The sequence below is a fragment of the Actinomadura chokoriensis genome (assembly GCF_039529475.1).
Taxonomy (GTDB): Bacteria; Actinomycetota; Actinomycetes; order Streptosporangiales; family Streptosporangiaceae; genus Spirillospora; species Spirillospora bangladeshensis.
This window is the reverse complement of sequence record NZ_BAAAMW010000005.1, coordinates 125410-239782: the sequence shown is the minus strand read 5'-3', so window position 1 is coordinate 239782 and position 114373 is coordinate 125410. Positions and strand designations below refer to the sequence as shown.

General features: G+C 71.0%; 102 protein-coding genes, 2 tRNA genes and 2 pseudogenes (1 of these 106 cut by a window edge). 26 read left to right on the top strand and 80 right to left on the bottom strand.

Annotated elements, in window-relative coordinates; all coding sequences use genetic code 11:
* The 5 genes from ABFX46_RS14120 to ABFX46_RS14100 all read right to left on the bottom strand — a co-directional run.
* A protein-coding gene (locus ABFX46_RS14120) for an ABC transporter permease (protein WP_346042447.1) crosses the window boundary here: on the bottom strand, nt 1-463 show its beginning. 2027 nt of this gene lie to the left of the window's left edge; the window shows 463 of its 2490 coding nt (coding positions 1-463); the start codon lies at nt 461-463; the stop codon falls past the left edge of the window.
* Nucleotides 463-1236: an ABC transporter ATP-binding protein gene (locus ABFX46_RS14115; RefSeq protein ID WP_346042446.1), complete on the bottom strand. Its 774-nt coding sequence runs from the start codon at nt 1234-1236 to the stop codon at nt 463-465. The genes ABFX46_RS14120 and ABFX46_RS14115 overlap by 1 nt, the downstream gene beginning before the upstream one ends.
* Nucleotides 1237-1761: 525 nt before the next feature.
* Nucleotides 1762-2064, bottom strand: a complete 303-nt coding sequence (locus tag ABFX46_RS14110) for a chaplin family protein (protein WP_346042445.1) — start codon at nt 2062-2064, stop codon at nt 1762-1764.
* Between the two features lie 160 nt (nt 2065-2224).
* A complete protein-coding gene (locus ABFX46_RS14105) occupies nt 2225-2950 on the bottom strand; it encodes a response regulator (RefSeq protein WP_346042444.1) in 726 nt (241 codons plus the stop codon).
* Complete coding sequence (locus ABFX46_RS14100; protein ID WP_346042443.1) at nt 2947-4116, bottom strand: sensor histidine kinase; 1170 nt, start codon at nt 4114-4116, stop codon at nt 2947-2949. Before ABFX46_RS14100 ends, ABFX46_RS14105 begins: the two co-directional genes overlap by 4 nt.
* 109 nt (nt 4117-4225) lie before the next feature.
* Here ABFX46_RS14100 and ABFX46_RS14095 point away from each other — a divergent pair, with 109 nt between their 5' ends.
* Nucleotides 4226-5320, top strand: coding sequence for an SAM-dependent methyltransferase (locus ABFX46_RS14095; protein ID WP_346042442.1), 1095 nt, complete (start codon nt 4226-4228; stop codon nt 5318-5320).
* A gap of 143 nt (nt 5321-5463) precedes the next feature.
* Here the strand turns inward: ABFX46_RS14095 and ABFX46_RS14090 are convergent, their stop codons facing one another.
* Nucleotides 5464-6672: a cytochrome P450 gene (locus tag ABFX46_RS14090; RefSeq protein WP_346042441.1), complete on the bottom strand. Its 1209-nt coding sequence runs from the start codon at nt 6670-6672 to the stop codon at nt 5464-5466.
* 300 nt (nt 6673-6972) lie between these two features.
* Complete coding sequence (locus ABFX46_RS14085) at nt 6973-8157, bottom strand: SGNH/GDSL hydrolase family protein (RefSeq protein WP_346042440.1); 1185 nt, start codon at nt 8155-8157, stop codon at nt 6973-6975.
* A gap of 953 nt (nt 8158-9110) precedes the next feature.
* On the opposite strand from ABFX46_RS14085, the gene ABFX46_RS14080 reads away from it, so the two are divergent.
* Nucleotides 9111-9860 (top strand): polysaccharide deacetylase family protein, encoded by a 750-nt coding sequence (locus ABFX46_RS14080; RefSeq protein ID WP_346042439.1) that lies wholly within the window; start codon nt 9111-9113, stop codon nt 9858-9860.
* A 153-nt stretch (nt 9861-10013) separates the two neighbouring features.
* Here ABFX46_RS14080 and ABFX46_RS14075 read toward each other — a convergent pair whose 3' ends face one another.
* Together ABFX46_RS14075 and ABFX46_RS14070 are read right to left on the bottom strand one after the other, a co-directional pair.
* Nucleotides 10014-11246 (bottom strand): PH domain-containing protein, encoded by a 1233-nt coding sequence (locus tag ABFX46_RS14075; protein WP_346042438.1) that lies wholly within the window; start codon nt 11244-11246, stop codon nt 10014-10016.
* 281 nt (nt 11247-11527) lie between these two features.
* The gene (locus ABFX46_RS14070; RefSeq protein ID WP_346042437.1) at nt 11528-11908 is read right to left on the bottom strand and encodes a PH domain-containing protein; all 381 of its coding nucleotides are present in this window, start codon (nt 11906-11908) and stop codon (nt 11528-11530) included.
* Nucleotides 11909-12287: 379 nt separating this feature from the next.
* On the opposite strand from ABFX46_RS14070, the gene ABFX46_RS14065 reads away from it, so the two are divergent.
* Entirely contained in the window at nt 12288-13436 is a 1149-nt protein-coding gene (locus ABFX46_RS14065; RefSeq protein WP_346042436.1) for an NADH-quinone oxidoreductase subunit D, read from the top strand.
* Nucleotides 13437-13468: 32 nt separating this feature from the next.
* Here ABFX46_RS14065 and ABFX46_RS14060 read toward each other — a convergent pair whose 3' ends face one another.
* The 11 genes from ABFX46_RS14060 to dacB form a co-directional block, all read right to left on the bottom strand.
* The gene (locus ABFX46_RS14060) at nt 13469-13975 is read right to left on the bottom strand and encodes a DUF3180 domain-containing protein (protein ID WP_346042435.1); all 507 of its coding nucleotides are present in this window, start codon (nt 13973-13975) and stop codon (nt 13469-13471) included.
* Entirely contained in the window at nt 13972-14559 is a 588-nt protein-coding gene (folK, locus tag ABFX46_RS14055; RefSeq protein WP_346042434.1) for a 2-amino-4-hydroxy-6-hydroxymethyldihydropteridine diphosphokinase, read from the bottom strand. The genes ABFX46_RS14060 and folK overlap by 4 nt, the downstream gene beginning before the upstream one ends.
* Nucleotides 14556-14939, bottom strand: a complete 384-nt coding sequence (gene folB, locus ABFX46_RS14050) for a dihydroneopterin aldolase (protein ID WP_239067869.1) — start codon at nt 14937-14939, stop codon at nt 14556-14558. The genes folK and folB overlap by 4 nt, the downstream gene beginning before the upstream one ends.
* Nucleotides 14936-15373 carry a nuclear transport factor 2 family protein gene (locus tag ABFX46_RS14045; RefSeq protein ID WP_346042433.1) on the bottom strand — a complete coding sequence of 146 codons (438 nt, stop codon included), beginning with the start codon at nt 15371-15373 and terminating at the stop codon, nt 14936-14938. The genes folB and ABFX46_RS14045 overlap by 4 nt, the downstream gene beginning before the upstream one ends.
* The gene (gene folP / locus ABFX46_RS14040; protein ID WP_487046965.1) at nt 15370-16293 is read right to left on the bottom strand and encodes a dihydropteroate synthase; all 924 of its coding nucleotides are present in this window, start codon (nt 16291-16293) and stop codon (nt 15370-15372) included. Before folP ends, ABFX46_RS14045 begins: the two co-directional genes overlap by 4 nt.
* Before the next feature lie 155 nt (nt 16294-16448).
* Nucleotides 16449-17057, bottom strand: coding sequence for a GTP cyclohydrolase I FolE (gene folE / locus ABFX46_RS14035; protein WP_163062802.1), 609 nt, complete (start codon nt 17055-17057; stop codon nt 16449-16451).
* Between the two features lie 32 nt (nt 17058-17089).
* Nucleotides 17090-19093, bottom strand: a complete 2004-nt coding sequence (ftsH, locus tag ABFX46_RS14030) for an ATP-dependent zinc metalloprotease FtsH (protein WP_131943151.1) — start codon at nt 19091-19093, stop codon at nt 17090-17092.
* A 378-nt stretch (nt 19094-19471) separates the two neighbouring features.
* Complete coding sequence (hpt, locus tag ABFX46_RS14025) at nt 19472-20035, bottom strand: hypoxanthine phosphoribosyltransferase (RefSeq protein ID WP_346042432.1); 564 nt, start codon at nt 20033-20035, stop codon at nt 19472-19474.
* Nucleotides 20036-20160: 125 nt separating this feature from the next.
* On the bottom strand, nt 20161-21156 hold the full coding sequence (gene tilS / locus ABFX46_RS14020; RefSeq protein ID WP_346042431.1) for a tRNA lysidine(34) synthetase TilS: 996 nt from the start codon (nt 21154-21156) through the stop codon (nt 20161-20163).
* Between the two features lie 45 nt (nt 21157-21201).
* A complete protein-coding gene (locus ABFX46_RS14015; RefSeq protein WP_346042713.1) occupies nt 21202-22311 on the bottom strand; it encodes a zinc-dependent metalloprotease in 1110 nt (369 codons plus the stop codon).
* A 272-nt stretch (nt 22312-22583) separates the two neighbouring features.
* Nucleotides 22584-23984 carry a D-alanyl-D-alanine carboxypeptidase/D-alanyl-D-alanine endopeptidase gene (gene dacB, locus ABFX46_RS14010; protein ID WP_346042430.1) on the bottom strand — a complete coding sequence of 467 codons (1401 nt, stop codon included), beginning with the start codon at nt 23982-23984 and terminating at the stop codon, nt 22584-22586.
* A gap of 140 nt (nt 23985-24124) precedes the next feature.
* Here dacB and ABFX46_RS14005 point away from each other — a divergent pair, with 140 nt between their 5' ends.
* Nucleotides 24125-24616 carry an inorganic diphosphatase gene (locus ABFX46_RS14005; RefSeq protein WP_131943154.1) on the top strand — a complete coding sequence of 164 codons (492 nt, stop codon included), beginning with the start codon at nt 24125-24127 and terminating at the stop codon, nt 24614-24616.
* A gap of 180 nt (nt 24617-24796) precedes the next feature.
* On the opposite strand, the gene ABFX46_RS14000 is transcribed toward ABFX46_RS14005, so the two are convergent.
* The 3 genes from ABFX46_RS14000 to ABFX46_RS13990 form a co-directional block, all read right to left on the bottom strand.
* Entirely contained in the window at nt 24797-26014 is a 1218-nt protein-coding gene (locus tag ABFX46_RS14000) for an NlpC/P60 family protein (protein ID WP_346042429.1), read from the bottom strand.
* A 199-nt stretch (nt 26015-26213) separates the two neighbouring features.
* Nucleotides 26214-27977 (bottom strand): sigma factor, encoded by a 1764-nt coding sequence (locus ABFX46_RS13995; RefSeq protein ID WP_346042428.1) that lies wholly within the window; start codon nt 27975-27977, stop codon nt 26214-26216.
* 231 nt (nt 27978-28208) lie between these two features.
* Complete coding sequence (locus tag ABFX46_RS13990) at nt 28209-28964, bottom strand: nuclease-related domain-containing protein (RefSeq protein ID WP_346042427.1); 756 nt, start codon at nt 28962-28964, stop codon at nt 28209-28211.
* 139 nt (nt 28965-29103) lie between these two features.
* Here ABFX46_RS13990 and ABFX46_RS13985 point away from each other — a divergent pair.
* The 3 genes and pseudogenes from ABFX46_RS13985 to ABFX46_RS13975 all read left to right on the top strand — a co-directional run.
* Nucleotides 29104-29358: pseudogene (locus ABFX46_RS13985) on the top strand (MerR family transcriptional regulator); the annotation flags it as partial.
* A gap of 702 nt (nt 29359-30060) precedes the next feature.
* Nucleotides 30061-30408: a hypothetical protein gene (locus ABFX46_RS13980; RefSeq protein WP_346042729.1), complete on the top strand. Its 348-nt coding sequence runs from the start codon at nt 30061-30063 to the stop codon at nt 30406-30408.
* A complete protein-coding gene (locus ABFX46_RS13975; RefSeq protein ID WP_346042426.1) occupies nt 30405-32870 on the top strand; it encodes a VIT domain-containing protein in 2466 nt (821 codons plus the stop codon). Before ABFX46_RS13980 ends, ABFX46_RS13975 begins: the two co-directional genes overlap by 4 nt.
* Before the next feature lie 93 nt (nt 32871-32963).
* Here the strand turns inward: ABFX46_RS13975 and ABFX46_RS13970 are convergent, their stop codons facing one another.
* Nucleotides 32964-34415 carry an MFS transporter gene (locus tag ABFX46_RS13970; protein WP_428831253.1) on the bottom strand — a complete coding sequence of 484 codons (1452 nt, stop codon included), beginning with the start codon at nt 34413-34415 and terminating at the stop codon, nt 32964-32966.
* Nucleotides 34416-34517: 102 nt separating this feature from the next.
* Between ABFX46_RS13970 and ABFX46_RS13965 the strand changes: the two genes are divergently transcribed.
* Entirely contained in the window at nt 34518-34892 is a 375-nt protein-coding gene (locus ABFX46_RS13965) for a MarR family winged helix-turn-helix transcriptional regulator (protein WP_346042424.1), read from the top strand.
* Nucleotides 34893-35086: 194 nt separating this feature from the next.
* Here the strand turns inward: ABFX46_RS13965 and ABFX46_RS13960 are convergent, their stop codons facing one another.
* The 11 genes from ABFX46_RS13960 to ABFX46_RS13915 form a co-directional block, all read right to left on the bottom strand.
* The gene (locus ABFX46_RS13960) at nt 35087-35620 is read right to left on the bottom strand and encodes a GNAT family N-acetyltransferase (protein ID WP_346042711.1); all 534 of its coding nucleotides are present in this window, start codon (nt 35618-35620) and stop codon (nt 35087-35089) included.
* Nucleotides 35621-36279: 659 nt separating this feature from the next.
* The gene (locus ABFX46_RS13955) at nt 36280-37425 is read right to left on the bottom strand and encodes an ATP-binding protein (RefSeq protein WP_346042709.1); all 1146 of its coding nucleotides are present in this window, start codon (nt 37423-37425) and stop codon (nt 36280-36282) included.
* A 57-nt stretch (nt 37426-37482) separates the two neighbouring features.
* Complete coding sequence (locus tag ABFX46_RS13950) at nt 37483-37884, bottom strand: VOC family protein (protein WP_346042423.1); 402 nt, start codon at nt 37882-37884, stop codon at nt 37483-37485.
* A gap of 139 nt (nt 37885-38023) precedes the next feature.
* Nucleotides 38024-38161, bottom strand: a complete 138-nt coding sequence (locus ABFX46_RS43510) for a DUF6924 domain-containing protein (RefSeq protein WP_428831252.1) — start codon at nt 38159-38161, stop codon at nt 38024-38026.
* A 196-nt stretch (nt 38162-38357) separates the two neighbouring features.
* A tRNA-Thr gene (locus ABFX46_RS13945) sits at nt 38358-38430 on the bottom strand.
* A 63-nt stretch (nt 38431-38493) separates the two neighbouring features.
* Nucleotides 38494-40023, bottom strand: coding sequence for an alpha/beta hydrolase (locus ABFX46_RS13940; protein WP_346042422.1), 1530 nt, complete (start codon nt 40021-40023; stop codon nt 38494-38496).
* Nucleotides 40024-40270: 247 nt separating this feature from the next.
* Complete coding sequence (locus tag ABFX46_RS13935; RefSeq protein WP_346042420.1) at nt 40271-40735, bottom strand: hypothetical protein; 465 nt, start codon at nt 40733-40735, stop codon at nt 40271-40273.
* Nucleotides 40736-40755: 20 nt separating this feature from the next.
* A complete protein-coding gene (locus ABFX46_RS13930) occupies nt 40756-41493 on the bottom strand; it encodes a hypothetical protein (protein WP_346042418.1) in 738 nt (245 codons plus the stop codon).
* 16 nt (nt 41494-41509) lie between these two features.
* On the bottom strand, nt 41510-42790 hold the full coding sequence (locus ABFX46_RS13925) for an ABC transporter permease (protein WP_346042417.1): 1281 nt from the start codon (nt 42788-42790) through the stop codon (nt 41510-41512).
* Nucleotides 42787-43560: an ABC transporter ATP-binding protein gene (locus ABFX46_RS13920; RefSeq protein WP_346042415.1), complete on the bottom strand. Its 774-nt coding sequence runs from the start codon at nt 43558-43560 to the stop codon at nt 42787-42789. The genes ABFX46_RS13925 and ABFX46_RS13920 overlap by 4 nt, the downstream gene beginning before the upstream one ends.
* Nucleotides 43557-44717 (bottom strand): efflux RND transporter periplasmic adaptor subunit, encoded by a 1161-nt coding sequence (locus ABFX46_RS13915; protein ID WP_346042414.1) that lies wholly within the window; start codon nt 44715-44717, stop codon nt 43557-43559. Before ABFX46_RS13915 ends, ABFX46_RS13920 begins: the two co-directional genes overlap by 4 nt.
* A 306-nt stretch (nt 44718-45023) precedes the next feature.
* Between ABFX46_RS13915 and ABFX46_RS13910 the strand changes: the two genes are divergently transcribed.
* Entirely contained in the window at nt 45024-46142 is a 1119-nt protein-coding gene (locus tag ABFX46_RS13910; RefSeq protein WP_346042412.1) for a ferredoxin reductase, read from the top strand.
* A 20-nt stretch (nt 46143-46162) separates the two neighbouring features.
* Nucleotides 46163-47254: a fatty acid desaturase family protein gene (locus ABFX46_RS13905; protein WP_346042411.1), complete on the top strand. Its 1092-nt coding sequence runs from the start codon at nt 46163-46165 to the stop codon at nt 47252-47254.
* Here the strand turns inward: ABFX46_RS13905 and ABFX46_RS13900 are convergent.
* The 4 genes from ABFX46_RS13900 to ABFX46_RS13885 all read right to left on the bottom strand — a co-directional run bounded on the left by ABFX46_RS13900 (nt 47239) and on the right by ABFX46_RS13885 (nt 50130).
* Nucleotides 47239-48075 carry a GNAT family N-acetyltransferase gene (locus ABFX46_RS13900; protein WP_346042410.1) on the bottom strand — a complete coding sequence of 279 codons (837 nt, stop codon included), beginning with the start codon at nt 48073-48075 and terminating at the stop codon, nt 47239-47241. The genes ABFX46_RS13905 and ABFX46_RS13900 overlap by 16 nt on opposite strands.
* A gap of 56 nt (nt 48076-48131) precedes the next feature.
* Nucleotides 48132-49130 carry a CU044_5270 family protein gene (locus tag ABFX46_RS13895; RefSeq protein WP_346042408.1) on the bottom strand — a complete coding sequence of 333 codons (999 nt, stop codon included), beginning with the start codon at nt 49128-49130 and terminating at the stop codon, nt 48132-48134.
* Nucleotides 49123-49731 carry an RNA polymerase sigma factor gene (locus tag ABFX46_RS13890; protein WP_346042406.1) on the bottom strand — a complete coding sequence of 203 codons (609 nt, stop codon included), beginning with the start codon at nt 49729-49731 and terminating at the stop codon, nt 49123-49125. Before ABFX46_RS13890 ends, ABFX46_RS13895 begins: the two co-directional genes overlap by 8 nt.
* 213 nt (nt 49732-49944) lie before the next feature.
* Entirely contained in the window at nt 49945-50130 is a 186-nt protein-coding gene (locus ABFX46_RS13885; protein ID WP_346042405.1) for a hypothetical protein, read from the bottom strand.
* A 227-nt stretch (nt 50131-50357) separates the two neighbouring features.
* Here ABFX46_RS13885 and ABFX46_RS13880 point away from each other — a divergent pair, with 227 nt between their 5' ends.
* Nucleotides 50358-50612 carry a GntR family transcriptional regulator gene (locus ABFX46_RS13880; RefSeq protein ID WP_346042404.1) on the top strand — a complete coding sequence of 85 codons (255 nt, stop codon included), beginning with the start codon at nt 50358-50360 and terminating at the stop codon, nt 50610-50612.
* A 168-nt stretch (nt 50613-50780) separates the two neighbouring features.
* On the top strand, nt 50781-52124 hold the full coding sequence (locus tag ABFX46_RS13875; protein ID WP_346042402.1) for an MFS transporter: 1344 nt from the start codon (nt 50781-50783) through the stop codon (nt 52122-52124).
* On the opposite strand, the gene ABFX46_RS13870 is transcribed toward ABFX46_RS13875, so the two are convergent.
* Nucleotides 52108-52659: a hypothetical protein gene (locus ABFX46_RS13870; protein WP_346042401.1), complete on the bottom strand. Its 552-nt coding sequence runs from the start codon at nt 52657-52659 to the stop codon at nt 52108-52110. The two genes, ABFX46_RS13875 and ABFX46_RS13870, sit on opposite strands and share 17 nt — an antisense overlap.
* Nucleotides 52660-52725: 66 nt before the next feature.
* On the bottom strand, nt 52726-53373 hold the full coding sequence (locus tag ABFX46_RS13865; RefSeq protein WP_346042399.1) for a S1 family peptidase: 648 nt from the start codon (nt 53371-53373) through the stop codon (nt 52726-52728).
* Between the two features lie 246 nt (nt 53374-53619).
* Here ABFX46_RS13865 and nhaA point away from each other — a divergent pair, with 246 nt between their 5' ends.
* Nucleotides 53620-55509, top strand: a complete 1890-nt coding sequence (gene nhaA, locus ABFX46_RS13860) for a Na+/H+ antiporter NhaA (protein WP_346042398.1) — start codon at nt 53620-53622, stop codon at nt 55507-55509.
* Nucleotides 55510-55511: 2 nt separating this feature from the next.
* Here the strand turns inward: nhaA and ABFX46_RS13855 are convergent, their stop codons facing one another.
* The 12 genes and pseudogenes from ABFX46_RS13855 to topA form a co-directional block, all read right to left on the bottom strand.
* The gene (locus ABFX46_RS13855) at nt 55512-56333 is read right to left on the bottom strand and encodes a PSP1 domain-containing protein (protein ID WP_346042708.1); all 822 of its coding nucleotides are present in this window, start codon (nt 56331-56333) and stop codon (nt 55512-55514) included.
* Nucleotides 56334-56397: 64 nt separating this feature from the next.
* Entirely contained in the window at nt 56398-57384 is a 987-nt protein-coding gene (locus ABFX46_RS13850; RefSeq protein WP_346042397.1) for a hypothetical protein, read from the bottom strand.
* Between the two features lie 151 nt (nt 57385-57535).
* Nucleotides 57536-58378 carry a fructosamine kinase family protein gene (locus ABFX46_RS13845; RefSeq protein ID WP_346042395.1) on the bottom strand — a complete coding sequence of 281 codons (843 nt, stop codon included), beginning with the start codon at nt 58376-58378 and terminating at the stop codon, nt 57536-57538.
* Nucleotides 58379-58858, bottom strand: coding sequence for a low molecular weight protein-tyrosine-phosphatase (locus ABFX46_RS13840; protein ID WP_346042394.1), 480 nt, complete (start codon nt 58856-58858; stop codon nt 58379-58381).
* Nucleotides 58859-58877: 19 nt separating this feature from the next.
* Nucleotides 58878-59480 (bottom strand): permease-like cell division protein FtsX, encoded by a 603-nt coding sequence (locus ABFX46_RS13835; RefSeq protein ID WP_346042393.1) that lies wholly within the window; start codon nt 59478-59480, stop codon nt 58878-58880.
* Nucleotides 59477-60031 carry a SigE family RNA polymerase sigma factor gene (locus ABFX46_RS13830; protein WP_346042392.1) on the bottom strand — a complete coding sequence of 185 codons (555 nt, stop codon included), beginning with the start codon at nt 60029-60031 and terminating at the stop codon, nt 59477-59479. The genes ABFX46_RS13835 and ABFX46_RS13830 overlap by 4 nt, the downstream gene beginning before the upstream one ends.
* A 117-nt stretch (nt 60032-60148) precedes the next feature.
* Nucleotides 60149-61744 carry a S8 family peptidase gene (locus ABFX46_RS13825; protein ID WP_346042390.1) on the bottom strand — a complete coding sequence of 532 codons (1596 nt, stop codon included), beginning with the start codon at nt 61742-61744 and terminating at the stop codon, nt 60149-60151.
* Nucleotides 61745-61977: 233 nt separating this feature from the next.
* Entirely contained in the window at nt 61978-63117 is a 1140-nt protein-coding gene (locus ABFX46_RS13820; RefSeq protein ID WP_346042389.1) for a DNA polymerase III subunit delta', read from the bottom strand.
* A 35-nt stretch (nt 63118-63152) separates the two neighbouring features.
* Nucleotides 63153-64391 (bottom strand): RNA-guided endonuclease InsQ/TnpB family protein, encoded by a 1239-nt coding sequence (locus ABFX46_RS13815; protein WP_346042388.1) that lies wholly within the window; start codon nt 64389-64391, stop codon nt 63153-63155.
* A 12-nt stretch (nt 64392-64403) separates the two neighbouring features.
* Nucleotides 64404-64801: pseudogene (gene tnpA / locus ABFX46_RS13810) on the bottom strand (IS200/IS605 family transposase).
* A gap of 112 nt (nt 64802-64913) precedes the next feature.
* The gene (gene tmk, locus ABFX46_RS13805) at nt 64914-66890 is read right to left on the bottom strand and encodes a dTMP kinase (protein WP_346042386.1); all 1977 of its coding nucleotides are present in this window, start codon (nt 66888-66890) and stop codon (nt 64914-64916) included.
* Nucleotides 66891-67017: 127 nt separating this feature from the next.
* Nucleotides 67018-69699: a type I DNA topoisomerase gene (gene topA, locus ABFX46_RS13800; protein WP_346042384.1), complete on the bottom strand. Its 2682-nt coding sequence runs from the start codon at nt 69697-69699 to the stop codon at nt 67018-67020.
* A 240-nt stretch (nt 69700-69939) separates the two neighbouring features.
* Here topA and ABFX46_RS13795 point away from each other — a divergent pair, with 240 nt between their 5' ends.
* Nucleotides 69940-70125 carry a DUF5703 family protein gene (locus ABFX46_RS13795; protein WP_021596264.1) on the top strand — a complete coding sequence of 62 codons (186 nt, stop codon included), beginning with the start codon at nt 69940-69942 and terminating at the stop codon, nt 70123-70125.
* 128 nt (nt 70126-70253) lie between these two features.
* Here the strand turns inward: ABFX46_RS13795 and ABFX46_RS13790 are convergent, their stop codons facing one another.
* From ABFX46_RS13790 to ABFX46_RS13780, 3 genes are all read right to left on the bottom strand, one after another.
* Nucleotides 70254-72479, bottom strand: coding sequence for a chaplin family protein (locus tag ABFX46_RS13790; protein WP_346042382.1), 2226 nt, complete (start codon nt 72477-72479; stop codon nt 70254-70256).
* Nucleotides 72480-72624: 145 nt separating this feature from the next.
* Nucleotides 72625-73314, bottom strand: coding sequence for a hypothetical protein (locus ABFX46_RS13785; RefSeq protein ID WP_346042380.1), 690 nt, complete (start codon nt 73312-73314; stop codon nt 72625-72627).
* A 79-nt stretch (nt 73315-73393) separates the two neighbouring features.
* Nucleotides 73394-74713, bottom strand: a complete 1320-nt coding sequence (locus ABFX46_RS13780) for a M20/M25/M40 family metallo-hydrolase (RefSeq protein WP_346042379.1) — start codon at nt 74711-74713, stop codon at nt 73394-73396.
* Nucleotides 74714-74822: 109 nt separating this feature from the next.
* Between ABFX46_RS13780 and ABFX46_RS13775 the strand changes: the two genes are divergently transcribed.
* Nucleotides 74823-74908 (top strand) — tRNA-Leu (locus ABFX46_RS13775).
* A gap of 305 nt (nt 74909-75213) precedes the next feature.
* On the opposite strand, the gene ABFX46_RS13770 is transcribed toward ABFX46_RS13775, so the two are convergent.
* The 8 genes from ABFX46_RS13770 to ABFX46_RS13735 form a co-directional block, all read right to left on the bottom strand.
* Entirely contained in the window at nt 75214-76032 is an 819-nt protein-coding gene (locus ABFX46_RS13770) for a hypothetical protein (protein ID WP_346042377.1), read from the bottom strand.
* A gap of 283 nt (nt 76033-76315) precedes the next feature.
* A complete protein-coding gene (locus ABFX46_RS13765; protein ID WP_346042375.1) occupies nt 76316-76513 on the bottom strand; it encodes a hypothetical protein in 198 nt (65 codons plus the stop codon).
* A gap of 554 nt (nt 76514-77067) precedes the next feature.
* A complete protein-coding gene (locus ABFX46_RS13760; RefSeq protein ID WP_346042707.1) occupies nt 77068-77700 on the bottom strand; it encodes a hypothetical protein in 633 nt (210 codons plus the stop codon).
* Nucleotides 77701-78015: 315 nt separating this feature from the next.
* Entirely contained in the window at nt 78016-79134 is a 1119-nt protein-coding gene (locus tag ABFX46_RS13755; RefSeq protein WP_346042374.1) for a CaiB/BaiF CoA transferase family protein, read from the bottom strand.
* Nucleotides 79131-79961 (bottom strand): SDR family NAD(P)-dependent oxidoreductase, encoded by an 831-nt coding sequence (locus tag ABFX46_RS13750; protein ID WP_346042372.1) that lies wholly within the window; start codon nt 79959-79961, stop codon nt 79131-79133. Before ABFX46_RS13750 ends, ABFX46_RS13755 begins: the two co-directional genes overlap by 4 nt.
* Nucleotides 79962-79995: 34 nt before the next feature.
* Nucleotides 79996-81570, bottom strand: coding sequence for a nitrilase-related carbon-nitrogen hydrolase (locus ABFX46_RS13745; RefSeq protein WP_346042370.1), 1575 nt, complete (start codon nt 81568-81570; stop codon nt 79996-79998).
* Between the two features lie 12 nt (nt 81571-81582).
* On the bottom strand, nt 81583-82785 hold the full coding sequence (locus ABFX46_RS13740; RefSeq protein WP_346042369.1) for a lipid-transfer protein: 1203 nt from the start codon (nt 82783-82785) through the stop codon (nt 81583-81585).
* Nucleotides 82786-82810: 25 nt separating this feature from the next.
* Nucleotides 82811-83650 carry a MaoC/PaaZ C-terminal domain-containing protein gene (locus tag ABFX46_RS13735; RefSeq protein WP_346042367.1) on the bottom strand — a complete coding sequence of 280 codons (840 nt, stop codon included), beginning with the start codon at nt 83648-83650 and terminating at the stop codon, nt 82811-82813.
* Between the two features lie 120 nt (nt 83651-83770).
* On the opposite strand from ABFX46_RS13735, the gene ABFX46_RS13730 reads away from it, so the two are divergent.
* Nucleotides 83771-84760: an AraC family transcriptional regulator gene (locus ABFX46_RS13730; RefSeq protein WP_346042366.1), complete on the top strand. Its 990-nt coding sequence runs from the start codon at nt 83771-83773 to the stop codon at nt 84758-84760.
* On the opposite strand, the gene ABFX46_RS13725 is transcribed toward ABFX46_RS13730, so the two are convergent.
* Both ABFX46_RS13725 and ABFX46_RS13720 read right to left on the bottom strand, forming a co-directional pair.
* A complete protein-coding gene (locus ABFX46_RS13725; protein WP_346042365.1) occupies nt 84748-86526 on the bottom strand; it encodes an AMP-dependent synthetase/ligase in 1779 nt (592 codons plus the stop codon). The genes ABFX46_RS13730 and ABFX46_RS13725 overlap by 13 nt on opposite strands.
* 199 nt (nt 86527-86725) lie before the next feature.
* Entirely contained in the window at nt 86726-88108 is a 1383-nt protein-coding gene (locus ABFX46_RS13720; RefSeq protein ID WP_346042363.1) for a serine/threonine-protein kinase, read from the bottom strand.
* A gap of 879 nt (nt 88109-88987) precedes the next feature.
* Between ABFX46_RS13720 and ABFX46_RS13715 the strand changes: the two genes are divergently transcribed.
* On the top strand, nt 88988-89161 hold the full coding sequence (locus ABFX46_RS13715) for a hypothetical protein (RefSeq protein ID WP_346042362.1): 174 nt from the start codon (nt 88988-88990) through the stop codon (nt 89159-89161).
* Between the two features lie 41 nt (nt 89162-89202).
* Here the strand turns inward: ABFX46_RS13715 and ABFX46_RS13710 are convergent, their stop codons facing one another.
* On the bottom strand, nt 89203-90399 hold the full coding sequence (locus ABFX46_RS13710; RefSeq protein ID WP_346042360.1) for an FAD-dependent monooxygenase: 1197 nt from the start codon (nt 90397-90399) through the stop codon (nt 89203-89205).
* 36 nt (nt 90400-90435) lie between these two features.
* Between ABFX46_RS13710 and ABFX46_RS13705 the strand changes: the two genes are divergently transcribed.
* A complete protein-coding gene (locus tag ABFX46_RS13705; RefSeq protein WP_346042359.1) occupies nt 90436-91044 on the top strand; it encodes a TetR/AcrR family transcriptional regulator C-terminal domain-containing protein in 609 nt (202 codons plus the stop codon).
* Nucleotides 91045-91074: 30 nt separating this feature from the next.
* Here ABFX46_RS13705 and ABFX46_RS43505 read toward each other — a convergent pair whose 3' ends face one another.
* The gene (locus ABFX46_RS43505; RefSeq protein WP_428831251.1) at nt 91075-91614 is read right to left on the bottom strand and encodes a helix-turn-helix domain-containing protein; all 540 of its coding nucleotides are present in this window, start codon (nt 91612-91614) and stop codon (nt 91075-91077) included.
* On the opposite strand from ABFX46_RS43505, the gene ABFX46_RS13695 reads away from it, so the two are divergent.
* From ABFX46_RS13695 to ABFX46_RS13685, 3 genes are read left to right on the top strand one after another with little or no spacing between them, the layout of a single operon-like run.
* Nucleotides 91511-92350 carry a class II aldolase/adducin family protein gene (locus tag ABFX46_RS13695; RefSeq protein ID WP_346042357.1) on the top strand — a complete coding sequence of 280 codons (840 nt, stop codon included), beginning with the start codon at nt 91511-91513 and terminating at the stop codon, nt 92348-92350. The two genes, ABFX46_RS43505 and ABFX46_RS13695, sit on opposite strands and share 104 nt — an antisense overlap.
* On the top strand, nt 92337-93068 hold the full coding sequence (locus tag ABFX46_RS13690) for an alpha/beta fold hydrolase (protein ID WP_346042355.1): 732 nt from the start codon (nt 92337-92339) through the stop codon (nt 93066-93068). Before ABFX46_RS13695 ends, ABFX46_RS13690 begins: the two co-directional genes overlap by 14 nt.
* Nucleotides 93065-93478, top strand: coding sequence for a RidA family protein (locus ABFX46_RS13685; RefSeq protein WP_346042354.1), 414 nt, complete (start codon nt 93065-93067; stop codon nt 93476-93478). The genes ABFX46_RS13690 and ABFX46_RS13685 overlap by 4 nt, the downstream gene beginning before the upstream one ends.
* Before the next feature lie 96 nt (nt 93479-93574).
* On the opposite strand, the gene ABFX46_RS13680 is transcribed toward ABFX46_RS13685, so the two are convergent.
* A complete protein-coding gene (locus ABFX46_RS13680) occupies nt 93575-94591 on the bottom strand; it encodes a TIGR03617 family F420-dependent LLM class oxidoreductase (RefSeq protein WP_346042352.1) in 1017 nt (338 codons plus the stop codon).
* A gap of 364 nt (nt 94592-94955) precedes the next feature.
* On the opposite strand from ABFX46_RS13680, the gene ABFX46_RS13675 reads away from it, so the two are divergent.
* On the top strand, nt 94956-97586 hold the full coding sequence (locus ABFX46_RS13675; protein ID WP_346042351.1) for a helix-turn-helix transcriptional regulator: 2631 nt from the start codon (nt 94956-94958) through the stop codon (nt 97584-97586).
* On the opposite strand, the gene ABFX46_RS13670 is transcribed toward ABFX46_RS13675, so the two are convergent.
* The 4 genes from ABFX46_RS13670 to ABFX46_RS13655 all read right to left on the bottom strand — a co-directional run bounded on the left by ABFX46_RS13670 (nt 97573) and on the right by ABFX46_RS13655 (nt 102117).
* Complete coding sequence (locus ABFX46_RS13670; RefSeq protein WP_346042349.1) at nt 97573-99774, bottom strand: peptidase domain-containing ABC transporter; 2202 nt, start codon at nt 99772-99774, stop codon at nt 97573-97575. The two genes, ABFX46_RS13675 and ABFX46_RS13670, sit on opposite strands and share 14 nt — an antisense overlap.
* Nucleotides 99759-100853, bottom strand: coding sequence for a TIGR04500 family putative peptide maturation system protein (locus ABFX46_RS13665; RefSeq protein ID WP_346042348.1), 1095 nt, complete (start codon nt 100851-100853; stop codon nt 99759-99761). Before ABFX46_RS13665 ends, ABFX46_RS13670 begins: the two co-directional genes overlap by 16 nt.
* The gene (locus ABFX46_RS13660) at nt 100850-101854 is read right to left on the bottom strand and encodes an MvdC/MvdD family ATP grasp protein (RefSeq protein WP_346042346.1); all 1005 of its coding nucleotides are present in this window, start codon (nt 101852-101854) and stop codon (nt 100850-100852) included. The genes ABFX46_RS13665 and ABFX46_RS13660 overlap by 4 nt, the downstream gene beginning before the upstream one ends.
* A gap of 86 nt (nt 101855-101940) precedes the next feature.
* Nucleotides 101941-102117, bottom strand: coding sequence for a hypothetical protein (locus ABFX46_RS13655; RefSeq protein WP_346042344.1), 177 nt, complete (start codon nt 102115-102117; stop codon nt 101941-101943).
* A 377-nt stretch (nt 102118-102494) separates the two neighbouring features.
* Between ABFX46_RS13655 and ABFX46_RS13650 the strand changes: the two genes are divergently transcribed.
* A complete protein-coding gene (locus ABFX46_RS13650; RefSeq protein WP_346042342.1) occupies nt 102495-106886 on the top strand; it encodes an nSTAND1 domain-containing NTPase in 4392 nt (1463 codons plus the stop codon).
* 306 nt (nt 106887-107192) lie between these two features.
* Here the strand turns inward: ABFX46_RS13650 and ABFX46_RS13645 are convergent, their stop codons facing one another.
* The 5 genes from ABFX46_RS13645 to ABFX46_RS13625 form a co-directional block, all read right to left on the bottom strand.
* Complete coding sequence (locus ABFX46_RS13645; RefSeq protein WP_346042705.1) at nt 107193-107636, bottom strand: RNA-guided endonuclease TnpB family protein; 444 nt, start codon at nt 107634-107636, stop codon at nt 107193-107195.
* Nucleotides 107626-108309: an RNA-guided endonuclease InsQ/TnpB family protein gene (locus ABFX46_RS13640; protein ID WP_346042340.1), complete on the bottom strand. Its 684-nt coding sequence runs from the start codon at nt 108307-108309 to the stop codon at nt 107626-107628. Before ABFX46_RS13640 ends, ABFX46_RS13645 begins: the two co-directional genes overlap by 11 nt.
* An 83-nt stretch (nt 108310-108392) precedes the next feature.
* Nucleotides 108393-109193: a YggS family pyridoxal phosphate-dependent enzyme gene (locus tag ABFX46_RS13635; protein ID WP_346042339.1), complete on the bottom strand. Its 801-nt coding sequence runs from the start codon at nt 109191-109193 to the stop codon at nt 108393-108395.
* 120 nt (nt 109194-109313) lie between these two features.
* Complete coding sequence (locus ABFX46_RS13630) at nt 109314-109448, bottom strand: hypothetical protein (RefSeq protein WP_346042337.1); 135 nt, start codon at nt 109446-109448, stop codon at nt 109314-109316.
* A gap of 119 nt (nt 109449-109567) precedes the next feature.
* On the bottom strand, nt 109568-110041 hold the full coding sequence (locus ABFX46_RS13625) for an Hsp20/alpha crystallin family protein (protein WP_346042336.1): 474 nt from the start codon (nt 110039-110041) through the stop codon (nt 109568-109570).
* A gap of 157 nt (nt 110042-110198) precedes the next feature.
* Between ABFX46_RS13625 and ABFX46_RS13620 the strand changes: the two genes are divergently transcribed.
* Nucleotides 110199-111068 carry an alpha/beta fold hydrolase gene (locus ABFX46_RS13620; RefSeq protein ID WP_346042334.1) on the top strand — a complete coding sequence of 290 codons (870 nt, stop codon included), beginning with the start codon at nt 110199-110201 and terminating at the stop codon, nt 111066-111068.
* Here ABFX46_RS13620 and ABFX46_RS13615 read toward each other — a convergent pair.
* Nucleotides 111049-111435, bottom strand: a complete 387-nt coding sequence (locus ABFX46_RS13615) for a hotdog family protein (RefSeq protein WP_346042332.1) — start codon at nt 111433-111435, stop codon at nt 111049-111051. The two genes, ABFX46_RS13620 and ABFX46_RS13615, sit on opposite strands and share 20 nt — an antisense overlap.
* The gene (locus ABFX46_RS13610) at nt 111432-112217 is read right to left on the bottom strand and encodes an enoyl-CoA hydratase/isomerase family protein (protein WP_346042330.1); all 786 of its coding nucleotides are present in this window, start codon (nt 112215-112217) and stop codon (nt 111432-111434) included. Before ABFX46_RS13610 ends, ABFX46_RS13615 begins: the two co-directional genes overlap by 4 nt.
* A 176-nt stretch (nt 112218-112393) precedes the next feature.
* Here ABFX46_RS13610 and ABFX46_RS13605 point away from each other — a divergent pair, with 176 nt between their 5' ends.
* Nucleotides 112394-113557 carry an acyl-CoA dehydrogenase family protein gene (locus tag ABFX46_RS13605; protein WP_346042329.1) on the top strand — a complete coding sequence of 388 codons (1164 nt, stop codon included), beginning with the start codon at nt 112394-112396 and terminating at the stop codon, nt 113555-113557.
* 14 nt (nt 113558-113571) lie between these two features.
* Nucleotides 113572-114174, top strand: coding sequence for a cysteine hydrolase family protein (locus tag ABFX46_RS13600; RefSeq protein ID WP_346042327.1), 603 nt, complete (start codon nt 113572-113574; stop codon nt 114172-114174).
* Nucleotides 114175-114373: the final 199 nt, after the last annotated feature.

Genomic DNA, 114373 nt, shown 5'->3' with positions numbered 1-114373 from the left:
TCACCGTGTCGCCGACGGTGAAGCCCTCACGCTTGGCGACCTTGCTGTCGATGACGGTCTCGCCGCCGTTGGACGGAGGTCGCCCCTTGTCGATGTCGTAGCGCAGCAGGCGCCCGGACGGCACGGACATGCCCATCGTGGGGAAGTCGCCGACCGTCTTACCGTTCTTGCCCACCAGGGCGGCCTCGCCCTTCACCGCGCCTTGGGCGTCGGTCACTCCGGGTAGGGAGCGCACCTTCTGGAGCAGCGGCATCGGGAGGCCATCGGTCGCGTGCTCATCGGGGACGACGGCGACGTCCACCTTGTCGGCCGACCGTGCGAACGTCTTGGCGACGCCCTTGTTCATGGTGTCCGTCAGGACGAACGTGCCGGAAATGAAGCCGACGCCAAGGGTGATGGCCACTGCGGTAAGGAGCAGGCGCAGTTTGTGGGCGCGCAGGCCCGCCAGGGTCGTTTTCAGCATCACGCCCCCAGAGCCTTGAGCCGGTCCAGGACGGCTTCCGGGGTCGGCTGGAGGATCTCGGAGACGATCTCACCGTCCCGTAGGAAGACCACACGGTCGGCGTAGGAGGCGGCCACCGGGTCATGGGTGACCATCACGATCGTCTGGCCCATCTCCCGGACGGACGAGCGCAGGAACCCGAGGACCTCCGCGCCTGCCCGCGAGTCCAGGTTTCCTGTTGGCTCGTCCGCGAAGATGACCTCGGGACGGGCGACGATGGCGCGCGCGCACGCCACCCTCTGCTGCTGGCCGCCCGACAGCTCGGACGGACGGTGCCCTAGGCGGTCGCCCAGGCCGAGGACGTCCACGACCTGCCGGAACCAGGCGCGGTCTGGCTTGCGTCCGGCCAACTCCAAGGGCAAGAGGATGTTCTGCTCGGCGGTGAGGGTCGGGAGCAGGTTGAACGCCTGGAACACGAAGCCGACCCGGTCGCGGCGCATCAGCGTCAGGTGCCGGTCGCCCATCCGGGTGATCTCGGCATCGCCGAGCATGATGCGGCCGCCGCTGACGGTGTCCAGCCCGGCGAGGCAGTGCATCAGCGTCGACTTCCCGGACCCGGACGGGCCCATGATCGCGGTGAACGCGCCCCGCGCGAACCCGACGTCGACACCGCGCAGTGCGTGCACGGCCGCGTCGCCGGACCCGTACACCTTCGACACGCCCTCGGCCGTGACGGCCGGCGGCGCTGCGTCGGCGGAGGCTCCCCAGGGCGGGTCGGCGAACGTGCTGGTCACGGTGACTCCTTCAGGGTCTCTTCGCGGCGTTGAGCGCCCGGTCCGGCGCTCGTTCCGTGCTCGCGATCGATCGAGGACCACGCTAGGAATCCGCGGCGCCGCCGCCATCGGCCCGGCGTCCACGCTCTCCGTCACTCTTCCGGCCATCCGAGCCGCCCGCGTACGACCTGAGTCGTACGCGCCCGTCCCCCCAACCACCGACCCCCGCGCCCGTTGCGCCCCAGCCCAGCCCCCCGGCCCGCGCGGCGGCCCGGTCAGCGGCCCGGCCGACGGACCGGCCGACGGACCGGCCGGCGCAGCCGGGCAACGCAGCCGGGCAACGGGCCGGGCAACGGGCCGGTTGGCGCAGCCGGGCAGCGCGGCCGGGCAGCGCGGCCGGGCAGCGCGGCCGGGCAGCGCGGCCGGGCAGCGCGGCCGGGCAGCGCGGCGGGTCGGCGCGGCGGGTGCCTGGCAAGGCGAAGCGCCGGAGACCCGGTGCGGGGTCTCCGGCGCTTCGGTGACGGGTGTGGGGACCCGTCGTCGGAATCAGCCGTTGCTGGCGTGCGCGCCGCCCTTGCAGCCGCCCGAGTTCGCGATGCCGAACACGGCGACGGCGTTGCCGCAGACGTCGACGGCGGCGGAGATCGGGGCGACCACCTGGGTGCCGTTCAGCACACCGAAGTTGCCGGCGGTGGTGTTGCCGTTGCCGGCCCCGCCGCCGTGGTGGTGGCCGTGGTGGCCGTGGTCCCAGCCGCCGCCGTAAGCGGAGGCGTAGGCGGGCGTCGCGGCCAGTGCGGAGCCGGCCACGGCGAGGCCGAGGATGCCGGAGACGGCAAGCTTCTTGAACAACGTAAGTCCTCCCGTACGTGGGCTTAGCAGGCCCGTTCTGACATTGCCGACGTCGCCCGCGAAGACGGCGTCGCGTACCGTAGTTACCCAGCTACTCTCAGGTAGGGCAATGCCAACCGTCACGGTGAGGGCAAATAGTCACCATGGAGTAATCAGTTTGTTACAGACCGTGACCACTTTGGCCGCTTTTGACCAGGCCCGTCTCGTAGGCGAAAACCACCGCCTGAACCCTGTCCCGAAGGCCCAGCTTCATCAGGATCCGTCCCATGTGCGTCTTCACCGTCGCCTCGGAGACGTACAGCCGTCCCGCGATCTCCGCGTTCGACATGCCGCGCGCGACCAGACGCAGCACCTCGCCCTCACGCTCGGTGAGCGTCTCCAGCGCGCCGCCCGCCTTCTCCTCCGCGTCCGGCAGGTGCACCGCGAACCGGTCCAGCAGCCGCTTGGTCGTGCTCGGCGCGACGACCGCGTCCCCCGAGTGCACCGCCTTGATCGCCTCGATGAGCTGCGCCGGGCCGGCGTCCTTCAGCATGAACCCGCCGGCCCCCGCCTTGATCGCCGCGAACGCGTACTCGTCGAGGTCGAAGGTGGTCAGGATGACGACCTTCGGCCCGGACTGCGCCACGATCCGGCGGGTCGCCTCGATCCCGTCCATCCGCGGCATCCGGACGTCCATGAGGACGACGTCGGCCCGCGTGCCGCGCAGCAGGTCGAGCGCCTGCACGCCGTCGCCCGCCTCGCCCGCGACCTCGATGTCGGGCTGCGCGTCCAGCACCATCTTGAACCCGGCGCGCACCAGCTCCTGGTCGTCCACGAGCACCACCCGGATGGGCCTCGCCGCGTCGTCGGTCTCCGTCAATGCCCACTCCTCGTCCGCGTGCCTCATGCGGCGATCTCCTCGCGCACCGGGAGCCGCGCGACCACCTCGAACCCCCCGCCGGGGCGCGGCGCCGCCCGGACGTCGCCCCCGTACACGGCGACGCGCTCGCGCATCCCCGCGAGGCCGTGGCCGCGGTGGTCGTCGAACGCCGCCGCGCCGCGGCCGTCGTCCGCCACCCGGATCTCCAGCGCGTCGTCCGCGTAACTCAGCCGGACCGACACGCTCACCCGCGGACCGCCGTGCTTGAGCGTATTGGTCAGCGCCTCCTGGACGATCCGGAAGACGGTGAGCTGGCGTCCCTCCGACATGGCCGCGGGCGTCCCGTCCACCTCGTACGTCACCGCCACCCCGGACGCGCGGACCTGTTCCAGCAGGTCGTCCAGCTCGGCGACGCCCGGCTGCGGCGCGAACGCCCCGGCGTCGTCGTCCTCGCGCAGGACGCCGAGGAGCCGCCGCATCTCCGCGAGCGCGAGCCGCCCCGTCGAGGAGATCGTTTCGAGCGCCTGCCTGGCCCGTCCCACATCGGTGTCGATCGCGTAGGACGCCCCGTCGGCCTGCACGACGATCACGCTGACGTTGTGCGCCACGACATCGTGCAACTCCCGGGCGATACGAGCGCGTTCGGCGGCCATGGCCACCTTGACCTCGTTGTCCCGTTCGCGCTCCAGCCGCTCCGCCCGCTCCTCGACGGAGCGCAGGTACGCGCGGCGCGTCCGCATGTGCAGGCCCAGCACGTAGACCCCGGCCACCAGCAGCCCCAGCATCACGAACGTGTACTTGCGGTCGTCGGCGCCGGACGGGTACCTCCACGCGGCCATGCCCGCGCCGGTCACGCCGACCAGCGCGGCCGCGATCCCCCAGCGGATCGAGTAGCCCGCCGTGACCGTGTAGATCGCCATCAGGACGGCGATGTTCCCCTGCACCAGCTGCAGGCCCGCCACGCACTGGACGAACGAGACCAGCGCGATGACGGCGAGGACCGTGCGCGGGTACGTCCGGCGCAAGACGAGCGGACCCGTGAGGAGAACTGTCAGGAACCCGTACTGCAGGACGCCCATCCCGTACGTCCCGCCCAACAGCGAGGGGACGGCGAGCAACAGGATCGGTGCCGCGAAGAACGCGTCGACCAGCGGCGTCTTACGCCGCAGCCACTCCCACACGTTCGCCACCATGCCGACAGCGTATGTAAGCACCGGTAAGCACGGATCAGCCGCAGGTCGGACACACGTCCACCCCAAGGATGGGGCGGTGCGCGGCGCCGCGCGCGGTAACGTCACAGGTGTGGCGGCGTTGGTTTCCGAATGGCTGACATGGCGCACGGCGATGCAACGGGCGCTGTACGGGGAGGACGGCTTCTACCGGCGCGGGGAACGTCCGGCCGAGCACTTCCGCACGTCGGTGCACGCCTCACCGCGCTTCGCCGCCGCCATCGTCCGCCTGCTGGCCGAGGTCGACGCCCTGCTCGGCCGTCCGGAGCGGCTGGACGTCGTCGACATCGGCGCGGGGTCGGGGCGCCTGCTGAGCAACATCCTGGCCTGCGCGCCCGCCGACCTGGCGTCCCGGCTCGTCCCGACGGCGGTGGAGATCGCGCCGCGGCCCGCCGACGTCCCGTCCCAGATCGTCTGGCGGCCGGACCTTCCCCGCCGCATCACGGGGCTGGCCGTGGCGAACGAGTGGCTCGACAACGTGCCGCTGGACGTCGTCGAAAGCACCCCGGAGGGCATCCGGACCGTGCTCGTCGACCCGTCCACCGGCACCGAGCGTCCGGGCCCGTCGCCGTCCGCCGAGGACCACGCCTGGCTGGAGCGCTGGTGGCCGCTCAGCGAACCCGGTGACCGCGCCGAGATCGGCCACCCTCGTTGCAACGCCTGGGCGTCCGTGATCGGACGGCTGTCCCGCGGGCTGGCGCTCGCCGTCGACTACTCCCACTCGCGCGAGGCCCGCCCCGTCTACGGAACGCTGACCGGTTACCGCGACGGCGCCACCGTCCCCGCCGTCCCGGACGGATCATGCGACGTCACCGCGCACGTCGCACTGGACGCCTGCACCACCGCGGGCGAACGCGCCGGCGCCACGTCCACCCTGCTGACCACCCAGCGCGACGCCCTGCGCGCCCTGGGCCTGTCCGGCGCCCGTCCACCCCTGGCCCTGGCGCACAGCGACCCCCGCGCCTACGTGGCGGCCCTCTGCCGCGCCGGCGAAGACGCCGAACTGACCGACCCGACCGGCCTGGGCGGCTTCGGCTGGCTCACCCAGACGGTGAGCATCCCACTCCCCACCGCCCTAACCCCTGAACACCCCAAGAGCTCCGGACCAAGAGCGTCGGCAGGAGCCCCCACCGGCATCCCAAGTAGCCAACGTAAGGAAGAGTTTTAGTAGGCAGCGTCGGGCCGTGGGCGCCGCCGCCTAGCGTGGCGGCGGCACCCGCGGTCCGGCAGTCCTGCGACGGAAATGCCGGGGCGAAACGGCAGGCCGAGGTTCGGATGGCGTTGGTACGGCGAACCGGCCGCCCGAATCGGTCAGCGCTCTACGTGGAGGGCTTGCAGGCCGCGCAGGACGTAGCCGGGCTTCCACTGCGGTTCTTCGGACAGGCGGAGATCCGGTGCCACCCGCAATAGCGCCCCGAAGGATTCGGCGAGTTCGATGCGCGCGAGCGGGGCGCCCAGGCAGTAGTGGATGCCGAGCCCGAACGTGATGTGCGGGTTCGGGTCACGGGACAGATCGAGACGTCCCGGGTCGGCGAACACCTCGGGATCCCGGTTGGCGGACGCGAACTGCAACGCCACCTCGGAGCCGCGAGGGATGTCGACGCCGGCGACCGTGATGTCCTCCAGCACCCAGCGTTCGAACATGGGCGCAGGCGTGTCGTAGCGGAGCAGTTCCTCGACGGCCGTGGGGACGAGCGAGTGGTCGGCGCGGAGCCGCTCCAGCTCCCCGGGGTTGCGGAACAGCGACCACCAGCCGTTGCCGGTCGCGTTGACCGTGGCCTCGTGGCCCGCGTTGAGGAGCAGGACGCAGGTACCGATCAGCTCGTCCTCGGTGAGGCGGTCGCCCTCGTCCACGACCTGGGCGAGCGCGCTGATGAGATCATCGCGCGGCTCCTCCCGTCGCGTGCGCGCGAGGCCGCGCAGGTAGTCGGAGAACTCGACGGCGGCGCGGACGGCCGTGTGCTGCACGTCCTCCGGCGGGTTCAGTTCGTACATGCCGCAGATGTCGGCCGACCACGGGCGCAGGAGGGGGCGGTCCTCGACGGGGACGCCGAGCATCTCGGCGATCACGTTCACCGGCAGCGGCTCGGCGACCTCGGCGAGCAGGTCACCGCCGCCCTTCGCGGCCAGCGCCTCGGCCAGCTCGCCGGCGAGCCGCCGGATCGTCGGCCGCAGCCCCTCCACCATCCGGGCGGTGAACGCCTTGGACACGAGGCGCCGCAGCCGCGTGTGGACGGGCGGCTCCACGTCCAGCATCCCGGCGCGGATCAGGTCCCAGAACGGCTTCAGGAAGTCGGCCTCCGGCTGCTGGCCGAACTCCTCGTGGCCCGCGATGTGGAGATACGACCGTCCGAGCCGCCTGTTCCGCAGCAGCGCGTCAATGTCCTCATACCGGCTGATCACCCACTGCCCGGTCGGCTCGTGGAAGAACACCGGCCGTTCCGCGCGGAGCCGCTCGAATGCCGGGTAGGGGTCCGCCACGAACTCGGCGGACCACGGGTCATAGGCCACATCACTCATAGTCCGAAGATTATGCGCATCCCGCAGCGCCCTCCCCGCACGGCGGTGCGGGGAGGGCGCCGACGAGGCGCCAGCCACCGAACGACTCGGGTCACCGTCTGCTCCCACTACTCGGCCGACCCGACCCCGGCAGCTGGCGTGCTCCACCCCGACCCACCCACCAAAAAAGCCCAATCACCCCGAACCAACACGCACAGCCCGCCCCAAGAGCCGTTGAGCAGCCGCCTCGTTCAACACACAGGTCGAGACGGGCACGTGACGATGGAGCTGGCCTGGGGGGTCGTGGCATCGGTCGTCGGCCTAGTTGAAGGCGAAGGTCGGAGGAAGCGGTCGGTGCCTCAGGAGACCGGCGGGGACGGCGTCGGCTAGTGCCTTGTAGCCGGTCGGGTTCAGGTGCAGGTGGTCGCCGACGTCGAAGGCGGGGAGCAGCTGGTCGGGGGCGGACGGGTCGCGGGCGGTGCGATCGAAGTCGATCACGGCGTCGAATCGGCCGCTGGTGCGGATCCACGTGTTGACGGTTTGGCGGGCTTCCTCCCGGTAGCCGTCCGGGTCGTCGTACATGGTGTTGCCGCCGAACGGAGTGAGCGTCGCGCCGTACACGCGGATGCCCTGGGCGTGAGCGCGGACGATGATCTGGTCGTAGGCCGCGATCAGGCTGTCGGCGACCTGCTTCTGCGCCGCCGGCGCGGCTTCGGCGGTGCCGATGTCGTTGACGCCCTCGAAGACGACGAGCCACTCGACGCCGCTCTGCGCCAGCACGTCCCGGTCGAACCGGGCGAGCACGTTGGGGCCGAGGCCGTCGTTGAGGACGCGGTTCCCGCCGGCGGCCTGATTCACGATCGCGATGTCGGACGTGGACGGGTGGGACTGCAGCCGGTCCAGGAGCTGGTCGGGCCAGCGGTCGTTCCCGTTCGTCGTGGACCCGCGGCCGTCGGTGAGGGAGTCGCCGAGCATGACCGCCGCCGCCGTGGCGGGCTTGGCCCACACCTCGAGACCGCTCAGGAAATACCAGTGGTCGGCACGGGTCGCCCCTGCCAGGTCGGTGTCGGCGACGTGGTCGCCGGCCAGCATGTACGACGTGGTCCGGGAGCCGGGGTGGGACGTGATGTCGGTCGACGCCTGGCCGTCCGCCAGGTAGATCGTGACCGTGAGGTTCGATCGGGGCGCTACCGGGAACTTCAGCGGGTCGGACACCATCTGCGCACCGACCGGTATCACCACGGACGTCTTCCCATGGAAGGTCACCGGCCGGGACGTCTTCGGCTCGATGGAGCTGACGCCCGCCTGCCCACCGCCGGGGAGCGCTACAGAGACCCTGGTGATCGGGAGTGCGGCTCCGCCGAACGCGTTGGAGAACCGCAGCCGCAGGTTCCGGCCGCCCACGGACACGCGGACCGTCTGCCGCAGGGTCGCGTCGTCGAAGACCTTGCCGTCCTGTGTGAACGGTGCGGGAGGCATGTTCCCCGGCTCGGTCAGCTGCGGCATCGAAACCCAGCTGTCGACCCAGTGGCCCCCGAACTTCGGCGCCGCGTGGCCGCCGTCGTTTCGGGGCGCACCCTCCGCTCCCGTCAACGAGGCTGCGACGAGACCGGCCGCGAGCATGAGTACGGCCACGAGCCGGGCGGCGGGGGTCGCACGCGGCACGCGCGCGCCCGCCCCCCGTGCCGGCCGCCGGACGTGGTCGGGCGTGAATCGTCTCACCACAGGTCTCCGATCGACTCCGCAGAACGTTCGAAATGTTTCGATCAGTTTCGGATCGGAGCCCGAACGTACGCCGGGCACATCGACGCGTCAAGCACTCCTCGACCAATCCGCACTCCAGAGCCATCGCGCCCTCGCATCCCAAAATTCGCCTCATCAAAGCTCGGTCGCTCCATTGACCCCATCCGCAGGGCGTCGTACGTTGACCGAACAATACCCCCGATAAGTTTCGAAACTTCCGCTCTCCCATCCTCCGTTCTCCCTGTCCTCCGCTCGCTCGTCCTCCACTCACTCGTCCTCTACTCACTCGTCCTCCGCTCACTCGTCCTCCGCTCCCCCGTCCCCCTACTCCTGTCCGTCGCCCATGTGAGTCCGCCGCACCGCACCGGCGGTCAAGCCCAGTTCGCCGCCTTTTCCCTCGCGTTGCTTCGTCCGCCTCCTGACCACCCCCTCACTCGTGTCCGCCTCCAGACCACCGCCTTACTCGTCCACCTCCTGAGCACCCCCTTGCTCGTACGCCTCCTGCTCGCCCGCTTGCTCGTCCGCCGCGCCCCCGCGCCCGTTGCGCCCCCAGCCCAGACTCGGGCCGCGCGGCGTGCGTCGTGGCCGAGTCCAGTTCGTCGCCGTCTTGGCGGCCTGCCAGAACCCTCGGTGTCCGGTGTGCGTGCTGAGGAGGGGTCGTCTCCGCGCTCCCCCTAGTCGCCTGTCCGAACTCGCTTCCCTCGTCCAGTGGAGAAATGATGATCAAGATGTCGCGGTCGTCCGGTCGGTCTCGTCGGGTGGTGGCCTCCTCGGGGGCGGTGGCCGCTGCCGCGGCCGTCGTCGCGATGAGCCCGGTGGCCGGGCATGCCGCCGTCGCGGATTCGCACTCGCGTTGCCCGAACGGGTATGTGGCGCTCACCTTCGATGACGGGCCGACCGCCGCCACGTTGCCGACGCTGTTGGACAGACTTCGCGCCGCTGGCGCCCGGGCCACCTTCTTCAACCAGGGGAACAACGCCGAGGCCCGCCCTGACCTCGTGCGCGCGGAGCAGCGCGCCGGCATGTGGATCGGCAACCACACCAACACTCATCCGCACCTGCCCCAGTTGGGGGAACCCGACGCGTTCAAGGAGATCCTGGGGACTCAGTTGACCCTGCACCGGATCACCGGTCGGTGGCCCACGCTCTTCCGTCCGCCCTATGGGGAGGTCAGCGACCAGGTCAGGGCGGATGAGGCTCGCCTGCGCGTCCTGGAGGTGCTGTGGACGGTCGACTCGCGCGACTGGGCCGGAGCGAGCACCGATGAGATCGTGGCGGCCGCACGCACCCTCCAGCCGGGCGGCATCATCCTGATGCACGACTGGGCACAAGCCTCCGTTGACGCCGTGCCGCGGATCGTCAGCGACCTGCGCGACCGCGGTCTGTGCCCCGGAAAGATCGCCTTCACTACGAAGAAGGTGCCTTTCGGGGACACGTACTTCCACGCGACGGCGGTCGCTCCCTGACACTCCTGGTGTATTCGCCTGGCCTTGCTCCACGTTGATCGCCTCCGTCGATGGGCGGTCGGCCTGCCCTCCCCCCTTGGGCGGGCCGACCGGTTCCATCGTCGAGGGCGACGTGGAGGCATGGAAGTAGAACGCGGTTCTGTGGAAAAGTCGTCAGCGGGCCCAGTGGGTCGGGTCTCCGCCGCCCGCGCGGCGGGCGGCCAGCGCCCGGCCGGCGGTGCTCTCGACGATCGCCCGAGCCTCACCCAGGTCGCGGTCCGTGGCGGCGACCTGCACCGGCCCCGGAGGTGCGTCGACGTGGACGGTGGCCAGGCCGAGCAGCCGCTGGAACACGTTCGCGGTGAGCCGCACGCTCTGCGCGCGCGCGTGGGCGATCACGTCGGTGCGTCGGCAGGGCCAGCCGTGCCGGGTCACGAAGACCACGTCGTCGGTTCCGGCGCCGTCCGCGCGGTCGATCGCCACGGCCTTGGAGGACGCGGGGACAAGGGGAACCGCATCGACGTGCGTCCCGGGGAAGACCTGCGAGACGAGGTGCATCGCCACGTGGCGCGGCGCGACCGGCAGCAGGGTCGAGGACAGTGCCTGGCGCTCACCCGCGTAACCGGCGACGGTGACCTCGACACGTGCCCAGCCGAGGCTCCGCCAGATCACCGGTTCGACAATACTGACGGCCTGGACACGGCCTGGAGGGAGCGTCTGCATGCGGGTCTCCAGCAGCCCGTAGCGCAGGCGGATGCCGTCCGGTGACATCGCGACCGTGAAGTTGGCGTACATCACCAAAGGTGCGATCACGGCCCTGATGAGCCCGAGCAGGACGGGGACGGTGACCGCCAGCATCCCGCCCTCCGCGTACATGACGAGGAAGACGAGGGACGCCAGGAACAGCAGCGCCGTCCCCAGGACGGGCAGCCGTACGAGGAGGGACGCGAACAGCGCACCGAACGGCACACGCCAGACGTGGCGTTCGGGTGCCTCCGGCGTGTGACCCGGCAGTCCGGCGGCGCGGGCGAGGAGTTCGGCGCGCAACTGCTGGGCGGAGTTCCGCCCCAGGTAGCGGAGGGCGATCTCGCTCTGCTCACCGCCGGCCAGTTCCACCCGTACTTCCGCCAGGGCGAACACCCTCGTCACCAGCGGACGGACGAGATCGATGGCCTGAATACGCGATAGCGGAATGCGGCGCTTGTTCTTACGCAGGATCCCAGTCTCCACGACGAGGTCGTCGCTGTCGATACGGAAACGCAGGGCGAGCCACGTCCAGAGACCCGTGCCCACCGCGATCAGTCCCATGGGGACGGTCACGACGATGAACCTGAGGATCACCTCAGGGGTGAGCGCCAGGGTGATGCCGTCTTCGGTCTGGGTCAGCAGAAGAGGGAAGCCCAGCAAGACGAAGTAGATGATGAGAAAGATGAAGGCGCGCAGTGGGGCGGTCGCCCAGTGAAGCCTGTGCGTGCCCTCGGAGAACCGGACCGGCGGGCGGTAGCCGGGAGGTGGGCCGTAGCCGTATGGAGGGCGCGGCGGGCCATACGGAGGACCGGGGGGCCGGCCTGGGGGTCCGTAAGGCGGGCCTGGACGTGCCTGGGGTCCGTACGGCCCTGGGCCCGGCCGTCCCGGCGGGCCGTAAGGGCCGGGTGGACCCGGCGGGCCGTACGGGCCATAGGGGCCGCTCATAGCCCCATGCTCCGCTCCTCGCCCTTCTGGGCGAGACGGTCGCGCAGCAGGGCGGCCTCAGCGGTGGGAAGGCCCGGAATGGTCGCGTCCGTGGCCGCGGCGGCGGTGTGCATCCGCACGGTGGCGATCCCCATCCACCGCTCAAGGAGCCCTGCCGTGACGTCCACGAACTGCATACGCCCATAGGGGACGACGATGAGGCGCTTGACGAACACCCCGTGCGTGACGATGAGGTCGTCCGCACGCTCGGCGTACCCGTACGCCCTGCGGTCCAGTTCGGCGACCAGCCAGGTGAGGGCGGCGCCCAGTATCACGGCGGCGACCCACATCACGGCGGCGAGCACGCTGCCGTTCCGCCACACGATGAACGCGCCCACACCACCGATGGGAATCGCCCAGAGAACGGCGGTGAGAAGCCTGTGCCAGGCGTGGCGCTTGGAGATGAGCGCCCACTGGAGGCCGCCGCCCGGCTCGAACGCCTGGTCGGCGCGGTAGACCGGAGGTGCGTGCTGAGGGGCCTGCTGTGGCGGCGTCTGCGGCGGTGGGTAATGTGCCGGTACTTGGCCTGGCGGTTGACCGCCAAGACCCGGCCCAGGGGGCACGGGCGGGTGCGCCGCGCCCTGGGGTCCAGGCTGCGCGGCGGGCTCGTAGGGCGGCTCGCCATGGCTCGGGTTCATCGCCCCCTAGTCAACCGGAAAACGAGTACCGCTCGCCATGGGACCATGAAGCGGTGATCGGAGCGGCGGAGGCGCGACCATGACCACCGAGCGGATCGTCGGGATCGGTGCGGGCGCCAAGGAGCTCGCCACCGAGGACATGACCCTGAACATCGGCCCCCAGCACCCGTCCACGCACGGTGTGCTCCGGTTGAAGCTGACCTTGGACGGGGAGCGCATCTCGGCCGCGGAACCCATCGTCGGCTACATGCACCGCGGCGCGGAGAAGCTCTTCGAGGTCCGGGACTTCCGGCAGATCATCGTGCTGGCGAACCGCCATGACTGGCTGTCGGCGTTCTCCAGTGAGCTGGGCGTCGTTCTCGCCGTCGAACGGATGCTCGGCATGGAGGTCCCCGTACGCGCCGTATGGATGAGGACCCTCCTGGCCGAGCTGAACCGGATCCTGAACCATTTGATGTTCCTCGGTTCGTATCCGCTGGAAGTGGGCGCCATCACCCCGATCTTCTACGCGTTCCGCGAGCGTGAGGCGTTGCAGCGGGTGATGGAGGAGATCTCCGGTGGACGCATGCACTACATGTTCAACCGGGTCGGCGGGCTGAAGGACGAGCTTCCGGCCGGCTGGACGGCGCGCGCGCGGACGGCCGTGTCCGAGGTCCGCTCCCGCATGGGCGACATCGACGACATCATCATGGGCAACGAGATCTTTCGCGCTCGCACGAGAGGCGTCGGTGTCCTCACCCAGGAGCAGATCCTCCAGTACGGGGTGTCGGGGCCCATCGCACGAGCGTCCGGGCTCGACTTCGACCTCCGCAGGGACGAGCCTTACCTCGCCTACGGCGACCTCGACGTCCGTGTGGTCACCCGCACGGAAGGCGACTGCCTGGCCCGTTTCGAATGCCTCCTCGACCAGGTCCACGCGTCCCTCGATCTCGCCGACGCCTGCCTGGAGCGCCTCGCCGAACTCCCGCCCGGCCCGATCAACCAGCGTCTGCCGAAGGTCCTCAAGGTCCCCGAGGGCCACACTTATGCCTGGACGGAGAACCCCCTCGGCATCAACGGCTACTACCTCGTGTCGCGCGGCGAGAAGACCCCGTGGCGGATGAAACTGCGGTCCGCGTCCTTCAACAACATCCAGGTCCTGACGGAACTCCTGCCTGGCAACCTGGTCGCCGACATGATCGCCATCCTGGGCTCGATGTTCTTCGTCGTGGGCGACATCGACAAATGACCGGGCGCCCCTAAGCGCCCTGGGCGGCGCCTCTAGGCGCGGGAGGCGCGGCGGTCGCGTTCCTCTTCGTCCGGGTCCTTGGGGACGCGGCACGCGTACTCCAGGAAGAACGCCGCGGCCACCAGCACGACGGCCGCGAGGAACGTGGCGCCGCTGACGAAGAAGTCGTGGCGGGGGGTCGGCTTGTCCAACTGGGTCGCCAGGTTGATGGCGAAGCCGCCGAACACGCCCGCGATCAGGGCGGCGGTGTGCGCGCTCGCCTTCCCCAGGGCGGCCAGCCGTGCGACGGCCATCGGCTCGATCGGCTTGGGCGACTTGCGGCCGGGCTCGGGCATGCGTTGCCTGCCGGGCTTGCGGCGGATGCGGCGCAGCACGTTCCAGCCGCTGAAACCCTCGCCCAGGGCGAGCAGAAGCAGCGTCGGCACCGCCGTCCACGGAAGCGGGGGCAGCGAGACGTAGGCGGAACGCAGCACCGCCCAGGTGACCACCGCGACGACGACCACCAGAGCGGCGAGGAACAGGGGGCGGGACGGTTTCATGCAGGCTGCTGCAGTGCCATGTCCTCCCGTCGGCGAACGACCGACGGGCCACCTTCGGACTGTTTCGCCTGGGCGAGGTCGCCGACGCGGCCGTGCCCGGGCAGCAGGACGTCCGGCTCGATGTCCGCCCACGGGACGAGAACGAACGCGCGCTCGTGCGCGCGCGGGTGCGGAAGCGTCAGGTCGGGGTCATCGGAGGAGATGTCGCCGAACACGACGATGTCGATGTCGAGCGTGCGCGGACCCCAGCGGACCTCGCGCTCGCGCCGCATGGAGTTCTCGATGTTCAATACGCGTTCGAGCAGGTTCTCCGGTGCCAGCCGCGTGTCGGCCACCAACACGACGTTGAGGAAGTCCCCCTGCTCGGGGATGGTCTCGCCGGGAGGCGCGAACGGCGCGGTCTCGTAGACCGGGGAGAACGCCACGAAGTTGAGGCCGGGCGCGTCGAACAGCGCGTCGACCGCCCCCTGGATGTTGTCGAGCCGGTCCCCGAGGTTGCTGCCGATCGAGAACACGACGCGATGCTGGACGAGCATGTGGCCGCCGGTGGCGGTGCGGTCGTGCATGCGGTCGGACGCTGTCATGGGCGACTCCTCCTGATCTTCACGGCGACGTCCGTGAAGGGGTGCGGCACGGGGGCGCTCGGCTTGTGGACGGTGATCTCCACCTCGGACACCGCCCTATCTTCCAGACATATAGTCGCCAGCCGGTCGGCCAGCGTTTCGATCAGATTGACGGGCTCGCCCTCGACGGCCTCGACCAGACGGCCGGCGAGGCTCCCATAGTCGACGGTACGCGAGAGGTCGTCGCCGGCGGCGGCGGGGCGGGTATCGAGGCCTAGGACGGCGTCCACCACGAACACCTGGCCGAGTTCGCGCTCCGCGGGCAGGCAGCCGTGCCGCCCCCGCGCCCGGAGGCCGCGCAACTCGATGCGGTCCAGAGCCTCACTGCGGTCGAGAGTCATTCTTCCTCTGCATCCACGACGTTGAGGACGGGCGAACCATGGTGGAGCAGGAGCCTCCACTCCCCGTCCGACCGTACGAACACGTTCGTGGCCACGATGCTTCCTCCCGCGAGGAACCCGGCCTCGGTGTCCTCATCGGCGGTGAGGACGTTCTCCTTGCACGTCACCACGGCGTGATCGCCGTACACGTCCGTCTCGACATCGGTCAGCACGAACTGGATGTAGGTCGTGTTGGCCATGATGAGCGCCCAGGAACGCAGCACCTCGTCACGTCCGCGGAGCATCGTCCAGCCGGGATGCACGCAGGAGACACCGGGCGCGTACGGGCCGTCGGCCCACACCGCCGACATCCGGTCGAAGTCGCCGGCCTCGAACGCCGCGTAGAACTCGGCGTGGACCTCGTCCACATCGGCGCGGTTGACGGCACGGCTCATACGCGGTGTCCCCCTTGCCGGGCGCGGCCGTCCGCCCCACCCGGTTCTGAGATCTCGTCATCGGACGGGCGGGCCGCGCTGATGGCGGCCGCCACGCGCACCGCGTCCGCGTTCGGGCGGACGCGGTGGACCCGCACGCACCACGCCCCGGCCGCCGCGGCCAGGGACGTGGTGGCGACGGTGGCGTCGTCGCATTCGGCGAACGCACGGGGGGTTCCGTCGGGTTCGGCCAGCAGTTTCGTGAGGAAGCTCTTGCGCGACGCACCGACCAGCACCGGGTACCCGGTCGAGGTCAGCTCGTCGAGCCGGGCCAGGAGCGCCCAGTTGTGGCCCGCCTTGGGACTCTTCGCGAAGCCCAGGCCGGGGTCGAGCACGATCATCGACGGGTCGACCCCCTCCCGCAGGACCGCGTCGACCCTCTGCAGAAGCTCCTCGCGCACTTCACGGACGACGTCCGCGTAAACGGCGCGGGTCTGCATGTCATGGCTGTGGCCGCGCCAGTGCATGACCACATAGGGAATGCCCGCCGCGGCGACCACCCGCGGCATGTCCGGGTCGGCCAGGCCGCCGCTGACATCGTTCACCAGCCGGGCACCCACGGCGACGGCGGCCTCCGCCACCTCCGCGCGCATGGTGTCGACACTGACCGGGATGTTCTCGGCGTTGAGCGCCTCTATGACGGGGATGACCCTGCGGAGTTCCTCGTCCTCCGACACACGCTGCGCACCCGGCCGCGTGGACTCGCCGCCAACATCGACGATGTCGGCACCCTCCGCGGCAAGGTCCAGCCCATGGCGGACGGCCTTCTCGGGGTCGAACCAGGCCCCGCCGTCCGAGAACGAGTCCGGAGTCACGTTGACCACGCCCATGACGAGGCAGCGCCCTGGCGCTGGCAGCCCCGGAACTACGGCATTGGTCATGTCACCCAACCCTATGCCTTGGAGCCGCGCCCTCGACGCGGCGCCTCGACCGCCCCGGACACGGCCGCCGCCGCCCTCCCAACCAGCAGAACGGGCCTCAGCGCGACGCTGAGGCCCGTTCAGGCGGCCTTGGCTCCTCGGGAGCGGAAGGACGGTCAGTAGCGGCCCAGGATGAGGCTCATCGCCTCGGAGCGGGTCTCGGCGTGATCGCGGAAGTCGCCGCGGACGGCCGACGTCACCGTCTTCGCGCCCGGCTTCCGCACGCCCCGCATCGTCATGCACAGATGCTCGGCCTCGATCACCACGATCGCCCCGCGCGGCTCCAGCACGCTCATCAGCGCGTCCGCGACCTGGCTCGTCAGCCGCTCCTGCACCTGCGGCCGGCGGGCGTACACGTCCACCAGCCGTGCCAGCTTCGACAGACCGGTGATCTGGCCCTTCTTGTTGGGCGTGTACCCCACGTGGGCCACCCCGTGGAAGGGCACCAGGTGGTGCTCGCAGACGGAGTAGACCTCGATGTCCTTCACCAGGACCATCTCTTCATGGTCGGCGTCGAACACCGTGGTGAGCGCGTCCTCGGGCGTCTGCCTGAGGCCGGCGAACTGTTCGGCGTACGCCCGCGCCACCCTGGCCGGGGTGTCGCGGAGTCCGTCACGGTCGGGGTCCTCCCCGATGCCGATCAGGATCTCGCGCACGGCCTTCTCGATGCGCTCGTGGTCGAAGTGACCGCCGTGCAGGGTCTCGCCCGGCGGGTCGTTCTCGATCGGCGCCTCGTCGTACGGAATCGCCAAGACGGTCAGCTCTCACCCTGGGCGGGGTCGACCGCCTCGGAGGTGACGCCGCCCTGACCGTTGTTCTTGGTCAGGTCGGTGACGTCCTGCGGGCCGAGCAGGGCCAGCTCCTTGGGCGTCAGCACCGGCGGACGGTCGGACGGGAGACGCTTGCCGTAGCCGGTGTAGGAGTTCTGGTGCGGCCGCTTCTGGATCGGCGCGAAGATCTCCAGCACCATGTCCTTCGACAGGGTCTCCTTCTCCATCAGGTTGACCACGAGCTCGTCCAGGACGTCCCGGTACTCGACGAGGATCTCCCACGCGGTGTCGTGGGCGGCCTCGATGTAGCGGCGGACCTCGTCGTCGATCGCGGACGCTATGTCCTCGGAGTAGTCCCGCTCGTGCCCCATGTCGCGGCCCAGGAAGACCTCACCCTGACCGGAGCCGAACTTGCGCGCGCCCAGGCGCTCGCTCATGCCGTACTCGGTCACCATGTTGCGGGCGATGGAGCTGGCCTTCTCGATGTCGTTCGCGGCGCCCGTGGTGGGCTCGTGGAACACGAGTTCCTCGGCGGTGCGTCCGCCCAGGAGCATGGCGAGCTGGTCGGTCATCTCCGAGCGCGTGGTGAGGAACTTGTCCTCCATCGGGAGGGTCATGGTGTACCCCAGGGCCCGGCCGCGCGGAAGGATCGTCACCTTGTGCACGGGGTCGGAGTTCGGCAGCGCGTGCGCCACCAGAGCGTGCCCGCCCTCGTGGTAGGCGATGATCTTCTTTTCCTTCTCCGACATCACGCGGGTCTTGCGCTCCGGCCCCGCCATGACGCGGTCGATGGACTCCTCGAGGGTGTCCATGTCGATCAGCTTGCGGTCGAAGCGGGCGGTGAGCAGCGCCGCCTCGTTGATGACGTTGGCCAGGTCGGCGCCGGTGAAGCCCGGCGTCCGGCGCGCGATGACGTCGAGGTCGACGTCCTGCGCGAACGGCTTGCCGCGGCCGTGCACCCGCAGGATGCCCTTGCGGCCCTCCAGGTCGGGGCGGTCCACGGTGACCTGCCGGTCGAACCGGCCGGGACGCAGGAGCGCCGGGTCCAGGATGTCGGGGCGGTTCGTCGCCGCGATCAGGATCACGCCGCCCTTGACGTCGAAGCCGTCCATCTCGACCAGCAGCTGGTTGAGGGTCTGCTCCCGCTCGTCGTGGCCGCCGCCGAGCCCCGCGCCGCGGTGCCGGCCGACGGCGTCGATCTCGTCGATGAAGATGATGGAGGGGGCGTTGGTCTTCGCCTGCTCGAACAGGTCGCGGACGCGCGAGGCGCCCACACCGACGAACATCTCGACGAAGTCGGAGCCGGAGATCGAGTAGAACGGCACGCCGGCCTCGCCGGCCACGGCGCGCGCCAGCAGCGTCTTACCGGTGCCGGGCGGGCCGTACAGCAGCACGCCCTTCGGGATCTTGGCGCCGATGGACTGGAACTTCGCCGGGTTCTGCAGGAAGTCCTTGATCTCTTCCAGCTCCTCCAGGGCCTCGTCGGCCCCGGCCACGTCGGCGAAGGTGGTCTTCGGGGTGTCCTTGGTGATGAGCTTGGCCTTGGACTTGCCGAAGTTCATCACCCGCGAGCCGCCGCCCTGCATCTGGTTCATGATGAACAGGAAGATCAGCACGATGACCACGATGGGCAGCAGGCTGAACAGCAGGTTCAGGAAGAAGCTCTGCTTGGGGACATCAACGTTGTAGCCGCCTGACAACTGGCCGGCGTCGGCCTGCTTCTGCAGCTGCTGCTGCAACTGGAGCCCCTGGCCGTCGACCCAGGACGCCTGCTGCCGCTTGTCGTTCTTGAGGGTGACCTCGATCCGCTGGTCCTTGTCAACGATCTTGGCCGATTTCACCTGGCCGGCGTTGATCTCCTTGACCACCGCGGAGGTGTCGACCTTCTCGAACGAACGGCCGGGGTTGACGCCCCACATGACGAGGGCGACCAAGATGCCGAACAGCAGGATCCACAGCAGCGGCCCGCGAAAGTAGCGCTTCACGTCCATTTATCCGGTTACCCCTAGGGGGCCCGTCCCTCCTGACCAACGTCTGTGTACGATCCCCGCCCGTCCCGGGGGGACGAACGCCACTGCGATCAACAATGCGTCCAACGAAGGGACCGTCGCCCTGGGCTCCGGACCCACCGTGGCGGCTTCCCTCATATGGCCCCCCGAACCAAGGGTCCGGGACACCGACGGTACACCGCAGGGGCAGGAGACGCAGCCGACGCCGTTCTCCCGCATCCCTTCCATATACCCGTCAACGATCCTTGCAACGATTCGTCACGGTTACTTGTTCCCCGGGCTCGTGTGCGCGCCCGTGACCAGTACGACTGCATCTGGAGATCGGCGCACGTCGGGGGCCGTTCCCGCCGGGCGGGGCGGTCAGGACCCGTCGCCGCCGTACACGTGCGGGGCGAGCGTCCCCACGAACGGCAGGTTCCGGTACTTCTCCGCATAGTCGAGCCCGTACCCGATGACGAACTCGTTAGGGATGTCGAACCCTATGTACTTCACGTCGAGGTCGGTCTTCACCGCCTCCGGCTTGCGCAGCAGCGCGCAGATCTCCAGTGACGCGGGGCCGCGCGAACGCAGGTTGCTCACCAGCCACGAGAGGGTCAGCCCGGAGTCGACGATGTCCTCCACGATCAGGACGTGCCGGTCGATGATGTCGGTGTCGAGGTCCTTCAGGATGCGCACGACACCGGACGACTTAGTGCCCGATCCGTAGGACGACACCGCCATCCAGTCCATCGACGCGGGCGTGTGCAGCGCCCGTGCGAGGTCCGCCATGACCATGACGGCGCCCTTGAGGACCCCGACGAGCAGCAGGTCCTTGCCCGCGTAGTCGGCGTCGATCTGCCCGGCGAGCTCCCGCACTTTGGCCTGCAGGTCGCTCTCGGGGATCAGCACCTTCGCCAGGTCGGTGCCCAGGTCCTTCTCGTCCACAACCCCACCCTCTTGCTCAGCCTCGCCCGTCCGGTGGGACGGACGCAGGACGGACACCGCCGCACGCGCCTGTACGCGATGCGCGCGGCGGACGCGTCGTGTGGCGGTTCGCACACGCCGCGAGGTCAGACCGGGCCGAACAGCAGCCTCCCGGACCGCCGGACGGCGCGAAGCCCTCCGGGCAGATCCACGTGCCGCTGGCCGCGCCAGGCCGTGACCAGCCGGTCCACCGCATCGACATGAACCGCCGCGAGCGTACCCGGTGGGCTGCCGGCCTTTATCGCGGCCATCCGCAAAACCCTCGTGCGCACGGCCCTGGGCAGCTCCGCGAGCCCGTCCAGCCGGACGGCCGTGTTCCAGCCGTCCTCCCGGACTTCCAGGTCGGCGTAGGCGCGAGCGGCCAGGTCGTCCAGGGCGTCCGCGTCGTCGCGAAGCATTCCGGCCGTCCGTGCCAGGGCCTCGGCCACTCCTGGCCCCAACGTCTTTTCCAAGGCGGGGAGGGCCTCATGCCTGACGCGCACGCGCGTGTAGGCCGGGTCGATGTTGTGGGGGTCGTCCCAGGGCTCCAGCCCCATCGCCTTGCAGGCTCTGCGCGTGGTGGTGCGAGCGATCCCCAGCAGGGGCCGCAGATAGAGGACGCCTTGCCGACGGAAAACCGGGGGCATGCCGGACAACGATCGGGCACCGGAACCACGAGCGAGCCCCAGAAGGACCGTCTCGGCCTGGTCGTCCTGAGTGTGGCCCAGGAGGACGGCTGCGGCTCCCAACCGCTCAGCGGCCTCGTCAAGTGCCTTGTAGCGGGCATCACGCGCGGCGTTCTCGGGGCCGCCCGGCCCACCGACGGTCACGGCGATGGATCCCGCCGGATCGAGCCCTAGGCCGGCCATGGTCCGGACTACGGTCTCGGCACGCTCGTCCGAGCCGTCCTGCAGGCCGTGGTCGATCGTGACGCCGCCTGCGGGCCGTCCGCCCCTGGGCGCCTCGAAGGCGAGCGCACCGGCGAGCGCGAGGGAGTCGGCGCCACCACTGCACGCGGCCAGCACCGTCCCGCCCTCCGGCAGATCGGCGAGCACCCGCCGCACCGCGAGACGTACCGCCGCCACTGCCGGATCAGGCCCCATGGGAAACGTCTACCACCAGATGGGGCAGTGCAGGGGCGGCCTGGCTCAGGCCTCGTTGGCCTTGGGCGGGGTGTCGATGGCCCTGGGGCCGACCACGCGGGCCATCCAGAGCGTGGGCTCCTTGATCTCGTCGTGGGTGGGAAGCGTCTCCGGGGACTGCCAGACCTGGTTGAAGCCGCTCATGCCCACCTCGGCGACGACCCGGCGGACGAACCGCGAACCTTCCGCGTACTGCTTCATCTTGAGGTCGATGCCGAGCAGGCGCCGGATCGTCTTGTCGAGCTTGGTGCCGCCTTCACGGCGCCCCTGGAAGCGCGACCGGATCTGCTGGACGGACGGCACGACCTCAGGCCCGACCGCGTCCATGACGTAGTCGCCGTGCCCCTCCACCAGGGTCATCACCGCGGTCAGCCGATCCAGGATCTCGCGCTGCTCCGGGCTCTGGATCGCGTCGATGAGGTTGGCGTCGCCGCCGCGCACCGCGTCCGCCACGGCTTCGGCCGCGTCCCGGATGCGGTCCAGCATCGCGCCTGGGTCGAGGTCCGACGCGAGCAGGAACTTGGTCATCTGGTCTTGGACGTACTCCCGCAGCCAGGGGACACCGGTGAACTGCGCACGGTGGGTCTCCTCGTGGAGGCACACCCAGAGGCGGAAGTCACGCGGCTCCACACCCAGCTCTTGCTCGACGTGGACGATGTTGGGCGCGACCAACGTCAGGCGTCCCGTCGCGGCACGCCCGGTCGGGTCCGGCGGGAGGAACAACTCGTACTGGCCCAGAACACGGCTGGCCATGTAGGCGAGGATGGCGCCCACCTGCATGCCGGTCACACGGGAGCCGACCGCCTGCACGACGACATTGCCCGCACTGCCGAGGGGGCCCGGGGCCCGCCGCTCGGACAACTGCTCGATGAGCGGCTCCAGCACCACCCGGAAACCGTCCACGTTCGCGCGGATCCAGCCGGGCCTGTCAACGATCGTCGCGGGGTCGGGGTCGAGCTCGGACGCCATGCCGGTGAAGTCGCGCACGTGCCCGTGGGCGATCTTCGACAGCTCGCGCAGCTCCTTCACGACCTCACGGGCCTCGTCATAGCTGACCTGCGGTCCCGGCCTCACGAGCCGGGTTCCGGCCTGAACGGCCACGTTCCAGTCGATCATTGAGGCGCTCATGTGCTCCACCGTACGTTTCGGAGACGGCGCCGAGGCGCCCCTGCTGGATCGTTCAACGAACAACCGTTCTGGTTATCTCCCGTACGGCCGCGCCCACACGCGGTCGGCCCACACGCGATCAGCCCACGCGGTCAGCCCACGGCCGACGGGCCGCAGCCCCGCGGCAGCCGCAACCCGTGGTCCGTGCGGCCGGTGGTCGGTGCGGCCGGTGGTCGGTGCGGCCGGTGGTCGGTGCGGCCGGTGGTCGGTGCGGCCCGTGGTCAGCCGCAGCCGCAGGCGGCGACCGTCGCGGCGAGTTGGTCGAGCTTGCCCGGGTCGACCGGCCCCTTCCCGTCCCCCGCCATGAAGGCGAACGCGAGGAGCCGTCCGTCGGCGTCGTAGGCGAGCCCCGCCAGAGTGCTGACACCCGCCAGCGTGCCGGTCTTGGCGCGGACCATCCCGGCCCCCGCCCGGCTGGACGCGACCGTGTAGCGCGGAGGGCTCAGCGTCCCCGAGAACCCCGCGATGGGCAGACCGGTGATGACCGACCGCAACCCCGGGTGGTCGTCCCCTGCGGCGAGCGAGACGATGCGGGCCAGCGCGATGGGCGAGATCCGGTTGCGCGGCGACAGGCCGCTGCCGTCGTTGACCGACACCCCTTCCGCGACACCGAGCTTGGCGAGCACCTGGCGGACGGCCTGCGCCGAATCCGCGAACGTCGCCGGACGTCCGAGTTTGATGGCGACCTGGCGTGCCACCGCCTCGGCGACATCGTTGTCGCTGTCGGTCAGCAAATGCTCCACCAGAGCGGACAGCGGCGGTGACTGGACGGCGCCGAGCTGTTCCGCGCCCTGAGCGGCGACCGTCCTTCGTCCAGCCTTGGCCTTGACGCCCTCCTTGGACAGCAACCGCGCGAACTGCTGCGCCGCAGATGCAGGCGGGTCGGCCACCCGCGTTCCCTTGGTCGGATCCGAGAGGGAGACGCGTCCCTCGTCGACGGTCAGGGCCGACACAGGGGCGACCTCACCGTCCGGCAGGTAATTGGGCTTCCAGCCCGCCGCCGTACGCGGCCCCTGGTACGCGGACACGTCGTAGTCCACCCGCACCTGGCGCACCCCTGACGCCTTGAGGGCGGTAGCCGTCTGGCGAGCGAGATCCAAGAGGGACGCATAGGGCGGATGCCCCGCCCCCGGACGTGGGGGAAGGGCCGTCAAGGTAGGATCCCCGCCTCCGACCAGTACGATTCCGCCGCCGGCCCCGCGCACGACCTGCGTGGTGATCCGGTGCGCGGGTCCGACCGAGGCCAGCGCCGCCACCGACGTCGCCAGTTTCGTCGTCGAGGCGGGGGTGGCGGGCCGGTCGGCGCGCAACTGGTACAGGGGACGCAGCGTCTCCGCGTCGACCACCACCGCGTTGATCTTCGCCTGCGGGCCGCCGATCAGCGCGGACAGCCGTCCCGCCAGGACGGACGGGTTCGGCGGCCGGCCCGTCCCGGGATCGGCGGCGGGCATGACCACCGACGACGCCGGGACGCTCACGAGGTCGCGCACGGCCACGCTCGGCGGCTGCGGTGACAGGTGCCGGGCGGGTGTGAGTTTCGCCACTGCCAGCCCGGCGGTGACGGTGAAAACGTTAAGGAGGCACAGCGACAGGATCACGAGGGTCCGGCCACGTCCAGGCACGTGACCGCCCCTCTCCCACTCAGCACTCACCAACGTGCGACATCCTTATACGAGGGAACACTCGCCCTGTGGGGCCGGCCTCACCCACCGGGGCTCCCGAAAGACTATTCACTGCGCGTACGCAGGGAGCGGAGGACATCTTGGATTTCGACGTCACCATTGAGATCCCGAAGGGCCAGCGGAACAAGTACGAGGTGGACCACGAGACCGGACGCATCCGGCTCGACCGCATGCTGTTCACCTCGACGCAGTACCCGGCCGACTACGGGTTCATCGAGGACACCCTAGGGGAGGACGGCGACCCGCTGGACGCACTCGTCCTGCTGCAGGAGCCGACGTTCCCCGGTTGCCTGATCCGCTGCCGCGCGGTCGGCATGTTCCGGATGACCGACGAGGCCGGTGGTGACGACAAGGTCCTGTGCGTCCCCGCCACCGACCCCCGGATGGAGCACCTCCGCGACATCCACCACGTCGCCGAGTTCGACCGGCTGGAGATACAGCACTTCTTCGAGGTCTACAAGGACCTGGAGCCCGGCAAGTCCGTCGAGGGCGCCAGCTGGGTGGGGCGTGTCGAAGCCGAGCTGGAGATCGAGCGCTCGCGCAAGCGCGCCGCGGACCAGGGCGGTCACTGAGCGCCGTCCGGTCCTGCTGACCGGCCGGGCCGTGCCGGGGCCACGCCGGGTGAGGGCTGGGCCGGGGCAGGGAGTCGCGGACGGCGCTGATCCGCTCCCCGCCGCCCCGCGACGCGACTCGCGATGAACCCTTCCGTGCGGAACGCCGCGCGGAAGGGTTCTCGCCGTCCAGGCAGTACGTCATCCGGAGGGACGGGTGGCACCGATCAGGTCACTTCGGTGGATGCTCGATATGCGCACACTGGCGCCCGTGTAAGGGGCCTCCACCATCCGGCCGTTGCCGATGTAGACGCCGACGTGGTGGATCGTGCCGGGGTCGGACGGGTCCTTGGCGAAGAAGACGAGGTCGCCCGGACGTAGTGCACTGATGGGAATGTGCGGGCCGGACGTCCACTGCGTACCGGTCCAGTGGTCGAGCCTTACACCGGCCTTGCTCCACGCGTACATGGCCAGGCCCGAACAGTCGAAGCCGACCGTGCTCGCGCCCTGGGCGACCCCGTGGCTGGGGCCGAACGTGTTGCCTCCACCCCATGAGTACGGGGTTCCGAGCCACTTCAGTGCCGCTCGGGCCACCAGCGCTCCGCGAGCGGCAGACGAGGTCAGCCCCGGGACGAAAGAGCCGGCGCCTGCGAAGGAGGCGCGGACCTTTCGCGCCTCGGCCTTCTCTCTGGCCTTCTCCTTGACCTCTTCCCGCGCGCGCTTGACTCGGACCGCATGGGCCTGAGCCCTGCCCAGCCGAAGCTCTAGGCGCCGCTTCTCGGCTTCGATGCGTTCGACGGACTCCTGCTGCTTGGCCACCGCGTCCTGTGCGAGTCTCTTGGACTCGTCGGCGCGCCGGGTGGCCGCCTCCTGCTCGCTCAGCGCGGTCTCCGCCTGGCGGCGGAACACGTCCGCGACGTTCTGGGACGCCTCGACGCGGCGGACCATGGCGGTGCGCCGCTTGGCGAGCATCTCCACCAGGCCGGCACGGTCCATGAAGCCCTGCGGACCGCCATCTCCGACGAGCGCCGAGGAGATCTGGTCGTAGCCGGTGTTGTCGCGATAGATCTGGGCGGCGAACGACGCCAGTTCGGTTCTGGTCTGCTCGACGCGCCGGTCAGCCTCGGCAAGGCGCACTTGGGTGTCCCTGTACTCCTGTTGGGAGCGTTGCAGTTTCACCTGTTCGCCGTTGTAGCGCTCTATGGCGGCCTCCGCGGCGACCGCGAGTTTGTCGAGTTCACCGTCCGCCTGCGCGAGCTTGGCCTTCGTCCGGCCGACTTCGGCCGCCCGCACCCTGACTTGGCGTGCGCTCCGTTCGACGTCCTTGGCACTAGGGCCGGGATCAGCGGAGGGACGCGCGGACGCGGCCGGCACCAGCAGGGTCATTCCGATCGCAAGGCCGGAGGTGAAGGCCACCACCCGCAGCGCCGTACTCCTGGCAGGGGACGGTGTCGCGCGGCGGCGGGTGTCTGCTGCGCCAGATGCCATGAGCACGTCCTCCCCCGGGGATGTACTGCTTAGCGCAAACGATCACCTACGAAGAGTAGTTGACTCTGGCAACGGCCGGTACTTCCGCCGCTCTCCAGCGTGTGCTCGTGTCATCCGGCACGTTGTCGCGTCACCCGGTGGACGTTGGGCTCACGCTCGGCGAGGTGCTCCCGGACGATCGTTCCGGCGGCGGCGGTGTCGGCTCCGGGGCACCACTGGACGGCGGTGCGGGTGAGGGGGTCGACGGCGGTTGCGGAGACGGTTGCGGGCTCTCTGGTCGTTGGGTCTCGGACGGTGTGGGCCGCGGGCTCTCCGGTCGCTGTGTTTCGGGTGGCGTTGACGGCGTTCCCGGGGCGGAACCCGTCGGCGTAGGCGAGGGACTACCCGCGGGTGGTGGTGCGTCTTGCCGCCAAGTGACGCGCACCTGCGCGGCGCCAGGCCGGAAGGTGATGGTGCCGTCTCCCTGTTCGTCCGGCCGCCGGGAAGCGTGCACGCGCACGGTCATGGTCTGCCCGGCCTGAAGCTTCCCGGAAGACGGCTCGACCCTTATGGGGCCTTGAGCCGTTGCCCGCCACGCAACCGGTCCGCCTTCTGCGCGCACTTCGATGGAGCCGTCCGTTCCCCCCGCCAAGTCGAGGTAGAGCGGTGAGACCGCGAGGACGCCTACGCTGCCGCTGGGCTCGGCTCCAGGGACCGCGACCGAAGGTGGCGCGGGCAGGGCTGTCGTCGGTGCCGAGGACGCGCGCGCGCCGAGCGGGAACGTGGCTGACACTGGAGCGGCTTCAAAAGTGCCCGGCCCTTGCGGAGCCGTCGTCGGCGACGGTTTGTCCTCCGGCGCCTGCGAGACTCCGGGGATGGCCGTCGGGTGAGGCTCGGCCGCCGTTCCCGCGGGCTTTCGTGCCGTGCCCAGGACGCCGTACATGGAGGCGACCCCGCCGCCCGACAGGAGCGCCACCACCACCAGCACCATGGCGGCCCGGACGACCTGTGCGCGCATACCGGCCTCGTGCGCTGATGGGGCGGCCTTGTGGGGGCGTACGAACCATGGGCGTCGGCCGCTAGACCGCACAAGTCGTCCCGACCGTGCGGCTTGGACGGGGAAGCCATCGTGGGTGAACTCCGTGACCCGGGTGGCCACGAAGAGCCTGTAGCCGACCAGTTCGGGGTCGAGGAAGCAGCTCATCACCCGGAGGCGCAGTTCCGCCGCAGGGCGTGGGTCCGGTAGGAGCCCGTAGACCTTCTTCGCCGACACGGTCCGGGGGCGGAACGCTCCACAGACAGAACACTCCCCTGCGTGTTCCATCAGCCGTCTGTTCAGATCGTGATGGAGGTCGTCACGTCGTTCACGCAGCAGCACCGCGCGCTCGGTGCAGCCGTAGGGGCCCTGCTGGGCGAGGATCTCCGCTGTTAAGGCCTCTTCCAGTTCCCTGTGGGCGACGTCCAGCGCCCCTTGGACGTCCTTCAGCGACAACCCGAGCACGGCGGCCAGGTCTGGGACCGACAGCCGCCGCCTGATCCTCAGGTCCAGGATCTCCCTGGAGAGCGGGCGCAACGCCAGTACCGCGTGCCACGCCGTGATGCGCTGGTCGACGTCCTCCTGGTCATGGGTGGCGATCGGCACGTCCGGCGCCTTGAACCTGGGCGGCAGGCGCCGTTCGCACTCCTGCCGGGCGAGGGCGTAGAGCCACGCCCCGAACCTGCCGGGGTCGCGCAGCCTGCCGATGTGCGCCTCGGCAACGATGAACGTGTCGCGCAGGGCGACCCGTGCCGTCTCACGGCACCGCAACCGGAACCAGCAGTACGCGTAGAGCCGGCGGGCATGGGCGTCGTACACCGCGGTCGGGGCGCCCGGATCGCGCTCGCGTAGCGCCTCGACCAGGAGATGGTCGTTCATGCCAGAAAAGGTAAAGGTTTCTGTCGGTCTTTACTGGCCAATTCAGAAGATCCAACTCTGATACCGAACACCATTCTTGCGCTATCCAGGCAACTCTGATGAAGAGTCGCAATTATGCGCTTTGGGCGTTTTGACCGACATACTGCAAGTATCGCACGCTCGCCGTGACCAGCGACTCATGACCGTGAGCGATCGGAGCGCGACCCATGGCGAAGGGAGGAATTCGGCGGGTCAATCAACGAGCCGAGTCTCCATCATCGGTGGGAGCGCAGTTTCGGCCACCGCCGCCATGGCGGCGACCTGAGCGCTGGTATAGATGACCGGTTCGGTCTTGATGGCGCGTGGGATAGCCCCGGCCGCATGGAACACAACCCCCCTGTGCTCGATGCCCTCCCGTGGGACCCGCGCCCCATGCACGACCACCATCGGTGTCACGTCCACGTCGTAGCCCGCATCAGCGGACAGCAGCTCCGCGACCGCATCGGCCGCTCGCGTCGCCACACCGACTACGCGTCCCGCCGGCTTGGGGCCCGCCCATAGGCGCCGACGCTCGACCCGCAACTGAGCACCCCACCGAACCCGTCTGCTCACGACGACGTAGACGCCGGTAAGGCCGACCACTAGATGATCGAGGTTGGTCGTCGGATTGGAACCGTCCGGCAAGGCTCGGTCATGCAGCACATGGAAGCCCGCTGGATCCAGGCGTGCCAGCCTTCGCCCCGTGCGGCGTTCGGCCCAGGCACCCCTGCGCCATGCGGTCACACGGCCAGGCCGGAACCGCGTGTAGGCGAGATGCGCCACGAAGACGACGAGCGCTACGACCAACCCCGTCCACCACGTGGCCGCACCCGCCGCGACGACACCGGCGCCGGCGGCGAGCACCGTCCGCACCGCGCGCCGTTCCCACCGATGCCGCGCGGCGAGGACGCGATACCGGTGCGCTGCCGAGGCACCGGCGCGCGATACGCCGACACCGCTGCTGCGCACCGCAAGGCCCCTTTTCCTCCGCCCCGAGCCGCACCTGAGGCAACAGCGTGCGGCAGGCCGGCGGTGTCGGCAAGGGCTTTCCGAAGTCGATCTTCGACCGAGGTTGACAGTGTCACGATGACAGTGTCATTATCGAGCCATGGACGGTACCTGGACGATCGGCGAGCTGGCGGAACGCGCCGCCGCCGCCCTCGCGGCGGACGGAGCCGTGCAGGTCAGCGGCCGGGTGCGCGACGTCCCCAACACCCGGCTGATCCGCTGGTACACCACGATCGGCCTGCTCGACCCGCCGCTCGCCCGCCGCGGCCGCACCGCCCTCTACGGCCCCCGCCACCTCTTGCAGCTCGTCGCGGTGAAACGCCGCCAAGCCGAAGGCCGCTCCATTGCGGAGATCCAACTCGAACTGGCCGCCGCCACGAACGACACCCTGACCCGCATAGCCGCCCTCCCGCCCACAACGCACGCCCCGGCGCCGAGCACCGACGCACCACCACGAATCGGCACCTTCCAAGACGCGAACACTCCCCAAACCCCGCCAAGCGTCCCCCTCGACGCCCCAGCGCCCCTCTCCCCCGAAGAAGCACCCATCGCCAGGGCCCGCGCCCCCCAAGACACCGAACCCTCAGCACCTGCCCGCCCCGCGCCCCCGCCCGCTGGAAGACTCGCGTCACCACCCTCCAGCCCTACCGACGCCAATCCGACCAAGTCGGCGGCACCCTCACCAGCTCAGGAGGGGCCTGCCCCTCGGGCGCACATGCCTCAAGATGCGCACCCCGCCGAAGGCTCAGCAGAGGCGGCGGTTCCGAGCCGATCCGCGACTCCAGCCAGTAGACGGCTCGCCTCCCAGCCCCCCAGCCCCGCCGACACGAGTCCCGCCAAGGCTGCGGCACCGTCACCGGCTCAAGAAGGGCCTGCTAGTCGGGTGCGCGAGCCTCGCGATGCGGACGCCGCCGAGGGCTCGGCAGGGGCTCCAACTCCGGCCCGGGATACGGCCGGCACGCCGAGCCGCAGTGGTGAGGGTGCGAACGCCGCCGGGACGGTCGGCTTCGCCGCTCAGGAGAGGGCCGACGCTGAGGCCGGCGGGGCCGAGGCCGGCATGGAAAGCGCGGACTCCCTGAGCACACCGGCCGGGGCAGAGGGCGAAGGGGCCGGTGAGCGGCGCGACTTCTGGAAGGCCGGGCCCGATGTGTCGTACGGCACGGCGACGGTCGCCGCCGACTACGGCAGGCCGCTTCCCCCGGTCGTCCAAGGGGTTCGCTTGGCACCCGGCATCACCTTGGTCCTGGACGGTCCCGCCCTGAGCGGCGACGACGTCGCCGCGATCGACGCCGCCGCGCGGCCGCTGCTCGACGAGCTGCACCGACGCGGCCTTCTCACCCCCATCGAGAGCCCCGCCGAAAGCCCCGCACGTCCGCCCGCAGATCACTTCCGGAGGTCCCCGTGACCGTGCGCATCCTGCCGCTACCCGAGACCGAACCCCCGGCATCCGACGGCGGGCTCGGCGCGCTCAGCACCGGCAAGGGCAACCTGCCGCTCGAATCCGTCGACGTGCACGCTTCGATCACCGGCCTCACCGCCGGCATCAAGGTCGTCCAGGGCTTCCACAACCCGTTCGACACCCCGCTCGAGGCGACCTACATCTTCCCGCTGCCCGACCGCGCCGCCGTGACGGCGATGCGCATGGAGGCCGCGGACCGGGTCATCGAAGGGACGCTGAAAGAGCGCGCCCAGGCCCGGCAGGACTACGACACCGCCGTCGCCTCAGGCCGGCGCGCCGCGATCGCCGAGGAAGACCGGCCGGACGTGTTCAGCATGCGGGTCGGCAACATCCTGCCGGGAGAGCGCGTGACCATCACGCTGACCCTCGCCCAGCCCCTGCCGCACGAGTCGGCGACCGGCGCGACGTTCCGCTTCCCGCTCGTGGTGGCCCCCCGCTACATCCCGGGCGCTCCCTTGGACGGCGAGCGCGCGGGGCCGGGGATCGCGGACGACACCGACGCCGTGCCGGACGCGTCCCGCATCAGCCCGCCCGTCCTCCTGCCCGGCTTCCCCAACCCGGTACGCCTGGCGGTCACCGCCGACATCGATCCGGCCGGCCTTCCCCTGACCGAGATCCGGTCCGCACTGCACGTGGTGGGCCAAGAGGGCGAGGGCGGGCGCACGACGGTGCGACTGCAGCCGGGCGAGCGGCTCGACCGCGACTTCATCCTGCGTCTGGGCTTCGCTCCGCACGAGGCCGCGGCCCTCACCCTGGTCCCGGACGAGACGACAACGAGGTACCCGCCCAAGGGCGAGGGCGCGACGATCGCCATCGCCCCAGGGTGGCGCCAGGACGGAACGTTCAGCCTGACCGTGCTGCCCTCCGGCGACGCCAAGCCGAACCCGCGCGACGTCGTCCTCGTTCTCGACCGCTCCGGCAGCATGCACGGCTGGAAGATGGTCGCCGCCCGCCGCGCCGCCGCCCGCATCGTCGACACGTTCCGCAGCGAGGACCGGTTCGCCGTCCTGTCCTTCGACAACGTCGTCGAACGCCCCCGCGACCTCGGTACCGGCCTCGCCGCCGGCACCGACCGCAACCGGTTCCGCGCCGTCGAACATCTGGCGGCGCTGGAAGCGCGAGGCGGCACGGGGATGCTCGCGCCGCTCGAAGAAGGCTGCCGCCTGCTCACCGACCCCGCGCGGGACCGGGTGCTGGTCCTCATCACCGACGGGCAGGTCGGCAACGAGGACCAACTGCTCGCCCACCTCGGGCCCCGGCTCCAGGGCATCCGCGTCCATACCGTGGGCATCGACCAGGCCGTCAATGCCGGCTTCCTGAACCGGCTCGCCTCCCTCGGCGGAGGGCGCTGCGAACTCGTCGAATCCGAAGACCGCCTCGACGAGGCCATGGAGGGCATCCATCACCGGATCGCCGCCCCGCTCGTGACCGGCCTCACTCTGCACTCCGACGGCCTGACCATCGAGCCCGACTCGGTGGCCCCGTCCCGCCTGGGCGCGCTGTTCCCCGGAGTGCCCCTGGTGATCACCGGCCGGTTCCGCGGACGCCTGCACGGCTCGCCCATGGTCGAGGACACGCCATCCGGCTCACTCACCGTCCGGGGCACCGCATCCGACGGGACGCCATGGGAGCAGCACGCCACCGGCATCATCTCCACCGACCGCGCCGTCACGTCCATCTGGGCCCGCGCCCACCTGCGCGACCTCGAAGACCGACACACGGTCGGCAGCTCAGGCGACCTGGAACACCGCATCGTTCAAACGTCACTTCGCTTCGGCGTCCTGTGCCGCTTCACCGCGTTCGTGGCCGTGGACAGCAGGGTGGTGACCGAAGGCGGAACCCCGCATCAGGTCGTCCAACCGGTGGAATCCCCGCGAGGCTGGGCGCCACCCGCACCGCGCCTGGGAACCGCTCACGCCACGTTCGCCGCGGCGCCGGCGCCGTTCGCACCCCCGCCCGCCCCCGGAGGCGCCCCGCCCTACGGCCATGCGCCGGCCGCCGCCGGTCCCCCTGCCGGGGCCTTCGTCCGGCGGGCCAAGAAGGGATCGGTCCCACGCCCGGCACGCCCCATGCCCGCCCTCACCGGCTTCCAGCAGGAACTGTCCAACGTCCTCGATCGCCTTCGCCAGGTCACGGACGACCAGCGCCTCCACTTCCTGCTGAGCGAACTCCTCCCCATCCTGGAGTCGATGGTCCAGCGGATGGAGGCCGACTACCTGGACGCCACCCCCCTGGCCGCCCTCCGCGACGCCCTACGCCGCCTCCAGCCCACCGCGGACCAGGCCACCGTCAACGCCCAATGGACCCGCACCCTCCAGGCCCTGACCGACTTCACAGGCGAGACCCCACCCCGCGACCCCGCCGGCGAGGCTCCACCTCGCCGCCCCTTCTGGAAACGCCCCGAGTAACCGAAACCACTGCGGGGGCGACCCTTGCTAGGGCCGCCCCCGCCATTCCAACGCACGTGCCCAGCAAGCATTCGCGGGTTGGAGGGTGGTCGGTCAGGTGTGCTTGCCGCGGTAGTGGTGCAGCAGCGGGACCAGGTTCAGCGCCAGGCCGACCACGGCTACGGCGCTGACCAGGTTGACGCCTGGGTGGAACTCGGCGAAGCCGTCGCCGCCGGCGGCCGTCCCGCCGGCCACGAGTGCGGTGACCACGGCGAGGACCAGGGCGGCGCCCACTTGTCCCGAGGTCTGGACGAGGCCGGAGGCGAGGCCCTGCTCGGAGTCGTCGATCCCGTCCGTGGCCTGCGCCATGATGGAGCTGAAGCCGAACGCGAAACCGCCGCCCAGCAGCAGCATCGTCGGCAGGATCGTGAAGGCGTAGTGCGGGGCGTTCCCGGCCGTGGCCAGGAACCAGCCGTAGCCGAGGCTGAGGGACGTCATGGAGCTGATGATCAGCCGCGGCGTCCCGTACCGGTCGATCAGGCGCCCGACGAACGGGGAGCCGAAGGCGACGAGAAGCCCGGCGGGCAGCAGCGCCATGGCCATCTTCAGCGGCGACCAGCGCAGGACGTCCTGCAGGTAGAGCGTCATCATGAACTGGAAGCTGAGGTACGAGCCGAACAGCGCGACGATGCTCAGGTTGGCCCGGACGATGGACCCGATCCGCAGGATGCCGAGCCGGATCAGCGGGTGCCGCACCTTGTTCTCGGTCACGATGAAGCCGGCCAGCAGGGCGGCCGCGAGCACGACGGACCCGAGGGTCACGGGGTCGAGCCAGCCGCGGTCCGGCGCCGAGACCACGGTGTAGACGGCGAGCAGCATGCCTCCGGTGAGCGTCACGGCGCCGACGAGGTCGTGGCCGCCGCCGTCCGCCGGCTTGTCCTTGGGGATCAGCAGGGCGCCCGCGAGGAGGGCGAGGACAGCAAGCGGCACGGGCGTCAGGAATGTCCAGCGCCATCCGAAGCTGGTCAGCAATCCGCCGAGGATCAGCCCGGACGAGTAGCCGCTGGCGCCGAAGACGGAGAACACCGACAGCGCCCGGTTCCGTGCGGGTCCCTCATGGAACGTGGTGGTCAGGATGGACAGGGCCGTGGGCGCCGTGAACGCGGCGGCGAGCCCCTTGACGAAACGGGTGACGATCAACAGGGTGCCGTCGTTCACCAGCCCGCCCACGAGGGACGCGACGGCGAAGACGGCGAGTGCGCTGAGGAAGACGCGCCGGCGTCCGAGCAGGTCGGCGGTGCGTCCACCGAGAAGGAGCAGACCGCCGTAGCCGAGGACGTACCCGTTCACGATCCACTGCAGCGAGGTGGTGGAAAGGCCGAGCTCGGTCCCGATCGACGGCAGCGCGACGCCCACCATCGAGACATCGAGCCCGTCGAGGAACATCACGGCGCAGAGGACCGCGAGGATCCCCCACAGCCGGGGAGTCCAGCTCTGTTCGGCCGGTGCGGGCTCGGCACGCGGCGGACGGACGGTGAAGGCAGGTGAGGTGTCGGTGATAGCCACGCCGCAGGACAGTACATGCACATGCATCAAATGTCTACGCACTAATTTCGACGGAACTTAATGCGAATGCACATGATGCGCGCGCATGCTAAGATCCGCGCCATGGAGGCGAAGTCGGCTCTGGTCGACCGGTGGCGGGAGCTCGCGACCTGCTACAACACGGTCGCGTGCGCCCTGGAGCGCGCCCTGCAGGACGCCCACGGGCTGAGCATGAGCGAGTACGAGACCCTCGACCGCCTCGTCGATCTCCGTTGTGAGAAGCGCCGCATGCAGGAGATCGCCGCGGCGATGTACCTGAGCCAGAGCGCCCTGTCGCGTACGGTCGCCCGCCTGGAGAAGCACGGCTACGTCGAGCGCGCCCTCTGCAAGGACGACCGCCGCGGCGTCTTCGTCCAGATCACCGATTCCGGCCGCCGCCGCCACGCCGAGGCCCGCGAGACCCACCTGAAAATCCTCGCCGACCACCTAACTCCCTGACCGTCTCCCACCCCTGCGGCCACAGGCTCAAACGGCCCGAACCAGGCACCACGCTCTCACCGCTGAACGGCCCAGAATTCAGCCGATAGAGCACACGCTTCGCACACGGGACGTGGCGTCCGACCTGCCATCCCCCAGCAGGCGCCGCCCACCCCACCCACGGGGAATTGCGCAACTACCTCGATTGACGCGCCCTAGGGGAGGATGTTGGGGTCGCACGGGGGGAGGCTGGTCGTCATGCCGGCCGTGATCGCCCAGCGCTCGTGGTCGCGCCACACGCCGCCGATGTTGATGAACTCCGGGGAGTACCCCTCCCGCCGGAACCCGAGGCGACGCACGAGGCGGCGGGACGGCTCATTCCCCGGCTGGACGTCCGCCTCGACCCGGTGCAGGCCGAGGGAACCGAACGCGTAAAGGACGGTCAGGCCGACGCCCTCGGTCATGAAGCCCCGGCCGGCGCTCGGCGCGAAGGCGGCGAACCCCAGGATGGCTCGGTCGTAAGGCCCCCGGATGATTCCGGTGAGGGTGACATGACCGGCGATGGCCCCCGTGTCCACGCGCTTTATCAGGAGAGCTTCACCGGCGGCCGGATCCGCGAACCGGCCCAGGTATTCACGGAACGTCAGCACGTCGGTCGGCGTCCGGACCCAGTTCCCGTGCAACTCCGCGCTCTGCTCGGCGAGCCGGAGAAATTCGTCCTCGTCCGCCGCCCGCATCCGGCGCAGCATCACGCGACATCCCACAATGCCTCCGTCCCCGGCACCGTTGCCCATGGACCGCATTTCGCCTAGAGCCCAGATTGCCCCACCCACCCCAGGCACCGCAGTCCCTCCGCAGTCACGTCTGCGAGACACCCCCGCCCCACCCGCCTGCCCCCGACCGCCACCACACGGGCGAAGGAGCAGCTGGATCTTCCGCAACGAGCCCCCCTCGCCGCCCTGAACCCGATCGCAAGCGATGGACGAACACGCCCCCGAATTGAGTACGCGCCCACGGAATGTTCTGTCCGGGGTGGAGCACGAGGCTGCGTGGCTATGCCGATGAGAACAGGCACCAGATGTCGGCGAGGTCGAGCACCGCTTTGCTGATCTTTCGGCCTGAGAGTGTCGGTATGTCTGGCCACCATGTAGGTCGGGTGCCGGGGCTCCAGCAGCAACCGAACCGCCAGCGGCGGGGGCCGGGGTTATCGCCCTTGGTCATTCGGATGTGGGTGGCGCAATACGCGCGGGCACGAGGGGCCGCCATCGTGGATGGATCCGGAGTGGATGCTCTTCCTCGATGGCGAGGACCGGGCACAGGTCGAGCGGCTCGCGAATCGGCGGCCGACGTATCCCGTTGAGCGAACCGCTGACGGACCCATCTTCCAGCCTTCGCCGGCGGGCGGGGGTTAAGTTTCGACCCAGGGGTCCTCATCGGCTGATCGCCAGTCCACCTCGGGGTTGAGCATCAGATATATGCAGCGTCGTACGCCTGCTCCGCCCCAGTCGATGTCTCTCATCCATGGAACGTCCGCTAGCAGTCCGGCCAGTTCGTCGTCGACCGTAGTAGTGAGAAGGAGCCGCAGGTCGTCGGGTACCGGAACGTCGACCAGGCAGAGCCAAGAGAGCGCGGCGCTCACACGAATATCCGCGGGTTGGTTCGGGTCAGCCCACCATGTCCGAAGGCGCGTGACGGTGGACTCGTCCCGGTGCTCGCGAGCCAGTTGGGCCGTGGCGAGGATGAGGCTCATATGCACGGCGGCAACTTCCTCGGAGCTCAGCCGACGCCGCAATGCGGCATCGATCGGCTCGACCTCATGCAGGGCTGTTGCCAGTGCATAACAGGCCGATGAGCGGACCTCTGCGTCGATGTCGTCAAGGAGCGCAAGCAACAGGGGCGCATCGCTGGTGATGGCGATGCGAGCGGCATGCACCGACCAGTTCTCCAAGTACCCGCTCACGTCGTACTGCGGCTGGTCGTCCGCGCGAGCGACCTGGAGCAGGCCCGCGCGTGATCCGTCACGGTAGTGCTCTCGCCGTGCCACTTCGCCGACCAGGCGAAGGATCTCCCCACGGTGGTGGGTCGCAGGCGAGCCGGCCAGGCGCAGCAGGAACGGCACAGCCAGCGCGGCCGGCGCATAGGTTCCGCCTTGGTGGCAAATGCGGTTCCCCAATGAGCCGACGGCCTGCCCGGCGGCCTGAACGTCCGAAGATCCGAGGAGCTTCAAATACTCGGGTACATCCGCGGCAGGGCCGTAGGCGTGCAGGAACCGGCCCCAGGGGATCTGGTCGTACCTCAGTTCGTCCTTGACGCCGTAGACCAGGTCTGACGCATCTCCCATTCGCACGATCCTTCCAGTAGACAATGTCCTAACGGACACCACCGACGGAAGTGGATCCATGTAGCCGAGCTCGTCTATGCAGAGCAGGTCGACGTAGCCGTAGCGGGCGGTGGTCTTGCTGTGCCGGCGGTCGTCGGCGGCTTCGACTAGTTCGTTCACCAGCTCGGTGGCCGGGGTGTATCGGACGCGGAAGCCGAACTGAGAGCCGCCTATCCAAATCGAATCGATGAGCTATTCATTACAAATCTCACGAGCGAGATCCACACCCATCTAGCCTCCTCCGCCGACCTGCTGGGCAGCGCTCTCCCGGCTCAGATCCACGACGCAGAAGACGTTGCCGTCCGGATCGGCGAGGACTACGAAGTCGGGGTCCGGTGGGTACAGGTCCCAGTCGACTCTGACGGCTCCCAGCTCGACCAGACGCTCGACCTCGGCAATCTGCTCGTCTGTGGTGTCCGCCAACAGGTCGAGGTGGATACGCGGATGTGCTTCGGCAGGCGAACTGCTGCGCATGAGAGCGAGCGCCCGGCCCGACCCATCCGCATGTTCCAGTGTTCGCCAACCCGGGCTTTCCGACTCGGAAACGGGTACCAAACCCAGAGCGGACGTCCAGAAGGACACGGCCCGGGGAATGTCGGTCACACCGATCACGGGAAAGCCGAGTCTGAGCACGAGCCCGAGTCTAGGCAGCGCCTCGGCAACTCAGGGACATGCCTGCCGATCTGGAGGGCCGCGGCCGGAAGGAGTGGCCTCGAACTCGGGCCCGGGCAGCAGCGTGGGCAGCGAGCGGGGGGTGCTTCCGCCGATCCGGCTACCCGTCGAAGCCTCGGAAGGTACCCGACTGATCCGCGCTGTCTGCGAAGTCGTCGAAGTCCAAGTTCGCGATGCTGAGGTTGAGCGATACCTCGCCGTACCAGCGCGGCGGTACCCGTCGGGTACGCGTCCTCATGCTGGCCCTCTATCGCAGTCTTCAGTTCGGCCCAGGTCGAGTCACTGCTGAAGTCGGTCCGCAGGATCAGCGACGTCATGTCGTTGGGGCAAGGCAGGGGCGTCACCCTGTCGACCTTCCCAGCCCACCGGGCAGTGGGGCAGGCGGTCATGCGGAAGGCCCATCGCGAGTGGTCGCGATGGGCCTCTGAGCTGGGAGCCGCCTATCGGAATCGAACCGATGACCTATTCATTACGAGTGAATCGCTCTGCCGACTGAGCTAAGGCGGCGTGCCGTGCGGGGCACGGCGGGATGAAGTCTACCGGGTCCGCGGGGGTGGGTGCGCACCGGTTTCAGCCGCAGGTGGTTCCGTCCTTGGGCGGGTCGGTGGTGATCAGGTAGTTGTCGGTGGCCTTGGTGATGCAGGAGTTGCCCTGCAGGTAGGCGGTATGGCCGTCGCCGTTGAAGGTGAGGAGGACGCCGCTGGAGAGTTCGTCCGCGAGGTTCTGGGCCCACTTGTACGGGGTGGCGGGGTCGCGGGTGGTTCCGATGACGACGATAGGCGGTGCGCCCTTGGCCGCCAGGGGCTTCGGCTGCTGGCTGGTCTGGAAGGGCCAGTAGACGCAGGGGAGGCCGCCCCAGACGACGAAGGGGCCGAAGCGGGGCGCGGCCTTCTCGGCCTGGTCGACGTACTTCTCGTAGGCGGCGAGGTCGGACGGGTTGGGCTTGTCGATGCAGTTGACGGCCATGTTGGCGTCGGTCTGGTTGCTGTAGGTGCCGTTGGGCTTGCGCTCGACCATCTCGTCCGCAAGGGCGAGGAGGATGGTGCCGTCCGAGCTCTGCATCGCCTGGGTGAGGGCCTGGCGCAGGACGGGCCAGTACTGCTTCACGTAGAGCGACCTGGCGATGCCCATCACGGCCAGGGACTCGGTGACCTTGCGGGAGTCGCGCGTGTTGCTGAGCGGCTTCTTGTCCACGGCGGAGAGGAAGGACGAGATCTCGGCGATGACCGCGTCGGCGGTGCTGCCGAAGGGGCAGCTGCCCGACTTGACGCAGTCGTCGGCGAACGCGCGGAGGGCCGTCTCGAAGCCCTTCGCCTGCTCGACGAGCAGTTCCGTTGAGGAGAGCTTGGGGTCGACGGCGCCGTCCAAGACGAGGGCGCGGATGTTCTTGGGGAACTGCTCGGCGTAGAAGGCGCCCAGGTAGGTGCCGTAGGAGGCACCGTAGTAGGTGAGCTTCTTGTCGCCGAGCGCCGCGCGGAGGACGTCCATGTCGCGGGCCGCGTTGACGGTGCCGACGTAGGGGAGTTTCGAGGCGTCCTTGGTCTTGCAGCGTTGGGCGAAGTCCTTGCCCTGGGCGGCGAGTGCGTTCGTCTCCTTCTTGTCGTCCGGGGAGGCGTCGGTGGCGAAGAACTCGTCGAGCTGGGGGCCGGTGTTGCAGCGGACGGGGTCGCTGGCGGCGACGCCGCGGGGGTCGAAGCCGACGATGTCGAAGCGGCGGCGCAGGTCGCCGCCGAACGTCCGGGCGGCCTGCCGGACGAAGTCGACCCCGGACCCGCCCGGTCCGCCCGGGTTGGTGAGCAGCGAGCCGATGCGCTGGGACTGCTCCTCGGCCGGAAGCCGGATCACGGAGATGCCGACCTTCTCGTCGGACGGGTGCGAGTAGTCCAGCGGGACTTGGACGGTCGCGCACTCGAAGCCGTCGTCGCACTTCTTCCAGGACGGTTTCTGGCCGTAGAACGATTCGAGGCCCGAAGGGACCTGCGATGACGACGTCGTCTTCTTCTCGTCGCCGTCGCCGTTCCCGTCGCCCCCGTCGCTGCATCCGGTGGCCATCGCCAGTGCCAGCACGATGGCCGCACTGATGAACCTCGCTGCCCGCACCTGGACCCCGTCTCGTGATAGCGGCACGTACGCCGCCGCCTACGCTACGGCGGCGCGGCGCGGGAGGCCACCACCCTGGCGGGGCGTGGGGTGGAGATGGGGCCCGCGTGGCGCGGCGCGGGCCCCATCCGCGCGCCGTGCCCGGCGGGGGCGGGCGGGCGCGTCCGGACGGCCGCATGGGCCGTGCGGCCGCCCGGAGACTCGAAGGTGCGGGGATGTGGGGATGCGGACGTACGGGGGGCGTCTGTTAGGAGCCGGGGCCCTGCGGTGGTCCTCCGGGTGGTCGGCCGTCGCCGTCGTCGCCGCGTCGGGGGGCCAGGGACGCGCACGCCTGCACGGCCTTTTGTTCCGCCGCCGACCTGGTCGGACGGTCGGACGGCGCGGCGCTCGGACGGCCCGAGGGCATACCGCTCGGACGGGCCGATGGCGCGCCGCCGGGGGGTTCGGACGGTGCGCCTGATGCGTTGCCCGGCGCCCGGCCGCTCGGACGGCCGCTCGGACGGCCGGACGGGCCGCCTCCGCCCGGGCGGCCTTCCGGCATCTTGATGCCCTGCTTCTCCAGGCACGCCTGGAATGCGGCCATCGGGTCGGCGCTCGCGGACGCGCCCGCCTTGGCGTCCGACGCATCGTCGCCACCGCAGGCGGCACTGAGCATGAGCACCCCGCCGGCGGCCAGGACCCCGAGCGTCCGGGTCGTCGTCCTCGTTCTCATCGGTCTCCTCCGTTCACGGGTCAACCGCCCGAGCCCTTGCTCACGGTGGTGGCGGTGAGGGTGCCGTCCTCGCCCTTCGTCCCGCGGACGGTGACGGTCGCGCCCGAGCCGAGGTCCTTCAGCGCGCCGTCCTCGGTGATGCGGACCTTGGTCGTCCCGCTGGTCTTGACCTTCACGGTCTGCCCGGACGTCGTGCGCAGGTAGAGCGTGCTGCCGCTGATCTTGACCACGGTGCCGCTGGTGACGTCTCCCGAGGCCGCCGTACCGCCGCGTCCGCCGGCGGCCCCGCCAGGACCCATCCCGCCCGGAATGCCGCCCTCCGGCATGCCGGGCATGCCTGGCATGCCGGGATAGCCGCCCGGCGCCCGTCCGGCCGCGTAACCGCCGGCCGCGGCCGAGCCCGGGCCCCGGCCCGCACCCGGCGACCCGGAGTCGTCCGACGACCACTTCTGCGCCTGCGCGCCGCCCAAGAACCCCCCGACCAGCAAGATCCCAGCGGCGAGGTAGAGCGTCGGCCCCGGCGGGGGCCGCCGCCGCGGGCGGGCGGCCGCCAGCGCGTCGTCCATGTCGTCCTCGAACGGCGAGCTGGACAGCAGTTCGGCGTCCCCCACCGGCGCCCCGCCGCGCGGCGGCTCGGTGCGCGGCGGCTCGGTGCGCGGCGGCTCGGTGCGCGGGGGCTCGGTGCGTGGGGGCTCGGTGCGTGGGGGCTCGGCGCGCGGCTCGGGGCCTGGGGGTTCGGCTCCGCGGGTGCGGCTCACGGTTCTCCTTCGGTGGTCAGTCATGGCGGAGCGCCTCGATCGGGCGGAGGCTCGCGGCGCGGGAGGCGGGGTAGCCGCCGAAGAACAGGCCGATCGCGACCGAGACGCCGAGGGCGAGGACGATCGACGACGGCACCAGGACGGGCTGGACCCCGGCGATCGTGAACCGGCTGCCGACGACGCCGGCGAGCACGCCGAGCAGGCCGCCGAGCAGGCTGAGGACGGTCGCCTCCGCGACGAACTGGCCGAGGATGGCGCCGCGCGGCGCGCCGATGGCCTTGCGGATGCCGATCTCGCGGGTCCGCTCGGTGACGGTGACCAGCATGATGTTGGTGATCCCGATGCCGCCGACGAGCAGGCTGATGGCGGCGACGGCGCCGAGCAGGACGGTGAACGTGCGGCTCGACTCGCCGACCGCCGCCTGGACGCCGGCCTGGCTCGACACGGTGAAGTCGGCGGTACCGGACGTCGTGCCGTGCCGCTGGGCGAGCGTCTCGGTGATCTCGGCCTGGGCGGCGTCGACGGTGTCGCTGCCGGTCGCCTGGACGATGATCTGGTCGAGTCCGCCGTACCCGGTGAGGGTCTCCCGGACGGCGTTCAGCGGCGCGACGGCGATGCTGTCGGGGTCGGAGAACGACGACGAGGACGACCCCGTCGCCGTCAGGACGCCGCCGACCGTGAACCTGATCCCGCCGACGTCAATCTTCTTGCCGAGCGGGTCGACCCGTCCGAACAGGTCGGACGCGACCGTGCTGCCGATCACGACGGTCTTGCGCGCGGCGGCCGCATCCGCGTCGGTGAACAGGGTGCCGGACGCGATCGTCTTGTTCGCGGCGCCGAAGTAGGACGGGGTGGTCCCGACGAACTGGCCGATCGTGACGCTCGTCCCCTCGTATCCGGCGGTCACCGACTGGCTGGTCACGACGGGGGACGCGCTCTTGACCGAGGGCGCCTCGCCGAGCGCCTCCGCGTCGTCCGTGGTGAGGTCGCGCGCCTGCGTGCGGGGGCCGCTGCCGGACCCCTCGTCGCCGCCCGGCCCGCCGAAACCGCCCGGCCCCCCGAACCCGCCGGAACCGCCGAAACCGCCGCGTCCCGTGGTGGACGGGCTGACGGTCAGCGAGTCGGCGCCGAGCCGCTGGATGCTCTTCTTGATCTGCTCGGACGACCCGTTCCCGACCGCGACGAGCAGGATCACCGCGGCGACGCCGATCAGGATGCCGAGCGTGGTCAGGGAGCTGCGCAGCTTGTTCGCCGACAGCCCGCGCACCGCGAACCGGAGGATGTCGAAGGCGTTCAACGCGCGCCCTCCGTCGTCCAGGAGGCGTTGGGCGGCGGGGCGGTGACGGCGGCGCGGCGGACGTCCTGGACGATCCGGCCGTCCACCAGCCGGACGATGCGTTTGGCGTGCGCGGCGACGTCGTCCTCGTGGGTGATCACGATGATGGTGCGGCCGGCGAGGGCGAGCCGGTCGAAGACGCCGAGGACGTCGGCGGTGGAGCCGCTGTCGAGCGCGCCGGTCGGCTCGTCGGCGAGCAGCAGCGACGGCGCGGTGACGAGGGCGCGGGCCACGGCGACGCGCTGCTGCTGGCCGCCGGACAGTTCGTTCGGCTCGTGCCGGGTCCGGTCGGCGAGCCCGACCTCGCGCAGCGCGGCGAGGGCGCGGCGCCGGCGCTCGGGGCCCTTGATCCCGCCGTAGGCGAGCGGCAGTTCCACGTTGGCCTGCGCGGTCATCCGCGGGATGAGGTTGAACGACTGGAACACGAACCCGATCCGCCGGTTGCGCAGGAGCGCGAGGCTCCGCTCGTCCAGGCCGGCGACGTCGAGGCCGTCGAGGAGGCAGCGGCCGCCGCTCGGCACGTCCAGGCAGCCGATGATGTTCATGAGCGTCGACTTGCCGGATCCGGACGCGCCCATGACGGCCACGTAGTCGCCGCGCTCGACGGTCATCGAGACGCCGCGCAGCGCGTGGACGGCCGTGTCGCCCGTCCCGTAGACCTTGGTCACGTCGCGGAGGCCGAGCACGGGGGCCGGGGCGCCGGGGCGGCCCTGCCGCTCGCCCGGGGTCATCGGCGGCCTCCCCCGCCCGGGGCCCCGCCGCCCATCCCCGGCCCGCCGCCGCCCGGGAAGCCCTGGCGGCCGGTGGTGCCGGACGTCCCGGAGCCGCTCGTGGACGTGACGACGACCTGGTCGCCCTCCTCCAGGACCGATTTGATCTCGGTGCCCTGGTCGCCCTTGACGCCGATCTCCACCGTGACGGTGCTCTGCTCGCCGTTCCTCACGACGGTGACCGTGCTCTGCCCGCCGGCGGTCCTGACCGCCGCGCTCGGCACGTAGAGGACGTCCTCCGCCTTGGCGACGGTGATCTCGGCGGTCGCGGTCTGGCCGAGCCGCACCCCGGACGGGACGTCGGTGAGCGAGATCGTGGCGGGGAACTTCACGACGTTGTCGGTGGTCGTCGGCGACAACCCGATCGCGGTGACCTTGCCGGTGGCGGTCGTGCCGGTGAGCGCGTCGAACGTGATGGTCGCGGCCTGGCCGACCTTCAGCTTGGTCGTGTCCGCCTCGGTGAAGTCGCCGTCGATCTGGAGCTTGCCGACGTCGGCGATCTCCATGAAGCCGGAACTGGACGAGGACGACGATGTGGACGAGGACGAAGAAGAGCCCGGTGACGACCCGCCGGAGCCTGCGGCCGACCCCGAACTCGAACTGGAACCGCCGGAGCTGCCGCCGACCGCCCCGTTGACGGCGGTGATCGTCCCGGCGAAGGGCGCCTTCAGGACGGTCCCCTGATAGGTGCGGAGCGCGGAGTTGTAGGAGTTCTTCGCCTGCAGGTAGCTCGCATAGCCCTGCTCGGACGAGGTGTCACCGCCGGCGGCGACGGCCAGGTTCGCCTTCGCCGCGTTGACGTTCTCCAGCGCCTCGGTCTGGTCGAGCCGCGCGAGGACATCGCCCGCCGAGACCTTCGTCCCCGCCTTGACGTAGATCTTGGCGACCGTGCCGGAGGCGCCGAACGACAGGGAGCGGCTCTTGGCGCTCTCCACCGAGCCGGACGCCGACACCGACGACTCCACCGTCCCGCGCGATACGCGGGCGGTCCGAGTGGACGCGGCGGCGCCGTCACCTCCGTCGCCGAGGGTGAGGTACGCGGTGCCGGCACCCGCGACGAGCAGCACGCCGAGCGCGCCGTTGACGAGGAGTGCCCGGCGTTGAAACGGCCGATTCATGCGGATGAGGTTCCTGCGCGCGCATGTGGCTCGGGTGAGGCGAGAGTGAGAATCACATGAGAGCGGCGCACGAGCCGTGCGGTGAACCGCGCCGCACCGCCGAGATCCTGCGGCGGGGGACGAGATTTCGCAGTCGGGCGATAACCTGCGGCGCCGTTCTTATCAGCGAGCTTTACACCGTCGGATGGAACATCGTGCGATGGTGTGATGCCTGTCGCTTTAGTGCCGTATGCCTTGAACATCCCTCGCTTCTTACGCGACCGTAGGTTACGCAAGCGTAAGTTAAGCGCCATCGGGGAGGCATTCGTGATCACCGCACCGCGGCGCCCCGGCCCGCATCCCGGCCCGCGTCCGGGTTCGCGTCCGGGTTCGGGTCCGCGTCCGGGTCGCCGGATCGTGGCGGCCGCCCGGCTCCTCACCACGCCGCTCCTGCCGGAGGACTACCTCGGCCTGGTCAACCCGCTGTGGTCGGCCACCGATCCGCGCGGGCGCGTCGAGGCCGTCCGGCACGAGGCGCCCGCCGCCGCGACCCTCGTGATCAGGCCGGGGCGGGCCTGGCGGGGGCACCGGCCGGGCCAGTGGGTGCGGGTCGGCGTGGACATCGGCGGCGTCCGCCACTGGCGGACGTTCTCGCTGTCGTCCCCGCCCCGGCCGGACGGCCGGATCACCATCACCGTCAAGGCCGCCTGCGACGGGGTCGTCTCCGCGCACCTGGTCAACGCGATCCGTCCTGGAACGTTCGTCCGGCTGGCTCCGGCGGACGGCGAGTTCGTGCTGCCCGCGCCCGTCCCCGCGAAGCTGCTGTTCATCACCGCGGGCAGCGGCATCACCCCGGTGATGGCCATGCTGCGCCACCTCGCCGCCGCGGCAGCCGCACCACCGGACATCGCCGTGGTGCATTCCGACCGGACGCCCGGAGACGTGATCTTCGGCGCCGAGCTGCGCCGGATGACCGGGGTGCGCCTGCACGAGCGGCACACCGCCATCGAGGGCCGGTTCAAGCCGTCCGACCTGCCGGGCATCTGCCCCGACTGGGCGGAACGGGACGCGTGGGCCTGCGGCCCCGGCGAGATGCTCGACGACCTCACCGCGTTCTGGCGCGCCGAAGGGGCCGGGGAGAGGCTGCGCGTCGAGCGCTTCCGGACCGTCCTCCACGGCGGTGACGGCGAGGGCGGGCACGTCACCTTCACCAGGAGCGGCGTCGAGGTGGACGCCGACGGGGGCACGCCGCTCCTGGTCGCCGGGGAGAGCGCGGGCGCCCTGCTGCCGAGCGGATGCCGGATGGGCATCTGCTACGGCTGCGTCGGCCCGCTGCGCTCCGGCAAGGTCCGCGACCTGCGCACCGGCCGCGTGCACGGCGAGGAGGGCGAGATCGTCCAGACCTGCGTGTCGGCCGCCGCCGGCCCCGTGGAAATCGACCTCTGAGGCATCTGGGGGACACACCCATGACCGACCATCTGACGACCGCCGACTACGACACGATCGCCGCCGAGCTGGACGCGCTGCAGGAGGAGATCATGTCCGATCTCGGCGCGCGCGACGCGGACTACATCCACCGGGTGATCCGCTGGCAGCGCGGCCTGGAGATCACCGGCCGGGCGCTGCTGACGGCGTCCTCGCTGCCGCCCGCCTGGGTCGCCGGGACCGCGACGCTCGCCGTCGCGAAGATCCTGGAGAACATGGAGATCGGGCACAACGTCATGCACGGCCAGTGGGACTGGATGCGCGACCCGAAGATCCACTCGACGACGTGGGAGTGGGACAACGTCTCCCCCGCCGAGCAGTGGAAGCACTCGCACAACTTCGTCCACCACACGTTCACGAACGTCCTCGGCAAGGACAACGACGTCGGCTACGGCATCCTGCGCGTCGCGCCCGAGCAGAAGTGGAGCCCCGCCCACCTCCCCCAGCCGCTCTACAACCTGCTGCTGGCGATGTTCTTCGAGTACGGGGTGGCGCTGCACGACCTGGAACTCGACAAGATCCGGGCGGGCACGGCCGACCCGGAGGCCACCAAGGAGAAGCTGCGCCAGATCGGCCGCAAGATCCGCCGCCAGTGGGGCAAGGACTACCTGGCGTTCCCGCTGCTCAGCGGCCCGCAGTTCCTCTCCACCCTGGCCGCGAACTTCACCGCCAACGTCGCCCGCAACGTCTGGGCGCACATGATCATCTTTTGCGGGCACTTCCCCGGTGACGTCGAGGTCTTCGAGGAGGAGCGCCTCGACGGCGAGACGAAGGGCGAGTGGTACGTCCGGCAGCTGTGCGGCTCGGCCAACATCGCCGGCGGGAGCCTGTTCCATCTGATGACCGGCAACCTCAGCCACCAGATCGAGCACCACCTGTTCCCCGACATGCCGAGCAACCGGTACGCGCAGATCGCGCCGCGCGTCCGCGAACTGTGCGGCAAGTACGACCTGCCGTACCACACGGGATCGCTGTCGAAGCAGGTCACCAGCACCTGGAAGAAGATCGTCCGCTACGCCCTCCCCGGCGGGAAGCCCGTGCTGAAGGCGCCGGGTCGTCAGCCGAGCGCCTGAGCCACCGGGAGGAAGAGGCGGGACGGGTCGTTCGCGATCGGGGCGCCGTACTCCATGATCGCGGTGGTGAACGCCGGGCGGAGGCCGCGGTCCTCCGCCCACGCGATCAGCTCGGGGTGCCGGTGGTCGACGTCGAGGCGGACCGGGCCTTCGGGGACGATCTCGTCCACCAGGGCGAGCGCGGTTCCGGCGTCCCGCGCGATGACGGGGCCGACCAGGACCCGGTCGCCGTTCCTCCACGCACCGCCGTAGCCGGCGATGCCGGTCCCGTCCCTGACGACCCGTAGCGTCTCGCAGAAGAACGGCAGGCCCTCGACCACATGTGACCGGTCGGCGCCGAAGACCTCGGTGTCGAGCGCATGGACGGCGGGCATGTCGTTCGCCTCCACCGGCACCGAGACATTCCGCTTGGACGGCCCGTCCGACACGCCCTGATAGGCGGTGCACAGCCCCACGGTTCTGAACCCCAGACGCTCGTACAGCGGACGTCCGTAATCCGTGGCGGTCAGGCAGAGGCTCGCCGTGCCGGCGTTGTCCATCACGTGGCGCATCAGCCGTCCGCCCAGACCGCGCCGCTCGAACCGCTTGGCGACGAGCACCATGCTGATGGCGGCGACGTCCTTGCCGTACGGGGTCGACACCACCGTCCCGGCGAGCCCTCCGTCGCCGTCATCGACCCCGTAGACGTTCCCGACCGAGAACAGGAACCGCCACTTGCGGTCCTCCCGTCCCCACTCGCGGTCCTTGGCGAGGCGCTGGCAGGCGCCCAGGTCGCCGAGCCCGAGCAACCGCACGGGCCCGTCCGGCACGGGGAAGTCCATGCGGAGGACGCTAGGAGGCGCCTGCCAAGCGGCACAACCGAATTATGGGGCCCGGGTCAGGAGCGAGCAGGAAGGCGGTCCTCCACCGTGACCCGCAGGACCGTGACCTTCTCCTCGCCTGTCGCGCTGTCGGGCTCGCCGGTCGGGTCCATGCCCTGCGGCCGGGGCGCCAGGTCGACGTAGTGGCTGCCCAGATACCGGTAGGTGGAGCGGTCGAAGAGCAGCGCCAGCCGGGCGCCCTCGGACTTCAAGGACAGAGCGACGGCGGGATGGCCGAGAGCGTCGGTCGCCTGCTCGTCCACCTTGACCGCCGGGACGTCGCTGAGGAACTCGAAGACCTGGGCGCGCAGCCCCGGCGGAAGGTAGCCCTCCAAGATCTCGCCCATCCCGTACCAGCTCCACTCACCGAACGGCGTGCCAGTGGTCGGCGGGGTGGCGACGGCGCCGGGTGTGTGCGCGGTGCCGGGCGTGAAGGGGCCGGTCTGCGTCCTCCAGTCCCGCATCAGCCCCGGTAGTTCACGCACCATCCACTGGTAGCTGCCCGGCCGGGGCACGGCCGCGCTCTCGTCCTCGATGGGGATCGGGGTGGAGCAGATCTTCGCCGGACGCGTGCGGCAGGGGGCGCGCAGGAGTCCCGGCTTGGAGCCGTCCACCGACACCCAGGAATCGCGGGTCTCCTTGCCCGCCGGCCGGCCCTTCCCAACCTTGCCCGGCCCCCACGCAACGGCGGACCGGACGTGAAGGTACTGGCCGGGACGCGGGCTCAACTCGGGCCTGCTGCGGGCGTCGGCGGCGGCCTTCGTGAGCACCTCGTGGGCGCTGACCGTCTGCATCCGCCCTGAACCGCCGTCCGGGCTCTGGACCGCGACCGCCACGGCGACCCCCGCGGCCACCGCGCCGGCCAGACCGGCCGCCAGCAGGCCGGGGAGCGCCGGGCGCCGCGAGCGGCGGCGGCCGCCGTCCCGGGCGAGGGTCGTCAGCCGCGACCTGCCCTCGGCCAGGACGACCGGGCTGGGCGGCGGCACCTCGTCGTACATCTGCTGGAGCTCACCCATCGTGGTGTTCCTCTCTCATGTCCAGGGGGTCGATCCCGCCCAGCGCCGCGCGCATCGCGGCGCGGGCCCGGCTGAGGCGGGAATGGACGGTGCCGGTGGCGATGCCGAGGGCCGCGCCGATCTCGGCCGGGGACAGGTCGCCGGACGCGGTCAGCAGCAGGACGTCCCGCTGCCCCCGGTTCAGCCGGCTCAACGCGTCCGCCAGCCTCGGCCGGACGCCCTCGGCGGCGAGCCGGTCCGCCACACCCTCGTCGGCGGAGCCCGTGGCGGGGTCGGCCCCGGTGCGGGCCACGGCCCGCCAGAACCGCACCTCGCGGCGCCGGTGCCGGCCGATCAGGTTGGTGGCGATCCCGTACAGCCAGGGCAGCGCGTTCAGCCGCTCGGGGTCGTACCGGTCGCGCTGCCCGAACGCGTGCAGGAACGTCTCGGCCATCAGGTCGTCGGCCAGGTCGCGGCCGAGCCGCCGGGCGAGGTACCGGTGGATCGCCGGAGCGTGCCGGTCGTACAGGGCGGCGAACTCCTCCGGGTCGCGGCGCGACCTCTCGATGATCGCCCGGTCACTGAGCCGGTACACCTCGGCGGTCACCGCGGTCTCATCCACGTCATCTCGTCCCTCTCGCAGCGTCGGTGTCGGTCACCCGGCTTTTGTCCGCACCCCCGCATCCGCTTCCTCGCAGGTCAGCGGGTCGGTGCCCGGATCACCACGTGGCCCGGTGCCTCCCCCGGTACGCCGGTCGCCGCGCCGCCGCGTGCACTGCGGCGGACCCTGCCGCCATCACTACGGCGCCGAGGAGCATCACCGCGACGAGCACGGTCACAGCGCCACCCCCGGCTCGCGCTCGGCAGTGTTTCGACGGCCGTCACGACGTCCGTCCATCGCGCGCCGCCGATCGGCCTCCGCCATCCGCACGGCGAGCCGTTCGGCCGCGCACACAATGCCCGCCTTGATGTTCTCAGCGACGCACTGCACCTCCAGCTCACCGAAGACGAAGGCGCTCACGCGCAACCGGCACCCGTACTCCAACTGCGCCGCCGACAACCCGCCGAGCCGAGTCGCCGTCCACAACCGCCCGTCCTTACTGAGAAGGACGCTCCATCCATCGATTCGCGGGGCATCTCGCCCGTTTCCGAGGGGTGTCATGCCGTCACAGTACGTTACTTGTACATGCCTGTCCATGCATAGGCATGTCTATGTAGCGACATACCTGGCCGCCTATGGTCGTGATCATGGGCCAGATCACTGACGGGCCGGTTCCGAAGTACGCGCAACTGGCAAGCATCCTGCGCCGGCGCATCGAGTCCGGCGCGTTGGCGCCGGGTGACCCGATTCCGTCCGAGACCGCCCTCGAAGGGGAGTTCGGCCTCGCTCGCGGCACCATCCGCAAGGCCGTCGCCATGCTCCGCGAAGAAGGCGTGATCGTCACCACGCGCGGCAAAGGGTCGTATGTCGCCGACCAGAATGAGAGCCGCGCCGGGGAGTAGGGGCGGCGGTATTACCTCGGGCGTTATCGCCTTCGGTGGCGGGGGCGCGGGATCGTCGTTGGGCTGACGACGATCTGGGGGAACCATGTCGCACACCGCGATTCCGGCCGCCGGCGCGCGCGCGAGGAGGCCGCGCATCCGCGCGGCGCGTCCACGGGGACGCTGCTGGTGCTGCTCACCGGCATCTTCATCACCACGCTCGACTTCTTCATCGTCAATGTGGCGATTCCCGACATCCAGCGCGGCCTGGGCGCCGGCGCCACCGCGATCCAGTGGGTGGTGGCCGGGTTCGGGCTGGCGCTCGGCGGCGGGCTCATCACCGGCGGACGGCTCGGCGACCTGCTCGGACGCCGCCGGATGTACGCGCTCGGGCTCGCGCTGTTCACCGCCGCGTCGCTGGCGTGCGGGGTCGCCCCGTCGCCCGGTTCGCTGATCACGGCGCGGGTCGCGCAGGGCCTCGCGGCGGCGCTGCTCATGCCGCAGGTGCTCGGGATCATCAACGGCGCCTTCGCCGGGGAGCGGCGGGCGCGGGCGTTCACCGCCTACGGGCTGGCGCTCGGGCTCGGCGGCGTGTTCGGGCAGCTCATCGGCGGTGCGCTGATCGAGGCCGACCTCTTCGGCACGGGGTGGCGGAGCATCTTCCTGATCAACGTGCCGGTCGGGCTGGTGACGCTGGCGCTGGTCCGCCGGGCGGTCCCGGCGCAGGCGCGCGCCCGGGGCACCCGTCTGGACGTCACCGGAACCGTCCTGGTCACGCTGGGGCTCGTCGCACTCGTCCTGCCGCTGATCGAGGGACGCCGGCTGGGCTGGCCCGCCTGGACGTGGGAGTCGCTCGGCGCCTCGGCCGTCCTGCTGGCCGTGTTCGCGGCGTACCAGTACCGGCTCGACCGGCGCGGCGGTGCGCCGCTGGTGGCGCCCGGCCTGTTCCGCGAGCGCTCCTTCCGGGTCGGCAGCGGCCTCGCCCTCGTGTACACGCTGGCCATGGCGTCCTTCTTCCTCTACCTCGCCCTCTACCTCCAGCAGGGACGCGGGCTCAGTGCGCTGGAGTCGGGCCTGCTGCTCACCACGCTCGGCGCCGGGTACTTCGCCGCCTCCACCCGTGCCACGGCCATCGCGGCCCGCATCGGACGGCAGGTCCTCGTCCTCGGCGCCGCCGTGCAGGCGACCGGGTGCCTGCTGCTGACCATCGCGCTGGGGCACGGCATCGCATGGCTCATCCCGGGTCTGGTGCTCGTCGGCGCGGGCATGGGGTTCGTGCTGGCGCCGCTGTCCGCGCTGGTCCTGTCGGGGGTCGCCGACCGGCATGCCGGATCGGCCGCCGGGGTCCTGTCCACCGCGCAGCAGGTCGGCAACGCGCTCGGCGTCGCGCTGGTCGGGATCGTCTTCTACGGGGCCACGGGCGGCGTCTCGGACGCCTTCGAGGCGTCCCTGCTCCCCGTGATGGCCTTCTGCGCGGCCACCGCGGCCCTGGCTCAACTCCTCCCGCGGCGCCCGCTCAGCCGAGGTCGATGATCTCGACGTCCGGGGCGAAGCGGGACACGGCGGCGGCCAGGCGGTCGCGGTCGAGGCGCCAGCCGTTCACCTGGCGGCTCGCCTTGGCGACCTCGGCGGGGACGTCGCCGGCCACCGCCCCGTAGAGGAGGCGGCCCGCCTTGCCGACCGGCTTGTCGGCGGGGCGGTCCTCGTGCCGGAGGACGCCCACGTACGGAATGTTCTGCGCGGCCTGCTGCCTCCACAGGACGACGGCCTTCACGTCCGTCCACGGGACGGACAGCAGCGACGCCCGGTACCGGAACGGGCCGCCGGCCACCGTGATGCCCTCGGCGTCGACGCGGAAGGCGACCTGGCGCGAGAACGTCATGGCGAGAAAGATCACGACTCCGGTACCGAAGAGCAGGACGCCGGGTACGCGGATGTGCAGGGGCACCTCCGGCAGGAGGCAGCCGAGCGCCAGGACCGCGGAGCCGATCATCAGGACCGTGTTCTTCAGCGTCGGTCCGTAGCGGACCTCGTAGACCTCGCCGGGTTCCATCCCGATCACCTCCATTGCGCCGAATGTACGGTGATCACGGCACCGGGCCAAGGGGTGGCGGGCGCTTCGGTGACCGTCCGGTCAATAGACCGCGACACCGAAGGCGGCGAGGACGCCGGTGACCGGCTGGAAGAAGGACGTGCCGCCGCTGGTGCAGGTGCCTGAGCCCCCGATGCCGAGACCGATCGCGGTGGTGCCCGAGAAGTACGGCGCTCCCGGGGTGTCGCCGGGCTCCACGCAGATGTTCGTCCTGGCCAGGCCGGTGATGGTGCCCTCCGGGAAGCGGACGGTCTGGTTGACCGCCGTCACCGTCCCGCACCGGACGCCGGTGGTGGGGCCGCTGCGGCACACCGACTGGCCGACGACCGGGCTGCGCGCCGACGTGATGTCCTGCGAGCCGGGATAGAGGCGCACACTGCCGGGCCTCTCCACCTGCGGGTCGACGTACCGGACGAGCCCGACGGCGACGTTCGTCACGGCGGCGACGGTGCCGAGTTCCACGGTCAGAGCCGGGTCGGCGTACAGGGTCAGGCCCGCCTGCGCGCAGCCGCCCGCCGTGAGGAAGGAGTAGGCGCCGTTCGCGCGCACGTTGAAGCCGAGCGTGCAGCGGGCGCCGTTGGCCCCGTAGACCGGCTGCCCGCCCTCGCCGCTCGGCGCGGCCTGCGCGGCGCGCGGGACGGGTGCGGCGTGGGCGGCGGGCACGGGGACGGCCAGAACGGCGGCGGCCATGGCAATCGTCAAGGAGCGGCGCATCACGTACCTCCTGTGGGAGCCCAGGACGGTGACTCCCCGGAATGGTGCGTAGGACGGCGCGCTCCGGCAAGGGGACGAAGGTGCCAAGGTTTCGCGGGAAACGTCCGTCACATTCACGAACAGCACAGGTCGGAGGGGGTCTCGGAATCACCATGACCCCGCCGGGGTTCTCCGGACCAGTCCATGGGACGGACGGGAACCGGGGCGGGTGAGGATTCCAGGATGACCGAAAGCCGGGACGAGGCCGGCCCGTTCGCCGGACGCACGGCGTGGGCGCGGAGCCTGCGGACGCCGCTGCGGGAGTTCCTGCGCACCGAGACCGGCGGCGCCGTGTTCCTGCTGGCCGCGACGCTCGCGGCGCTCGCCTGGGCGAACATCGACGCGTCCTCCTACGAGGGGATGTGGGGGACGAAGGCGTCGGTCCGGGTCGGCGACGCGGGCATCACGCGGGACCTGCGCGACTGGGTCAACGGCGGCCTGATGACGATCTTCTTCTTCGTCGTCGGGCTGGAGGCGCGCCGCGAGTACGACATGGGCGAGCTGCGCGACCGGCGGCGGGTCGCGCTGCCGCTTGCCGCCGGCCTCGGCGGGATGCTGGTCCCGGTCGCCGTCTACCTGGCGTTCAACGCGGGGCGGTCCACCGCGCACGGCTGGGGCATCGCGATGTCGACGGACACCGCGTTCGCGCTCGGCGTGCTCGCGCTGGTCGGCCGCAGCTTCCCGTCCCGGCTCCGCGTCTACCTGCTCACCGCCACCGTCGTGGACGACGTCATCGCGCTCGCCGTCATCGGCGTCTTCTACAGCGAGGACGTCTCGCCGCCCGCGCTGCTGGCGGCCCTCGGGATCTTCGCGGTGATCGTCCTGATCCGCGCCGCCGGAATCCGGCAGTTCGGCGTCTACCTGATCTTGGGCGTGGCCACGTGGGCGGCGCTGGAGTCGTCCGGCGTGGAACCGATCGTCATCGGGCTGGCGATGGGGCTGCTGACGTACGCGCATCCCGCCGCCCGCACCGACCTGGAGCGCGCCACGGAGGTCTTCCGCCTCTTCCGTGAGCAGCCCACCCCCGAGTACGCGCGCTCGGCGCGGACGGGAGTCGCCGCGGCGATCTCGCCGAACGAGCGGCTCCAACTGGTGATCCACCCGTGGACGAGCTACGTGATCGTCCCGCTGTTCGCGCTCGCCAACGCCGGGATCACCATCAGCGGCGGCGTCCTCGGCCGCGCGTTCACCTCGCCGGTCACGCTCGGCATCCTGGTCGGCTACGTCGTCGGCAAGCCGATCGGGCTGCTCGGCTTCTCCTGGCTGGTGACGAAGTTCAGCCGGGGACGGCTGCGCCCGCCGGTCGGATGGGCCGCGGTCGGCGGCGGCGGCACGATCGCCGGGATCGGCTTCACGGTGGCACTGCTGATCGCGACCCTCACCTTCACCGGCCCGCGGCTCGACGAGGCGAAGATCGGCATCCTGTCCGCCGCGCTGTGCGCCACGGCGGTCACCTGGGTCGTCGTCCGGCTGACCGGGCTGCTGCCCCCGAAGGCGAGACTGCGCGCCCTGCTCGGGACGTCGGAGACCATCATCGACCTGGCCGCACCGGTCGATCCCGAGCGCGACCACATCCGCGGCCCGGCCCGCGCGCCGGTCACCGTGGTCGAGTACGGCGACTTCGAATGCCCCTACTGCGGCCAGGCCGAGGACGTCATCCGGGAACTGCTCGCCGGGCACGGGGACGTCCGGTACGTGTGGCGGCACCTTCCGCTGACCGACGTCCACCCGCAGGCGCAGATGGCGGCGCAGGCCGCCGAGGCCGCCGCCGAGCAGGGCGCCTTCTGGGAGATGCACGACCTGCTCCTCCAGCGCCAGGACGCGCTGCAGCCCAAGGACCTCGTCCGCTACGCCGCCGAACTGGGCCTCGACGTCGACCGCTTCCGCGCGGACCTGCGCACCGGCCTCGGCACCGACCGCATCGCCGAGGACGTCGACTCCGCCGACCTGAGCGGCGTCTCCGGCACCCCGACGTTCTTCGTCAACGGCCGCCGCCACATGGGCGCCTACGACATAGCCGACCTGACCGCCGCCGTGAAAACCGCCCGCAAATCCGCCGCCCTCCGCCCCTGAGCTCAGTCGTCCTCGGGGTTGTACATGGCGTCGTGTTGTTGGCGGGGGGAGCAGACTGAGGCGGAGGGGCAGGAGCAGCGGCGGGAGCCCACCTTCACCGTGACGCGGTCGCCGGGGACGTTGTAGCCGATCACCTGGCCCTCGCCCTCGGGGGTGCTCACCCGGGAGCCCAGGCGCGGGGCCTTCTCCTTGAACTCCATGTAGAGCGGGTGCTCGTACTTGAGGCAGCACATCAGGCGGCCGCAGGCGCCGGCGATGCGGAGGGGGTTGACGGGGAGGTCCTGCTCCTTCGCCATGCGGACGGAGACGGGCTCGAAGTCCTTGAGGAAGGTGGCGCAGCACAGGTCGCGGCCGCAGGGGCCGATGCCGCCCTGGAGGCGGGCCTCGTCGCGGGGGCCGACCTGGCGGAGTTCGACGCGGGCCTTGATGCCGCGGGCCAGGTCGCGGACGAGGGCGCGGAAGTCGACCCGGTGCGGGGCGGTGAAGTAGATCTTGAAGACGTTGTCGGCGTCGAGGAAGTCGACGCCGATGACCTTCATGGGGAGCTCGTGCTTGCGGATGAGGCGCTTGGCGATGGAGCGGCCCTCGGCGCGGCGGCGCCGGTTGGCCTCGTCGCGGGCGAGGTGCTCGTCGGTGGCGGGGCCGGCGCATTCGGGGAGGCCGTCGATGTCCTCCGACACCCACTGCGGCGCCCACACGCACTCGGCGACCTCGGGCCCCGAGTCGGTCGGGACGAGGACCTTGTCGCCGACCTTCGGGGTGTGCGGTCCCGGGTCGAGGTAGTAGAGCCGGCCGTAACGAGTGAAGCTGACGGCCATCACCATGCCCACGGTTTCGCTCCGTTCGCCCGGTTTCGTGTGCTCCACGTTAGTCGCGGTGGCACGTCCGCTACCAGGTGGCGTCGGCGAGGTCCTTTCCGGGGACGGCCGGGACGTCCTTGGTGTAGAGGTCGCCCGCGGCCGCCAGGACGCCGCCGCCGGTGTGGGCGATGTCGAGGCCGGTGAGCGGGCCCGTCACCTTCTGGCGCCACAGGATCTTCGCGGGCTCGCCCGTGAGCGCGAAGGTCTGGACGGTCAGCTGGGCCTTGGCGACCGTGCCGACCACCGCCTGCTTGCCATTGCGCGTCAGGACGGCGTGCGAGCTGCCCTTGGGCAGCGTCATGACGGCCTTGCTGAGCTTGAGGTCGCCTGCGGCGCCGCTGGTGTCGATGGTGCGCAGCTGGTGTTTGGCCGAGCCGACCGGCGTCCAGACGAAGGAGAGGGTCGTGCCCGACCAGGAGAGGCTGTCGACGCGGCCGGGGGATTTCGTCGTCCAGGTCTTGCGGGCGCCCGAGCTGAGGGTCAGGACGTCCACGCGGCTGCGTTTGCCCGCGTAGGTGACGTAGGCGATGTGGTCTTCGGTGACGGCGATGTCCGACCAGGCCGTGGAGGCTCCGGGGACGACGGCCTCCGGGACGTCCTTGAGGTCTTGCGGGGCCCCGTCGTCGTCCAACTGGAGGCGCTGGAAGGTGACCTTGCGGTCGCCGTAGGACGCGACGATGAACGAGCCGTCGTCCTTCACGGCGGCGACGCGCTGGAAGCGGCGCCCCTCGGGCGGGGCCACCGGCAGCCCGACGTCGGCACCGGTGTGGACGTCGCGGACGACCAGGGCCGCTCCCCCGGCGGTGACCCCGACGACGAACCGGGGGTCGGTCTGCTCCGCCTTCGCGGCCGGCTTCGCCTCGCGCTCGTCGTCCCCGCCCCCCTGCTGGTGGCGGTGCACCATGTCCACGCCGCCGCCGATGCACAGCGCCGCGGCCGCGGCCACGGTGAGCGGGATCAGGCCCTTCCATGAGCCGAGCCGGGTCCCCCGGTCCTCGCGCCTGCCGTCTGCCATGGGTTCGCCGCGCACCTGCCTCTCCAACGCTCCGTCGTTTCTACCTCATGTACGGCGCCGCATACGCCCAGAAATGCGGAGTTATCGCATCGAAGCGAAGTCGCGAGCCGCGGGCTCATCGTAGGGGCCGCGCGCGCCTTCGGGGAGGCCGTCAGCCGAGGGCGGCGCGGGCGGCGTCGACCAGGGACGCTCGGTAGGAGGCGCCGAACAGGGCCACGTGCACGAGGAGCGGGTGCAGCTGGTGCAGCGGGACGCGGGACCGCCGGCCGTCCGCCAGCGGCGCCGCCTCGTCGTAGGAGGCCAGAACGGTTTCGAGGTGCGGTGTCCCGAAGAGGGCCATCATGGCCAGGTCCGTCTCGCGGTGCCCGCCGTGGGCGGCCGGGTCGATGAGGAGCGCCCGGCCGTCCGTCCACTGGACGTTGCCGGACCACAGGTCGCCGTGGATCCGGGACGGCGGCTCGGGCGGCCCGGCGAGGTCCTCGATGCCGGCCATGACGCGCTCGATCAGCCGGACGTCGCCGGACGACAGGTGCCGGGCGCCGAGGCGGAGGAACGGTTCGAGGCGGCGTTCGGCGTACCACTGCGGCCAGCCGCGGTCGTCCGGCGTGTTGTCGAGCGGGAGGTCGGCGATGAAGCCGTCCCAGGGCGCGCCGTAGGCGTCCGGGCGGTCGCCGGTGTGCAGTGCGGCCAGCTCGCGGCCGAGCCGTTCGGCGGCCTCCGCGGTCGGGGCGGACGACGGCAGCCACGGCAGGACGAGCATGCGGTCGTCGGCGGCGAGCACGTCCGGGACGGGCGCCGCAGGCCCCGCCTCGCCCAGCCAGCGCAGGCCCGCGGCCTCGGCGGCGAACACTCCGGCCTGGTCGGCGGCCGCCTTGACGAACACCTCGCGGCCGTCGGCCAGGGACGCCCTGTGCAGCGTCCAGGCATGGCTGGAACCGAGGTCGCGCACGCTCGCGACCCCGGTTCCGAGGAGCTCGGCCAGCCGGTCGCGCACTCAGCGCTCCTTGAGCGCGGCGCGGATCTCCTCCAGGAGGCCGGGCATCGCCGCCTCCACCTGCTCCAGGACGAGGTCGAAGTCGGCGCGCCCGCCGTAGTACGGGTCGGGGACGTCGAGGTCGCCGCCGGCGTCCGGGTCGAACTCGCGCAGCAGCCTGATCCGGCCGCGCGCCCCCTCGTCCGGCGCCATCGAGCGCAGCGCCCGCAGATGCCCCTCGTCCAGCGCCAGGATCAGGTCGTACCGGCCGAACCAGGACGGGTCGAACTGCCGCGCGATGTGCGCCGACCGGTACCCGGCCCGCCGCAGCGTCGCGATCGTCCGCTCGTCGGCGTCGTCGCCCGCGTGCCAGCCGCCGGTGCCGGAGCTGTCGACCTCGACGTCCAGCCCCTCCTCCTCGACGTGGTGGCGCAGGACCCATTCGGCCATCGGTGAGCGGCAGATGTTGCCGGTGCAGACGAACGTGACGCGGTACGACATGGCCCCATCATGCCCGAGGTCAGCGCCCTTCAACGATGACGGTGTCCACGCCGGGCCTGCCCAGCATCTCCTTCGCCACCGCGGTGGTGTCCCCGCCGGGGACGAGGGTGACTCTGAACGCATCCGGGATATCGCCGTTCTTCAGCATCCGGCTCACCTCGGGAGAGTTCTTGAAGCGCGTCTCGAAGCGCTCGCGCGCCTCCCGCGTGTTCTCGAACCCGACGGCACGGACCTGCGGGAGCTCCTCCAGGCGGGTCCGGATCGCGCGCTTCTGGACGTCGGTCGCGTCCTTGCGGTCGCAGGACGGGTTCGCCGACGTCTTCAGGCAGAGGAACACCGCGACCTTCGGCCCCGTGGAGCCGGACGGTGAAGGCGCCGTCGACGGAGAGGGCGCCAGGGGCGAGGCGAGCGGGGCGATCCTGCCGTCCGGTGAGAAGGCGCCGCCCAGCGCCGCTCCCCCCGCGACCACGGCTGCGGTCGCGGCCACGGCTGCGGTCGCCAGTACCGGGCGCGGCAGCCTCCGGCGCCGCGTGGTGAACCTCGGCGCCGGGACGTCCGCGGGGCCGACGGTGTCGCCGACGGTCTTCAGCGCGTCCCTGAGACGCTCTTCGGTGGCGTTCATTCCCCGCTCCCCAGAATCCGGCCCAGCGCGGCGATCGCCCGGGACGTGGTCGACTTGACGGTGCCGGGGCTGACCCCCATGGCGTCGGCGATCTCCTCGGCGGACAGGTCGCAGAAGTAGCGCAGCACCAGCGCCTCCCGCTGCCGGGCCGGGAGGCGGTGCAGCGCCTCCATGACCTCGCGCCGCTCCTCCCCGACCATCGCCGCCGCCTCGGCGGACCAGACGGGCGCCTCGTGGACGGTCCGGAACGGCCTCCGGCGCCACCGCAGCGCCGTCCGCGACCCGTTCAGCACCGCCGAGCGGACGTACGTCAGCGCGCGCTCGCGGTCGCGCAGCCGGGGCCAGCGCCGGTACAGGCCCGCGAACGCCTCCTGGACGACGTCCTCGGCCGTCCCGCGGTCGCCGACCATCACCAGGGCGAGGCGCGTCAGCCCGAGCGCATGCCCCCGGTAGAGGTCGGTGACCGCGGCCGTCGCGTCGCCGGGAGTCGCGTCGCCGGGCGTTCCGTCCGCAGGGCCGTCCCGTTCGGCGAGCACCGTTTCACTATCCATGTCCCAGAGACGCCGCCGCGCCCCTCCGGTTGCTTCCGGCGCGGAAACTCCCCAAGAAAGAACACGACCCCCGGCCGGAGCCGGGGGTCGTGCCCTGGGGTGGGTCGAGCGGCGGGATCAGCGGTGGCTGACCGCGTTCAGCGCGTCCACGATGCCGTTGCCGAAGAAGCCGTTCTGCTCCTTGGAGCCCTCGCACGTCTGCGTCGACGTCTGCTTGCCCGCCGACGTGTACCAGACGTACTCGAAGGTCCGCGGGTTCGGGCATTCCTTGGCGGTCGCCGTGCCGCGCAGCACGCGCTCCACGTAGTCCGGGCTGAGGGTGAGGCCGCCCTGGCGGTCCCGGTGCCCGTACTTGCTGACGATCAGCGCGGCGACGCCGACCGCGTGCGGCGACGCCATCGACGTGCCCTGGATCGACTGGTAGTAGGCGCAGTCGTCGCCCTTGCAGCTGCGGATGATGTACGGCACCTTCGGCGTGCCGTCGGCGTTCAGCTCCCCGCGGGCCTTCGCGAGCCGCTCGGGGTAGGCCGCCCAGATGCCGCCCTTGTCGTCCGCACGCTGGTCGGCGTTGTCGACCTTGTCGCCGCCGGGCGCCGCCACGGCGACGTACCCGTTGCCGAAGCTGCTGTAGTACGACTTGCGGGTGGACGGGCCGGTCGCCGAGATCGGGATGACGTGCTCGCCCTCGGACGGCATCGACACGCAGCTCGCCGGGACCGTCCGGTCGTGCGGCGCCTCACCCGGCGTCGACGGGAAGTCGGGGCTGCTGGTGTCCTCGTTGGTCTTGGTGTAGTCGACGAAGTCGTTGCCGGCCGCGGAGATCAGCGTGACGCCGCGGTCGTGCGCGAAGTCCAGCGCGCGCTGCGTCGCCTTGATGATGGTGCGCTGCTCGAGCTGGTCCTCGGGGCTGTCGGCCGGGTTGTTGCCGCAGTTCCACAGCCACGGGTCGACGTAGTAGCTCATGTTGACGACGTCGATGCCGTTCTTGGCCGCGTAGGTCAGGCCGTCCACGGTGGGCTGCAGGAAGAAGTAGCCGGAGTCCTGGCCGACGCGCAGGTTGACGATCGAGACGTTCGGCGCGACGCCCGCCATGCCGAGCCCGTTGCGGGGCGAGGCGATGGTGGACGCGACGTGCGTGCCGTGGTCGTTGTCGTCCCAGTCGACGGGGTCGACGCACGACGCGAACTCGCAGGGGCCGTCGACCTCGTTGCCGTTGGCGTCCGTCGGGATGTCGTGGGTGAAGTTCCGGCTCAGCTTGCGGTTGAAGTTCGGCTTGATGTCCGGGTGGTCGCCGTCCACCCCGGTGTCGAGGACGCCGACCAGCACGCGCTTGTCGCCCGGCTCCTTCTTGTACGAGCCGTTCGCCGTCGCGTGGATCTGCTTCATGTCCCACTGCAGGTCGGCGAGCGGCTCCTCGTTCTTGGACGGGACGCCCGCGAGCGAGACCGTGCTCTTGGAGCCGGTCATCCGCTCGACCTTCGCGGCCTTCTGCTTCTTGGTCTTCGGCGCCTCGCCGATGACCCGGTTGTGCGCGACGCCCTCCAGCGCCCGCTCCTTCATCACCGCGTGGATGAACTCGGGGTTGTCCGAGCGGACGGTCGCGACTCCCACGTCGCGGTTCTCGTGGACGATCTTGCCGCCGGCCTCGCGGACCGCGCGGTGGGCCCAGCCGAGGGGCACGCGCTCCTTGTAGAGGACCACGTACTCCGACACTTCACCCTTCGCCTGCGCTGGTTTCGGTTCCGCTGACGCTGGGACCGCGAGCGCCGCCATGGTGGCGACGGCGCACGCGGCGGAAATCAAGGCTCGCCGCAAAGCTGACCTCCTGGCCGTGGGGGAGCTAGCCCGGGATATGGGGGTAAACCAGGCGAAGGTACGTGTGCGGCAGTTGAGAGTTGCGTACGGTTAAGTAACGAAAGGGTAGATCTCTTGTAAGGGCCCATCGATCAGCCGGTGCGGAGCGCGAGCGTGAGCGACTCGAACGCAATCTGCGGATGGACGTTCGCCGCCACCCGCTCCCGGCACTGCATGATCGCATTCAGACGGCGAACGGTGTCCTCTGGTCGTCCGTTCCGTGCAGCCGTCCGGAGCTCCGGCTCCAGGTCGACGTTGAAGAGGTCATTGCCTGCACCGAGCTGCAGCCTCAACACGTCCCGGTAGTAGGACGCCAGGTCGAGCAACCTCCGGTCGAATGCATCGCGCTCCGAGCGCGTGGCGCGTGACTTCTGCCGCTTCTCCAAGTCTTTCAGCGCGCCGACCGTCCCTCTCGGCATCCGGCCCTTGGCATTCTCGCCCAGCGCATGCCGCAATTCGGAGGTCTCCGCCTCGTCCAGCTCCGTCGTCCGCGCCTTCGCCTCGGCCTTCACCGCCTGGTAGAGCTTCTCTGCCGCAACCACCGCCGACGCAACACCCGTGAGCCTGCGAGGTATCTCGACCACAGCGCCCCGGCGCCGCCATTCCTCGGCGTCGGTCGCAAGACTCCGCGCCCGGCTGATGTGCCCCTGCGACGCTCGCGCCACCACCTCGGCGGTCTCCCTGTCGACACCGTCACGCTGAACGAGGAATTCGGAGATGGCCGCTGTCGGTGGCGTCCGCAGCATCACCTGACGGCAGCGCGAACGAATGGTCACGAGCAGGTCCTCCGGCGATGGCGTGCACAGCAGCCAGATCGTCTGCGGTGCCGGTTCCTCAATGGCCTTCAGCAGCGCGTTGGCCGCCCGCTCCGTCGCCCGTTCGGCCTCCTCGAAGAGCACGATCTGCCACCGCCCACCAGTCGGACGCGACGCCGAACTGAGGACCAACTCTCGTGCTTCGCCTACTCCGAACGACAAGCCCTGGGGGCGCACGACCGCCACATCCGCGTGCGTTCCTTGAAGAACTTGATGGCACGAAGCGCAGTGTCCACACCCGCGCGGCGTTTCCTCGCACTGCAGCGCAGCGGCGAACGAACGCGCGGCAGTCACGCGCCCGGAGCCCGGGGGCCCGGTGAACAGCCACGCGTGCGCCAGGCCGCTCGTCCCCTCGGCGGCCGACGACAACTGCTCGACAACGGGCCCCTGCCCGACCAGGTCGTCCCACACGCTCATGGAATAAAGGCTACGCGGTTGACTTCCTCCCACGGCTAATGCCGGGGGATTCCGACCAGCTCGAAAGCCAGTTGGTGCGGTACCCCTCGCGGGGCCGCTGGTTCCTGCTTCACAGACCGCCCAGCGGCGAGGTCTCCACAGGCTGGCGCCGCATGCCCTGCGGCGCTGAGGATGTTCTTCGCCGCGTTCACATCGGCGTGGTCCCGGTGGCCGCAGGCCGTGCACACGAAGACCGTTTGGCTCTCACGGTTCTTCGCGTCCACGTGCCCGCACCGGTTGCACGTCTGGGACGTGTATGCGGGGTTGACCAGGACCACGCGGGTTCCGGTCGAGCGTGCCGCGTTACGGATGGCCAACTCCAGGCGGTGCCAGCCCTTGTCGAGGATGGCCCGGTTCAGTCCGGCCTTCTGACGGACGTTGCGGCCGGACTCGGCCCTGGTGCCCTTGGCGGAGGCCGTCATGTTCTTCGTGCGGAGGTCTTCCAGCACCACCACGCTGTGGCGGGCGGTGAGCCGGTTCCCGGTCTGCGCCGTGAAGTCGGCGCGCCGGTCGGTGACACGGCCCATGATCCGGTTCATCGCCGCCAGGGTCTTGCGACGGTTCGCCGAGCCCTTCCTCGAGCGGGCGAGGCGCTGCTGAAGGCGCCGGTATCGGGTCTTCTCCCCGCTGGTGGTGAACTCTCGGTCATGGAAGTCGCCGGTGCTCGTGGTCGCCGCGACGACAACGCCCCGGTCGATGCCGACAGGCGTGCCCGCGTGGTGCTCGGGGGTGAGGACTCCGTCCTCGACGAGGAAGGAGATGTACCAGTGCCCGGCCTTGCGTGAAACAGTGGCGGACCGGATCTGGCCACTCGGGTGGCGGGACCAGCGGAAGGCGACCCAGCCCAGCTTGGGCAGCTTCGCGCGGCCCCACTTGCGGTTCAGCCGCTCGACTGTGATGAGGTTCCCAGCTGGGAACCTGAACGAGAGGTTCCAGCGGGCCTTGGAGCGCCAGCGGACCTTGAACGTGCCGTGGGTCCGGCATGCCTTGTCGAGGTCCTTCAGGGTCTGCTGGAGAACGTGCGAGGGGGCGGCGCGCAGCCACTCGTGCTCGCGCTTGGCGTCGGCGAGTTCGGCGGCCTGCGGGACGTAGTTCATCCACGCCCCGCGACGCCGGTACTCCCGACGCTGCTCCAAGGCGGTGTTCCACACCGACCGGCAGATGTTACCGAACTCCTCCGCCATCTCGGCCTGTTCAGCCGTGAGGCAGAGGCGGTACCTGCGACCGGTCAGCACGGGCCCCCTCTCTCAGACGTTCTTCTGGTTCTCGACGTACTTCTTCACGACCTCCAGCGGTGCGCCGCCGACGGTGGCCACGAAGTAGCTATTGGTCCACAGCGTGGGCAGGCGCGACTTCAGCGCAGGAACTCCTCCCGCAGCACGCGGGAGGAACGCCCCTTGATCGCCTTCACGAGCCGGTGCACACCCAATTGCGGGTCGACCTCCACCAGGAGATGAACGTGGTCCGGCTTGACCTCCACCTCGACCAGCCACGCACCCTTCTCGTCCACGACCTCCCGGACGATCTCCTTCAGCCGTGCCTCGATCGGTCCGCCCAGCACGCGGCGCCGGTACTTCGGACACCACACCACGTGAAAGGCGCACTGGAACGTGATGTTGCTGTTCGAGCGCAGGGTGACTGCCACGGAATATCTATACAGCGTTGAGCTATCTAATGACGGGCTGGTACGGGCATCGTCGTGAGGCGGCCATCCCCAGGGCTAAAGCCCGGAGTCTGCGCCGCTACCGAGAACCGATTCAGAAGTCGCGGATGGCCGGGAAGGTGCTCGTCGCGTCCTCGGTTCCGGCCGGGACGGGGTCGGGCAGGATCGCGTGGATGCGGTACTGGATCTCCCGGCTCAGCTCGCTCTGCGGGCGGCTCGCGTCCAGGACGAGGTAGCGGTCCGGGTCGGCCTCGGCGAGGGCGCGGAACCCGGCGCGGACGCGCTCGTGGAAGTCCTGCGGCTCGGACTCGATCCGGTCGGCGGGGGCGGGCAGCCGGCGCAGCCCGGCCTCCGGCGGGATCTCCAGCAGGACGGTGAGGTCCGGGACGAGGCCGCCGGTCGCCCAGGCGTTGACGCGGGCGATGTCCTCGACCGGCTGCTGCCGTCCGAACCCCTGGTAGGCGAGGGACGAGTCGACGTACCGGTCGCTGACGACGATCGCGCCGCGCTCCATCGCCGGACGGATCACGTTGGCGATGTGGTCGGCGCGGTCGGCCGCGTACAGCAGGGTCTCGGCGCGGTCGGACAGCCCGGTCGTGTCGCGGTCGAGCAGCATCGCCCGCAGCCGCATGCCGATCTTGGTGGCGCCGGGCTCGTGCGTGGTGACGACGTCGTAGCCGTGGTCGCGGAGCCAGATCGCGGCGAGCCGCGCCTGCGTGGTCTTGCCCGCGCCCTCGCCGCCCTCGAACGCGATGAACACGCCGCGCTCCCGGCGGACGGGCTGCTGCGCCTCCTCCGCGGCGGCCTGCGGCGGGGTGTAGATCTCGCCGTGCAGGGCGGCGCGCAGGTCGGGGACGAGCGGGATGCCGCGCCGGTCGTCCAGCCGCCGGTATGCGGGCAGCCCGCACACCAGCGCCACGACCGCCGCGATCAGCAGCGCCGCGCCCGACCCGGCGACGTCGTAGACGCCGCCGCCCAGCTCGATCCGGTGCGCGCCGAGCGCCCCGGCGACCAGCGGGAGGGCGATGAGCGCGACGAACGCGGTGACGAGCGCGACGGAGCGCAGGTAGGCGACCGGGCGGGCGTCCTCGGGCGCGTCCGGGTCGGTCACCGCGGCGGTGGCCGTCGACCAGGCGGCCCCCGCGAACACGCCGAGGAACGCCGTCGTGAACACGACGACGACCAGGTTCTGGACGAGGGCCAGCACGACCAGCGCGAGCGCGGCGGCGACCACGGCGAGGCCGAGGAGCCGGCGGCGGCTGAACGGGACGAGGGCGCGCGGCCCGAGGAACATCCCGAAACCGAGCCCGAACGCCAGCCCGGCGAGGACGGTGCCGTAGCCCGCGTCGCCGCCGCCGAGCACGCCGGTGTGGACGCGGGCGACGGCGACGACCGCGCCCGCCGTGAGCGACGCCGCGGCGATCGCGAGGCCGGTGCCGCGCGCGGCGGCCGTCCCCGGGCCCTGGAACAGCAGCTTCAGCGGGGCCGGGGCCGGCGCCGTCGCCGCGACCGGGATCTCCCGGATCATCGCGACAGCGGCGGTCGACAGGGCGAAGATCCCGGCCGTCACGTAGAGGGCGAGGTCGGCGCGGGAGCCGCGGCCGAGCGTCCCGTCGGCGATCAGGGCGAGGACCGCGAACAGCACGGCGGCGACCGGGGCCGGGCCGAACACCGCGCGGGACGCGGTGCGGGCGGCGCGCGGCTCCTCGTTCGGGAGCAGGGCGCGCAGCGACGAGCGCGCCGCCGCCGCCCAGAGCAGGCTCAGGCAGGAGACCAGGAACGCGGCGGCGAGCGTCCAGGCGAGCAGGTCCACGAGCGGCACCGTGACGACGATCACCAGCCGCAGCACGTCCGCGATCATCAGCATGAGGCGGCGGTCGACGCGCGCGGCGAGCGGCCCGGCCAGCGGGGCGAGCAGCACCGCCGGCAGCAGCATCAGCGCCAGCGTGCCGCCGACCGCCTGCAGCCGCACGGACACGTCGTCGTCGCGGGTCAGCATCGCGACCATCGCGGTCAGGGCGGGGACACTGAGCCACTGCGCGAGGCCGGCCAGCGACAGTGCGCTCCGCAACCGCCGGAACGGCCCGCTCCGCGGAGGCGACGAGGGTGACGAAACGCCCGGCGGCTGTGACGCTGCGGGGTGCGGCCGGGGTGCGCCCGTTCTGGTCATGTCGGTCAGGGTATCGGCCTAGATGTCCCTAGGAACCGGACTTCGCGGAGGTTCGACGGCGGGTCGTCGTCTTCTTCTTGCCGCCGCCCGCGGCCACCTTCTCGCGGCGCTCCGCGAGCAGCTCCGCAGCCCGCTGGATCGTGATCGACTCGACCTCGTCGCCCTTGCGCAGGCTCGCGTTCGTCTCACCGTCGGTGACGTACGGGCCGAACCGGCCCTCCTTCACCACGACCGGCTTCTCGCTCGCCGGGTCCTTGCCCAGCTCGCGCAGCGGCGCGGCGGACGCGGCCCGGCGGCCGCGCTGCTTCGGCTGCGCGAACAGCTCCTTCGCCTGCTCCAGCGTGACCGTGAACAGCTCCTCCTCGGAGCCGAGCGAGCGGCTGTCGGTGCCCCGCTTGATGTAGGGGCCGAACCGGCCGTTCTGCGCGGTCACGGGCTCGCCGTCCAGCTCGCCGAGCGTGCGCGGCAGCGACAGCAGCTTCAGCGCGTCGTCCAGCGTGACCGTGTCGAGCGACATCGACTTGAACAGCGAACCGGTGCGCGGCTTGGGGGTGTCGGCCTTCTTCGTCCGCTTCTTCCCCTCGGCGGGCGGCGGCGCCTCCGGCAGGATCTCGGTGACGTAGGGCCCGAACCGGCCCGACTTCGCGACGATCACGTGCCCCGTCGCCGGGTCGGTGCCGAGCTCCCGGTCGCCGGACGGCTGCGCGAGCAGCTCCTCCGCCTTCTCGGCGGTCAGCTCGTCCGGCGCGATGTCGTCGGGGATGTTGACACGCTCGCCGTCCCGGTCGAGGTAGGAGCCGTACCGCCCGACCCGCACCACGATGTCGGAGCCCTTGATCGGGAACGAGCTGATGCCCTTGGCATCGATGTCGCTGATGTCGCCGACGAGCTCCTTCAGCCCCTCCTCGCCGTTGTCGCCGAAGTAGAACCGGTTCAGCCAGGGGACGCGCTCGGCGTCGCCGCGGGCGATCTCGTCGAGACCGTCCTCCATGTGGGCGGTGAAGTCGTAGTCGACCAGGTTGCCGAAGTGCTGCTCCAGCAGGTTCACCACGGCGAACGCCAGGAACGACGGGACGAGCGCCGTGCCCTTCTTGAACACGTACTCGCGGGCCAGGATCGTCCCGATGATCGAGGCGTACGTCGACGGCCGCCCGATCTCCCGCTCCTCCAGCTCCTTGACCAGGCTGGCCTCGGTGTAGCGGGCCGGCGGGCGGGTCGAGTGGCCCTCGGCGTCCACCGCGGTCGCGGTCAGCGGGTCGCCCTCGGCCAGGTTCGGCAGCCGCCGCTCCTGGTCGTCCCGGTCGGTGGACGGGTCGTCGGCGCTCTCCACGTACGCCTTCAGGAACCCGTAGAACGTGATCGTCTTACCGGTCGCGCCGAACTCGGCCCGCTCGTTCCGCGTCGACGTCCCGGTCACCCGGATCGACACCGACTGGCCCAGCGCGTCCTTCATCTGGGACGCGATCGTCCGCTTCCAGATCAGCTCGTACAGCCGGAACTGGTCGCCGCTGAGGCCCGTCTCCGCCGGGGTGCGGAAGGTGTCGCCCGCCGGGCGGATCGCCTCGTGCGCCTCCTGCGCGTTCTTGACCTTGGACGCGTAGACGCGCGGCTTGTCCGGGACGTACTGGCCGCCGAACAGCGCCGCCGCCTGCCGGCGCGCCGCCGTGATCGCCGTCTCCGACAGCGTGATCGAGTCGGTGCGCATGTAGGTGATGAAGCCGTTCTCGTACAGCTTCTGCGCGACCGACATCGTGTACTTCGCGGAGAAGTTCAGCTTGCGGCTGGCCTCCTGCTGGAGGGTCGTCGTCCGAAAGGGAGGGTACGGGCGCCGCGTGTACGGCTTCTGCTCGACGGACTTGACCTCGTACGGACGGTCGCGGAGCCGCTCGGCCAGGGCCCGCGCCGCGTCCTCGTCCAGGTGCAGCGCGTCCCTGGTCTTCAGCGTGCCGTCGGAGGCGAAGTCGCGGCCCTGCGCGACGCGCTTGCCGTCCACGCTGACCAGCCCGGCCTTGAAGACCTTGGGCTCCTCGTCCTTGCCGGTGTCGAACTGGCCCGCGATGTCCCAGTAGTGGGCGGGGACGAACGCGATCCGCTCCCGCTCCCGCTCGACGACCAGCCGCGTCGCCACCGACTGGACGCGGCCCGCCGACAACTTCGGCATGACCTTCTTCCACAGGACGGGGCTGACCTCGTACCCGTAGAGGCGGTCGAGGACGCGGCGCGTCTCCTGCGCGTTCACCAGCGGCATGTTCAGCTCGCGCGGATTCGCGGCGGCGCGCTGGATCGCGTCCTTGGTGATCTCGTTGAAGACCATCCGGTGCACGGGGACCTTCGGCTTCAGGACCTCCTGGAGGTGCCAGGCGATCGCCTCGCCCTCCCGGTCCTCGTCCGTCGCGAGGTAGAGCTCGTCGGCCTCGGCGAGCAGCTTCTTGAGCTTCTGCACCTGCTGGCGCTTGTCGGTGTTGACCACGTAGAGCGGCTCGAACTCGCGCTCCACGTTCACGCCGAGCTTCGCCCACGGCTCGCCCTTGTACTTGGCCGGCACCTCGGAGGCGCTCCCCGGGAGGTCCCGGATGTGGCCGATACTGGACTCCACGACGTAGCCGCGGCCCAGGTACCCCGCGATCGTCTTCGCCTTCGCGGGCGACTCGACGATCACCAGGCGCGTACCCGCGCCGTTGCCCTTCGCGGTGCCGTTCTTGGCTGGCACAGTCGCTCCAACCTCGCTGTCTCGATCCTCTTACACAGGCTCTTTCTTACCGGCTTCGTACAACGTCGCAGGACGGCGCGTTCATGCCCGCGCACACCTCGACCATCGCGCCGCCCCACGGAAGACGGGATTCTCACCGCCCCGCGCCCCAGACAGGATGACATGCCGCCGGGCGCCGCGCGGACCGGGACGCCACCGAAGGGTGCCGTACGCACGGTAGACCAAGTAATAATGGTCGCAATGGCGGAGTACACCTACCTCGTCCTGTCACTGCCCCGCGGCACCACGCGTGATACCGCCCGGCAGATCCTGACCGAGCACGCGGAACGCGGCGGCTGGGAAATCGATCGGTTGCGCCTCTACCCGGACGGCCGCCGCCGTATTCAGCTCCGCCGCAAGGTCATCCGCGCCGTCCGCACGTTCTGACCGGTTCCCGGGCGGAGCGTAGCACCCCGCTGACGTACCGTGGCACGGCTTCCGGCCCACCGTGGCACGGCTTCGCCCGCCCCGGACCGCGCCTCCGGGACGGGCGAAGATCTACCGGGCCCCGCCGCTCAGCGGCGCCCGTCCAGCCGGACCCGCCGCGCCAGCGTCAGCGCCCCGGCCAGCACACCCAGGAACCCGCTCGCGGCGAACGCCCACAGCGACCCGGCCCCGTCCGAGACGGTCTCCTTGGCCGCCACGTTGCGCACCGGCCCGATCTCACCCGTCGCCGGGACGACCTCGTGCCCCGTCGCCGGCGTGGCGGGCACCACCACGTGCCGCGGCGACCGCAGCGCGTCGACGGCCCGCAGCCCGATCGGCCTCCGCACGACGCCACCACCCGGCAGCGCCCGCGTGTCGAGCACCGAAACCGCAACGGGCGCCCCACCCTGCCGAGCCGCACCCCGCGACCCCGCCGGCACCAGCCCGCCGGTGCCGGGCAGCCCGCCGCTCAGCGCGGACACACCGCCCAGCTTGGACAGCGTGTTCCCCGAGACCAGGCCATCGGCACCGGGCAGACCACCCTTCGCACGCTGCCCGCTCACCGCCGACACACCGTCCAGCCCCGGCACCGTGCCCGCCGGGAGCAAGCCGTTGGTCCCGGGCAGGCCATCGTGAACGTCCAGCGCGGACACCCCGTCCAGCCCCGGCACCGTGTTCGCCGCGACCAGACCGTCCGTACTGGGCAGGCTGCTCTTCGCACGCTGGCCGCTCACCGCCGACACACCGTCCAGCTTCGGCAGCGTGCCCGCCGGGATGAGGCCGTCGGTGTCGGGCAGGCCGTCGCGTGTGCGTTGGGCGTTCAGCCCCGGCGGCGTGGTTGTCGGGAGGGCGGCGGTTGGGAGGAGGCCGTCCGTTCCGTGTGCGGTGGAGAGGTTGTTCAGGGCCAGGCCCTTGGACAGGCCGTTCGCCGGGAGGATGCCGTGCGCGGCGGACAGGTCCGCGGGGACGCGGCGGCCGTTCAGGGCGGAGGTGGCGTCCAGCTTCGGGAGCGTGTTCGGCGCCACGACGTCGTCGGTGCCGGGGAGGCCGGCCTGCGCGCGGTGGCCGGCCATGGGCAGACCCGCCAGCGTGGACAGGCCGCCCGTGCGGACCAGGTCATCCGTCGCGGCGAGGCCCTGCACCGTGGAGAGGGCTCCGCTTCCGGGCAGCGCGTTGTTCGCCACCACGTCGTCCGTCGCGGACGTGATGCCGTCCGTGGTGGTGAGGTCGCCGTGGGCGGTGCGGCCGTTCACCGGCTGCGCGGCCAGGAGGTTGGTCAGGCCGCCGACCTGGGCGAGATCGCCTGCTGTGGAGACGCCGTCCAACTGGGGCAGCGTGTTCTGCGGGAGGGCGGTGTCCGTGGCGGGCAGGTCGGTCGCCGCTCCGGGGACGGCCTGCGGCAGCTGGGTACCGGCCGTGCGGTAGTAGCCGTCGTAGCCGCCGTAACCGGGGACGTCCTCGCACAGGCCGGAGGCGGTGCCGACGATCGCGGCGCCGTTGCCGCAGACCTCGACGGGGATGGAGATCGGCGCGTTCCCCTGGGTCCCGGTGATGACGCCGCCCGTCCCGGACGCGTGCTGGTCGCCGCCGGTGCCGTCGCCGTGCGCGTGGGCGCCGCCCTCGCAGAACGCCCACGCCTCGCCGACCACGCCCGCCGCGTTGCCGCAGACCGTCACCGGGAGGCTGATCGGGGCGTTCACCTGGTCGCCGGTGATGATCCCGAAGGCGCCTTCGGTGGTCTGGTCCGTCCCGTGGCCGCCGTCGTGGACGGACGCGCCGCCCGCGCAGGACGCCGTCCCGCTGCCGACCGCGTTGCCGCACAGGTCCACGGGCGCGCTGATCGGGAGGTTGCCCTGGTTGCCGGAGCCGATCCCGAAGATTCCGGACGCCTGCCGGCCCGCCCCGGTGTTTCCGGCGTGCTTGACGACGGACCCGCCCTCGCAGCCGGCAACCGCGTCCCCGGCGATCGCGACGGCGTTGCCGCACACGTCCACCGGGATGGAGATCGGGGCGTTGACCTGGTTGCCGGACGCGATGCCGTGCGTGCCCGAGGTCTTCTGGCCGCTCTGACCGCGCTTGTGGATCGTGACGCCGCCGTGGGACGTGGCGTCGCCGGTGCCGAGCACGGCGACGGCGTTGCCGCTGACGTCGACGGGCGCCGCGATCGGCGCGTCGATCTGGTTGCCGCTCAGGACGCCGCCGTTGCCGCTCGTGACGTCGGCGAAGGCGTTGGACGGGATGGCGGTGACGCCGAGGGCGACAAAGCCCGCGGCGAGCACCGCGGCACGAGACGTGCCTTTTGCCCGCGTTCGCATGATGCTCCGTTTCGGGGAGAGTGAGGGAGACGCACGTGTCCCGTGGGTCTCAGGGGGATGAGGTGCCGCGCGCCAGGGCACGGCGAGTGACCGGAGCGGCGCGCCCGAGCCGCACGGGCACGCGTCCGGAGCCTGTGAAGGGGATCTAGTCGGGCGCGAAGGACGGCTCGTCCGCGGCGGTGCGGACGGCCGGGGGAATCGCGCCGACGACGCGCGCGACCGACGCGCGCGGCGGGGCCGGAGCCCAGCTGCCGGTGTTCGGGAACCCGGCGGTGAGACCGCCGATGGCTGCCCCGCCGGCCGAATGATCGCCGTGCTGCTGAGGCGCGGGCACGGCGGGATGCCGGACGTCGTGGCTCGTCGCATGACCGATGGACGGCCGCGTCCGGGAAACGTGGAGAGCAGTGGGCGTGCCGCGGCCGCCCTGGGGCGCCGGGTGCACGTGCGATGCCGGGGCGGGCTGCGCGACCTTGGATGCCGCATCGAGTCGCCCGGACACCGGTATGGCCGGCATGTCGCGAGCCGGCAGCGCCGAGGGCTCCTGCGTCACCGCTCGGGGCGCTTTCGCCACGACGGCCCGCACCACCCGGCGCACCGGCTCACGTTCATGGACGGCCGTGACCGCCTGCCCCAGCACGGGGGTCTCCGCGACGACGCTCGCCGCCGACGGGGGCGGCGGGAGCTCGTCGGCATGCGCCGCCTGCGCCGCGCACCCGAGGAGCCAGCCCGCGATCAGCAGCCCGCCGAGGACGAGCAGCCGCTGGACGGCCCGCTCGGCGACGACGCGGCGCAGCCGGACGGGGACCATCCGGATCTGCGCCGCGCCGCCTGCCACCGAACACCCTCCGTTGCGACCGAACCGTCCTCAACGAAAGGTAACGGTAGCACCACGGAGCGCATTGGAGAGGGCAAATTCAGCAGCGGTCGAGGAATTTATCGAGAACCCTGGCGCCGAAGCGGAGCCCGTCCACCGGAACGCGCTCGTCGACCCCATGGAACATTCCGGAAAAGTCCACCTCTGGGGGCAATTTGAGGGGCGCGAAGCCGAAGCAGCGCATTCCGAGCCGCGCGAACGACTTGGCGTCCGTCCCGCCGCTCAGGCAGTACGGCACCGGCAGGGCGCCGGGATCCTCCGAGGTCAGCGCCGCTTCCATCGCCGCGACGAGCGCGCCCTCGTAGTCGGTCTCGAGCGCCTGGTCGTGGTGGACGAAATCGCGCTGGACGTCCGGACCGAGAAGTTCGTCCACGACCGCGAAGAACTCCTCCTCATATCCGGGCAGAAACCGTCCATCCACCTGAGCCGTGGCGCTCTGCGGGATGACATTCGTCTTGTATCCGGCGTCCAGCCGCGTCGGATTGAGCGTGTTGCGGAGCGTCGCACCGATCATCCGCGCCAGCGGCCCGATCTCGCCAAGGCACTTTTCGGGATGTTCCGGGTCGAATTCCACCCCGTACGCCAGGCAGGCCCGCTCCAGGAACGCCCGCACCGTCTTCGTCAGCCGCACCGGGAACTCGTGCGACCCCAACCTCTCGACGGCCCCGGCCAACGCGGTCACCGCGTTGTCGGGATGCACCATCGACCCGTGCCCGGCCGTCCCCTTGGCGGTCAGGTTCATCCACGCGATGCCCTTCTCCGCCGTCTCGATCAGGTACATGCGCCGGTCACCGGGCACCGTCAGGCTGAACCCGCCGACCTCCCCCACGGCCTCGGTGCACCCCTCGAACAGCCCCGGATGCTCCTCCACCAGCCACTGCGCACCCCACTTGCCCCCGGCCTCCTCATCGGCCAGGAACGCGAGCACGATGTCCCGCGGCGGCCTGCGGCCCTCCCTGAGCCGCTGCCGCACCACCGCGAGGATCATCGCGTCCATGTCCTTCATGTCGACGGCGCCGCGGCCCCAGACGCACCCGTCCGCGATTTCGCCGCCGAACGGATCCCGCGTCCAGTCCTCCTTGCGCGCCGGCACGACGTCGAGGTGCCCGTGCAGCAGCAGCGCATCCCGTCCCGGATCCTCGCCCTCGATCCGCGCGACGAGGCTGGCCCGCCCCGGATGCGACTCGAAGATCCGCGACTCCAGCCCGACCTCGTCGAGCTTCTCCGCGACGTACTCCGCCGCCGCCCGCTCCCCCGGCCCCGAATGATCGCCGGGGTTGCTGGTGTCGATCCGGATGAGCTCCTGGCAGAGCCGGACGACCTCGTCCTCAGCGGTCGGCTGCCGAACCACAGTGATCACCTCGCCTCTCGCGTACCGTCCCATGGTGCCCCGCCGATCGACTTCGCCGCGACTCGTCTCCTTTGGTACAGTGAAGCCCGCCGCAGCCGCGCTGCGGCCTGCGACTCAGGTCCGGGTGGCGGAATAGGCAGACGCGCTAGCTTGAGGTGCTAGTGCCCTTTACGGGGCATGGGGGTTCAAGTCCCCCCTCGGACACAAACCATTAGCACATGTGGAAGTCGGGACCACCCTGGCTTCCACTAGCTGTTTCTACGGGTAGTACGTCATCTTCAGCCCGAGCTTCACGTAGAGGTCCGCCTTGTCGTCAGGGCAGGCGCGGACGACCGCGCGGGCGAGTTCGCCGGTCTGTCTGGTGCAGCAACTCGGCCAACCCGTCGCCGGTGACCGCCCGGTCTGCCGGGATGGCGAACCCTGCGTTCTCAGGGGAAACGCAGCATGGGCCATGAGTTCGGTTCGATGTGCCCGCGGCAGAGGGCGGTTGCCGGGGTCTGTCGGGTCCTTCAGCCGGCCCGCAGGGTGACCCCGTGGAGGGTCCGCAGCCGGTGGATCTCCCACCACGAGATGGCGATCACCAAGCCCGGGCCGCAGAGGAGTAGCAGGCATGTGATCGGCCATGGTCCGCCGGGCAGTCCGAGAAGAGCAGCGCACTCCAAGGTCAGAACACTGGCCAACACGGGCGGGAGGACGGGGTGTACCGCACCCAGGCCGAAGCCGGTCCGCATCACCCTGGGCGTGGCGAACAGAAGCACCAACAGGGCCCACACGAACGCCGCGACTCTTACCCGGAGCGCCCAGCCGGCGTCATCCAGGTTCACTTCGCTGGGCAAGGCGGCGAAGAGGGTGAAGGCGAGAGCCACTGTGCCGAGGTAGAAGAGCAGTTTGCACAGCGGGGTGCGCACAGCCGTCCACATGGCCGAGCGTGCATCGCGCTGCGCGCAGCCGATGACGATCATGACAACAAGCGGCGCGCTGAGCACGAACAGCGCGGGGGACACGGAATAGATCGATAGGTGTTTGGCGAGTTGCGCGGCCACCCCACCTCCAGCGACCGCAGCGATCACCAGCGGCACTAGGAGCGCCGTCCACGCCCGCAACTTCTTGACTATCGCCAAAGGCCGGTCGTCGATCTGCGGGGAGGCTCCTTTGAGAAAGAGAAACCAGGTCACGAGGCGGGCGCTGCGGAAGATGTAGTACGCCCCGATCGGGTAAAGGGCCCACCGGGCGAACACCGCAAAGTAGACCAGGCCCAGCAGGGGATAAATCCTGTTGGGGAAGAGGGAGGGCCTATTAGGGAAGAACCTCCTCTGAAAAAAGGGCATGTTCCAGAAGGGAGGGGGCCGGTTGGAATGCTCCGGAGGCCAGAGAGCCCGTCGCAGCACACGAAAAGCAGGCGAGTCGGGTGCGCAATTCGGCCCTGTCAACGCGTTCCCCCTCCGGCAACTCCCAAGGAACCAAGGAGGACTTCAAGATGTGACACCGCGCATAACGGTGTTACGGTGCCGCCGAAAACGGCCGGGAGCCGGGCCCAAGTCGCAAGCCGTACAGTCCCCCGTCCCGCGAGATGCCCTACGACCTCTCCCTCACTCGGCCTGCTCACCAACATCACCTCCCGCCATCAACGACCTTGAAGTCGCCGTGGCCCTCCAAGATTGTGACGGATTTGTCTTGGCCTTTTCGGTTCACGCTGTGTGGTCCGGCGAGGCGGAGAAGGATGCTTCGGAGGATGAGGCCGAGGAGGACAGAGGTGGTAGGCCAGGCGAGGGTGCGGGCAAGGGAGTCGATGAACTGGAAAACGCTCATGTCGGCCAGACTGACATGATTGCCGAGATGCTGCACGGCCGTCTGGCGAAGGTCATCCAGAAGAACGACTGTCAACCCGCCGAAAGCATGAGGAGGTGGTTGTGTCACCTCAGCTTCGAGTTGGGCCGTCGACGCTATCCTTACTTCTACTGTTCGCCCTCGAAGGTGATCGGAGCGTCCCCGTCGTTGGCATTGTGCCGGCGGCTTGATACGCGCCTCGGCCACGGTGGTGAAGCAAGATCCGCGCCCGCAACGCCAACGCCTTCCACCGGTACAAGCTTCGGGATCGGCATTCCCTCGCCCCATCGCCTACCGAAGAACTATTGACTCAGGACACCGAACTCCGACGTGCAGACGCGGCGTTCCGGGGTACAGCACGGTCATGGCGCCGCCCGGAACGGTAGGGCGGTACGTAGAGCGTAGGTGGTATGGGAGGACAGGGTGATCCGTCCTCGGAGACTTCACGACACAGTGGGGCAGGTTCACATTTGTCCCACTGTGTGGTTTCTGCGCTTGGCGGGGTACTGGTGCCGAGTCCGAGAAAGTCAGGACGTTCAGGAGACCCGTTGCGAGCCTTCGGGCGGAACGTCCAATGCGCGGGCCAGGGCGGCGGTGAGCGGGGCGGCGCGGTCGGGAACGTACCGCTCGGCCCACGAAGCGGCCAGGCGGTGGAAGGCGGTCAGGTCGCGTTCCACGCCGGCCAGCAGACGCCGCAGGTCGGCGGCGGGCAACTCGATCACCGGACTGTCATCGCGCTCGGCGTCGACGATCATGCGAACCATGTCGCCGTGACGTTCAGCGCATGGAGTGGGATTGTGTCCGAGGAAGCCGCTCGGGGCATGGCCGTCGACGACGCTCCACCATTCGCGCCAGTCCTCGATCCCGCTGCAGCAACCGGGCAGCAGAGTGGTGCCCGTCGCGGTGTCGACGACTCGCAGCCCGCCGGGCGCGAAGAGCGGCTCCATGGTGAGAAGGCCGTGCAGGAAGGCCCCGAGCGGATCGGCCGGACGCTGTGGACGGCCGTCCTCGGGATCCATGTCGTTGGCTTCGGTGATCCCCATCACCGCCGTGCCGACCTCGATCGGAAGGAGCGTGCCGCTGAGCGGCAGGTAGCTGAACGGCTCCAACCGGGCGACCGGCCAGAGCGTGAAGCCCTCTGGGCGGTACACCTCCAAGACCGGCTGCATCTCAATCACCCTTGAAGTCTGTCTCACACCCCTTCGGCGGCACATCCTGTTTTCCGCGGACGTGATCCCGGAGACAGGTTCACATCTGTCTCACTGCGTGGACCCTGCACTTGCCGCGGTACTGGTGCCGAGTCCAAGAGCGCCAGGACGTTCAGGAGACTCGTGGCGAGCCTTCAGGCGGGACGTCCAATGCTCGGACGAGAAACGTGGCGAGCGAGGCGGCGCGGTCGGGGACGTGCTGCTCCGCCCATGAAGCGGCCAGGCGGTGGAAGGCGATTAGATCGCGTTCCACGCTGGCTGGCGGACGGCGCAGGGTTACGCCTGGGGGCTCTGCAGTGTGGGGACGACCTCCGTGTTGTGCTGGCCTAGCCCCGGTGCCGTAGCGGGTGCTGTGTGGGGATGGCGTGAGAAGCGCGGCGCCGGCATGGACTGCAGGACGCCGTCGACCTCGACCAGGGAGCGGCGGTCCGCGAGGTGCGGATGCCCGGCGGCCTCGCGCAGCGACAGCACCGGTGCCACGCAGGCGTCGCTGCCCGCGAAGACCTCCGTCCACTCGTGCCGCGTGCGGGTGGCGAAGGCCGCGGCGAACGTCGCGCGCATGCCGTCCCAGCGGGCGCGGTCCGACTGGTCGGCGGGGTCGACCTCGACGCCGAGCAGGCGGACGAAGGTCGCGAAGAACTGCGGCTCCAGCGCGCCGACGGCCATGTACCGCCCGTCCAGCGTCCGGTAGGCGGCGTAGAAGGGCGCGCCGCCGTCGAGCAGGTTGGTGCCGCGCTCGTCACTCCACCGGCCGTCGGCCAGCAGGCTGTGCACGATCCCGAGCAGGTGGACCGTGCCGTCGACGATGGCCGCGTCCACCACCTGGCCGCGGCCGGTGGAGCGCGCTTCGTGCAGGGCCGCCAGCACGCCCATCACCAGGTAGGCGGCGCCGCCGCCGAGGTCGCCGACGAGGTTGAGAGGGATGGCGGGCGCGCCGCCGGCCGCCCCGATGGCGTGCAGCGCGCCCGTCGGTGCGATGTAGGTGATGTCGTGGCCCGCGGTGGACGCGTCGGGTCCGTGCTGCCCCCAGCCGGTCATCCGGCCGTAGACGAGGCGGGGGTTGCGGGCCTGGACGGGCTCCGGCCCGAGGCCGAGGCGCTCGGCCACCCCGGGGCGGAAGCCCTCCAGCAGCACGTCGGCCGTGTCGCAGAGGTCCAGCAGCGCCGCGACGGCCTCCGGGTGCTTCAGATCGAGCACGATCGACCGCTTGCCCCGGCCGAGCAGGTCGGCGGCCGGATCGAGCACGTCCATGACGCCCCGGACGGGACGGTCGACGCGGACCACGTCGGCGCCCATCTCGGTCAGGATCATCCCGGCGAACGGGCACGGCCCGATGCCGGCCAGTTCGACCACCCGGACCCCGGCCAGCGGGCCGCCCGGCCCGTCCCCCGTCACAGGCTCAGCCCGCCGCCGCAGACGAGGGTCTGGGCGCTGACGTAGTCGGACTCGGGCATGCAGAGCAGGTGCACCGCGCCGGCGGCCTCCTCGGGTGTGCCGGTGCGGCCGAGGGGGATCATCTGCTCCGCCGCCGCCAGCAGCCCGGGGTTGACACCGACCCTGATGCTGCGGCCCTCGACCTCGATGGTGCCGCCCTGGCCGGCCGCCGCCTCGGTCAGCCGGGTGCGGATGAAACCGAACGCCACCGTGTTGACCGTGACGTTGTACCGGCCCCACTCCTTGGCGAGCGTCTTGGTCATCCCGGTGATGCCGGCCTTCGCCGCCGCGTAGTTGACCTGCCCGGCGTTGCCGCCGAGGCCGGCGACCGACGAGACGTTGACGACCTTGCGGCAGGCGACCGGTCCGCCGGCCTCCCGCTCCCGGCGCACCGCCTCCGCGATGACCGGCTGCGCCGCGCGCAGGATGCGGAAGGGCGCGGTCAGGTGCACGCCGAGGATGGCGTCCCACTGCTCGTCGGACATCTTCTGGATGACCGAGTCCCACGTGTAGCCGGCGTTGTTGACGATGATGTCGATCCCGCCGAAGGCGTCGACGGCCGCGGCCGCGAACCGCTGGGCGAAGGCGGCGTCGGTGACGCTGCCGGGGCAGGCGACCGCGGCGCCGCCGCGCGACTCCACCGCCTCGACCGTGCCCGCGGCCGGTTCGTCGTCCAGGTCGTTGACGACGACGTTGGCCCCGTCGGCGGCGAGCTTGAGCGCGATCTCCCGGCCGATCCCGCGTCCGGCGCCGGTCACCAGCGCGGTGCGTCCGTCCAGCTTTCCCATGGTTCTCCTTGGAAGGTGAGGGGTGTTCCCGGTGTCAGCCGCGCGACCGTGAGCGGCGGACGGCGAATCCGAGGGCGGCGAGGGTCGCCGCGGCGCACAGCCAGGCGAAGATGTCGCCGGTCAGGCGGTACAGGGTCGTCGTGCCGCGCGTGGGGACGTCCACGATCCACGGCTCGTTGTCGCCGGGCGTGGTGTCCTGCTGTGCCAGGACGTTGCCTTGATGGTCGAATGCCTGGGACGAGCCGTTGAAGTCCTGCCGCACCAGGGCGTAGCCGTTCTCGATGGCCCGCAGGCTCGCCATCTGGGTGTGGATGCGGCCCATCTCCGGCCAGTCGCCGCCGGGGACGAGCATGATGTCGGCGTCGACGTGCATCATGGCGGGGAAGTCCGCGTCGTAGCAGATGACGTTGGACAGGCGGCCGTACGGCGTCTCCACCACGGGCGCCGGGCCCTGGCCCGGCTTGTAGCTCTCCAGCCCGGGGATGGGGTGGCGCTTCTGGTACGTCCACAGCACCTTGCCGTCCGGGCCGAGGAGCACCGTCTGGTCCCGGCCGTAGGGGGCGTCGGGCAGGTAGACGTTCGCGGCGACGTTGAGGTAGACGCCCTCCTGCCGGGCGAGCTCGCCGGCCTTGGCGAGGAACGCCGGCTCGTCGGCGGACCGCAGCCGCTGCGCGTTCTCCGACCAGAGGACGATCTTCGCGCCCGACCGGGCCGCCTTCCGCGTGTCGGCGAACAGCTGCGCGGAGATCGCGTCGGCGGCGGCGCGCACCTTCGCCGGATCCACGCGGGCGACGGCCTCGTGGTCGCCGAGGTCCGTGCCGAGCAGCCGCTCGGCCTCCGCCAGCGTCGCCTTGGTCGGGTTGACGCCCGCCACGCGGACGGTCGGCGCGGTCGAGGCGGGAGCGAACGCGAGCCGCGCCTGTCCGCCGACGATCACCAGGCCGAGCAGGGCGGCCACCGCGAGGGCGGGCCGCGCGCCGCGCCACGAGACGCCGCGCTCCCACAGGTGGTTGGCGGCGGTCGCGACGATGCCGATGAGGAAGGTGACCGCGTACGGCCCGGCGGCCGACAGCACCTGGAGCAGCGCCAGGTTCGCGTGCTGGGTGACCGCGAGCAGCCCGTACGCGGCGCCGAACGGGTTGTAGGTGCCGAGCAGGAAGGCGGTGGCGGTCAGCGCGGCCGGGAACGTGAGCAGCCGTCCGAGTGAGCCCAGCCGCGGCGAGACGAAGCGGTCCACCGCGAAGGGCACGAGGCAGCCGGACGCGAGGCTCAGCACGCCGATGACCGTCAGGAAGGTCAGCGGCACCGCGAGCTGCACCACCCAGAACAGCCCGCCGGCGACGCCCACCAGCCAGACCAGCGGCAGGGCCGTCAACGGCCGGCCGGTGCGCAGGAACCTCAGGAGGAAGATCTGGAAGCCCCACGCGGTCAGCGCCAGATCCCAGCGGCCGCCGACGGCGAAGAGCTGCAGGAGCAGGCCGAGGGCCAGCCAGAGGTACCGGCGGCGTTCCGGCGAGAGGCGGTGCCCGGCGTCCCCGTCACCGTGCCGGGACGAGGGCCCCGGACGCTCGGCGGCATCGGGTTCGGGCTTGATCGTGCTGTCGCTCATGAGTCCTCCTGGTCACCGCTCGGCGGGTCGGTAGGCCGTGACGACGGCGGCGCCGCCGAGGCCGATGTTGTGCGCGAGCGCGACACCCGTGCGGGACGCGGCCGCGGGGACCTGGCGGGCGCCGGCGGTACCGCGCAGCTGCCAGGTCAGCTCCGCGCACTGCGCGAGTCCCGTCGCGCCCAGGGGGTGGCCCTTGGAGATCAGGCCGCCGGACGGGTTGACCACCCAGGTGCCGCCGTAGGTCGTCTCCCCGGCGTCGACGAGCTCGCCGCCCTCGCCGGGCGCGCACAGCCCGAGGGCCTCGTAGGTGAGCAGCTCATTGGTGGAGAAGCAGTCGTGCAGCTCGATGACGTCCAGGTCGTCCGGGCCGATCCCCGCCTGCTCGTACACCTGCCTGGCCGCCGCCCGGCTCATGTGCGCCCCGACGATCGCGGCGGCGGTCCCGTCGAACGTGCTGTCCAGGTCCGTGACCACGGACTGCCCCACGATCTCGACCGCCTGGCCGGCGAGGCCGTGGCGGTCGACGAACTCCTCGCCGGCGAGGACCGCCGCCGCCGAGCCGTCCGAGGTCGGGGAGCACTGCAGCTTGGTGAGCGGCTCCACGATGGTCGGCGCGCCGAGGATCTCGTCGAGGGCGAACTCGCGCCGGAACTGGGCGTAGGGGTTGTTCACCGAGTGCTTGTGGTTCTTGTGCGCGATCCGCGCGAACTGCTCGGCGGTCGTGCCGTACCGCTCCATGTGCTCGCGGCCGGCCGCGGCGAACATCCACGGCGCCATCGGCGCTCCCGGACCGCGCAGTTCGGCGAGGGCGCCGATGTGCCGCTCCAGCGGGCCTGCCCGGTCGGACCACACCTCCGACAGCGACCCCGGCGACATCCTCTCGAACCCGACCGCGAGCACGCAGCCGGCGAACCCGCCGGCGACGGCGCGGGCCGCCAGCCACAGCGCCGACGACCCGGTGGCGCAGTTGTTGTTCACGTTGACGACCGGCACGCCGGTCATGCCCAGCTCGTAGACGGCCCGCTGGCCGCTGGTGGAGTCGCCGTAGACGTAACCGGCGTACACCTCCCGCACGTCGGCGAACGCGACGCCGGCGTCCGCCAGCGCCGCGGACGCGGACTCGGCGACCATCGCCGGGTAGTCCCAGCCCTCGCGGCGGCCGGGCTTCTCGAACTTCGTCATGCCGACTCCGATGACGAAGACCTTGCGTGACATGGTGATCTCCTTCTGGGTGCGGCCGTCAGGCGGTGAATTCGGCGAGGCCGTCGGTGATCACGGGGACGCCTCCGTCGCCGGCCGTCCCGAAGGCGTACCGGCCGGGCCCGGACGTCCACACCGTCGTGGTGATCGTCTGCCCGGGGCGCGCGGGAGCGCTGAACCGCACGGCCAGGCGCCGCAGCCGGGCCGGGTCGCCGGGCGCGGCGTGCCCGATCACCGCGTGGGACGTGAAGGCCATCGTGCAGAGTCCGTGGACGATGATCCCCGGCAGGCCGGCCCGGCGGGCGAAGTCCTCGTCGAGGTGGACGGGCATGGTGTCCCCGGACGCCTCCGCGTAGCGGAAGGTCTGGTCGTCGTCGAACTTCTGCACCACGACCGCGTCGGGCGCCCGGCCGCGCACGTCGCCGGCCGATCCGTGGTCGGGAGCCGTGCGCCCGGCGTCGCCGCCGGTGTGCCGCGCGCCGCGGAAGAAGCCGGTGAAGTACTGCTCGTTGACCGGTCCGGCCGCCGCGTCGCGCGTCTCCACCAGCGTGGTCACCACGACACCGGAGCTGCGGGCGTGGACGCCGACGACCTGCGCGCGCGTGCTCAGCACGTCGCCCGGCACGATCGGACGCCGGATCAGCAGGTCGTGCCGGCCGTGCAGGATCCGGCCGGCGGCCGATTCGGGCGCGGCGGCCAGCGTCCGCCGCGCCATGACGGAGAAGGCGGGGACGACCGCGAACACCGGCGGGGCCAGCGTGCCGTCGCGATGGGCGGCGATGGGGTCGTTGGTGGCCTCGGCGTAGGCGGCCGTGCGCTCCGCCGTCACCGCGAACTCGACGGGGTCGCTCCAGACCCCGACCTGCTGCGTGCTGAACATACCGGCGAAGCTACGGATCTCCGCCCGCCCGGCCGAGCACCGTGCCTCGCACATTCCATGACCGCGGCGCGCAGCCGCCCGCGGCCCGCCCGGTGCAGGTCGGGGCGCTAGGGTGCGTCCGTGAGCAGGTCGGCGCTGCCGGGGAACGTCGCCCGGCGGCTGGTGCGCATCGGTGAGCGGCAGGGCCTGGACGCGGCTTCGCTGCTGCGGCGCGCGGGTCTGCCCGCGAGCGCCGCGGATCCGTCCGGCGGTGCCGCCGTGACGGTGTCCCAGGTGGCGGAGCTGACCCAGGAGCTGTGGCTCCTGACCGGGGACGAGCTCTTCGGGCTGGGGCCGCCCGTGCGCCTCGGCGCGTTCCAGCTGATGATGCGCTCGGTGATCCACGTCCCGGACCTGCGGGCGGCGCTGCAGCGGCTGGCCGAGGCCGGCGAGGTGCTGGGGACGCCCCGGCTGCGCGTGACGGCCGGGGACGCCCTCGTCGAGGTGGAGATCGACGTGAGCCTGCTGGACGATCCCGACCATCTGGGCGGCGAGCTCCTCGCCACGCTGATCCACCGGGTCCTCGGCTGGCTCGTCGGGCGGCGGATCGTCCTGCGCGAGCTGCGCTTGCCCTGGTCGTCCCCCGCGTACGCCGCCGAGTACGAGGCGGTGTTCGGCCGGCACCCGGTGTTCGACGCCGCCGGACTGGTGCTGGCCTTCGACCGCGCGCTGCTGACCGCGCCGCTGGTGCGGGACGAGCGGCAGCTCGCCGACTACCTCGCCGACCAGCCGAACGTGTGGTTCGCGACCCGCGACTACGGCTCGTCCACCGCGGACCAGGTGCGCAGGATCCTCGCGCGCGGGCTGAGCGGCCATTGGCCGGTGCCCGACGACATCGCCGCGCGGCTCAACATGAGCACGCAGCACCTGCGCAGGCTCCTGCGGGCCGAGCACACCTCGATCGGCCAGCTCAAGGAGGACCTGCTGCGGGAGGCCGCCGTCGCCAGCCTGGCCCGCGGTGAGGAGTCCGTCGAGGAGCTGGCGAGGCGGCTGGGGTTCTCCGAGGCGAGCGCGTTCCGGCGCGCGTTCCGCCGGTGGACCGGGCAGCCGCCCGGTGCCTATCGCCGGTAGAGGGCCTCGATCTCCGCCGCGTACCGCTCGGCGATCTCCCGCCGCCGCAGCTTGTTCGTCGGGGTCAGCTCCGGACCGCCCGGGACCCACGGGCCCGGCAGGAGCTGGAACTTCTTGATCTGCTCGACCCGCGACAGCGTCCTGTTCGCGCGGGCCACGCCGGCCTCGACGGCCGCGCGCACTTCGGGCAGCCCGGCGAGGACGGCGGCGTCCGCATCGCCGGGCACGAGGGCGCCCGCGGCGACGGGGTCCAGGACGATCAGCGCGACGACATAGGGACGGCGGTCGCCGACCGCGACCACGGACCCGGCCTGCGGGCAGGAGACGAGGACGGCGTTCTCGATGTTCGCCGGCGACATGTTCTTGCCGGAGGAGTTGACGATCAGGTCCTTCTTGCGGTCGACGATCGTGACGTACCCGTCGGCGTCGACCGTGCCCACGTCGCCGGTGTGCAGCCAGCCGTCCGCGTCGATCGCCTCGGCCGTCCGCTCCTTGTCCCCCCGGTAGCCCCGCATCAGCGTCGGCCCGCGCATCAGCAGCTCCCCGTCGGCCGCCACCCGCACCTCGACGTCCCGCATCGGCCGGCCGACCGTCCCGGGCCGGATCTCGCCCGGCCGGTTGATCGCCCCGGCGGCGGACGACTCCGACATCGCCCACCCCTCGCACAGTTCGACGCCGAGCGACTGGAAGAACCGGACGGCGCCCGCGGCGATCGGCGCGGACCCGGTGATGACGGCGTCCGCCTCGTCCAGGCCGATGCGGGCCCGGAGCCGCCGCAGCACCAGCCGGTCCGCGGCGGCCGACCGGATCGCCAGGTGGGCCGGGATGGCGCGGCCGGAGGCCCGCCGGTCCGCGGCTGCGCGGCTGACGCCCATGGCCCGGGCGGCGAGACGCCGGCGCACGCCGCTCTGCGCGGTGATCGCCTGGGTGAGCGCGGCCTGCACCTTGTACCAGAAGGCCGGAACACCGAGGAAGACGGTCGGCCGGACGGAGGGCAGCACCTGCGCCACGGTCTTCAGGTCGGCCACCGTGGTGATCGAGGCGCCCGCGGCCATCGCGAGGTAATGGCTGAAGTACCGGTTGGCCACGTGCGCGTCCGGGAGGTAGGAGACCAGCCGCCCGCCCCGCGCGCCCGCGCCCAGATGGGGGAGGTCGAGGCCGCTGCGCAGGCACGCGAGGATCGCGCGGTGCTCCACCTCGACGCCCTTCGGCGGGCCCGTCGTCCCGGACGTGTAGATCAGGGTGGCGAGGTCCTCGGGGCCGACCGACCGCCAGGCGGCCTCGAAGTCGAACCCCTCCGGCCACCGGGCCTCAAGGTCGGCGAGCGTCAGCGCGCCCTCGGCCGCGCCGTCGACGCAGACGATGTGCTCCACCGCCCCGCCGGCGGCGCCGACCGCCGGCACCCACTGCCGTTCGGTCACCACGACCCGGTTGCCGGCGTTGGAGAACAGGTGCGTGATCTGCGCCGGCGGGCTCGTGTTGTAGACCGAGAAGGGCGTGGCGCCGAGGTGCAGCACCGCCGTGTCCACGAGATGGAACTCGGGCCTGTTGGTCAGCATCAGCGCCACGGCGTCCCCCCGGCGGACGCCGAGCGAGGCGAGGCCGCCGGCGATCCGCCGCACGCGCTCGGCGTACTCGCGCCAGGTGAGCTCCACGGCGCCGTCCGAATCGCGCAGCGCGATCTGACCGGCCCGCGCCGCGGCCGTGCGCTGGAAGAGTTCGGCGAGGCTCCGCGCCGACTGCGGTACGTCTCTGGCGTCGTCCATGGGTGACCTGGCTCCTCGTCCCCGGGCTGTCCTGGCTCCCTGCCGGGGCCCGCCTTCGACCCACCCGGACGCCTGCCATCGTCGGCCGACCACCCCCGCGCCGCACAGGACCGCCGCGCGCCCATTGCAGGACCCGCGCGCTCAATCCACGCCCGAACCTTGACCCGCCGGAGCCCCCGGCTGCTCTCTGCGCGCCGGATCAGTCTCCGCCGCGCAGTTGCGCGAGCACGCCCGGAAGGTCGTCCCGGTTGGTCAGCACGTCCCGCGGCTTGGAGCCCTTGCTCGGCCCGACGATGCCGCGGCTCTCCATCAGGTCCATCAGCTGCCCGGTCCTGGAGAACCCGATACGCAGCTTGCGCTGCAGCATCGACCTCGACCCGAACTGGCTGGACACGACCAACGCGACCGCCTGGACGAACAGATCCGTCTGGTCCCTCCAGTGGGCGAGGCTCTGGCGGGTGTTCAGGGTGTCGGCGTGTTCCGGGCCCAAGACGCGTTCGCGGACGGGGAGGAGGTCGGCGAACTGGTCGCGTGCGGCGGCCGGGTCCCCGGCATGGCCCGTCCAGTGGGCGAGGTTGTGGCGGGTGGTCAGGGTGTCGGGGTGCTCCGGGCCCAGGACGCGCTGGCGGTCGGGTAGCAGGCTTTGCAAGATGCCGACGGCGACGCTGTAGCGGCCGGCCATGCCGTGCTCTCCGGCTTGGGCGGCGCGGACTCGCAGGGCGTTGATGGGGTGGTCCGGATCGGTGCGCTGCCTCCACAGGTCGTCCAGGTATGCGGCGACGGCGGCCGCGTCCGGTGGTCGCTGGTCGGGTTCTTTGGCCAGCAGTGCCTGCAGAAAGGCGTCCAGCTCCGGTGGGGTGTCGGCTCTGAGGGGGCCGGCCGGTGGCGGCGGTGCCGCAAGGTGCTGGGCGACCACCGCGCGGGCGTCTTCGCCGGTGAAGACGGGGCGGCCGGTCAGCAACTGGAAGATGGTCGCCCCCAGGGCGTACAGGTCGGCGCGATGGTCGACGGACTGCCCCATCAGCTGCTCGGGCGCCATGTAGGCGATGGTGCCGATCGTGGCGCCGCCGGTCAGGCCACTGGTGGCGCCCTGCAGCCGGGCGATCCCGAAGTCGCAGACCTTCACCGTGCCGTCGGCGGCGAGCATCAGGTTGTGGGGCTTGACGTCGCGGTGAACGATCCCGGCGGCGTGCGCGGCGGCCAAGCCCACGGCCGCCTGCGCCCCGAACGTGAGGACGTGCTCGATCGGGAGCCCGCCGGGGTGCCGGTCCAGTAGGCCCTTCAGATCCGGGCCGTGCAGGTATTCCAGCACCAGATAGGGCAGCCCGTCGTGCTCGCCGACGTCGTGGACCGCGGCGATGTTGCGGTGTACCAGCCGCGCGGCCGCACGTCCCTCCCGCTCGAACCGCGATAGTGCCCGCTCCCGGACGGAACCGTGCATCAGGTGAGGCTGCAGCACCTTGACCGCCACGGGACGCTCCAGCCGGAGGTCCTCGCCCCGCCACACCTGGCCCATGCCGCCCTCACCCAGCAGCTCGGAAACCCGGTAGCGACCCGCGACCAGCGCACCCTCGACCAGCAACCCTGCACCACCCGCCGTATCCACCGGCACCGGGCCGGAACTCGCCAAGGCCCAATTTCAACCTACGGGCGGCGACTTCCGCCACAACGGCAGACCGGCACGCCCCGGTTCAGGGCGACGTGGTGTTGGCCAGGAGGATGCGCTGGACGGCTTCGGCGAGTTCTTCGGCGTCCATCGTGGCGAACAGCGCGGCCATGTTGAGGGGTTGCGTGGCGCCGGCCCGGTCGAAGCGCGGCTCGGGGACGATGCTGGCCCAGCACAGCGCTCACCGTGGGCTGGGTCAGCGGCATCTTGCCGTAGCGGCGGTCGCCATAGTGCTTGGCGAGCTGCGCGGAGATCCGCTCGATATCCCCCAGGCTCGGCCCGCCACAGAATTCCCGAAAATTGTTCAGGTTCTCGATCAGGGGCCCGTGGGGCAGGTCATGCTGAGAAGGCGCCTTGTCGGCCATGGTCGGTTGCTTTCAGAGCGTCACAACACGTCGGGATGCGCCGGGGGAAGAATAACGACTCGGCGCCAAGTGTCAGCATTCTTCCACCACGGCCGATCACCCATGGTCAACATGCGCCACGCGGGCCTTCCGCTTCCTCTCGTTTCCGTGAACGCCCAGGTCGGAACGAGCAGGCCCGGTTTCGCAGAGCGAAAACGGAAGGATCCGAGAGGATCGGAGGCGACGCGAGAGCAACCCGCGGAGCCCGCCACCCCGGTCGCCAGGTCTACCCGCTGACCACGGGTGGTACGGGCGGTTCTTTCCGCGCCCTCTCGCTTCGCTCCGCAACGGCGCTTCCGGGCTCGGGCACCCCAGATGGTGTGGCGAACTGGGGTCTATCCACGTCACGCCCCCCGCGCGGACGTCCCTGGGCCCAAAGGAGCGCCTATTCATGCACGATCCACTGACTGCCGGAGTTGTGGTGATTCTGACCCTTTTTGTCCTTGTCGGATTCGTGGTGTGGGTGCTGCGCTCCACGCCGCGCCTCCCCGCGGTCATCACGGCGATCGCGGTGCTCCTGGGCGCGCTCCCCGCCGTGATCTCCGCGCTGTTCTGGTTCTCGTGATCGGCCGCTCCGACTGCCCCGCAGGGCGCCCGACCGTCCGATTACGCGGCGACCCAGTGCGCGTGGCCGTCGGGACGGATGAGGGCCGCGCGGACGTCGCGCCATTCCGGCGGTGCATCGTCGCCCAGCGCCCCTTCATGCGTGACCGCTTCCAGTGCTCGGGCGGATTCCGCGACCGCAGCGGGAATGCCGTCGGCGCCCCCGCCCAGGTCGAGCAGCACGGGGTGAGCGTCATGGAGGAGCTCGTAGACCGTGCGGCCGTCGCGCAGCGGAAGGTCGGGGAGGCGGGCACCGGTGAGCGGGTGGGCATCGGGGTCGGCCGGAGGGTAGGCGACGTTCAGCGCGGCCAGGCGGGAGGCAAGGTCCAGTGAGACGTCGGGATGTGCCGCGATGAGTTCGCCGAGCACGGCCCGCAGCGCTCGCCCTTCGGGTGTGAAGGCCGTGACCAGCGCGGTCTGGGCCTTGCTCTTCTCCAGCAGGTCCGCGCCCACCGGGTGGCGTTCGGCCTGGTACTCGTCGAGCAGGCCGTCGGGGGCGCGGCCCCGGGCCACTGCGGCGAGCCGCCAGCCGAGGTTCATCGCGTCCTGGACGCCCACGTTGAGCCCCACCCCGCCGGTGGGGAAGTGCATGTGCGCGGCGTCGCCGGCGACCATGATCCGGCCCGTCCGGTACTCGGCGGCCTGCCGGGAGGCGCTGCCGAACGTGGAGAGCCAGATCGGATCGCGCATGCCGAGGTCGCGGCCGAGGATCCGTGCCACGTTGCCGCGCAGCCCGTCGAGGGTGAGCTCGCCACCGGAACCGCCGGGCATGACGCCGACGATGCGGTGGAGGCCGCCCGCCATGGGGACGACCATCAAGGCGCCGTCGGGCGTGTGGGCCGATAGCGCGGGGCTCCGCGGCGGATCGTCCAGGCGGACGTCGCCGAGGAAGCCGTACACCGTGGCATCGGTGCCGGGGAAGGCGATGCCGGCGGCCCGCCGTACCGTGCTCCCCGGCCCGTCGCACCCGACGACGTAGCGTGCGCCGATCGCGTACCGCCGCCCGTCCGGGCCTTCGACGTCGAGTTCGACGCTCTCGTCGCCGTGCGCCAGTCCGGTGACGGTGTGTCCCGCAAGGAGGCGGGCGCCGAGTCCGACCGCGTGCTTCTCCAGCAGTTCTTCGGTGCGCGCCTGCGGAAGGAACAGCGTGTACGGATGGCGTGTCGGCAGAGGCCGGAAGTCGAGCCGGTCCTCCAGCATCCCGAAGTGCCCGTCCGGCAGCGAGGAAGGGCTTCGGTGGCGAACACGAGACGGCAGCAGGAGATCGTGGTCGCGGCGCTCGCACTGCTCGACGAGGGGGGTGTGGACGCGGTCAGCCTGCGCGCGGTGGCCGAGCGGATGGGCGTCCGGATGAACACCATCTCGTGGCACGTCAAGACCAAGGCGCGGCTGCTGGAGCTGATGGCCGAAGCGATCGTCGCACGCGTGTCGGCCGAGGAGTTGCCGCCCGGGCCGGCCGATCGATTCCGCGAGGTGATGCGCCGCTACCGGCGGGCGCTGCTGTCCGTCCGCGATGGCGCGAGGGTGGTGGCCGGGACGTACGCCGCCGAGGAGCACACGCTGCGCATCGCGGAGGCCCTGGTGAGCGCGCTGCTGGACTGTGGGACGAGTGAGCGTGAAGCGGCCTGGACGGCGTGGACGGCGGTGTACTTCGCGCTCGGCCTCACCCAGGAGGAGCAGGCCGCCCCGGCGTCCGTCGGCGACACACTGCGCACGGCGGTGGCGCAGGACGCGCATCCCGCGCTGACCCGGGTGATCGGCCATCTTGCCGACGGGGCGTTCGAGGACCGCTTCGACTTCGGCCTCGCCCTGCTCACCCGCGGGCTGCCAGAACGACTGCCGTGAGCCGTCGGCCGACTACGCCGGGTCGGCCGCCTACGCGGGCCCTGGTCCCGAACTGTGCGGAGCGCGCACGGCCGCGGGGGGCGCGGAGACGATGATGACGGTGGCGGGGCCGCCGTCCGACCAGAGCGAGTGGCGGGCGGCCGCGTCGAAGTGCAGCGCGTCCCCGGTCGCCAGCGTGACGTCTTCCCCGCCGACACGCGCGACGACCTTGCCGCGCACCACGTACACCCATTCCTCGCCCGCGTGGGTGACGGTGCGCTGGGGGCGATCACCCGCCAGCTCCAGCCGTACGGCCTCCAGGGCGGAGCGCGGGCCGAGGCCGGTCATCGTCGCGAAGGGTCCATCGGGACCCTGATGCACGGGTGCGGTGTCGCCCCGCACGACATGATGCTCCTGCGGTCGCTCGTCACCGACCAACTCCCCCAGCGATACGCCGTACGCCCGGGCGAGCTGGATCAGCGACCCGATGGACGGCTGGCGCCCGCCCTTCTCTATCCGGGAGAGATGCGCTGCGGAGATCCCGGTCCGCTCGGCGAGCGCGGTCAGGGTCAGCCCGCGCTCGCGCCGCAACTCGCGGAGCCTGGCCGTCGAAGAGCAGCGGCTGCACCGCAAGCGCCGGCTCGCCGCGGCGTTCCGGATCTTCGCCCGATACGGGTACGACGAGGGGGTCGCCGGGCACATCACGGCACGCGACCCGGAACTGACCGACCACTTCTGGGTGAACCCCTACTCGGTGCACTTCTCCAAGATCAAGGTGAGCGATCTGCTGCTCGTCGACGCCCAGGGCCGGATCGTCCACGGCAGGAGGCGCACGAACAAGGCCGCGTTCTGGATCCACTCGTCCATCCACGACGCACGTCCCGACGTCGTGGCCGTCGCCCACGCGCACACCCTCCACAGCCGCGCCTGGGCGGCCCTGGACCGCCCGCTCGACCCGATCGTCCAGGAGTCGTGCGCGTTCTGGGGCGACCACGTGCTCTTCGACGAGTACCGGGGGCTGGTCCTGGAGCAGGACGAAGGCCGGCGGATCGCCGCCCGGCTCGGCGGGACGCGTGCCGCGATCCTGCGGCACCACGGCCTGCTGACGGTCGGCCGCACCGTGGAGGAGGCCGCCTGGTGGTTCATCGCCATGAACCGCGCCTGCGAGATGCAACTCCTGGCCGAGGCGGCCGGCACGCCGCGGATCATGACGGACGAGGAGGCCGCGGTGGCGCACCGCCAGTTCGGCAGCGCGAACATGGCCCGCAACAACTTCCGGCTCCTGTCGTCGCTGATCTTCGAGGAGGAGCCCGATGTCCTCGGCTGATCCGGGCCGGACGTACGTCCTGGTGCACGGCTCATGGGCCGGCGGGTGGGTCTGGTCCCGGCTGACTCCCCTGCTGGAAGCGGCCGGCCACCACGTGCACACGCCCACCCTGCCCGGCCTCGCCGAGCGCGGCGACGACCCGCGCGGTGCCGGGATCGGCCTGCACGCGCACATCGACGACCTGCTCGGCCACCTGGAGCGCGAGGACCTGGAACGCGTGACACTGGTCGGCCACAGTTACGGCGGCATGGTGATCACCGGGGTCGCCGGACGCGCCTCCCACCGGGTGTCCGCGCTCGTCTACATCGACGCCTTCGTGCCCGAGCCCGGGCAGTCCTGCTTCGACATCGTGCCCTGGCTGGCCGACGTCTTCGCCGATCTGGCCGGGGGCGGGGAGAGCGCCCGGCCGCTCGATCCGGCCGCCATCGGCGTGGACGATCCCGGCGACGCCGCATGGCTGCGCGCCGGCTCGACCCCGATGCCGCTGCGGACGCACCGGGAGCCGCTGCCCGGCCCGCCGCCCGCCGCGGACCTGCCCCGCATGTTCGTCCGCTGCCTGCGCTTCGACGCCTTCGCCGAGACCGCCGCCCAATTCCAGGCCCGCGGCCTCCCGACCGCAGAGCTGGACTCCCACCACTACGTCCAGGCAAGCCGTCCCGCCGACCTCGCGGACCTGCTGCTCGCCGACGTGCCCGCCCGAACGGAGACCACCCCATGACCCCCTCCCTGGCACGGGTCGACCCGCCCGCCCTCTGCCCGCCGGTGCAGAACCTGTACGCCCACGTCGTGATCGCCCCGGCCGCCCGCACCGCCTACCTCGCCGGCCAGGTTCCGCTCGACGCGTCCGGCGAACTGGTGGGTCCCGGCGATCACGCCGCGCAGGCCAGGCAGGCGTTCCGCAACGTCAAACTGGCTCTGGAAGGCGTGGGCGCCGCTCCCGTGGACATGGTCCGACACAACATTTACGTCGTCGACCATCGTCCGGAGCTGGTGCCGATCATCTTCGAGGCGGCCAAGGAGGTCTACGGCGCCCCATGGCCGCTCGCCGCCAGCACCCTCCTCGGCGTGCAGGCCCTCGGCCTTCCCGGCTGGCTGATCGAAGTGGAGGCGACCGCCCTCCTGCCCTGAAACCCCATGGCCGGCGGCGACATAGTGCAGGGTCGTTCCGTTGACGTGGGCGCGGCGGGTCGGTGCCGCCGAGCCGCCAGGACGGGGCGGGCCTGTTCAGGGTGTTCTGCGTAGTTCTGTCGCGAGGGTGGCGATCGTCTCTTCTGAGTGGGTCGAGCCGGGGAAGTAGGCGCAGATGCGGTCGGCCACGTCGCCGAACCGGGTCTTGATCTCGGCGGCGCACTCGGCCGGTGTTCCGACGACCGCCAGGGTTCGCATCATCGTGTCGTCGATGAGGCCGATCATCCCCATGATGTCGCCGGTCTTGGACAGCGCGTTCAGCTCGGGCTGCAGATCTCCCCAGCCCTCGATGTCCAGGACGGGCCTGTACGCCGGAGTCGAACCGTAGAACGCCAGCAGTCCCTTCACGCCGAAGCTCGCGGCCTCGATCTCGGCGGGGGATCCGCCCATCGCGACGATCGCCTGCGGGTACACCTCGATCCGCTCGCGACCCGACCGCTCCAGGCCCTCGGCCACGGCCGGGAGGGTGCGCTCGCGGAAATGGCGGTGACTGTGGAACGGCATCACCAGCAGCCCGTCGGCGACCTCCGCCGCGGTCCGGGTCATCACCGGTCCCAGCGCGCCGAGCAGGACCGGGGGCACGCCGTAGGGGTTCGGCCCGGGGACGAACGCCGGCGGCATCAGGGTGTGCTTGGTGAACTCGCCGCGAAAGTCCAGCCGGGTGCCGTCCTGCCAGGAGTTCAGGATCGCCTTCACCGCGAGCACCGTCTCCCGCATCCGGGCGGCCGGCCTGCTCCAGGTCGAGCCGTACCGGTTCTCGATGTGCGGCCTGATCTGCGAGCCCAGCCCGAGCCGGAACCGGCCCCCGCTCAGCAGCTGCAGGTCGTAGGCCGCGGTGGCGAGGTGCATCGGGCTGCGCGGGATCGCGATCGCGACGTTGGTCATCAGGTCGGTCGGCGGTACCTCCGACGCACCGGCCGCGACGATCAGCGGCAGGAACACATCGTGCGGGCCCTCGAAGGTGAACAGGCCGTCCACGCCAGCGGCGATCAGCGCCCGCGCCCGCTGCGCCGCCTCGTCCGGCCGGCCGTCCAGTTGCACATCGAGTTTCATCGAGCGATCTCCGTTCCGCGCGCCGTCCGCGTCCGAAGGAACAAGGAATACAGCAGGAGAAGACCTCGAAGAGCTGCAGGCCCTGCTGGACGCCTCGCTGTCCCGCTCCTCCGCGCACATCCGCTCGATCATCAACAGCGAGAGCACACTGTCCGCGGAGCGGCTCACGGCACGGTGGAGGTCCTCAACAGAGCGTCTACGCGGCGGAGCGGCCCGATGCCGGCTGAACTGCCGGAGCCGCAGGTCACGGGCTTCGGATACGCTCCATATGCCTGGTCTCGGTGCCGGGAAAAACGTATATGTGAGAAATGGTGGGCGGCGAGCCCTGGGGGCTTCGCCGACACGACGGACGGCCGATGCCCTGATGCCCGACCTGACAACGACGATCCGCACCCACCACGTCCGGCGCCGGTGGCCGTTGACCGGGCGGGGCCCGGACGTCGAGGCGATCCTCCGGCCGCTCCTCGCCGACGGCCAGCACGGGGTGCTGCTCGCCGGCGACACCGGGGTGGGCAAGAGCCGCCTCGTCGAGGCCGTTCTGCACCGTTGCGCCGTCAGCTCGTGCCACACCGCGCGGATCACCTGCACACCGGCGGACCGCGACCTCCCCTTCGAAGCGGTCCGCCAGCTCCTTCCGGAGGCGGACGGCTCGCCGGACGATTCGGCAGAGGTCTTCGGTGCCGTTTCCGCCGCTCTGCTCAAGGCCGCGGCGGGACGCGCGACCGTCATCGCCATCGATGACGCGAGCTGGCTGGACGAGGGGTCGGCGGCGGTCGTCCAGAAGCTGGTCGTCCACACCGGCGCGCGGGTGCTGATGGCCACCCGCACGGAGGCGGCCGCGGCGCCACCGGTCGAGGCGCTGCGGCGCTGGGGCCGCTGGTCCCGGATCGACCTCGCCCCGCTCGACCGGCCGCGAACGAAGGACCTGGTCGAGGCCGTCCTCGGGGCTCCGGCGGACGGGCTCACCCTGGACGGGCTGTGGCGGATCACCGGCGGTAACCCGCTCTTCCTGCGCGAGGTGCTCTGCGGTGCCGTGGACAGCGACGCCCTGGTGACGCGGGAAGGCGTCGTGGCCTGGCGTGGCGGCGCGATCGGCGGCGCCCATCTCAGCGACACCGCGGCGGCGGTGCTCGAAGCGCTCTCGCCCGAGGAGCTGGACGCGCTGCGCTACCTGGCCGTCGCCGGCTCGGCCCCGCTGGACGTGATCGAGCGGCTCGTCGCGGTGCCGGTGCTCGAACGGCTGGAGGATCGGCGGCTCGTCCGGCTCGACCAGTCCGCTCGCGTCCCGCTGCTCCGGGTGGCCCACCCGCTGCACGCCCACACGGTCCTCGCCCGCACCGGAGCGTTGCGGATCCGGCGGATCCGCACCGACCTCGCCACCGCGATGACGGCGTGCGGGCCGGACGACCGGATCCGCGCGGTGCGGTGGCGGCTGGCCGCCCGGTTGGACGTACCCGACGACGAGGTGCTGGCGGCGGCCGACGAGGCCCTGCGCGACCGGGATGTGGCCGTGGCGGAACAGCTGTCCCGCCAGGTCTCCGCACCGGCCGGGGCCTGGCGGCTCGGCCGGGTGCTGGTCGCCCGCGGCGAGTACGTCGAGGCTGAGCGGTGGCTGGCCGAGGCGGCCCGGGAGCTGACCGATCCGGCTTCGCTGGCGAACGTGGCGGCCCTCCGGGCGGTCAATTTCTTCTGGGGTTTCCGTGAGCCGCGACGGGCCTTCGAGGTGATCGCCGAAGCCAAGGCCGCGCCGTCGGCGGACGGCTCCGGCGACCTGCTGGCCGCCGAAGCGCTCGTCGCGGTCTTCGACGGCCGAGCCGACGCGGCGAACGAGATGGTGGCCCTCCTGCCGGACCGTCTCCCGGACGATCCGGTCCTGGCCGGCGCGATCGCGCCCTTGCGGCCTCAGCTGCTGCTCTTCACCGGCCGACCGGCGCTGGCGATCGCGGAACTGTCCGCGGCCCCGACCGAATTCCCCGGCGCGTGGCCGCTGATGCGGGCGATGACCCAGGCCTGCCACGTCCACGCGCTGGTCATGACCGGTGCGGTGGCGCAGGCGGCCGAGACGGTGCAGCGCTACTACCACGACGCGGTCGAGCAGGGTTCGCCCGCCGGGGTGGGCCTCGTCGCACTGGCCGGTGGGATCTGCGCCTACTACCAGGGGCTGCCCGAGCAGGCCGCGACATGGTTGCGGGAGGCACGGGCGCTGACCGACGGCCACCCGCGGTTCCGGTTCCGGGAGACCGTCCTGGCGCTCAGTGCCGGAATCGCCGCGGAACTCGGCCTCATCGACGAGGCCCGCGAGTTCCTGGACCGGCTCGGTGCGGCCGGCGCCGCCCCGTCGGTGGCCGACTACGGCGCCTTCGGTGAGGTGTGGGCACTGGTGATATCCGGGGACCGCAGCGGCGCCGGCACGGTCCTGCGCCGCCGGGGGGCGGAGGCCCTGGCCGTGGGCAACGTGTTGATGGCCACCGAGTTCCTCCATGTCGACATGCGGCTCAACCCCACCCCGGCGACGGCCGCCCGGCTTCGGCGGATCGCCGAGAGCACCGACGGGGACATGTTCACCCTCCTCGCCGACCACGCCACCGCGCTGGCCCACCGGGATCTTCACGAGATGAACCGCGTCAGCGCCGCCTTCGAGCAGCGCGGATATCGCGGCTTCGCGTTGGAGGCCGCCGCCACCGGCGCGACGTTCGACGGCGGCCGGGAGGTGAACGCGCTGGTTCGCCGCACCCAGCGGCTGCTCGGCGAGCATCGGGGCACGTGGCCGGAGTGGCTGCCCGCGCCGAAGTCCGCGCCGCTGCTGACCCGCCGGGAACAGCAGGTCAGCGAGCTGGCGGCGAGCGGGATGGACAACGCGACGATCGCGCGGACGTTGTCGGTGTCCCCCCGTACGGTCGAGAACCATCTCCAGCGGGCGTACGACAAGCTCGGTATCCGCCGCCGCACGGAACTGGCGGCGGCACTCGCCGAGGACGGCCTCATGGTCCGCTGACCACCGCGTCCCGCTGATCCCGCTGGTCCCGCTCTTCCCGCTGTTCGCGGACGAGCCGGGCGTAGCGGCCGCCCTGGGAGACGAGCGCGTCGTGGGTGCCCCGTTCCACGATCGTCCCCCGGTCGATGACGACGATGAGGTCGGCGTCCCGGATCGTGGAGAGCCGATGCGCGATCACCACCTGCGTGCAGCCGAGCGCGGTGAGCCCCGCCTGGATCATCGCCTCGGTACGGGCGTCCAGGCTCGATGTCGGCTCGTCGAGCAGCAGAACGCTGGGCTGGTGGACGACGGCGCGGGCCAGCGCGATCCGCTGCCGCTGGCCACCGGAGACCTGCGAGCCGGCCTCGCCGACGGTGGTGTGCAGCCCCATCGGCATGGCCATGACGTCCTCGGTGAGCGCGGCGACCCGTACCGCCGCATGGATCTGCTCGGTGGTGCAGTGGTCCTTCCCGGCGGTGATGTTGTCGGCGATCGTGCCGTCGAAGAGGAACGGCTGCTGGGTGACGATGCCCATCTGCCGGCGCAGCCGCCGGCGGTCGAGCTGCTCCAGCGGCACCCCGTCGTAGCTGATCTGCCCATCGGTGGGTTCGAGCAGGCCGAGCAGGAGGCGGCCGAGGGTGGTCTTGCCGGAGCCGGACGGACCGACGATCGCGACGCGCTGCCCCGGTTCGATCCGCAGAGTGATGTCGTGCAGGACCGGGCGGGCGGGGTGGTAGCCGAAGTTCGCGCCGCGCACCTCGATGCGGCCCCGCAGGCCGCCGGGCAGCCGCACCCGGCCGGTCGGCGTCGGCGGTGTGTCCATGATGTCGCCGAGGCGTTCCAGGTGGGCGATCGCGGCATGAAGCTGCTGGACGGTGGTGAGCAGGGATCCCAGCGGGGCCAGCGCGGCACCGGCGAGCGCGGCGAGGGCGAGCAGCTCGCCGAGCTGCGCCGAGGTCGGCAGCTGGTAGGCGACGACGAGCAGCAGCCCGACGGCCAGGCCGGTCTGCGCGGCGGTGGTGAGCGCCTGGACTCCGGCGAGGAACAGGTCGCGGCGCCGGGCGGCCGCGAGCTCGCGGTCATGGCGGGCCCGCCAGCGGGTGACGGTGGCCTCCTCCGCCCCGCAGGCGATCACCGTCTCCACCCCGCCGAGGCTCTCCACCAGGGTGTTCTGCGTCAGCGCCTGGGCGTTCAGCGAGTCGCGCACGCGCTGGACGCTCGCCCGCCCGGCCAGCAGCGCGATGAGCGCCTGCAGGGCCGCGACGGCGGCGGCGGCGAGCGCGATCGGCGGGGAGGCGAACGCGAGCAGTGCCAGGTATCCGAGGCCGGTGACGCAGTCGATGCCGAACGCGAGGGACCGCTCCGTCACCAGGTCGCGCAGCGTCGAGGCGGTGGACAGGCGGGTGAGCAGGTCGCCGGAGCCGCGCTGGTCGAAGAAGCGGAAGGGCAGGGTGAAGGTGTGCCCGACGAGGCGGCGCATCAGGCGGGCCGCCACGCCGGTCTGCAACTGGATCAGCAGCACCGACCGCAGCCAGCTCACGACCGTGAAGACCAGCCAGCCGACGGCCGCCGCCGCGGTGAGCGGGAGCAGCATCTCCTGGAGGCTCCCGCCGGTCGTCCCGTCGACCACCACCCGGGTGACGCCCGCCACCAGCAGCGGGAACAGCTGCACCACGAGGGACGCGGCGACCAGGGCGGCGATCAGCGGCCAGTTGCCGAGCACCCCGCTGAGCAGACGGGCGGCGGTCCGCCAGGTCGAGTCGGAGCCGCGGGGCATCTTCCCGGCGGGTTTCCCAGAGAGCACGACGCCGCTGTAGCCGGCCGTGAACTCGGCGCGGCTCAGCCGGCGCCGGCCCAGGGCCGGGTCGGCGATGCTCACCTTCGTGCCGCGGATGTCCTCGACGACGACGAAATGGTTCTGCCCCCAGTGGGCGATGAGCGGGCCCGGCAGCCGGGTGAGGCCGGCCGCCGGCGCGGCGAACGCGCGCAGCTCCAGCCCGAAGTGCCGCCCGGCGCCGATCAGCTCGCGGGCGGACGCGCCGTCCCGGTCCGACGGGAGATGCCGCCGCGCCTCGATGACGGACGTCCGCCGGCCGTGGGCGCTCAGCACCATGGCCAGGCAGGCGGCGGCGCAGTCCCCCGCGGACAGTTGCGTCCGCAGCGGTACCCGGCGGCGCGGCCGCAGCCGGCGGATCACAACCAGTGCCACCGGATCGCCGCCTTCGCCCGCTGCTCGGCGAGCCACTCGGTCAGCGCGGCGTCACCGGCGCGGGCCAGCGCCGCCGGATCCGCCTCGGTGGCGGATTCCCGCCCCCGCACGCCGCCGAGGACGACCTGCCCCTCGTCCGGCACCGGCCCGGCCAGCTCCCCCGCCGCGAGGGAGCGCAGCGGTGCGGGCAGGTCCAGCGCCCAGCGCCGGCCCATGGTGAGCTCGATCTCTGCGGCGTCCCCGGTGCGCCGGCCGAGACGGGCGAGCAGGTCGGACGGGGTGCGCGCCGCCGCGACGTCGTCCAGTGCCGTCGAGCCGGCCGCCCGCACCCAGACCGCGTCGACCCGGTCGAAGTCGGCCGGACGGGCTCGCAGGCGGTCGGCGGCGTGCTCGGCCTTGAAGGCCCGCCGGAACCGCTCGATGCGGGCGACGAACTCGATGTGGGCGGTGAACGCCTGTTCGGAGAGACCGACGTCGGCCAGCCATGCGAGGGTGGCCGCCCGGCTGTGCAGGCCGCGGCCGCGGCGGAACGTCTCGGCGGCCGCCGCCAGCTCTTCGGCGGTCGCCGCCACGTCCTCGTCGAACACCTGGTCCCACAGGAGGCAGTAGTCGACGAGTTGCCGGTGCAGGGTGGGATCCCGCCGGTTGAGGGCGCGGATCGTGAACAGCGCGGACGGTACCGAAAGGGATCGCTCGTTCACGCTGAGCAGCCGGTTGGCCGCGAAGTGGGTGGAGTACTCGATCGACCACGGGACCCCGTCCTCGGTCTGCCCGGTGAGGGCGACGTTCCCGCCCTCCGGGTGGGCGAGCACGAGGTCGTAGCCGGTCCGCAGGTCTCCCGGCGGGGCGTCGACGACGAGTTCGGGCCGGCGCCGCGGGTGGGCGGCGGACCAGTCGGCGACCATCCGCCGGGCCTCCCCGACCCGGTCCCGGTGCCGGGGCAGCCGGCGCAGCAACGCCACCGCGCTGACCAGATCGGCGCCGAACTCGGCGTCCGCGCCGAATTCACCGGCGGCTTCGGCGGCTTCGGCGGCTTCGGCGGCTTCGGCGACTGCTGTCGTTACCGATGGGGTGGTCACGGCACTGTCTCCTTGGTCGTGTCCCGGGTCACGGGTTCGTCGGCGGTCAGCCAATCGGTGATCGCGTCGCTGATCGGCAGTCCGGTGAGCGTTTCGATCCAGCCCCACTGCCCGTTCACGTTCACTTCGAGGAAGACGTACTCTCCGTCCTCGCGGCGGATGAGGTCGATGGCCCCGAAGTTCAGCCCGAGCGCGGAGATGAAGTCCAGGCAGCGCCGGGCCACCTCGCCGGGAAGCTCGACGGCGCGGTAGGCGACCGTGTTGTCGTCGTAGCGCCGCCAGTCCTGCGCGGTCAGCCGGGAGGACTGCGAATCGATCTCGGCCGCGAAGACCTGGTCGCCCACCACCGTCACCCGCAGCTCGGCGGCCTTGGCGATGTTGGGCTGGAGGATCACCGGCGCGTGCTGGATCCGGTGCCGGCCGGCGAGGTGGCGCCGCTGCACCCGGGTGGTGTAGATGAGGTGCTGCTCGCCGTAGACCCAGAAGTTCTTGTACGTCAGCGACTTGCTGATGAGCTGCCCGCCGGCGCGGTTCCAGGCGGGGATCAGCTCGTCCGGATCGTTGGTGAAGAGGGTCTGCGGCACGGTGAAGCCGAGTTCGGCGGCCTTGGCGAGGTGGACCAGCTTGTTGTCGGACCGCAGCGACCGAGTGGGCTTGGCCGGCATCCAGCGCGCCGGCAGCAGCTCCCAGAAGCCGTCGCGGAAGCGGCCGGCGACCAGCTCGGCATGCGCCCGGTAGTCCTCGTCGGTCACCAGGTCGCCGACCTGGATCGGGCTGGGGCGACGGTCCCAGACGGCGGTGACCTCCGCCAGGTCGTACGTCCGGCCGCGGTGTTTCAGGATCTGCCGGCAGCCGCCGCCGTCGATCTCGACGGTCAGCCGGCTGTGCGCCGGGTACTGGTCCTCGTCCCACCAGAGCACCGGGATTCCGCGCGCCTCCACCTTGGGGCGCACGAAGTCGATGGTGCCGGCGTCGTCGGGACTACTGATGATCAAAAGCATGTGAGCGCTCCAGGGCCACATCGCAAAGGTCGTGGCGCGCCCGGTCGATCCCCGCCGGTGCGCGCCACGCCGGTTCGTGTCGGACGCTAGACCCGGAAGCACTCCTCCGCGGGCTTGCCGGGCCCGTCTCCGCTGGTCACGGAGCACATGAAGCCCGAGCCCGGGGCCATCGCCCCGACGATGAGGTCGAGGTCGTCGTCACCGACGAGCTCGACGACGCCGGTGTCCTCCGGGACAAGATCATCGATCCGGAGCTTGTTCATCTTTCCTTCCCTCCTAGCGTGCGGCACGGGACCCGCACCGCTCTGCTCTCGCTCCGAATGGTCTCCGCGCACCCCGGGCGGACGCCTGAGTAGTGACTACTCAGACTTGTGTGGCGTACGTCACACCGCTGGCGCCGGCCATCATTGTGATGACGGCCTCCACCTCTGGAGCAAGGCGGAGGCCGTGCAAATCTTGCGGGTGCGTAGATGATCGGCAATGGGTACCGGGTGGCGCGCCGGTCTTGATCACGGTTCTGTATCTCTAAAATTCTTAACAGCATCTGTCCGGATCCTGTCAGGAACAATCGCCGCTTATGGACTCCGGGGGGCGGGCTGACGAGCAATCGAGGTTGATGCGTACCGGGGTGCGAACTCGGGTGGCGCGTTTGGCCGGTTCGGTGGGCGAGGGCGCACGGCGGTGGTCCTCGCCGATTCTGCTGTCGGTACTGGCGTCGGGCGCAGTCGCTCCGCTGCTGACCTCGGGCGTGGGCGGGACGGCGGTCGTGTCGGCCGGAGTGGGGGCGGTGACGGCGGTCGGCGGGAATGTGCTGACCGACGTGGTGAAGGCGGGCGTCGCGAGGGTAGGGGGCGGCGGTGGCTCGACGCCGCCTTCGCAAGAGGAACTGGCCGCGGAGCTGGAGCGGGGGATCCGGCAGATCCTGGAGGCCGGCGGGGAGCGGGCCGATGGGCTGCGCGCGGAGATCGCCGAAATGCTGCGGGCCGTCGGAGCGGTCGGTGTCGCGATCGAGGCCGCCGTCGAATCGGGTGACCGTGAACTGCAGATACGGCTGGCCGAAGGATTGGCGAGGGTCGGAGAGGATTTCAGCGAGTTCGGGTTCGTGCTTTCCGATGTGCGCGAGCAGTTGGAGCTGGTCGGCCGGGGCATCGAAGACCAGAGCGGGCAGTTGCGGCAGCAGAGCGCCCAAGTGCAGGCCGCGGTGGATCTGGGTTACCGGCAGGCGGCCGACACCCGGCGGCTGCTGCAGCTGGTCACGGCGATCGAGCAGCGGACGCGCCCGGGACGGCAGGCTCCGCCCGATCGGGAGGGGCGGGCCGGCCCCGGTCCGGGCGGCTGCCCGTACCGGGGGCTGGTGGCCTTCGGCGAGACCGACGCCGGAATCTTCTACGGGCGAGAAGAGGACACCGCCCGCGTCGTGGCCCGGCTGGCGCAGCGGCTGACCGGCCCGGGAATGATGGTCGTCACGGGCGCCTCGGGGGCCGGAAAGTCCTCGCTGCTCCGCGCGGGAGTACTGCCGGCGATCGCACGCGGTGAACTGTCGCCCGAGGCCGCCGAGTGGCCTCGGCGCGTACTGGCGCAGCCGACGAGAACTCCGCTCGTGCAGCTCGCGATGGTGCTGGCCGGCCTCGCGGGGGTCGACGTCGCGACGGTGCTGGACCGGTTGACCGCGCAACCGGAGCGGGCGCACCTGCTGGTGCGCCAGGCCGTCGAGACCGACGCACGCCGCCGCGGACTGCCCGAGACGGCCGTGAGCCGTGCGCGGCTCGTGCTGCTGGTGGACCAGTTCGAGGAGATCTTCACGCTCGATGACGTCCTGGAACGATCCGGGCAGGAGCAGCGGCACGACCACGATGGGGCGGCGGCCGAGCGCGCGGCGTTCATCACCGCGCTGCACGCCGCCGCGACCACCCCGGTCGGGCCGGGGGGCGCGCCGGCGGCGCTGGTCGTGGCGGTGGTGCGGGGGGACTTCATCGATCGCTGCGCCGAGTACCCCGAGCTGGCCGAGGTACTGCGGGACGGGGCCTACGTGCTGGGGCCGATGTCGGGCGGGAACCTGCGGCGGGCGGTCACGGGACCGGCCGACGCCGTCGGCCTGGAGATCGAGCCCGGTCTCATCGACGCCATCTTCAGCGAAGTGCGCTCGGCCCGCGGCGGATACACGGCCGGGGTACTGCCGCTGCTGTCGCAGGCGATGCTGACGGTCTGGGAGCACCGCGAGGGCGACCGGCTGACCAGCCGCGGATATGCCCGGACCGGCGGCGTCAACCGCGCGGTGGCCACCAGCGCGGAGGAGGCTTTCGGGAGCCTGGAACCCGCCGACCAGGACCTTGCCCAGCGAATGTTCCGTCAGCTGACCGCGGTGTCGGGCGAGGGACCGCTCACCCGCCGCACAGCCGGCCGTCCTGCCCTGGACGAGGGCCGCACCCCCGACGAGCGCGCCGGCATCGGCCGCGCTCTGGACGCCTTCGCCCTGCGGCGGCTCATCGTCGTCGACGACACCGGCGTGCAAATCGCCCATGAGGTCCTGCTCCACGCCTGGCCCCGGCTCCGCGGTTGGCTGGAGGCCGACCTGGCCGGCCACGCCCTCTACCACCAGCTGTTGGAGGCCACGCGGGAATGGGATGCGCACCAGCGGGCCTCGTCCTACCTGTTCCGCGGGGAACGCCTGGCCGCCGTCCGGCACGCCGAGGCCCGATGGCGAAGCGACCCCGGCCGGCACCCGGCCCTGCCACCGGCCGGCCGCGAGTTCCTGGACGTCTCCATTCGCGCCCAGACCCGCACCCGGCGCCGCATCCGAGCCGTCGCCCTGATGCTCGTGGCGGCCACGGCACTGTCGCTGACGGCCACCGGATGGGCGGTCAGTTCCCAGCGGAAGGCCACCGAGCAGCGCGACATCGCGGCCGCGCGGCAGCTGGCCGCACAGAGCCGGCAATCCAGCGGCACCGACCCCGTCAAGGCGGCGCAGTTGGCCGTCGCCGCCCAGAGCGTCCGGAAGACGCCCGAGGGGTGGGCCGCACTACGCAACGTTCTCGGCCAAGCCGCCCGAGACGTCCTGAACGGATACCAGGGTGAGCCGGTCACACTCGCCTCCGACCTCAAGGGGCATCTACTCGCAATCGGCAACAATGACGGCACGGTCGCCTTGTGGGACGTCCGGAGGCACCGTCAACAGGGCGTGGTGCACGCTTTCAATGCCTCCGAGCGCATCGTGGTGGCGCTGAGCCCGGACGGCCGAACGCTTGCCGTTGCAGAATCTACCGACAGTAAATCCAAGATCCGTTTCTGGAACGTGCAGCTCCGCAAAGAACTGGGCGGCCTTCCCATTTCGTCCAAGCTCGAGTCGATGGCCTTCAGTTCCGATGGGCAAAGCCTGGCCGTCGACGATGGCAAAGGCGTCGGACTCTGGAAAATACGAACCGCCAAATCTGACGGCTACGGCTCACCTGCACCCGGCAACTACATTCCCTATACGAAGACCTATTTCACTCAGGTCGCGATCGCCGCCGACGCCACGGCTGCGGCCATCAGTAAGAAGTCCAGCAATGGATCTACCTTGAAACTGTTCGACCTTACCGCCGGCGGAAACGGAAAGGAAGTTGAAATAGAAGGGCATGTAGTGGCATTGAGTCCCCGTGGCGGCAGATATGCCGTAACAGTGCGGTCGGATTCAAACGGTGCATACGCCTATATTCGCGACCTCCATGCCGGCAGGCCGGCGCGCCCCAATCCCATTCCCCTGGGCGGCTATCCCGATGACGGCAAGGTGGGACCATTCAGTGCCGACGGCGAGTCCGTCGTCATCGACAACAAGTTGTGGGATGTCGCGAGCGGTGAACTTGTCGGGCCTATCGACATGGGCGTCTGGACATCGTCACGAGTTGCATCATTCGTCGGCGAGGACGCCGTGGCCTCCATCGATGTCGGCGTTGGGCAACCCAAGATTCGACTGTGGAATATTCGCACCCACCAGCCATGGAAACACCCTGAGCATCTGATGGTGGGAACACATACTTTGGGCCTGGATGGGCGAACCGTAATCAGCGGCACCAAGGAAAGTGAGCGAGTACTTCTTCAACTCTGGGACGCGATCGACAGGAGTAAAAATGAACTCATCCCGAAACCGGGTAATACTCAATGTGGATACCCGTACGCGGCAACTGCGGACAAAAAGATCTTCGCACTTGGTTGCGGAGACCGCAGAATCGAAATCTGGAAGCAGGGTACCGGTACCGGTGACCGGTTCGTTCTCGACAGTGGTCTGGACGACACGATAACAAAGGCAGCCTTCAGTCCGGACGGGCACACCTTGGCAACCGTCACAAATCAAGACGGCAAGGTGCAGTTGTGGGATGTGGATAACCGGGCTCTGAAAAATGAGTCGCCGCTTTCGAAACCAAATCAGGCAGTGAGAGCCCTTGCCTTCACTGCCGACAGTAAGGCGCTGGTCGTCGGTTTCGGTAAGACCCTCAAGACCTATGACGTCTCGGACGGCGATGAAATCCGCTCACCCGACAACATCCCCTCCGGAGGAGTCACCGCACTCGCCTTCAGTCCCGACGGCAGGACGCTGGCGATCGGCGGCAAGAAGACGATCATTTTGTGGGACACCCGCAAATGGAGGCAAAAGGGCCTACCCATCACCGGACACGCCGGAATGGTGATATCCATGGCCTTCAGTCCCGATGGAAGTACACTGGCCAGCGGTGATGATGGGGGAACACTGCCCGACGAGGTTGCCGAGGGCGCTCAGGTCAAACTGTGGGACACCGCCACTCAGAGTCAGATCGGCGCAACGCTCGCCAGCGTGGGCGACGTAAAGTTTCTGGCCTTCCCGGACTCCAACTCCTTGGTTACCGGAGAAGATAATGAATCCGATGACAGCCTTACCGTGGGACACTGGAACATCGCCGTACCACGGGATCCCGAGGCCGCGGCCTGCGCGATGGCAGGCAGCCCCCTCAGCCGGGACGAATGGCGCCAATACGTTCCAGCCGGTATCGACTATCGGGACATTTGCGCACGAAGGTAGCCGCGCGGTCCAGCGGACCAGGTCGCCCTTCCCATACATGCGGGCGCCCGGTTCCGCGAACGGGCACGCGACGAACCGCTCCGCCATCATCGCGGGACGGCCCGTTTGACGCGCTCCCCAGCCTGAAGGCCGGGGATTCGGCCTGTGCCGCACTGTTCAGGGTGCGGTCACTTCCGTGGCTTCCTGCTTCAACGGGCCTGCCCACGACCGGAGTCGGGGTCTTACCTGCCCTCCATCAGGCGTTTAGGGTCTCCGCCTCCCCCAGGGGTGCCCGGGGGTTTCCGTCCAGCGGCGACCAGCAGAGCATCACCGGGTGATGCGGCGCCCTTCGTCCAGGATGTTGCGGGCGGCGTTGACGTCCCGGTCGTGCCCGGCCCCGCACCGCACGCACGTCCAGTGCCGGACGTGCAGAGGTTTGGGGCCGTCACGGTGCCGGCAGTCCGAGCAGATCTGCGAGGACGCGAACGCCCGGTCCGCCCTCGCGAACGTCCGGCTGTACCGCCGTGTCTTGTACTCCAGCATGGTCACGAATGCCGACCAGCCCGCGTCGTGCACCGACTTGGCCAGGTGGGTGCGCGCCAGTCCCTTCACGCACAGTGTCTCCACGTAGACCGCTTGGTTGTCGCGGACCAGTGCCGTGGACAGCTGGTAGTGGACCTCGCGGCGCGCATCGGCGACCTTCGCATGCGCGCGGGCGACTTTCAGGCGTGCCTTGGCCCGGTTGACAGATCCCTTCTCCTTACGCGACAGCGCCTGCTGGGCCTTCTTCAGCTTCTCCTCGGCGCGGGCGCAGGAACCGGGGAGAGCCGATCTTGCGGCCGTCCGACAGCACGGCGAAATGCCCCAGCCCCAGGTCGATCCCGACCTCGGCCGTCGTGTCGGGCGGGTCTTGCACGTCGGTGGTCTCCACGACGAACGATGCGAAGTACCGTCCGGCGGCGTCCTTGATCACGGTCGCGGTCGAGGGCGTGCACGGCAGCCACCGCGACCACCGCACCGTCACGTCGTCGACCTTGGGCAGCGCGAGTTCGCCGCCTTCGGTGATCTGCCGGCGGGCGTTGGCGGTGAACCGGATCGCCTGCCGGGCGTCCTTGCGGGACTTGAACCTCGGCGCCCCCGTCCGGGGGCGTTTGCCGGCCAGGCCGTCGAAGAACGCCCGGTAGGCCGCCTCCAGGTCCCGCAGCGACTGCTGCAGCACCACCGCCGACACCTCGCCCAGCCAGCGGCGCTCCGGCGTCTTCTTCGCCGCCGTCAGCCCCGCCGACAACTCCGCCGCCCGCACAAACGGCAGACCCGCCCGGCGGGCGTCCTCCCGCGCCCGCAACGCGTCGTTGTAGGCCACGCGGGCGCAGCCGAACGCCCGTGCCAGGGCCTGCCGCTGCCCGGCGGTGGGGTAGAGACGGAACACATACCGAAACTGCATTCCGTAATATTGTCAATACTTTAAGCTACTGTCGGGTCGGCGGAACGAGGCGCGCAGGTTGGCGTTCGGCTGCCGAGACGTGCTCACGGGGCCTCCCGCTCTCCGGAGTGCGCGTTGGCGATGGGCGGCGGCGCGGCTCCGGGCCAGTAGTGGGCGTCCGGGAGGGGCCGGGCACCGAAGATCGCCTGGCCGACGCGGACGACGGTGGCGCCCTCCTCCACGGCGGTCTCGTAGTCGCCCGACATCCCCATCGACAGCTCTCCCGGGCCGGCGAGCCCGAGGTCGCGGGCCTGGTCGCGGAGGGTGCGCAGCAGGCGGAAGCACTCCCGGACCCGCTCGGTGTCCGGGGTGAAGACGGCGAGGGTCATCAGGCCCCGGACGCGCAGCGCTCCATAATCCGGCAGCCGCTTCAGGAAACCGAGCAGTTCGTCCGGCGGCAGGCCGTACTTGGACTCCTCAGCGGAGGTGTTCACCTGCACGAACACGTCCAGCCCCCGGCCGGCGGCCTGGAGCCTGCGGTCCAGGGCCTCGGCGGCGCGCACGTTGTCGAGGGCCTGGAACTCGGCGGCGAAGGCGGCGACGTCCTTGGCCTTGTTGGTCTGCAGGTGGCCGATCACCGACCAGGACACGTCCAGGTCGGCGAGGTTCCGCCACTTGCGCTTGGCCTCCTGGACCTTGTTCTCCCCGAGGACGCGGCAGCCCGCCTCGACGGCCAGGCGGATCCGCTCCTCGGGGACGGTCTTGCTGACCGGCAGCAACCGCACCTCCGCACCGCCGCGCCCGGCACGCTCCGCCGCCGCATCGATGCGTGCGCGCACCCCGGCGATATTCCGGGCGAAGTCAGCGACGCTCTCCGCCTGCGGGTACTGGGATGGATCGCTCATCCGCCCTTCCTCTGCTCAATGTCCAACGGTGACTCCGCGACCGCGGCGACCTCCTGCCCATCGTCCCCGATGACCGGAACGCGCCTGGAATGCCCCTCCCCCCAGCAGGACACGGTCGAGTCAGGTGGGGAGCGACCAGTTGGCGCATCCGGTCAGGCGGATGGGGCTCGGTACGACGACGAAGCGGACGAGCGTGGCGTCCACGGCGACCGCGACGGCCAAGGCGAAGCCCATCTGCTCGACCTCGACAGACATTGGTGATCACGAAGCCTGGCGGGCGGTCGGCGCGGCCCCGGCCAATCCTTCGGATGCGAAGCGCGGGCTCGCCGCCCAGGTGGCGGCGAGCCCGCGGCAACGAAGGGAACCCGTTCTGATCAGGCGTCCTGCTCGGCCGTGTCCTCGCCCTCGGGCACGGCGGGACGTCCGCCGACCGTGACGGCGACGCGGCGGGGCTGGGTCTCCGCGAACGCTCCCGCGACCCGGACCTTCAGCACGCCCGCGTCGTAGTCCGCGGTGACGGCGTCGGCGGTGACGTGCTCGGGGAGCACGAACTCGCGGCGGAAGGAGCCGTAGCGCACCTCGCGGCGGCCGCGCTCGCCCGTCCGCTCGTCACGGCGCTCACCGCGCACGACCAGCCGGCCCGACTCGACCTCGACCGCGACGTCCGCGGCGGCGTCCAGCCCCGGCAGGTCGAGGCCGACCACGGCGTCCTGCCCGTCCCGCACCACCTCGGCGGTCGGAACGAACCCGGCGAACCGCTCCTCAGCGCGGTAGGGCGCGAAGGTGCGCCGCACCAGCGCGTCGAACTCGGTGAACGGGTCCCGCTGCCAGAGTGTCAGACTGCCCATCTCGATCTCCTCATCTCGCTCCTGCGTCCTCTGACTCATTAAACCTGAGTCGACCCGACTCAATTCCCGGGAAGCGCGGCGAAGTTCAGCACCGGTGCAGCGGGTGCTCCGGCACGGCGCCTCGAAATGCGGATGCGCGGGCGGCGACGGAGTGGCCATGCTGTCGGCCATGGCTGTTCAGGTCGGTGATCCCGCCCGGCTGGGCGAGGTGCGGCTGTCCGATGGGCGGTCGCTCGGATGGGCGGAGTGGGGACTGCCGGACGGGATACCCGTTCTGCTCTGTCCTGGTGCCGCCACAAGCCGGTGGCTCGGCTTCGGCGGAGGTGTCGTCGAGGCGCTCGGCGTGCGGCTGGTCTCCGTCGACCGTCCCGGGCTCGGCGTCTCCACGCCCGCACCAGGGCGGACCTTCTCGGGCTTCGCCGCCGACATGCGTCAGTTCTGCGCGCTGCGAGGGCTGGGGGATCCGGCCGTGGTCGGCAACTCGCAGGGCGCGCCGTTCGCCCTCGCCTGTGCCGAGGCGGGCGTCGCATCGGCGCTGGCCGTGGTCTCCGGCGCGGACGAGGTCGCCGCGCCGCGGTTCGCGTCCGTCCTGCCGGCGGATCTGCGCGGTCTCGTCGAGCGGACCGCGTCCGACCCGGACGGCGCCGAAGACTTCTTCACCGGCTTCACCGCCGAGGCCATGTGGGACATGGTCATGGCCGCAAGCCCGGAATGCGACCTCTCCGTGTATCGGGATCCCGACTTCGCGGCCGCCTACCGCAGGGCCTTGAACGAGGGTTTCGCCCAAGGCGCCGCCGGTTACGCGCGCGACACCGTCCTGGCCATGGGACGCTGGCCCTTCGAGCTCGGCGGAATCAGCGTTCCGGTCGATATCTGGTACGGCGAGCACGACACAAGCCACTCACCCGACAACGGAGCACTCCTCGCCACGCGCATGGCCACGGCTCAGCGCAACGTGGTGCCCGGAACCGGCGGCGCGCTGCTGTGGACGCACGCCGAGCCGATCCTCACATCCCTCTGTGGGTGAGCATGAGGGCTTGGGCTTTTAGGATTTTGGTGCCTGCGGCGTTGATTGCCGTCCAGGTGTAGTGCTGGATCTGTTTGCCGGTTGAGGTCTGGTCGGTTTTGCCTGGGGTTAGTTCTACGTGCAGGGTCGTGTCCGCTTTCAGCATTTGCAGGAAGCGGACCTCGCGTAGTTCTAGGAGGGCGATCGCGTGGTCCAGCAGGCCCGACTGCTCTACCAGGCCGCCCATCAGCAGGAGGACGGCCTGGCCCGGCATCGGTGCGCCGGTGCCGGGGGTGAACAAGGGGTGGGTGTAGCCGCCCAGGGCGATCAGGCTGTCGATCAGGGGCTGGGTTATCTCGATCGCCGGGGTGGTGAGCGCGGAGGTCATCGGCGGTTCCAGATCGGGCGGCGCTTCTCTACGTAGGCGCGGTAGCCCTCGTCGGCGTCGGCTGCTTCTTCGTGGAAGCGGGTGAACAACTCGCGCTCCAGGCGGAGGCCCTCGGCGAGGGTCAGGTCCGGGGCGGCGTTCACGAGGCGCTTGATGATGCCGGTGACGGTGCGGGAGCGGTCGGCGAGTGCGGCGGTGAGGCGGGACACCTCGGCCGGGAGGTCCGCCGCCGGGACGCTTGCGAGGGCGAGGCCCCAGTCGGCCATCTCCGGGCCGGTCAGCCAGCGGCCGGCGAGCAGGAGCGCGCGGGCGCGCTGGTCGCCGAGCTTGCGCGGCGCGCGCTGGGACGCGCCGGCGCCGGGCACGATGCCGAAGTCGCTGTGCGTGTCGCCGACCTTCGCCTCATCGGCCGCGATGACGAAGTCGCAGGCCAGCAGCAGTTCGAAGCCGCCCGCGCGGGCCAGGCCGTTGACCGCGGCGATGCTGGGGAGCGGGCTTGCCTCCAGCCGGTCGAGGAACTCGTGGAAGCGGCGGATGAAGGGCAAGAAGACCTTGGGCGGGTCCGCGAAGCACTCGCCCAGGAAGTCGATGTCCATCCCGACGCAGAACGCCCGGCCCGTCCCCGTGATCACGAGGGACGTCAGCGCGGTGTCGCGCTCGGCCTCGTCCAGGGCCGCGTTCAGGCCGTCGAGGGTGTCCGGATCCAGGCTGTTCATGCGGTCCGGGCCGTTCAGCGTGATGGTCATGACCGTTCCGGCCACCTGGACATCGACGGAGGTCATGATCGCGGATCCCGTTCCAGCTTGATCGGTCTGCGGGCGCCCATGTCGGCGCCCTGAATACATCAGACATAAGGATAGGCTTGCCGAGTCAGGGCTTGTCAACGGTTTGTCCGGCGTGCTTGACATCTTGCCACGGGATACCTCAGATTTATTGCAACCCCGGCGAAGGAGAGGGCTTGCTCAGTACTGGGCCGTTCGAGGAGGCGACCGAGCGCGGGGACCTGCGTGCGATGGTCGAGTCGCTGCTCGCCCGGCATCTGCCGCGCGACCGGGCGCTCGCCTCGGATCGTGAGGGGCGCTTTCCCGCGGACGTCTGGTCGGCGCTCGGCGGTGCCGGGCTGCTCGGGCTCGGCGGTGACGAGGCGGACGGCGGGTCCGGCGGGACGGTCGGTGACGCGGTCGCCGTCGTGGAGGAGATCGCCCGGGTCCTCCCGAGCCTCGCCGTCGACTACGTCCTCTGCGGGATGGCCATGCGGATGCTGGCCGATGCCACCGGCCCCGCACGCGCCTGGCTGCCCGCGATCGCGTCCGGCGCGATGATCTGCTCGTTCGGGATGAGCGAGCCCGATGTCGGCACCGACCTGCTGAACCTGCGCACCGCCGCCCGGGTCGAGGACGGCCGCTGGGTGCTGCGGGGGCAGAAGCTCTGGATCTCGCTGGCGCACAAGGCCGAGGTCGCGTTCGTGGTCTGCCGCACCGATCCGGCGGAGGAGGGCAGGCGGGGCCGCGGCCTCAGCGTGATCGCGGTTCCGCTCGACCAGCCCGGCGTCGCCGTCCGCCGCGTCCACCTGGCCGGGATGCGCGCCGCCGGCACCTGCGAGATCTACTTCGACGACGCCGCAGCGCCGCTGGAGAACCTCGTCGGCGAGCGGGGCCGGGCGCTGGCGCTGCTCGGCCGGACGCTGGACGTGGAGCGCGTCCTCGCCGCCGGCATCAGCCTCGGCATCGGACGCGCCGCGCTCGACCTGCACCTGTCCCACCTGCGGGAACGCGAGGCGTTCGGCGGCCCCATCGGACGCTTCCAGGCGCTCCAGCACGCCGCCGCGGACTCGCTCGCCGACCTGTCGGCGTCCCGGGCGCTGGTGGACGCCGCCGGCCGCGCCATCGAGGCCGGACGGCCGGCGACCGCGCTGACCGGCATGGCCAAGCTCGTCGCCGCCGAGTCGACCGCCCGCATCGTCGACCGCGGCATGCGGGCGATGGCGGCGCAGGGCCTCGCGGAGGAGTCGGCGATGCAGATGTACTTCCGGGACGCCCGGCTCCAGCTGTTCAGTCCCGTCAGCAACGACATGGTCCGCAACATCCTCGGCGAGGCGCTCGGCCTGCCGAGAAGCTACTGAGCCCGGAGGTCCCGGTGGACATCACGCGAGAGAGCACCGCCCTGCTCGTGATCGACATGCAGAACGGCTTCCTCGACGACAAGGGGTCGATGGCCGCGGTCGGGCTGCCGCACCAGGCGCTGCGCCCGGCCATCGCGGGCTGCCGGACGCTCGTCGACGCGGCGCGCGCGGCCGGCGTCCCGGTCATCTTCACCCGGTACGTGTTCCAGCCCGGCTACGCCGACGGGGGCATCCTGCCCAACCACATCGTCCCGGCGATGAAGGAGGTCGGCTCGCTCGCGGACGGCAGCTGGGACGCCGAGATCATCGACGAGCTGGCGCCGGCCGAGGGCGAGATCGTCATCGACAAGTCGCGGCCCAGCTCGTTCTACGGCACCCGCCTGGAGCCGGTGCTCACCGCGCTCGGCGTCCGCTCGCTGGTCCTGTGCGGGGTGACCACCAACATCTGCGTGGAGACGACGGCGCGGGACGCGGGCCAGCGCGACTACTACGTCCACGTGGTCCGCGACGCGACCGCCGAGTTCGACGAGGCGCGCCACGAGCACGCGCTGACCGGCATCGGCTTCCTCTTCGGCTGGATCACCACGATGGACGACGTCCTGGCCGCGTGGTCCTGACCCCGATCCGCCCGGGGTGCGCCGTCCCCTTCTCAGCAGCCGAGCGGGACGGCGCACCCCGGGTTCACATGCCCGGGGTTCACGAGCCGTAGGTGTCGCGGAGGACGCGCTTGAGGATCTTGCCGTTGGAGTTCTTCGGCAGCTCGTCCACCGCCTCCCAGACCTTCGGCGCCTTGTAGCCGGCGAGGCGGGCGCGGAC

Excerpts from the sequence above, each read along its gene's own strand:
- ABFX46_RS14105 (WP_346042444.1), bottom strand. The coding sequence starts at position 2,950 with ATGAGGCACGCGGACGAGGAGTGGGCATTGACGGAGACCGACGACGCG.
- ABFX46_RS13790 (WP_346042382.1), bottom strand. The coding sequence starts at position 72,479 with ATGCGAACGCGGGCAAAAGGCACGTCTCGTGCCGCGGTGCTCGCCGCG.
- nhaA (WP_346042398.1), top strand. The coding sequence starts at position 53,620 with ATGACCGAAAGCCGGGACGAGGCCGGCCCGTTCGCCGGACGCACGGCG.
- ABFX46_RS13980 (WP_346042729.1), top strand. The coding sequence starts at position 30,061 with ATGGAAAGCGCGGACTCCCTGAGCACACCGGCCGGGGCAGAGGGCGAA.
- ABFX46_RS14045 (WP_346042433.1), bottom strand. The coding sequence starts at position 15,373 with ATGAGCCGTGCCGTCAACCGCGCCGATGTGGACGAGGTCCACGCCGAG.
- ABFX46_RS13685 (WP_346042354.1), top strand. The coding sequence starts at position 93,065 with ATGACCCCCTCCCTGGCACGGGTCGACCCGCCCGCCCTCTGCCCGCCG.
- ABFX46_RS13855 (WP_346042708.1), bottom strand. The coding sequence starts at position 56,333 with ATGGTGATGGCCGTCAGCTTCACTCGTTACGGCCGGCTCTACTACCTC.
- ABFX46_RS13935 (WP_346042420.1), bottom strand. The coding sequence starts at position 40,735 with ATGAGAACGAGGACGACGACCCGGACGCTCGGGGTCCTGGCCGCCGGC.
- ABFX46_RS13610 (WP_346042330.1), bottom strand. The coding sequence starts at position 112,217 with ATGACCTCCGTCGATGTCCAGGTGGCCGGAACGGTCATGACCATCACG.
- ABFX46_RS13770 (WP_346042377.1), bottom strand. The coding sequence starts at position 76,032 with ATGCCCTTTTTTCAGAGGAGGTTCTTCCCTAATAGGCCCTCCCTCTTC.
- ABFX46_RS13915 (WP_346042414.1), bottom strand. The coding sequence starts at position 44,717 with ATGAATCGGCCGTTTCAACGCCGGGCACTCCTCGTCAACGGCGCGCTC.
- ABFX46_RS13740 (WP_346042369.1), bottom strand. The coding sequence starts at position 82,785 with ATGTCACGCAAGGTCTTCGTCATCGGAGTCGGCATGACGAAGTTCGAG.
- tilS (WP_346042431.1), bottom strand. The coding sequence starts at position 21,156 with ATGGGGCCTGATCCGGCAGTGGCGGCGGTACGTCTCGCGGTGCGGCGG.
- ABFX46_RS13760 (WP_346042707.1), bottom strand. The coding sequence starts at position 77,700 with ATGCAGCCGGTCTTGGAGGTGTACCGCCCAGAGGGCTTCACGCTCTGG.
- ABFX46_RS13695 (WP_346042357.1), top strand. The coding sequence starts at position 91,511 with ATGGACGGCTGGCGCCCGCCCTTCTCTATCCGGGAGAGATGCGCTGCG.
- ABFX46_RS13625 (WP_346042336.1), bottom strand. The coding sequence starts at position 110,041 with ATGGGCAGTCTGACACTCTGGCAGCGGGACCCGTTCACCGAGTTCGAC.
- ABFX46_RS14100 (WP_346042443.1), bottom strand. The coding sequence starts at position 4,116 with ATGGTGGCGAACGTGTGGGAGTGGCTGCGGCGTAAGACGCCGCTGGTC.
- ABFX46_RS13690 (WP_346042355.1), top strand. The coding sequence starts at position 92,337 with ATGTCCTCGGCTGATCCGGGCCGGACGTACGTCCTGGTGCACGGCTCA.
- folP (WP_487046965.1), bottom strand. The coding sequence starts at position 16,293 with ATGACCAATGCCGTAGTTCCGGGGCTGCCAGCGCCAGGGCGCTGCCTC.
- ABFX46_RS13765 (WP_346042375.1), bottom strand. The coding sequence starts at position 76,513 with ATGAGCGTTTTCCAGTTCATCGACTCCCTTGCCCGCACCCTCGCCTGG.
- ABFX46_RS13675 (WP_346042351.1), top strand. The coding sequence starts at position 94,956 with ATGCCCGACCTGACAACGACGATCCGCACCCACCACGTCCGGCGCCGG.
- ABFX46_RS13640 (WP_346042340.1), bottom strand. The coding sequence starts at position 108,309 with ATGCAGTTTCGGTATGTGTTCCGTCTCTACCCCACCGCCGGGCAGCGG.
- ABFX46_RS13630 (WP_346042337.1), bottom strand. The coding sequence starts at position 109,448 with ATGTCTGTCGAGGTCGAGCAGATGGGCTTCGCCTTGGCCGTCGCGGTC.
- ABFX46_RS13880 (WP_346042404.1), top strand. The coding sequence starts at position 50,358 with ATGGGCCAGATCACTGACGGGCCGGTTCCGAAGTACGCGCAACTGGCA.
- ABFX46_RS13840 (WP_346042394.1), bottom strand. The coding sequence starts at position 58,858 with ATGTCGTACCGCGTCACGTTCGTCTGCACCGGCAACATCTGCCGCTCA.
- ABFX46_RS14060 (WP_346042435.1), bottom strand. The coding sequence starts at position 13,975 with ATGAAACCGTCCCGCCCCCTGTTCCTCGCCGCTCTGGTGGTCGTCGTC.
- ABFX46_RS13745 (WP_346042370.1), bottom strand. The coding sequence starts at position 81,570 with ATGAGCGACAGCACGATCAAGCCCGAACCCGATGCCGCCGAGCGTCCG.
- ABFX46_RS13655 (WP_346042344.1), bottom strand. The coding sequence starts at position 102,117 with ATGAACAAGCTCCGGATCGATGATCTTGTCCCGGAGGACACCGGCGTC.
- ABFX46_RS13835 (WP_346042393.1), bottom strand. The coding sequence starts at position 59,480 with ATGAACGCCACCGAAGAGCGTCTCAGGGACGCGCTGAAGACCGTCGGC.
- ABFX46_RS13905 (WP_346042411.1), top strand. The coding sequence starts at position 46,163 with ATGACCGACCATCTGACGACCGCCGACTACGACACGATCGCCGCCGAG.
- ABFX46_RS13820 (WP_346042389.1), bottom strand. The coding sequence starts at position 63,117 with ATGAGCGTGTGGGACGACCTGGTCGGGCAGGGGCCCGTTGTCGAGCAG.
- ABFX46_RS14015 (WP_346042713.1), bottom strand. The coding sequence starts at position 22,311 with ATGATCGACTGGAACGTGGCCGTTCAGGCCGGAACCCGGCTCGTGAGG.
- ABFX46_RS13920 (WP_346042415.1), bottom strand. The coding sequence starts at position 43,560 with ATGACCCCGGGCGAGCGGCAGGGCCGCCCCGGCGCCCCGGCCCCCGTG.
- ABFX46_RS13830 (WP_346042392.1), bottom strand. The coding sequence starts at position 60,031 with ATGGATAGTGAAACGGTGCTCGCCGAACGGGACGGCCCTGCGGACGGA.
- ABFX46_RS14065 (WP_346042436.1), top strand. The coding sequence starts at position 12,288 with ATGACCACCGAGCGGATCGTCGGGATCGGTGCGGGCGCCAAGGAGCTC.
- ABFX46_RS13615 (WP_346042332.1), bottom strand. The coding sequence starts at position 111,435 with ATGACCTCCGCGCTCACCACCCCGGCGATCGAGATAACCCAGCCCCTG.
- ABFX46_RS13995 (WP_346042428.1), bottom strand. The coding sequence starts at position 27,977 with ATGAACGACCATCTCCTGGTCGAGGCGCTACGCGAGCGCGATCCGGGC.
- ABFX46_RS13965 (WP_346042424.1), top strand. The coding sequence starts at position 34,518 with ATGGAGGCGAAGTCGGCTCTGGTCGACCGGTGGCGGGAGCTCGCGACC.
- ftsH (WP_131943151.1), bottom strand. The coding sequence starts at position 19,093 with ATGGACGTGAAGCGCTACTTTCGCGGGCCGCTGCTGTGGATCCTGCTG.
- ABFX46_RS14080 (WP_346042439.1), top strand. The coding sequence starts at position 9,111 with ATGATGATCAAGATGTCGCGGTCGTCCGGTCGGTCTCGTCGGGTGGTG.
- ABFX46_RS13660 (WP_346042346.1), bottom strand. The coding sequence starts at position 101,854 with ATGCTTTTGATCATCAGTAGTCCCGACGACGCCGGCACCATCGACTTC.
- ABFX46_RS13735 (WP_346042367.1), bottom strand. The coding sequence starts at position 83,650 with ATGTTCAGCACGCAGCAGGTCGGGGTCTGGAGCGACCCCGTCGAGTTC.
- ABFX46_RS13620 (WP_346042334.1), top strand. The coding sequence starts at position 110,199 with ATGCTGTCGGCCATGGCTGTTCAGGTCGGTGATCCCGCCCGGCTGGGC.
- ABFX46_RS13635 (WP_346042339.1), bottom strand. The coding sequence starts at position 109,193 with ATGAGCGATCCATCCCAGTACCCGCAGGCGGAGAGCGTCGCTGACTTC.
- ABFX46_RS13895 (WP_346042408.1), bottom strand. The coding sequence starts at position 49,130 with ATGGGTGAGCTCCAGCAGATGTACGACGAGGTGCCGCCGCCCAGCCCG.
- ABFX46_RS13715 (WP_346042362.1), top strand. The coding sequence starts at position 88,988 with ATGCACGATCCACTGACTGCCGGAGTTGTGGTGATTCTGACCCTTTTT.
- ABFX46_RS13865 (WP_346042399.1), bottom strand. The coding sequence starts at position 53,373 with ATGGCCGCCGCCGTTCTGGCCGTCCCCGTGCCCGCCGCCCACGCCGCA.
- folB (WP_239067869.1), bottom strand. The coding sequence starts at position 14,939 with ATGACTCTCGACCGCAGTGAGGCTCTGGACCGCATCGAGTTGCGCGGC.
- ABFX46_RS13680 (WP_346042352.1), bottom strand. The coding sequence starts at position 94,591 with ATGAAACTCGATGTGCAACTGGACGGCCGGCCGGACGAGGCGGCGCAG.
- ABFX46_RS13960 (WP_346042711.1), bottom strand. The coding sequence starts at position 35,620 with ATGCTGCGCCGGATGCGGGCGGCGGACGAGGACGAATTTCTCCGGCTC.
- ABFX46_RS13900 (WP_346042410.1), bottom strand. The coding sequence starts at position 48,075 with ATGGACTTCCCCGTGCCGGACGGGCCCGTGCGGTTGCTCGGGCTCGGC.
- ABFX46_RS14085 (WP_346042440.1), bottom strand. The coding sequence starts at position 8,157 with ATGCCGCAGCTGACCGAGCCGGGGAACATGCCTCCCGCACCGTTCACA.
- ABFX46_RS13870 (WP_346042401.1), bottom strand. The coding sequence starts at position 52,659 with ATGGAGGTGATCGGGATGGAACCCGGCGAGGTCTACGAGGTCCGCTAC.
- ABFX46_RS13750 (WP_346042372.1), bottom strand. The coding sequence starts at position 79,961 with ATGGGAAAGCTGGACGGACGCACCGCGCTGGTGACCGGCGCCGGACGC.
- ABFX46_RS13725 (WP_346042365.1), bottom strand. The coding sequence starts at position 86,526 with ATGGACGACGCCAGAGACGTACCGCAGTCGGCGCGGAGCCTCGCCGAA.
- ABFX46_RS43510 (WP_428831252.1), bottom strand. The coding sequence starts at position 38,161 with ATGAGGACGCGTACCCGACGGGTACCGCCGCGCTGGTACGGCGAGGTA.
- ABFX46_RS13795 (WP_021596264.1), top strand. The coding sequence starts at position 69,940 with ATGGCGGAGTACACCTACCTCGTCCTGTCACTGCCCCGCGGCACCACG.
- ABFX46_RS13710 (WP_346042360.1), bottom strand. The coding sequence starts at position 90,399 with ATGCTGGAGGACCGGCTCGACTTCCGGCCTCTGCCGACACGCCATCCG.
- ABFX46_RS13850 (WP_346042397.1), bottom strand. The coding sequence starts at position 57,384 with ATGGCAGACGGCAGGCGCGAGGACCGGGGGACCCGGCTCGGCTCATGG.
- folK (WP_346042434.1), bottom strand. The coding sequence starts at position 14,559 with ATGACAGCGTCCGACCGCATGCACGACCGCACCGCCACCGGCGGCCAC.
- ABFX46_RS14090 (WP_346042441.1), bottom strand. The coding sequence starts at position 6,672 with ATGAGTGATGTGGCCTATGACCCGTGGTCCGCCGAGTTCGTGGCGGAC.